This is a genomic window from Exiguobacterium sp. KKBO11, assembly GCF_001644945.1.
Taxonomy (GTDB): Bacteria; Bacillota; Bacilli; order Exiguobacteriales; family Exiguobacteriaceae; genus Exiguobacterium_A; species Exiguobacterium_A abrahamii.
On sequence record NZ_LUCU01000022.1, the window covers coordinates 1 to 113,200 of the forward strand.

General features: G+C 44.6%; 132 protein-coding genes and 1 pseudogene (1 of these 133 cut by a window edge). 59 read left to right on the forward strand and 74 right to left on the reverse strand.

What is annotated here, in order from left to right:
• Positions 1-397: pseudogene (locus AYO36_RS06945) on the reverse strand (RNA-guided endonuclease TnpB family protein); the annotation flags it as partial.
• A 183-nt stretch (positions 398-580) separates the two neighbouring features.
• On the opposite strand from AYO36_RS06945, the gene AYO36_RS06950 reads away from it, so the two are divergent.
• A complete protein-coding gene (locus AYO36_RS06950; RefSeq protein WP_064299930.1) occupies positions 581-862 on the forward strand; it encodes a hypothetical protein in 282 nt (93 codons plus the stop codon).
• 56 nt (positions 863-918) lie between these two features.
• Here AYO36_RS06950 and AYO36_RS06955 read toward each other — a convergent pair whose 3' ends face one another.
• On the reverse strand, positions 919-1,101 hold the full coding sequence (locus AYO36_RS06955) for a hypothetical protein (protein WP_064299931.1): 183 nt from the start codon (positions 1,099-1,101) through the stop codon (positions 919-921).
• Positions 1,102-1,230: 129 nt separating this feature from the next.
• Positions 1,231-1,866 carry an NAD(P)-dependent oxidoreductase gene (locus AYO36_RS06960; RefSeq protein WP_064299932.1) on the reverse strand — a complete coding sequence of 212 codons (636 nt, stop codon included), beginning with the start codon at positions 1,864-1,866 and terminating at the stop codon, positions 1,231-1,233.
• A gap of 163 nt (positions 1,867-2,029) precedes the next feature.
• On the opposite strand from AYO36_RS06960, the gene AYO36_RS06965 reads away from it, so the two are divergent.
• Positions 2,030-2,461, forward strand: a complete 432-nt coding sequence (locus AYO36_RS06965) for an Rrf2 family transcriptional regulator (protein WP_058265849.1) — start codon at positions 2,030-2,032, stop codon at positions 2,459-2,461.
• 17 nt (positions 2,462-2,478) lie between these two features.
• On the opposite strand, the gene AYO36_RS16755 is transcribed toward AYO36_RS06965, so the two are convergent.
• The 3 genes from AYO36_RS16755 to arr form a co-directional block, all read right to left on the reverse strand.
• Positions 2,479-2,655 (reverse strand): hypothetical protein, encoded by a 177-nt coding sequence (locus tag AYO36_RS16755; protein ID WP_156501836.1) that lies wholly within the window; start codon positions 2,653-2,655, stop codon positions 2,479-2,481.
• Positions 2,656-2,759: 104 nt separating this feature from the next.
• Positions 2,760-3,275, reverse strand: coding sequence for a hypothetical protein (locus AYO36_RS06970; RefSeq protein ID WP_064299933.1), 516 nt, complete (start codon positions 3,273-3,275; stop codon positions 2,760-2,762).
• Between the two features lie 20 nt (positions 3,276-3,295).
• On the reverse strand, positions 3,296-3,697 hold the full coding sequence (arr, locus tag AYO36_RS06975; protein ID WP_064299934.1) for an NAD(+)--rifampin ADP-ribosyltransferase: 402 nt from the start codon (positions 3,695-3,697) through the stop codon (positions 3,296-3,298).
• A gap of 199 nt (positions 3,698-3,896) precedes the next feature.
• Between arr and AYO36_RS06980 the strand changes: the two genes are divergently transcribed.
• The 3 genes from AYO36_RS06980 to AYO36_RS06990 all read left to right on the forward strand — a co-directional run bounded on the left by AYO36_RS06980 (position 3,897) and on the right by AYO36_RS06990 (position 5,442).
• Positions 3,897-4,427 (forward strand): hypothetical protein, encoded by a 531-nt coding sequence (locus AYO36_RS06980; RefSeq protein ID WP_064299935.1) that lies wholly within the window; start codon positions 3,897-3,899, stop codon positions 4,425-4,427.
• A gap of 153 nt (positions 4,428-4,580) precedes the next feature.
• Complete coding sequence (locus AYO36_RS06985) at positions 4,581-5,000, forward strand: MarR family winged helix-turn-helix transcriptional regulator (RefSeq protein WP_029341581.1); 420 nt, start codon at positions 4,581-4,583, stop codon at positions 4,998-5,000.
• A gap of 19 nt (positions 5,001-5,019) precedes the next feature.
• Positions 5,020-5,442: a MarR family winged helix-turn-helix transcriptional regulator gene (locus AYO36_RS06990; protein WP_023468160.1), complete on the forward strand. Its 423-nt coding sequence runs from the start codon at positions 5,020-5,022 to the stop codon at positions 5,440-5,442.
• A 68-nt stretch (positions 5,443-5,510) separates the two neighbouring features.
• Here AYO36_RS06990 and AYO36_RS06995 read toward each other — a convergent pair whose 3' ends face one another.
• From AYO36_RS06995 to AYO36_RS07010, 4 genes are all read right to left on the reverse strand, one after another.
• Positions 5,511-6,041: a hypothetical protein gene (locus AYO36_RS06995; RefSeq protein ID WP_064299936.1), complete on the reverse strand. Its 531-nt coding sequence runs from the start codon at positions 6,039-6,041 to the stop codon at positions 5,511-5,513.
• Positions 6,042-6,303: 262 nt separating this feature from the next.
• Positions 6,304-7,095: an ABC transporter permease gene (locus AYO36_RS07000; protein WP_064299937.1), complete on the reverse strand. Its 792-nt coding sequence runs from the start codon at positions 7,093-7,095 to the stop codon at positions 6,304-6,306.
• Positions 7,092-7,886 (reverse strand): ABC transporter permease, encoded by a 795-nt coding sequence (locus AYO36_RS07005; protein ID WP_193748180.1) that lies wholly within the window; start codon positions 7,884-7,886, stop codon positions 7,092-7,094. The genes AYO36_RS07000 and AYO36_RS07005 overlap by 4 nt, the downstream gene beginning before the upstream one ends.
• On the reverse strand, positions 7,883-8,887 hold the full coding sequence (locus tag AYO36_RS07010) for an ABC transporter ATP-binding protein (protein WP_064299938.1): 1,005 nt from the start codon (positions 8,885-8,887) through the stop codon (positions 7,883-7,885). Before AYO36_RS07010 ends, AYO36_RS07005 begins: the two co-directional genes overlap by 4 nt.
• Positions 8,888-9,028: 141 nt before the next feature.
• Here AYO36_RS07010 and AYO36_RS07015 point away from each other — a divergent pair, with 141 nt between their 5' ends.
• The 3 genes from AYO36_RS07015 to AYO36_RS07025 all read left to right on the forward strand — a co-directional run bounded on the left by AYO36_RS07015 (position 9,029) and on the right by AYO36_RS07025 (position 11,329).
• Complete coding sequence (locus tag AYO36_RS07015; protein ID WP_064299939.1) at positions 9,029-9,412, forward strand: hypothetical protein; 384 nt, start codon at positions 9,029-9,031, stop codon at positions 9,410-9,412.
• 155 nt (positions 9,413-9,567) lie between these two features.
• Positions 9,568-10,653 (forward strand): diguanylate cyclase, encoded by a 1,086-nt coding sequence (locus tag AYO36_RS07020; RefSeq protein ID WP_064299940.1) that lies wholly within the window; start codon positions 9,568-9,570, stop codon positions 10,651-10,653.
• Between the two features lie 64 nt (positions 10,654-10,717).
• Positions 10,718-11,329 (forward strand): YdeI/OmpD-associated family protein, encoded by a 612-nt coding sequence (locus AYO36_RS07025; RefSeq protein WP_064299941.1) that lies wholly within the window; start codon positions 10,718-10,720, stop codon positions 11,327-11,329.
• On the opposite strand, the gene AYO36_RS07030 is transcribed toward AYO36_RS07025, so the two are convergent.
• Positions 11,318-12,208, reverse strand: a complete 891-nt coding sequence (locus AYO36_RS07030) for an ABC transporter ATP-binding protein (protein WP_064299942.1) — start codon at positions 12,206-12,208, stop codon at positions 11,318-11,320. The genes AYO36_RS07025 and AYO36_RS07030 overlap by 12 nt on opposite strands.
• A 1-nt stretch (position 12,209) precedes the next feature.
• Complete coding sequence (locus tag AYO36_RS07035; RefSeq protein ID WP_064299943.1) at positions 12,210-12,893, reverse strand: ABC transporter permease; 684 nt, start codon at positions 12,891-12,893, stop codon at positions 12,210-12,212.
• 242 nt (positions 12,894-13,135) lie between these two features.
• Here AYO36_RS07035 and AYO36_RS07040 point away from each other — a divergent pair, with 242 nt between their 5' ends.
• The 4 genes from AYO36_RS07040 to AYO36_RS07055 all read left to right on the forward strand — a co-directional run bounded on the left by AYO36_RS07040 (position 13,136) and on the right by AYO36_RS07055 (position 15,594).
• Positions 13,136-13,996 (forward strand): alpha/beta fold hydrolase, encoded by an 861-nt coding sequence (locus AYO36_RS07040; protein WP_064299944.1) that lies wholly within the window; start codon positions 13,136-13,138, stop codon positions 13,994-13,996.
• 43 nt (positions 13,997-14,039) lie between these two features.
• Positions 14,040-14,426 carry a hypothetical protein gene (locus tag AYO36_RS07045; protein WP_064299945.1) on the forward strand — a complete coding sequence of 129 codons (387 nt, stop codon included), beginning with the start codon at positions 14,040-14,042 and terminating at the stop codon, positions 14,424-14,426.
• Between the two features lie 163 nt (positions 14,427-14,589).
• Complete coding sequence (locus AYO36_RS07050; RefSeq protein ID WP_064299946.1) at positions 14,590-15,252, forward strand: type 1 glutamine amidotransferase domain-containing protein; 663 nt, start codon at positions 14,590-14,592, stop codon at positions 15,250-15,252.
• A gap of 54 nt (positions 15,253-15,306) precedes the next feature.
• A complete protein-coding gene (locus tag AYO36_RS07055; protein WP_064299947.1) occupies positions 15,307-15,594 on the forward strand; it encodes a putative quinol monooxygenase in 288 nt (95 codons plus the stop codon).
• 70 nt (positions 15,595-15,664) lie between these two features.
• Here AYO36_RS07055 and AYO36_RS07060 read toward each other — a convergent pair whose 3' ends face one another.
• The 4 genes from AYO36_RS07060 to AYO36_RS07075 all read right to left on the reverse strand — a co-directional run bounded on the left by AYO36_RS07060 (position 15,665) and on the right by AYO36_RS07075 (position 19,190).
• Positions 15,665-16,519: a LysR family transcriptional regulator gene (locus AYO36_RS07060; protein ID WP_064299948.1), complete on the reverse strand. Its 855-nt coding sequence runs from the start codon at positions 16,517-16,519 to the stop codon at positions 15,665-15,667.
• A gap of 89 nt (positions 16,520-16,608) precedes the next feature.
• A complete protein-coding gene (locus AYO36_RS07065) occupies positions 16,609-17,841 on the reverse strand; it encodes a chloride channel protein (RefSeq protein ID WP_064299949.1) in 1,233 nt (410 codons plus the stop codon).
• The gene (locus AYO36_RS07070; protein WP_050677800.1) at positions 17,838-18,188 is read right to left on the reverse strand and encodes a potassium channel family protein; all 351 of its coding nucleotides are present in this window, start codon (positions 18,186-18,188) and stop codon (positions 17,838-17,840) included. The genes AYO36_RS07065 and AYO36_RS07070 overlap by 4 nt, the downstream gene beginning before the upstream one ends.
• 24 nt (positions 18,189-18,212) lie before the next feature.
• Positions 18,213-19,190, reverse strand: a complete 978-nt coding sequence (locus AYO36_RS07075) for a DUF389 domain-containing protein (RefSeq protein ID WP_064299950.1) — start codon at positions 19,188-19,190, stop codon at positions 18,213-18,215.
• A 140-nt stretch (positions 19,191-19,330) separates the two neighbouring features.
• Between AYO36_RS07075 and AYO36_RS07080 the strand changes: the two genes are divergently transcribed.
• Positions 19,331-19,825: a hypothetical protein gene (locus AYO36_RS07080; RefSeq protein WP_064299951.1), complete on the forward strand. Its 495-nt coding sequence runs from the start codon at positions 19,331-19,333 to the stop codon at positions 19,823-19,825.
• A 64-nt stretch (positions 19,826-19,889) separates the two neighbouring features.
• Here AYO36_RS07080 and AYO36_RS07085 read toward each other — a convergent pair whose 3' ends face one another.
• Positions 19,890-20,921, reverse strand: coding sequence for a zinc-binding dehydrogenase (locus AYO36_RS07085; protein WP_064299952.1), 1,032 nt, complete (start codon positions 20,919-20,921; stop codon positions 19,890-19,892).
• Positions 20,922-21,090: 169 nt separating this feature from the next.
• Between AYO36_RS07085 and AYO36_RS07090 the strand changes: the two genes are divergently transcribed.
• A complete protein-coding gene (locus AYO36_RS07090; protein ID WP_064299953.1) occupies positions 21,091-22,161 on the forward strand; it encodes a peptidyl-alpha-hydroxyglycine alpha-amidating lyase family protein in 1,071 nt (356 codons plus the stop codon).
• Between the two features lie 67 nt (positions 22,162-22,228).
• Here AYO36_RS07090 and AYO36_RS07095 read toward each other — a convergent pair whose 3' ends face one another.
• On the reverse strand, positions 22,229-23,839 hold the full coding sequence (locus AYO36_RS07095) for an ABC transporter permease (RefSeq protein WP_064299954.1): 1,611 nt from the start codon (positions 23,837-23,839) through the stop codon (positions 22,229-22,231).
• A 47-nt stretch (positions 23,840-23,886) separates the two neighbouring features.
• On the reverse strand, positions 23,887-24,771 hold the full coding sequence (locus tag AYO36_RS07100; RefSeq protein ID WP_064299955.1) for an ABC transporter ATP-binding protein: 885 nt from the start codon (positions 24,769-24,771) through the stop codon (positions 23,887-23,889).
• Positions 24,772-25,005: 234 nt separating this feature from the next.
• On the opposite strand from AYO36_RS07100, the gene AYO36_RS07105 reads away from it, so the two are divergent.
• Together AYO36_RS07105 and AYO36_RS07110 are read left to right on the forward strand one after the other, a co-directional pair.
• A complete protein-coding gene (locus AYO36_RS07105; RefSeq protein ID WP_064299956.1) occupies positions 25,006-25,599 on the forward strand; it encodes a TetR/AcrR family transcriptional regulator in 594 nt (197 codons plus the stop codon).
• A 148-nt stretch (positions 25,600-25,747) separates the two neighbouring features.
• Positions 25,748-26,185: a hypothetical protein gene (locus AYO36_RS07110; protein ID WP_064299957.1), complete on the forward strand. Its 438-nt coding sequence runs from the start codon at positions 25,748-25,750 to the stop codon at positions 26,183-26,185.
• Positions 26,186-26,230: 45 nt separating this feature from the next.
• Here the strand turns inward: AYO36_RS07110 and AYO36_RS07115 are convergent, their stop codons facing one another.
• Positions 26,231-26,749 carry a hypothetical protein gene (locus tag AYO36_RS07115; RefSeq protein WP_064299958.1) on the reverse strand — a complete coding sequence of 173 codons (519 nt, stop codon included), beginning with the start codon at positions 26,747-26,749 and terminating at the stop codon, positions 26,231-26,233.
• 473 nt (positions 26,750-27,222) lie between these two features.
• On the opposite strand from AYO36_RS07115, the gene AYO36_RS07120 reads away from it, so the two are divergent.
• The 18 genes from AYO36_RS07120 to AYO36_RS07205 all read left to right on the forward strand — a co-directional run bounded on the left by AYO36_RS07120 (position 27,223) and on the right by AYO36_RS07205 (position 49,597).
• A complete protein-coding gene (locus tag AYO36_RS07120) occupies positions 27,223-28,449 on the forward strand; it encodes an MFS transporter (RefSeq protein ID WP_064299959.1) in 1,227 nt (408 codons plus the stop codon).
• Positions 28,450-28,464: 15 nt separating this feature from the next.
• Positions 28,465-28,986, forward strand: a complete 522-nt coding sequence (locus tag AYO36_RS07125) for a GNAT family N-acetyltransferase (RefSeq protein ID WP_064299960.1) — start codon at positions 28,465-28,467, stop codon at positions 28,984-28,986.
• A gap of 210 nt (positions 28,987-29,196) precedes the next feature.
• Positions 29,197-32,901, forward strand: a complete 3,705-nt coding sequence (locus tag AYO36_RS07130) for an ABC transporter permease (protein ID WP_064299961.1) — start codon at positions 29,197-29,199, stop codon at positions 32,899-32,901.
• A gap of 64 nt (positions 32,902-32,965) precedes the next feature.
• A complete protein-coding gene (locus AYO36_RS07135; protein WP_064300396.1) occupies positions 32,966-36,694 on the forward strand; it encodes an ABC transporter permease in 3,729 nt (1,242 codons plus the stop codon).
• Between the two features lie 166 nt (positions 36,695-36,860).
• Positions 36,861-37,754, forward strand: a complete 894-nt coding sequence (locus tag AYO36_RS07140) for a DMT family transporter (protein ID WP_064299962.1) — start codon at positions 36,861-36,863, stop codon at positions 37,752-37,754.
• Between the two features lie 28 nt (positions 37,755-37,782).
• Positions 37,783-38,253, forward strand: coding sequence for a DUF7878 domain-containing protein (locus AYO36_RS07145; protein ID WP_064299963.1), 471 nt, complete (start codon positions 37,783-37,785; stop codon positions 38,251-38,253).
• Between the two features lie 20 nt (positions 38,254-38,273).
• Positions 38,274-38,792, forward strand: coding sequence for a hypothetical protein (locus AYO36_RS07150; RefSeq protein WP_064299964.1), 519 nt, complete (start codon positions 38,274-38,276; stop codon positions 38,790-38,792).
• Between the two features lie 233 nt (positions 38,793-39,025).
• Positions 39,026-39,904 carry an NmrA family NAD(P)-binding protein gene (locus AYO36_RS07155; RefSeq protein ID WP_064299965.1) on the forward strand — a complete coding sequence of 293 codons (879 nt, stop codon included), beginning with the start codon at positions 39,026-39,028 and terminating at the stop codon, positions 39,902-39,904.
• Positions 39,891-40,184 (forward strand): hypothetical protein, encoded by a 294-nt coding sequence (locus tag AYO36_RS07160; RefSeq protein WP_023468121.1) that lies wholly within the window; start codon positions 39,891-39,893, stop codon positions 40,182-40,184. Before AYO36_RS07155 ends, AYO36_RS07160 begins: the two co-directional genes overlap by 14 nt.
• Before the next feature lie 36 nt (positions 40,185-40,220).
• Positions 40,221-40,640, forward strand: coding sequence for an RrF2 family transcriptional regulator (locus AYO36_RS07165; RefSeq protein WP_055967752.1), 420 nt, complete (start codon positions 40,221-40,223; stop codon positions 40,638-40,640).
• A gap of 53 nt (positions 40,641-40,693) precedes the next feature.
• Positions 40,694-41,548, forward strand: coding sequence for an NmrA family NAD(P)-binding protein (locus tag AYO36_RS07170; protein ID WP_064299966.1), 855 nt, complete (start codon positions 40,694-40,696; stop codon positions 41,546-41,548).
• Positions 41,549-41,965: 417 nt separating this feature from the next.
• Positions 41,966-42,208 (forward strand): hypothetical protein, encoded by a 243-nt coding sequence (locus AYO36_RS17000; RefSeq protein WP_231884680.1) that lies wholly within the window; start codon positions 41,966-41,968, stop codon positions 42,206-42,208.
• A 33-nt stretch (positions 42,209-42,241) separates the two neighbouring features.
• A complete protein-coding gene (locus AYO36_RS07180) occupies positions 42,242-42,523 on the forward strand; it encodes a hypothetical protein (RefSeq protein ID WP_064299968.1) in 282 nt (93 codons plus the stop codon).
• Positions 42,524-42,541: 18 nt separating this feature from the next.
• A complete protein-coding gene (locus AYO36_RS07185) occupies positions 42,542-42,880 on the forward strand; it encodes a hypothetical protein (RefSeq protein ID WP_064299969.1) in 339 nt (112 codons plus the stop codon).
• A 37-nt stretch (positions 42,881-42,917) separates the two neighbouring features.
• Complete coding sequence (locus AYO36_RS07190; RefSeq protein ID WP_064299970.1) at positions 42,918-44,096, forward strand: hypothetical protein; 1,179 nt, start codon at positions 42,918-42,920, stop codon at positions 44,094-44,096.
• A 236-nt stretch (positions 44,097-44,332) separates the two neighbouring features.
• A complete protein-coding gene (locus AYO36_RS07195) occupies positions 44,333-46,600 on the forward strand; it encodes a putative bifunctional diguanylate cyclase/phosphodiesterase (RefSeq protein ID WP_082874190.1) in 2,268 nt (755 codons plus the stop codon).
• Positions 46,601-46,811: 211 nt separating this feature from the next.
• Complete coding sequence (locus AYO36_RS07200) at positions 46,812-48,698, forward strand: DUF4084 domain-containing protein (RefSeq protein ID WP_064299971.1); 1,887 nt, start codon at positions 46,812-46,814, stop codon at positions 48,696-48,698.
• Positions 48,699-49,243: 545 nt separating this feature from the next.
• Positions 49,244-49,597 (forward strand): hypothetical protein, encoded by a 354-nt coding sequence (locus AYO36_RS07205; protein WP_064299972.1) that lies wholly within the window; start codon positions 49,244-49,246, stop codon positions 49,595-49,597.
• Positions 49,598-49,696: 99 nt separating this feature from the next.
• On the opposite strand, the gene AYO36_RS07210 is transcribed toward AYO36_RS07205, so the two are convergent.
• The gene (locus tag AYO36_RS07210; RefSeq protein WP_064299973.1) at positions 49,697-50,413 is read right to left on the reverse strand and encodes a GntR family transcriptional regulator; all 717 of its coding nucleotides are present in this window, start codon (positions 50,411-50,413) and stop codon (positions 49,697-49,699) included.
• Between the two features lie 173 nt (positions 50,414-50,586).
• On the opposite strand from AYO36_RS07210, the gene AYO36_RS07215 reads away from it, so the two are divergent.
• Genes AYO36_RS07215 through chbG form a run of 5 tightly spaced genes read left to right on the forward strand, consistent with a single transcriptional unit; the run spans position 50,587 to position 54,538 of the window.
• Positions 50,587-51,909, forward strand: a complete 1,323-nt coding sequence (locus AYO36_RS07215; protein WP_064299974.1) for a 6-phospho-beta-glucosidase — start codon at positions 50,587-50,589, stop codon at positions 51,907-51,909.
• Entirely contained in the window at positions 51,906-53,225 is a 1,320-nt protein-coding gene (celB, locus tag AYO36_RS07220; protein WP_064299975.1) for a PTS cellobiose transporter subunit IIC, read from the forward strand. The genes AYO36_RS07215 and celB overlap by 4 nt, the downstream gene beginning before the upstream one ends.
• 29 nt (positions 53,226-53,254) lie before the next feature.
• Complete coding sequence (locus tag AYO36_RS07225; protein WP_029341536.1) at positions 53,255-53,554, forward strand: PTS sugar transporter subunit IIA; 300 nt, start codon at positions 53,255-53,257, stop codon at positions 53,552-53,554.
• Entirely contained in the window at positions 53,551-53,853 is a 303-nt protein-coding gene (locus tag AYO36_RS07230; protein WP_047390543.1) for a PTS sugar transporter subunit IIB, read from the forward strand. The genes AYO36_RS07225 and AYO36_RS07230 overlap by 4 nt, the downstream gene beginning before the upstream one ends.
• The gene (chbG, locus tag AYO36_RS07235; protein WP_064299976.1) at positions 53,846-54,538 is read left to right on the forward strand and encodes a chitin disaccharide deacetylase; all 693 of its coding nucleotides are present in this window, start codon (positions 53,846-53,848) and stop codon (positions 54,536-54,538) included. The genes AYO36_RS07230 and chbG overlap by 8 nt, the downstream gene beginning before the upstream one ends.
• Positions 54,539-54,682: 144 nt before the next feature.
• Here the strand turns inward: chbG and AYO36_RS07240 are convergent, their stop codons facing one another.
• The gene (locus tag AYO36_RS07240; RefSeq protein WP_064299977.1) at positions 54,683-55,558 is read right to left on the reverse strand and encodes a MerR family transcriptional regulator; all 876 of its coding nucleotides are present in this window, start codon (positions 55,556-55,558) and stop codon (positions 54,683-54,685) included.
• A 109-nt stretch (positions 55,559-55,667) separates the two neighbouring features.
• On the opposite strand from AYO36_RS07240, the gene AYO36_RS07245 reads away from it, so the two are divergent.
• Together AYO36_RS07245 and AYO36_RS07250 are read left to right on the forward strand one after the other, a co-directional pair.
• A complete protein-coding gene (locus AYO36_RS07245; RefSeq protein WP_058703454.1) occupies positions 55,668-56,726 on the forward strand; it encodes a serine hydrolase domain-containing protein in 1,059 nt (352 codons plus the stop codon).
• 389 nt (positions 56,727-57,115) lie between these two features.
• On the forward strand, positions 57,116-57,442 hold the full coding sequence (locus AYO36_RS07250) for a hypothetical protein (protein WP_064299978.1): 327 nt from the start codon (positions 57,116-57,118) through the stop codon (positions 57,440-57,442).
• 95 nt (positions 57,443-57,537) lie between these two features.
• Here the strand turns inward: AYO36_RS07250 and AYO36_RS07255 are convergent, their stop codons facing one another.
• The 3 genes from AYO36_RS07255 to AYO36_RS07265 all read right to left on the reverse strand — a co-directional run bounded on the left by AYO36_RS07255 (position 57,538) and on the right by AYO36_RS07265 (position 59,586).
• Positions 57,538-57,798, reverse strand: coding sequence for a hypothetical protein (locus tag AYO36_RS07255; protein WP_064299979.1), 261 nt, complete (start codon positions 57,796-57,798; stop codon positions 57,538-57,540).
• 26 nt (positions 57,799-57,824) lie between these two features.
• On the reverse strand, positions 57,825-58,577 hold the full coding sequence (locus AYO36_RS07260; RefSeq protein WP_064299980.1) for a collagenase: 753 nt from the start codon (positions 58,575-58,577) through the stop codon (positions 57,825-57,827).
• A 91-nt stretch (positions 58,578-58,668) separates the two neighbouring features.
• Positions 58,669-59,586 carry an NAD(P)-dependent alcohol dehydrogenase gene (locus AYO36_RS07265; RefSeq protein ID WP_064299981.1) on the reverse strand — a complete coding sequence of 306 codons (918 nt, stop codon included), beginning with the start codon at positions 59,584-59,586 and terminating at the stop codon, positions 58,669-58,671.
• A gap of 189 nt (positions 59,587-59,775) precedes the next feature.
• Here AYO36_RS07265 and AYO36_RS07270 point away from each other — a divergent pair, with 189 nt between their 5' ends.
• On the forward strand, positions 59,776-60,075 hold the full coding sequence (locus tag AYO36_RS07270) for a hypothetical protein (protein ID WP_064299982.1): 300 nt from the start codon (positions 59,776-59,778) through the stop codon (positions 60,073-60,075).
• Between the two features lie 416 nt (positions 60,076-60,491).
• Here AYO36_RS07270 and AYO36_RS07280 read toward each other — a convergent pair whose 3' ends face one another.
• From AYO36_RS07280 to AYO36_RS07320, 9 genes are all read right to left on the reverse strand, one after another.
• Positions 60,492-60,956: a heme-binding protein gene (locus AYO36_RS07280; protein ID WP_064299984.1), complete on the reverse strand. Its 465-nt coding sequence runs from the start codon at positions 60,954-60,956 to the stop codon at positions 60,492-60,494.
• A gap of 14 nt (positions 60,957-60,970) precedes the next feature.
• Positions 60,971-62,143 carry an MFS transporter gene (locus tag AYO36_RS07285; RefSeq protein ID WP_064299985.1) on the reverse strand — a complete coding sequence of 391 codons (1,173 nt, stop codon included), beginning with the start codon at positions 62,141-62,143 and terminating at the stop codon, positions 60,971-60,973.
• A gap of 13 nt (positions 62,144-62,156) precedes the next feature.
• Positions 62,157-62,891: an IclR family transcriptional regulator gene (locus tag AYO36_RS07290; RefSeq protein ID WP_064299986.1), complete on the reverse strand. Its 735-nt coding sequence runs from the start codon at positions 62,889-62,891 to the stop codon at positions 62,157-62,159.
• 117 nt (positions 62,892-63,008) lie between these two features.
• Positions 63,009-63,395, reverse strand: coding sequence for a metalloprotease family protein (locus AYO36_RS17175; protein WP_064299987.1), 387 nt, complete (start codon positions 63,393-63,395; stop codon positions 63,009-63,011).
• The gene (locus tag AYO36_RS07300; protein ID WP_064299988.1) at positions 63,385-63,660 is read right to left on the reverse strand and encodes a hypothetical protein; all 276 of its coding nucleotides are present in this window, start codon (positions 63,658-63,660) and stop codon (positions 63,385-63,387) included. The genes AYO36_RS17175 and AYO36_RS07300 overlap by 11 nt, the downstream gene beginning before the upstream one ends.
• Positions 63,657-65,033: a hypothetical protein gene (locus AYO36_RS07305; protein WP_231884681.1), complete on the reverse strand. Its 1,377-nt coding sequence runs from the start codon at positions 65,031-65,033 to the stop codon at positions 63,657-63,659. Before AYO36_RS07305 ends, AYO36_RS07300 begins: the two co-directional genes overlap by 4 nt.
• Positions 64,978-65,706: an ATP-binding cassette domain-containing protein gene (locus AYO36_RS07310; protein ID WP_064299990.1), complete on the reverse strand. Its 729-nt coding sequence runs from the start codon at positions 65,704-65,706 to the stop codon at positions 64,978-64,980. The genes AYO36_RS07305 and AYO36_RS07310 overlap by 56 nt, the downstream gene beginning before the upstream one ends.
• Before the next feature lie 55 nt (positions 65,707-65,761).
• A complete protein-coding gene (locus AYO36_RS07315) occupies positions 65,762-65,980 on the reverse strand; it encodes a hypothetical protein (protein ID WP_035408256.1) in 219 nt (72 codons plus the stop codon).
• Positions 65,981-66,366: 386 nt separating this feature from the next.
• Complete coding sequence (locus AYO36_RS07320; protein ID WP_064299991.1) at positions 66,367-66,696, reverse strand: winged helix-turn-helix transcriptional regulator; 330 nt, start codon at positions 66,694-66,696, stop codon at positions 66,367-66,369.
• Between the two features lie 311 nt (positions 66,697-67,007).
• Between AYO36_RS07320 and AYO36_RS07325 the strand changes: the two genes are divergently transcribed.
• From AYO36_RS07325 to AYO36_RS07335, 3 genes are all read left to right on the forward strand, one after another.
• A complete protein-coding gene (locus tag AYO36_RS07325; protein ID WP_052169465.1) occupies positions 67,008-68,210 on the forward strand; it encodes an MFS transporter in 1,203 nt (400 codons plus the stop codon).
• An 11-nt stretch (positions 68,211-68,221) separates the two neighbouring features.
• The gene (locus tag AYO36_RS07330) at positions 68,222-69,172 is read left to right on the forward strand and encodes a TIGR03571 family LLM class oxidoreductase (RefSeq protein ID WP_064299992.1); all 951 of its coding nucleotides are present in this window, start codon (positions 68,222-68,224) and stop codon (positions 69,170-69,172) included.
• 228 nt (positions 69,173-69,400) lie between these two features.
• A complete protein-coding gene (locus AYO36_RS07335; RefSeq protein ID WP_064299993.1) occupies positions 69,401-70,306 on the forward strand; it encodes a TerC family protein in 906 nt (301 codons plus the stop codon).
• A gap of 56 nt (positions 70,307-70,362) precedes the next feature.
• Here the strand turns inward: AYO36_RS07335 and AYO36_RS07340 are convergent, their stop codons facing one another.
• Both AYO36_RS07340 and AYO36_RS07350 read right to left on the reverse strand, forming a co-directional pair.
• Entirely contained in the window at positions 70,363-70,842 is a 480-nt protein-coding gene (locus AYO36_RS07340; protein WP_064299994.1) for a DUF4825 domain-containing protein, read from the reverse strand.
• A gap of 626 nt (positions 70,843-71,468) precedes the next feature.
• On the reverse strand, positions 71,469-72,743 hold the full coding sequence (locus tag AYO36_RS07350) for a hypothetical protein (RefSeq protein ID WP_064299996.1): 1,275 nt from the start codon (positions 72,741-72,743) through the stop codon (positions 71,469-71,471).
• A 76-nt stretch (positions 72,744-72,819) separates the two neighbouring features.
• On the opposite strand from AYO36_RS07350, the gene AYO36_RS07355 reads away from it, so the two are divergent.
• On the forward strand, positions 72,820-73,071 hold the full coding sequence (locus tag AYO36_RS07355) for a hypothetical protein (protein ID WP_369815317.1): 252 nt from the start codon (positions 72,820-72,822) through the stop codon (positions 73,069-73,071).
• Positions 73,072-73,079: 8 nt separating this feature from the next.
• Here AYO36_RS07355 and AYO36_RS07360 read toward each other — a convergent pair whose 3' ends face one another.
• From AYO36_RS07360 to AYO36_RS07375, 4 genes are all read right to left on the reverse strand, one after another.
• Complete coding sequence (locus tag AYO36_RS07360; protein ID WP_064299997.1) at positions 73,080-74,021, reverse strand: proline dehydrogenase family protein; 942 nt, start codon at positions 74,019-74,021, stop codon at positions 73,080-73,082.
• A gap of 26 nt (positions 74,022-74,047) precedes the next feature.
• A complete protein-coding gene (locus AYO36_RS07365; protein ID WP_064299998.1) occupies positions 74,048-74,860 on the reverse strand; it encodes an AraC family ligand binding domain-containing protein in 813 nt (270 codons plus the stop codon).
• Positions 74,861-75,012: 152 nt separating this feature from the next.
• A complete protein-coding gene (locus AYO36_RS07370) occupies positions 75,013-75,558 on the reverse strand; it encodes a TetR/AcrR family transcriptional regulator (RefSeq protein ID WP_064299999.1) in 546 nt (181 codons plus the stop codon).
• A gap of 81 nt (positions 75,559-75,639) precedes the next feature.
• Positions 75,640-76,479 carry a hypothetical protein gene (locus tag AYO36_RS07375; RefSeq protein ID WP_064300000.1) on the reverse strand — a complete coding sequence of 280 codons (840 nt, stop codon included), beginning with the start codon at positions 76,477-76,479 and terminating at the stop codon, positions 75,640-75,642.
• 191 nt (positions 76,480-76,670) lie between these two features.
• Between AYO36_RS07375 and AYO36_RS07380 the strand changes: the two genes are divergently transcribed.
• From AYO36_RS07380 to AYO36_RS07390, 3 genes are all read left to right on the forward strand, one after another.
• The gene (locus AYO36_RS07380) at positions 76,671-76,982 is read left to right on the forward strand and encodes a DUF2834 domain-containing protein (protein ID WP_064300001.1); all 312 of its coding nucleotides are present in this window, start codon (positions 76,671-76,673) and stop codon (positions 76,980-76,982) included.
• A gap of 128 nt (positions 76,983-77,110) precedes the next feature.
• Positions 77,111-77,887 carry a phosphatidylserine decarboxylase gene (locus AYO36_RS07385; protein WP_064300002.1) on the forward strand — a complete coding sequence of 259 codons (777 nt, stop codon included), beginning with the start codon at positions 77,111-77,113 and terminating at the stop codon, positions 77,885-77,887.
• Between the two features lie 161 nt (positions 77,888-78,048).
• Complete coding sequence (locus tag AYO36_RS07390) at positions 78,049-78,435, forward strand: hypothetical protein (RefSeq protein WP_064300003.1); 387 nt, start codon at positions 78,049-78,051, stop codon at positions 78,433-78,435.
• 73 nt (positions 78,436-78,508) lie between these two features.
• Here AYO36_RS07390 and sstT read toward each other — a convergent pair whose 3' ends face one another.
• The 7 genes from sstT to AYO36_RS07425 form a co-directional block, all read right to left on the reverse strand.
• Entirely contained in the window at positions 78,509-79,780 is a 1,272-nt protein-coding gene (gene sstT / locus AYO36_RS07395; protein WP_064300004.1) for a serine/threonine transporter SstT, read from the reverse strand.
• Between the two features lie 363 nt (positions 79,781-80,143).
• A complete protein-coding gene (locus AYO36_RS07400) occupies positions 80,144-81,313 on the reverse strand; it encodes an MFS transporter (RefSeq protein ID WP_064300005.1) in 1,170 nt (389 codons plus the stop codon).
• Between the two features lie 309 nt (positions 81,314-81,622).
• Positions 81,623-81,931 carry a hypothetical protein gene (locus AYO36_RS07405; RefSeq protein ID WP_064300006.1) on the reverse strand — a complete coding sequence of 103 codons (309 nt, stop codon included), beginning with the start codon at positions 81,929-81,931 and terminating at the stop codon, positions 81,623-81,625.
• 102 nt (positions 81,932-82,033) lie between these two features.
• The gene (locus tag AYO36_RS07410; protein ID WP_064300007.1) at positions 82,034-82,714 is read right to left on the reverse strand and encodes a hypothetical protein; all 681 of its coding nucleotides are present in this window, start codon (positions 82,712-82,714) and stop codon (positions 82,034-82,036) included.
• Positions 82,686-83,330, reverse strand: coding sequence for a hypothetical protein (locus tag AYO36_RS07415; RefSeq protein ID WP_064300008.1), 645 nt, complete (start codon positions 83,328-83,330; stop codon positions 82,686-82,688). Before AYO36_RS07415 ends, AYO36_RS07410 begins: the two co-directional genes overlap by 29 nt.
• A gap of 43 nt (positions 83,331-83,373) precedes the next feature.
• Positions 83,374-83,631: a hypothetical protein gene (locus AYO36_RS07420; RefSeq protein ID WP_050677743.1), complete on the reverse strand. Its 258-nt coding sequence runs from the start codon at positions 83,629-83,631 to the stop codon at positions 83,374-83,376.
• Between the two features lie 250 nt (positions 83,632-83,881).
• Positions 83,882-84,214: a hypothetical protein gene (locus tag AYO36_RS07425; RefSeq protein WP_023468073.1), complete on the reverse strand. Its 333-nt coding sequence runs from the start codon at positions 84,212-84,214 to the stop codon at positions 83,882-83,884.
• 76 nt (positions 84,215-84,290) lie between these two features.
• On the opposite strand from AYO36_RS07425, the gene AYO36_RS07430 reads away from it, so the two are divergent.
• The 3 genes from AYO36_RS07430 to AYO36_RS07440 all read left to right on the forward strand — a co-directional run bounded on the left by AYO36_RS07430 (position 84,291) and on the right by AYO36_RS07440 (position 86,443).
• Positions 84,291-84,842 (forward strand): hypothetical protein, encoded by a 552-nt coding sequence (locus tag AYO36_RS07430; protein ID WP_064300009.1) that lies wholly within the window; start codon positions 84,291-84,293, stop codon positions 84,840-84,842.
• Positions 84,843-85,056: 214 nt separating this feature from the next.
• Positions 85,057-85,386, forward strand: coding sequence for a winged helix-turn-helix transcriptional regulator (locus AYO36_RS07435; RefSeq protein WP_064300010.1), 330 nt, complete (start codon positions 85,057-85,059; stop codon positions 85,384-85,386).
• A gap of 217 nt (positions 85,387-85,603) precedes the next feature.
• Complete coding sequence (locus AYO36_RS07440) at positions 85,604-86,443, forward strand: aldo/keto reductase (protein ID WP_064300011.1); 840 nt, start codon at positions 85,604-85,606, stop codon at positions 86,441-86,443.
• A gap of 156 nt (positions 86,444-86,599) precedes the next feature.
• Here AYO36_RS07440 and AYO36_RS07445 read toward each other — a convergent pair whose 3' ends face one another.
• From AYO36_RS07445 to AYO36_RS07470, 6 genes are all read right to left on the reverse strand, one after another.
• The gene (locus tag AYO36_RS07445; protein WP_064300012.1) at positions 86,600-87,283 is read right to left on the reverse strand and encodes a hypothetical protein; all 684 of its coding nucleotides are present in this window, start codon (positions 87,281-87,283) and stop codon (positions 86,600-86,602) included.
• 105 nt (positions 87,284-87,388) lie between these two features.
• Entirely contained in the window at positions 87,389-87,706 is a 318-nt protein-coding gene (locus tag AYO36_RS07450) for a hypothetical protein (RefSeq protein ID WP_156501837.1), read from the reverse strand.
• A gap of 79 nt (positions 87,707-87,785) precedes the next feature.
• Entirely contained in the window at positions 87,786-88,355 is a 570-nt protein-coding gene (locus AYO36_RS07455; protein ID WP_064300014.1) for a suppressor of fused domain protein, read from the reverse strand.
• 66 nt (positions 88,356-88,421) lie between these two features.
• Entirely contained in the window at positions 88,422-89,111 is a 690-nt protein-coding gene (locus tag AYO36_RS07460) for a hypothetical protein (RefSeq protein ID WP_064300015.1), read from the reverse strand.
• A gap of 23 nt (positions 89,112-89,134) precedes the next feature.
• On the reverse strand, positions 89,135-89,836 hold the full coding sequence (locus AYO36_RS07465; RefSeq protein ID WP_064300016.1) for a hypothetical protein: 702 nt from the start codon (positions 89,834-89,836) through the stop codon (positions 89,135-89,137).
• Positions 89,837-89,899: 63 nt separating this feature from the next.
• Positions 89,900-90,607, reverse strand: a complete 708-nt coding sequence (locus tag AYO36_RS07470; protein WP_231884682.1) for a hypothetical protein — start codon at positions 90,605-90,607, stop codon at positions 89,900-89,902.
• A gap of 107 nt (positions 90,608-90,714) precedes the next feature.
• Here AYO36_RS07470 and AYO36_RS07475 point away from each other — a divergent pair, with 107 nt between their 5' ends.
• On the forward strand, positions 90,715-91,116 hold the full coding sequence (locus AYO36_RS07475) for a hypothetical protein (RefSeq protein ID WP_231884683.1): 402 nt from the start codon (positions 90,715-90,717) through the stop codon (positions 91,114-91,116).
• Positions 91,117-91,208: 92 nt separating this feature from the next.
• Here AYO36_RS07475 and AYO36_RS07480 read toward each other — a convergent pair whose 3' ends face one another.
• From AYO36_RS07480 to AYO36_RS07510, 7 genes are all read right to left on the reverse strand, one after another.
• Positions 91,209-91,589, reverse strand: coding sequence for a DUF5412 family protein (locus AYO36_RS07480; RefSeq protein ID WP_064300017.1), 381 nt, complete (start codon positions 91,587-91,589; stop codon positions 91,209-91,211).
• 44 nt (positions 91,590-91,633) lie between these two features.
• A complete protein-coding gene (locus tag AYO36_RS07485) occupies positions 91,634-92,029 on the reverse strand; it encodes a hypothetical protein (protein WP_064300018.1) in 396 nt (131 codons plus the stop codon).
• Between the two features lie 32 nt (positions 92,030-92,061).
• Entirely contained in the window at positions 92,062-92,679 is a 618-nt protein-coding gene (locus AYO36_RS07490; protein WP_064300019.1) for a hypothetical protein, read from the reverse strand.
• Between the two features lie 67 nt (positions 92,680-92,746).
• A complete protein-coding gene (locus AYO36_RS07495) occupies positions 92,747-93,358 on the reverse strand; it encodes a hypothetical protein (RefSeq protein ID WP_064300020.1) in 612 nt (203 codons plus the stop codon).
• 224 nt (positions 93,359-93,582) lie between these two features.
• Complete coding sequence (locus tag AYO36_RS07500) at positions 93,583-93,813, reverse strand: hypothetical protein (protein WP_064300021.1); 231 nt, start codon at positions 93,811-93,813, stop codon at positions 93,583-93,585.
• Between the two features lie 38 nt (positions 93,814-93,851).
• Positions 93,852-94,463 (reverse strand): hypothetical protein, encoded by a 612-nt coding sequence (locus AYO36_RS07505; RefSeq protein WP_064300022.1) that lies wholly within the window; start codon positions 94,461-94,463, stop codon positions 93,852-93,854.
• 27 nt (positions 94,464-94,490) lie between these two features.
• The gene (locus tag AYO36_RS07510) at positions 94,491-95,108 is read right to left on the reverse strand and encodes a hypothetical protein (RefSeq protein WP_064300023.1); all 618 of its coding nucleotides are present in this window, start codon (positions 95,106-95,108) and stop codon (positions 94,491-94,493) included.
• A 134-nt stretch (positions 95,109-95,242) separates the two neighbouring features.
• Here AYO36_RS07510 and AYO36_RS07515 point away from each other — a divergent pair, with 134 nt between their 5' ends.
• The gene (locus AYO36_RS07515) at positions 95,243-95,746 is read left to right on the forward strand and encodes a DUF2199 domain-containing protein (protein ID WP_064300024.1); all 504 of its coding nucleotides are present in this window, start codon (positions 95,243-95,245) and stop codon (positions 95,744-95,746) included.
• Positions 95,747-95,783: 37 nt separating this feature from the next.
• On the opposite strand, the gene AYO36_RS07520 is transcribed toward AYO36_RS07515, so the two are convergent.
• The 14 genes from AYO36_RS07520 to AYO36_RS07590 all read right to left on the reverse strand — a co-directional run bounded on the left by AYO36_RS07520 (position 95,784) and on the right by AYO36_RS07590 (position 106,612).
• Complete coding sequence (locus tag AYO36_RS07520) at positions 95,784-96,218, reverse strand: hypothetical protein (RefSeq protein ID WP_064300025.1); 435 nt, start codon at positions 96,216-96,218, stop codon at positions 95,784-95,786.
• Between the two features lie 33 nt (positions 96,219-96,251).
• Positions 96,252-97,016: a hypothetical protein gene (locus AYO36_RS07525; protein WP_231884684.1), complete on the reverse strand. Its 765-nt coding sequence runs from the start codon at positions 97,014-97,016 to the stop codon at positions 96,252-96,254.
• Positions 97,017-97,021: 5 nt separating this feature from the next.
• Positions 97,022-98,026, reverse strand: coding sequence for a DUF2716 domain-containing protein (locus tag AYO36_RS17010; RefSeq protein WP_231884685.1), 1,005 nt, complete (start codon positions 98,024-98,026; stop codon positions 97,022-97,024).
• A 21-nt stretch (positions 98,027-98,047) separates the two neighbouring features.
• Complete coding sequence (locus AYO36_RS07535) at positions 98,048-98,434, reverse strand: hypothetical protein (RefSeq protein ID WP_058705264.1); 387 nt, start codon at positions 98,432-98,434, stop codon at positions 98,048-98,050.
• Positions 98,435-98,522: 88 nt separating this feature from the next.
• Entirely contained in the window at positions 98,523-99,005 is a 483-nt protein-coding gene (locus tag AYO36_RS07540) for a DUF2691 family protein (protein WP_064300026.1), read from the reverse strand.
• A 22-nt stretch (positions 99,006-99,027) separates the two neighbouring features.
• Positions 99,028-99,660: a hypothetical protein gene (locus tag AYO36_RS07545; RefSeq protein ID WP_064300027.1), complete on the reverse strand. Its 633-nt coding sequence runs from the start codon at positions 99,658-99,660 to the stop codon at positions 99,028-99,030.
• 15 nt (positions 99,661-99,675) lie between these two features.
• Entirely contained in the window at positions 99,676-100,155 is a 480-nt protein-coding gene (locus tag AYO36_RS07550) for a hypothetical protein (RefSeq protein ID WP_064300028.1), read from the reverse strand.
• A gap of 16 nt (positions 100,156-100,171) precedes the next feature.
• On the reverse strand, positions 100,172-101,347 hold the full coding sequence (locus AYO36_RS07555; RefSeq protein ID WP_064300029.1) for an SMI1/KNR4 family protein: 1,176 nt from the start codon (positions 101,345-101,347) through the stop codon (positions 100,172-100,174).
• An 87-nt stretch (positions 101,348-101,434) separates the two neighbouring features.
• Positions 101,435-101,974 (reverse strand): hypothetical protein, encoded by a 540-nt coding sequence (locus tag AYO36_RS07560; RefSeq protein ID WP_082874193.1) that lies wholly within the window; start codon positions 101,972-101,974, stop codon positions 101,435-101,437.
• Between the two features lie 136 nt (positions 101,975-102,110).
• Complete coding sequence (locus AYO36_RS07565; protein ID WP_064300030.1) at positions 102,111-102,686, reverse strand: hypothetical protein; 576 nt, start codon at positions 102,684-102,686, stop codon at positions 102,111-102,113.
• 1 nt (position 102,687) lies between these two features.
• Positions 102,688-103,410, reverse strand: coding sequence for a DUF2750 domain-containing protein (locus tag AYO36_RS16675; protein ID WP_082874194.1), 723 nt, complete (start codon positions 103,408-103,410; stop codon positions 102,688-102,690).
• A 30-nt stretch (positions 103,411-103,440) separates the two neighbouring features.
• Positions 103,441-103,980 (reverse strand): hypothetical protein, encoded by a 540-nt coding sequence (locus tag AYO36_RS07575; RefSeq protein WP_064300031.1) that lies wholly within the window; start codon positions 103,978-103,980, stop codon positions 103,441-103,443.
• A 17-nt stretch (positions 103,981-103,997) separates the two neighbouring features.
• Entirely contained in the window at positions 103,998-105,299 is a 1,302-nt protein-coding gene (locus AYO36_RS07580) for a suppressor of fused domain protein (RefSeq protein WP_064300032.1), read from the reverse strand.
• A gap of 572 nt (positions 105,300-105,871) precedes the next feature.
• Positions 105,872-106,612 (reverse strand): hypothetical protein, encoded by a 741-nt coding sequence (locus AYO36_RS07590; protein ID WP_064300034.1) that lies wholly within the window; start codon positions 106,610-106,612, stop codon positions 105,872-105,874.
• A 281-nt stretch (positions 106,613-106,893) separates the two neighbouring features.
• On the opposite strand from AYO36_RS07590, the gene AYO36_RS07595 reads away from it, so the two are divergent.
• From AYO36_RS07595 to AYO36_RS07615, 5 genes are all read left to right on the forward strand, one after another.
• Complete coding sequence (locus AYO36_RS07595) at positions 106,894-107,133, forward strand: hypothetical protein (protein WP_064300035.1); 240 nt, start codon at positions 106,894-106,896, stop codon at positions 107,131-107,133.
• 109 nt (positions 107,134-107,242) lie between these two features.
• Entirely contained in the window at positions 107,243-107,629 is a 387-nt protein-coding gene (locus tag AYO36_RS07600; RefSeq protein WP_064300036.1) for a hypothetical protein, read from the forward strand.
• Between the two features lie 166 nt (positions 107,630-107,795).
• Positions 107,796-109,688, forward strand: coding sequence for a glycosyltransferase family 2 protein (locus tag AYO36_RS07605; protein WP_064300037.1), 1,893 nt, complete (start codon positions 107,796-107,798; stop codon positions 109,686-109,688).
• 145 nt (positions 109,689-109,833) lie between these two features.
• Positions 109,834-111,405, forward strand: coding sequence for a glycosyltransferase (locus tag AYO36_RS07610; protein ID WP_064300038.1), 1,572 nt, complete (start codon positions 109,834-109,836; stop codon positions 111,403-111,405).
• 164 nt (positions 111,406-111,569) lie between these two features.
• A protein-coding gene (locus AYO36_RS07615) for a CDP-glycerol glycerophosphotransferase family protein (RefSeq protein WP_064300039.1) crosses the window boundary here: on the forward strand, positions 111,570-113,200 show its 5' portion. 1,891 nt of this gene lie beyond the right edge of the window; only the first 1,631 of its 3,522 coding nucleotides appear in the window; its start codon is at positions 111,570-111,572; its stop codon lies off the right edge, out of view.

A 113,200-nucleotide genomic window follows, 5' to 3' on the forward strand; every position in this document is an offset into this window, starting at 1 on the left:
TATTCCGATTGTCCTTGTCAACCATGGCAGCACGGAATCGCATCTTCACGGACTTCCCGTCCATCCAAACGGGGAAGGAGATGCTCTCGAAGTCGAAGGAATAGTTCTGATTGTTCCAGACGCAGACTGGCTTTTTGAGGACAGGGATGCGTTTGAAATCCTCTTTCCTCGCCTTCTTGTAGATGCCGACGGCATCTCCTGCGAGTTGGTTCTTCACGGCGCTCGGAAGGGGAGTGTCGATGTCCTTGCTCGACCACCTCTTCCCGTCCTCGGAGGCGACCATGTTCGCCACGACTCGGTTGGCGGTCTGGATATAGGTCTTGCCCATCATTTTTAGGATGGCATCCTGACGACGCGTGGCATAGATTCGAACTTCTACCGTGACGACTTGACTCATCTTTGACACCTCCTTCATCCTAATAATCAACTCCATTATAGATTTACTATAAATGCATTTCATCAGGAAGAACAGTCGGGGACATGCGGTGTCTGAAGACACCCCGTCCCCGAACTCGCTATCATCCCACCCCTAAAGGAGTGGGCTTTCTCGCTCGTATATTCTGTAAAGGAGACATGCCGCATGTTTCGTCAAAAATCACTTTTGTACTTACTCATTTTTTTGTCCTTCGGTTTCGCTTTTGACACGATCACTGGATCGTCTCTCATTCCGTTCGTTGAACCCCTTCATGAATTGATCGTCTCACTTGCGTTGACGATCACGACCGCCTGTTTGACACTGTTCTTTCTGTTCTACCACGGTGTTCGTCCGCATCTTGAATTACTGATCGTCCTCCCCTTTTTGATTTTGACGTGCGGCATTACGTTCTTGTTCGTCTTCTTGAACGCAATGACTGTCATTTAACGTCACTAAAAGCCCGTCTTCTTCAAGAAGACGGGCTTTGATCGGCAATATGTAGATCACGGTTTGGCGTGAAGTTCTATCAACGGATCGCTTTCACTCGGCCAATTGATTTGTCCCTCGTAATGATCCTCGATCGTCGCGACCGGTTTCGAACGTTCGAACCGAGACGGTTGCGTCGACGTCGTACAGACGATCAAGACAGCTAACAGACTGATGATACTAAACATTCGTCGCATCATGATTTGAGCTCCTTTAGTCGTTTCTATTCTCATATTAAACAAACCATGCTATTATGCCATCCGTCCTCCGCCGTATCTCTCACTCCGCCCATTAAAAAAAGACCGACTACATGAGTCGGTCTTACACCATCACCCTTGTTCGCCAACGACCGAGAATCGTTCGTTGAGATGTTGCGCGTTTTCTAGCTCATCCACTACAGCGATGGCGTAATCCGCGTAACTGATGTAGCTTTCCCCTTTTGCGTTTAGAATCATCTGCTCACCGCCGACTGTATACGTTCCTGTACGTTGACCACTCGGATCAAAGAATCCAGCGGGGCTGAGATACGTCCATGTCACGTCTTGTTGCCCTTGCAGTTCAATCAAGTTTTTTCCCATGTTCGAGGCTGTCGGATAATACGCTTCCGGGAAATCCGGTGTTTCCATGACACGTACTGTATGCTCGGCATCAACGAATAGGCTTCCCGCACCACCGACAACGAATAGTCTTGTCTTACTTCCTGCTAACACGTTGATCAAATGACGCCCGACTTCGATATGTTTCGTTTCCTCACCCGGTGCTGCATTGAACGCATTGACGATGGCGTCAAATCCGTTTAAGTCGTCTTTCGTCAGCGCGAGCACATCGCGCTCGAGAATCATGACGTCTGCGGTCACTTTTGCTGCGTTACGGACGATTGCTGTGACGTCATGTCCGCGTGTGATTGCTTCTTGTAAAATCAATTGTCCTGCTTTTCCTGTTGCGCCGATGATTCCGATGTTCATGATGATTCCTCCTTTTGATATGTAACTACTTTGATTACATGTAACCAATATAGTTACAATTACTTTGTTTGTCAACAGTGTTGTTCCTATTCCCCGTTTCTTGCCAAATGAACAATACGACGTATAATGAGAGAACAATGTTTTTAAGAAGGAGGATCATCCGTTGGCCATCAGTACACGTTTTTCCGTCGGCATCCATATTCTCTCGTTGATCGCGACCGACGAGAAGATGACATCCGACTTGATTGCTGGCAGCGTCAATACGAATCCGGTCGTCATCCGTAAAATCATGAGCATGCTTAAAAAAGCCGATCTGATCGAGGTCCGTCCGGGTGTCGCCGGTGCTCGACTCGCCCGCCCGTTGTCTAAGATTACGCTGCTTGACGTCTATCACGCCGTTGCTGTCGTACCGGACAAGGAATTGTTCGGCGTCCATGCCGCACCGAACCCAGACTGCCCAGTCGGACGAAACATCCAATCGACGGTCACACCCATCTTCGAGCTCGCACAATCCGCGCTTGAGAAGGTACTCGCTCACGTCACATTAGATGATATCGTCAGTGAAATCGAACAAAAAGAAGCATCGTCCTCGTAAGGGCGATGCTTCTTGCTTTAGAAAAACCATTGATATAGTAGATATCCTCCACCGAGGACGACAAGCACCGCGAGCATCTCCAGACCACGCATCCCGTCGTTTTGCCCACGTGGTACGGCACTACCGAGACCTTGATCGACACCATCTCGGAGATGATCGAGTGGTTGTTTCTTTTCTTGTTTGAAGCGAGACATATAAACGCCCCCTTTTTACATATTGTACCATTCTATCTTCACCTTGCAGTACATTCTGACAAAAAAATACGTGGTAGTGCTTATCTTACATTCAATTAGTTTCTCTATTCATTTCGAAGCAATTTCATGAATCCCATCTTTTCAACGATCAAAACATCCTGCTCGAAGCGTTTGATAGAATGTTTTGATGCTTGTTCGTCAATCAAATTCGGATGACCAAAGCATACATTTAGTATCGAATTAAGTTTCTCTGCCTCACCGCCGATAAAATAGTGAGACATATAGGTGTCGTCTTCTGAGGCAATGACGACGAATGTCGCCATATCAAGCACTCCTTCGACGCTTTCTGCTGTCATGAGTTTGTCTTTCACAGATGCATTCTGAAAGTCATACGATTCGATGGAGGCAATCCTACCTTGCAACAGATCAAGAATTGATTTCCGGTAGACACAATAGACGCCAACGATCGTTTCAATGGGTGGAACGAACGGATCTTCGAGGATCGTGATCAAACGCTCGTCGTCTTGATTCAAGCGGATGGCGTGCAAGTGATTGACTAATAATTGATCAATGACGTTCACATTCGTCGGTTGGATCGATTTAAAAGCATGTACAGGCAAGCTTTTCTCCCCCCGCTCTTTTAGTCAATGATCATATCCTTCCCTTCTGCGCGTAACCGCTGCAAGGATGCTTTCATCGTCTCAATCTCTTCATCTGTATGCCGCTCCCACGTTCCGAGTTCAGCAATGATCTTCACGGGTTCAGTCGAACGATACGACCGAGTCGGATTGCCTGGGAACCGTTTGTTCGTCAAGTTCGGATCATCCTCATACGCTCCTAGTGGCTCGACGAGGTAGATATGCTCCGGAGCGTCAGATTGTGCGAGCTCCGCGCCCCACTTCGCTGCATCAAGTGTTGCTGTGAAATAGACGTGCTGGAGCGGTCGTTCACGAAAATTCGACGCGTGCCCTGGTTTCAATTCGTCACCGATTCGCAACGTGGCTTTCGTGCCATGGAAAAACGGACCTTCGACTGGTTTCATACGCTCCCCTCCTGACTGGATACACTTAGTATAGACAGTCGATTGATTCAGGTGTAGTCTGTTTCAAAACGAAATTTCACGGTATACTTATAGCAAAGGAAGATCATTTGTCGTCAGATTGTAACTCGTTTTTTGTCTAGCCATCAGGCATGATGGGAATAGTCATTTTACATACCCTATAGGAGGTCATCCGTTCAACGTGAAGTTCTTTAAAGCTTTAGCGAAAACCGAAGAGGCTGTCTGGATTCCAGAAGCCGAGTGGCAAACCGTTTGTGAGCAAGAAGGACTGACCGTGCCGCATCATCCACAAGAACAATTTGTTGGTCTCGCGTACAACAATCAGCGGCAAGTCGTCGAAGTCACGCGCAACATGCGCCCCCCAGCGCTCAGTTATTACGTTACGATTCTTGAACCACCTAATAGTCGATCTCTCATCTCAAAACGTTCGTTCTTAACCGTGCTTCATGAACGAACGGAGCGCACGTCCCTCACCGAATACGGTACATTCTGTTTACTTGAGATCAACGTTCGTGAAGAAGGGCTCGGCGAGCGTGGTCTGTTACTTGAGTCGTTGATTCATGATATTGAAAAAAAGTACACTCATTACGCGATTCGTGGTGATTATGCGACGATCACCTTACAAGGACGCGTCTCAGATCAATGTTTTACGAAATATGGATTCCAGTTAACGGATTCCTATCTCACGCTTTCGAATGGGATTCCTTCCTGAACCGACCTGACTTGTTCAGGTCTTTTTTATACAGTTCCTAGGCAATGATGGGAAGTGATGGGTTTGCGTTCAAACTAGTAGCACTACATATTTTTAATATGGTATGGTAAAAGTAATTCATCAGCAGTACATTCTACATTTAAGAGGTTCCCCATGACAACAATGACAGAGACATATCCCATGACATGCTGGCATACGATTTCGACGTATCATAATCAACAAATCAAGCGCGTCAATGCTTTCTTGAAACAATGGGATCTCTCCCATACGAATCTTGAAGTATTGCGTTGCCTACAAACGACCTCATGCACGAGCCAGAAGGAAATCGCGGAACGGATCCAAGTGACCGATGGCACGATTTCACACGGAATCAAACGTTTATTTGATCGGCAACTCATCACCCGCAAGCGCAAATGGAAGACGAACTATCTGCTATTGACGGAAAAAGGAACAGCTATTCTGCAAGAAGTGTTGCCCGCTTACGAACGTTTTCAACAAGAACAATTCGCCGCTTTGACGGCTCGACAACAGGAAGAATTAATCCGTTTCTTCGATAAGCTCAACCCTGCATGACAGAAGAGGAGGAAAAATCATGACCTTCACATTCGAATCTTCAATGCAACACTGGAACGCCATTCAGCGGATCCATTCTCGTTATTCGAAAGAAGTCAACGATGTATTGAAACCAAAAGGACTCTCGAAGTCCCAATTTGATTTATTGATGACCCTGTATCATCAAGAGAGTGCGACGCAAAAATCACTTGAACGCACGCTTGAACTCTCAAGCGGTGCCATTTCGCAAACGGTCAAGAAGTTGCTGGCGGAACACCTCGTCATCCGAAAACGAATCAACCGGGAAAAACGGATTCTCTTGACGGAAGATGGTGCAGCGCTGATTCAAACATCAGCTCCTGAGATCGAAGAGATTGATGATCGCTATTTCCGTGCCTTTACATCAAAGGACCACGAGACGTTCGATCAATTGCTCCATAAGATGCAAAGCGATCATTTTTAAATGCGCGTAATCGTTATAACAAAAGAGTCCTTCTCTCTTCTGAAAGCACAGTAGAGAGAAGGACTCTTTCATTGTTCAAATGGGAACGTATTCCTTTTATCTGAATCCGACAATAACGATTTATTTCGAGTCCACCATGCAATCAAGCTTGCCACTAATAAGATGCTTGCCCAGTAAATCAAGAAAGTATTGCTGTTAAAGAACTGACTGTTCATATAGGGCGAAGGTACCGACGTAATACTTGTTAAGTAACTCTCATCGATCGTTCCATTCTCCGCCCTAACTTGTTGTTTAACGAAAACTTGATACTGGCTGAATTGCTCGACTTGATAGAAGATGCCACACACAAGATAGATCATCGTACAGATCGATAAACCGATTAGGGATAAAAAACGTAACCGCGCTGCTCTCATCCATTGCACCACGAGACTGATGCCAAATGGAAAAATCAATAGGAGTAGCAGGAGCGGTATAAGCCCTAGATTACCATTGCCGCTGCTTGATTGCGGATACACTTGCGTCGAGCGACCCAAGGATACGAGAAGTCCACTAAAGATGCTCAATGCCACTACCAATCGGTCAACTCTTACGACTCTCATCTCACTACACTCCTCCTTTGAATAATGTTTATATTCCTTCCGTCTTCCCTCTTCATTATACAAAATCAAGACACTTAAAATTTCCTTTTTCAGGAATCAAGGGAACGGATTATTTTTCTTAACCTGATTTTTAACCATCATCCATTGCTGTACACAGTTGACATCGCTGATCTTTCAACTATGCAAAATCTTTACGAACGAGCTGATAAAAACATCCAAAAAGAACCTTGAAGCGTCGCAACACTTCAAGGTTCTTCTTATTTCATGATCCCGTACTCGCAAATGCCTTCAGTCCGAACAACCAGAAACGATAAGCGATCAAACAGGCGATGATCGCGACAAGTGGTGTCGCAATCGCCATCACTCCATAGCCTTTTCCATCAAAGAAATACATCGCCGGATAAAAGGCAGTAAATCCGAACGGGATGATGTAGGTCAAGACGAACATCAACACCTTCGAGTAGATCGTCATCGGATAACGAGCGAAATCACTCAGACTGAAGACCGCTGAGACGACCGGTAAACTGTCGACCATCCAGAACGAGAACGTCGCAAAAAACAGGTTGATCGCGATATAGAGCAATCCGCTTGAAAGAACAAGTACGATCAGCATCAAGACATCACCGAAGCTCCAGATCATATCGAGATGATCCGAGGCGATGTACAGTACGCCACCGCCAATCAACAGTTGACCGAACCCGTCTTGCTGAACGCGCTCGGCGACGATTTGAAACAGTGGATTGACCGGGCGCATCAACAACCGATCCAGATTCCCGGTCCGGATGTACTGCCAGCCGATCGTCCACAAGTTATCAAAGAAGATATGGTGTAAGGCTCGTCCTAAAAAGGCAATCCCGTAAATGAATAGGATCTCGTAAAAGTCCCAACCGTTTAGCGTCTCGATATGCTGAAAGACGACCGACAGGAAAAAGAGTGAGGCGAACTGTTGACCGAAGACCGACAAGACACCAATCAGGAAATCGATCCGATATTCCATCATGACCTTAAAATGACTTTTGGCATACAACCAGTAGAGTTTTATGTATCGTTTCATCCGCCGAACACCGTCACTTTCCGGATTGCAAGCGCAAACGTGATCCGCAAGATGACAAAGAACCCAATCAACCAACCGATTTGAATCAGTAACGCCTGCAGGATGCCGCTTGCACCAATTTCTCCCGTATAGATCGCAACCGGGACGTAGACGAGTGAAGCAAACGGTAAGTACAGACTGATCGTCTGAAACCAGTCCGGGAACAGCGTCAACGGGACGATTGCACCGGACATGATCGTGATGACGGCGTCTTGTAAGACGGATAGTCCCCAAATGTTGACGGTATAGAAGGCAAAGATGCCGACGAGCAGATCAATCAATGTCGCGAGCAACACGGCACAAATCACGCTACCGACGAAGGCAATGCCAGCTAGCCATGACTGTGGTCGATCCACGCCGATGAACAAGATCGAGACGAGGACGAGTGGTAGGATCGAGCGGAACAAGACCGAGACTTTTGAGCCGATGTCTTGGGCGAGTAACTTATCGAGCAAGTGATACGGACGGAGTAACTCGATTGCGATCGCCCCTTGTTTGATCATCCGGGCGAGATCGCGTCCGGCACCCCCGCGGAACTGATCGATCATCGTCGCAAGCACCGCATACGTCAGCATCGTTGACAGCGAGATACCGGAAACATCGGTCTTATTGGCATACACGGCTTGCCAGAAGAAATAGAGGATGAACAGACGCATCGTCACACTAAACATGCTTGCCCAGTACCAGGCTGTGTAGGCGAGATCAACTTTGATTTGGGACCGCATCAACGCGGTATATTTACGGATTCTCATGCACTGATCCCCGCTTGGTAGAGCTTGCGGATTAACGTCTCCATCTTCGGTACGGACACGGAGACGTCCCGAACGGCGTACAGCGAAACGATTTCCTTGATGACTTGACCGCTCGACAGTTCTCGGTCGTCGAAGGCGAGCTCATACGTTAGTTCATCCGTCTCAAACATGATCACACGATTGATCAACACTGTCGGTAAAGCGAACGGCACCGGTTCTTCGAGCGTGATTCGAAGTGTCCGCTCGTGACTGAAGGATGCCTTTAACTGATCGATCGTATCGTCATAGATGATTTTACCGTCGTCGAGGACGATCACACGGTCACAAACTTCCTCGATGTCCTGCATGCCGTGCGTCGTCAAGATGACGGTCGTTCCCCAGCGATCACTCATCTCGCGGATGAAGTGACGGATCGTCTCCTTGATCTCGATATCAAGCCCGATCGTTGGTTCGTCGAGATAGACGACTTTTGGTCGATGCAGGAAGGCTGCGGCTAGTTCACAGCGCATCTTTTGTCCGAGCGACAGTTGTCGGACCGGTACGTCTAGAAGCGGTGCGAGATCAAGTTTCTCCCGAAACCACGCGAGTGTCTCGGCAAACTCGGACGTCGGTACTTGATAGATTTCCTTCAACAGCTCAAACGATTCTTGGACCGGAATGTCCCAGAACAGTTGCGTCCGCTGACCGAAGACGGCTCCGATTTGTGACGCGTTCTTGACGCGGTCGGCGTGTGGATCAAGTCCGAATACCCGGACGTTCCCCGCGTCCGGACGCAAGACACCAGCGAGCATCTTGATCGTCGTTGATTTCCCGGCACCGTTGAAACCGATATAGCCGACCCGTTCTCCTGGCGCGATCGTCAAATCAATCGCTTTGACCGCCTCTTTCGTCCGGTACGTTCGGTGAAATAACGCTTTGATCGCTCTACGTAGTCCCAGTTCCCGTTGTAGGATTTGATAGTGTTTCGTCAGTCCCGTTGCTTTAACGGCATATGGTTGCATGTATTCTCCCCCTTTTGTGCAAACGCTTTCCGAAAACGTAGTATACCAGAAAAATCCAAGATTCTTCCATCTCTTTTGAAAATTTTTCTCGATATTCTGACGCTGTCGCGTAATAATAGAGGAAAAAGGAGTGGTCTGACCATGCTATTACGCCATATGACACATCGGCATCACATGAAATCAATCGTGACACGCGGTGGATTGTCACCGACATTCCAAATCGATGCACCAACAGGCTGGATCGCCTTTGAAGTCGATCCTCCAAGCGCAGCGTATCAAACGCACTTTCATCAATTAAAAAATGATTGGCAGGATGGAGATGTCGTTACGCTCGAATTCGACGGGGAGCGGATGCAAGCGGCAGGCTTCGAGATATTGCAATCAACAGAAGACGTCCGCAGTCACCAGGCAGAGAGATTAGGCGTATCCATCGAGGAAATTGGCTCGTATGCATTCATTCGCAATTTCGTCTCACTTGATTATCTCGTCGAGTCTTCACGTGAGAAAATCTCAGAGTATTATTGATTTAGTTGAAGAAATCTAATCTTTTTTAAAATATACGGAAATCAAGATATTTTCATACATCTTTAGGGTATCGTTGGCTATATAGAATAAATATTCATTGAATGAAACATTTTTTTGTAGTTATTTTTCAGAACTCATTTGAGAGGAACACGAATATGTGGAATACGCTGAACCATCTTATCCTCAACGTCGCTCTGACCTTTTTCTTCGTGCTCATCTCCCTGTTCTTTTTTAAACGATTTCAGTTTCGAAACACGTTCGACAGCTGGCTGAAGAAAAATCTGTTAGTACTGACTCTTGCGACAGGTGCCGGCTACTGGGTCATCCATAACGCCATCACCTATGAGGGATTCCGTTTCGATTTGTCGATTACCTTGATCGTCATCGCTTTCATTTATGGAGGCATCAGTAGCGGCTTCATCACGACCCTCGTCTTCGCTTCCCTTCAAACGTTCGTTTTTGATTCCGCTCATGCCTATTGGCTGATCGGTACGTATCTGATCGTCAGCATCGTTGTCTTGTACTTACAAAATGAAGCACCGGATCGATTCATCTCGTTTCCGGTCATCTTCACGATTGCACTCATTCTCTGTTTACCATACGTTCAACATGTTCAACCGAATGACATGACCGCGATGACGATCTTTCTCGTCGGGAATGGCTGTGCCGGTCTCCTGTTGCACAGCATCTTGCATCAAGTCCGCTGGCACTTTAATCAAGTCCGGATGCATCGGCGTCTCGCCTTGACGGATACGTTGACAGGGCTTGATAATCGACGTCGCCTAGAAGAGACCGTCCAACGTTACAAATCACAACAGACGGATTTTTCAATCATGATCATCGATGTCGATCATTTCAAACAGGTCAATGATACTTACGGTCATGACCGCGGCGATCATATCTTGCGGCAAATCAGCTCTTTGCTTACATCGTATTGTCCCCCAACTTGTGTGCTCGGTCGATTCGGTGGCGAAGAGTTCATGATGCTTTTGCCGGAGCATTCGTTGCAGGAGACGCGTCGACTCGCAGAACAAATCTGTGAAGCCTGCGCCAAACGGACGTATGAGTTATCAGCGACGGAACCGCTGCAAGTGACGTTATCGATTGGTGTATCTCGTCAAACTCATCAACCGTCTGAGACGCATAATTTTCTGCAGACGATCCAGCAGGCAGACGCTGCCCTCTATCAAGCGAAAAAGAGTGGTCGGAATTGTGTCTTTCATCATGATCCGTTGCGTTAATGAAAAAAAGTGCCCCCTCGCGTGACGTGAAGGGGGCACTGCTATCTGAAATGGAGGAACGAACATGGAAATTACGAATGTCTTACGCTTTACCGATCGCGATGGCTTTCGACAGTGGCTGAAGAACCACGCGGATCACGCGTCCTTCTGTTGGGTGATTCTCAGTCGAAAACAAATCGGGGACGGGTTACTTTATCTCGATGCCGTCGAAGAGGCACTTTGCTTCGGCTGGATTGATGGAATTGCAAAGAAGACCGAAGACGGTGAACTGGCGCAACGCTTCACCCCGCGTCGAAAGAACAGTAACTGGACCGAACTGAACAAGGAACGGGTCCGTCGCTTGGAACGCCTCGGCTTGATGCAACCGTCCGGACGACAGGTTCTACCAGACATGCGTGCTGATGCATTCGTCATCGATGACGCCATCCAGGCGCGAATACAAGAAGACCCGATCGTCTATGAACAGTTTAATGACTTCCCGGAGCTCTATCGACGGATCCGGATTGATACGATTCAAAGTGTACGCAAGAATCCCGTTCTCTATGAAAAACGCCTGCAAACGTTGATTGAAAAAACGAAACGGAATCAGATGTACGGTCAGTGGAATGACTGGGGTCGTCTTTTACTCGAAGATGTTCCGGAGACGGAATTAGAGGCTAGTCGGTCAGACCGCTAAGAAAATCTCTTCTAACGATTGACGTTCGATCTGCACCTCGTAGACTTTGACGTCTTGTTCCGCAAGCATGACGAGTAACTCTGGAATATCCTCTTCCGTCGATAAATCAAGCCGTGTACAATCATCAGCTTGCGACAAAAGCCGAGCGTATGCTGGCAGATGCGATGGCGCTAATCGCGGAACAGTCCGAATACGGATTTGAATCTCCTGCCTCATTGCTTCTTGTAAGGACGCGACGGTTCCATAGCGGACGATTCTTCCCTCCGTCATGATGGCGACACGGTCACACATCTTTTCGATCTCATTCAAGTTATGCGAGGTTAAGAAAATCGTTTTTCCGTCCGCTTTTAATGCAAGCAACAATCGCTGGATCTCGATCGCCGATTCTGGATCAAGACCGGACGTCGGTTCATCTAAAAAGAGTAATTCCGGATTTCCGGTGAGCGCTTGTGCGATACTGATCTTTTTCTTCATCCCGAACGAGAAGCTCCCGATTTTTTGTCGCTCCGTCCCGCTTAATCCGACTTGTTCAAGCAATCTTCTAACTTCTTGCTTCGTGATGCGAACTCCTGATAATCCTGCCATATAGTTAAGAAACGCACGTGCCGTCATATCATGATACAGATTTGATGTATCCGGCATGACCCCGATCCGTTGTTTGATGGCATCCAGTTGATCAGCGGGTTCACCGAGAAGTGCGACAGTTCCGCCTGTCGCTTGTGTGATTCCGGTCACAATCTGAATGAACGTCGATTTCCCAGCACCATTACGACCTAAAAAACCAAAGATTTCTCCTCGTTCGACCGTCAAATTCACCTCTCGTAAGACTTCCTTCGCACCGAACGATTTCTTCAACCCTTTTACTTCAATCGCTTTCATGTTACAAATCCTTTCGCTTTAACGTGAGATAGGAGACAGTCAAAAACAACCCACTCCATAAAACAGGTAACAGTAATAACGTTCCAGACATGATGACAGCGTGGTACGGCAAGATGTATTGAAACGGTATTAGATACCATTTATCCGAGAATGCTGACCAGAGACCGATGATCGGTACGACGATCCCGAGAAAAATACCGAGAAACACTGTCAAACCAGGCTTCGCAATCATCGTAGATAAAAAGATGTTGAAACTGGTGAGATATAGGATGACGATCAGAATCGTCAGATAATCCATCCAGAACCATTGCTGCGCGTAGAGCGAGACAATCAGAAAATTGATCGTAAGCGTCGCGCACCAGAACAACAATGATCCGAGAAACTTCTCCAAAACGATTCGCAGACGCGACGTCTTCGTGACCAGTAAACGAATCGTCCGCGTCTCGATTTCACGATTGATGATGTCGTGTGATAACGCAGCCACGAACAGAAAACCGAAGAACAGGATGAAGAACTTAATGCTTGAAGTATAGGCAGACGGTTGATTAACGCCTGCAAGCAGTTCCGGATGCCTCGTCAAATACGATGCTGTGAAGACGGACGTGATCGTCAGAAAAAGAATCAATAGAATCGCTTTGATGCTTTTGAAGCTGCTCGTGAATTCTTGTTTTACGATTGGAAACATGACGGACTCCTTTGAACTTATTTTGATTAACGCAAGCGTTCTTTTACTTTCGTGACAAGGACACCGAGTCCATATAAGGTAACGGCTGTTAAGAGCATCGTGATGATGGTTTCCATGTGAATTCTCCTCTATGTAAATGACGTATTATCTTACTCTACGCTACTCCTTAAAGAAAGTTTCCTTATTTTTCAATTCCCAACATTCTCCTCATGGTACAGTAAAAAGAAAAAAGGAGACGGCAAATGAAACGTTATACGATCACCTGTCAGCATCAATCCGTTCATATTACGGAATGGGGAAACGAACAGCTTCCGACGATCGTCTGTCTGCACGGACTCGGCAGTACGAGTCTCAGCTTCATCGAAATCGCTGAAGCGCTCGCGGACGAATTCCGTCTGATTGCGATTGATTTACCCGGTCACGGCAAAACACCAGCTTTCTCAGATCCCCTACACTATCGCATGAAACCCTTTACGGGCTGGATCGACGAAGTCTTACACATCCTTGATATCAAGCGGTGCTATGCCTTGTCGCACTCGTGGGGCAGTGTACTCTCGCTCTATTATTTGATTGAACATGCGGATCGTGTGCTCGGCACGATTTTAATTGACGGCGGCTATCACAGTAAACGACTTTACGGTCGTTCTGTAGAGGAAGAAGTCGCCTTTTATGAACAAGATTTCGAGGATTCCGTTTCAACATGGGACGAATTTTTGGATGTTGCCGTCTATGCTCCGGATGCACGTCGCTCGCCCTCCCTCGATCTAGCTGGTGCCGATCTTCTTCGGATGGAGCAAGGACGATACCACTGGCATGCGCGAGGAGAGACGGCTGCTGCGATCGTACGCGCGCTTCACTACGAGGATGTTCTTGATTTCCTCCCGGACGTTCCACCAGTGGACATTCAGTTGTACGTCGCTACGTTACCGACAGATCAAGCATCGATCCGTCAGCAGGCGACGAACCGATTACATGAGATGACGCAAGCGACGGTCCATTTCGTCCCCGAGACAGGACATCTATTACACTGGGATCGTCCTGACGTCATCATCGAAGCGATTCGTCACTACTGGACGTCCGGAAAAAGATTGTCTTCCATTTGAAAAATGGTTTATTATGGAATCAGAGTAAAAAGGAGGGATTCATATGCTAAAACGGTTAACGTTCGTTTGTGTAACCTTATGCGTCGCGATCGTCGCCGTGCTCGTCGCAGCACGCCATTCAACAGGCAATGCCATTTCGTTTGAGGAGCCGTTATCGGTCTACATCGCGATTGGACTAATTGTCGTCTTATTCCTACCACCACTCATCCTATCGTTTTTCGAACACCCTGTACTGAAGATCGTCAATGTCATTTATCAATCACTGATCGTTTTTAGCTTCGTCGGACTAATTCCGGTCGGCTTCTTGATTCCGAACGGTTCCTCGACGATCATCGTCGCCGTCCTCGGAACAGTCGCGAGTCTTGCCAGTGTCATCGTGACGGTACGAAGTCACTCGATGTTAGCTAACTATTCTTCTGACGTACGTTAATCTATCTTTCAAACTGCTTCCGCCATCATGGTAGGAAGCAGTTTTTATTTTTATGTATAAATTTATTTATCGATAAGCTCATTTTTATTAATTTGTTTTTCGTTAGAGTTGGGCGTATTCTAATCACGTAGCCAATCGGCAAACGAAAAAGGAGGAACATATCATGAGTAAACACATCTTAATGGTCGTCACGAACGCAAAAGAAATGAAGGAAGGTCACGCGACAGGACTTTGGTTGTCGGAGTTCGCGGAAGCATACATTGAGTTCAAGAACGCGGGATACACTGTCACGGTTGCAAGTCCGAACGGCGGCGAATCACCAATCGACGCACGGAGCCTTGAAGACGAAGTTCCAGCTGAGATCCAAGCGACAGCTCCACTCTTGAAAGAGACACTTGATTTAAAAGCAATCCAGGACTTCTCAACATTTGATGCAATCTTCATGCCAGGTGGACACGGTACGATGTTCGACTTGCCACAAAGTGATGCCTTGAACAACGCCCTTCGGACATTGTTTGAAGCGAACAAGACGGTCGCTGCGGTCTGCCACGGACCAGCTGGACTCGTCAGTGCGACACTCTCAGACGGAACACCACTCGTCGCTGGAAAGACGATCGCAACGTTCACGGATGAAGAAGAACGCGCAACAGGTCTTGACGTCTACATGCCATTCTTGCTCGAGACACGCCTTCGTGAACTCGGTGCGAACATCATCAAGGCTGACAACTTCACGGAAAACGTCCAAGTCGACGGAAACCTCGTCACGGGTCAAAATCCACAGTCCACGATTGCGGTCGCGAAAGCCGTCATTAATACACTCAACTAATCGAAACAAGAGATCCTTTGGATGAAGGATCTCTTTTCATAGGAGGTCTTTTAGATGATTCAACTGATTGCCCGGATCGAAGCGCATCCGAATCAAGGCGAACAGCTCGCTTCTATCATCGAAGGTGTGATCGCCCCTTCGCGTGCCGAGGCAGGGTGCCTGACGTATCAGACACATCGCGCTATCGATGATCCGAACGTCTTTTACTTTTATGAACAATGGCGTGATCAAGACGCTTTCGATCAGCATGTCGCCTCACCACACTATCAAGCCTATCGAGCAGACAGTGCCAATCTCGTCGTTGATCGATACTTGACGTTCTTAGATGACGTATCAAAGTAATATGTAATTCATACAAAAAAAGTCCAATCCTCTCAGCATTTGCTTGTGGATTGGACTTTTTTCATACAATTCAACCTAACGCCTTAATCACCTGTTGCAAAACCGGATCGTGGCGCGAGTCCGTTCGATAGGCGACGTATAACTGATTCGTCGCGAATCGTTCCGGCGCAATCCGTTGTACTCGTCCAGCACTGACCGCTTCCTCGACGAGATAATCGGGCAAGACGCTGATCCCGTGTCCTGCTTCGATCGCTTTTAGTATCGCATCTACGTTCGGTAAGATCATTTCAGGACGGATCCCAGGTCGTTCTCCGAACTGCGTCTGATAGTACCGACGAATGATCGGTAACTCAAGTCCGTAGCTAATCCATCGCTGTCGGTCCATCCATTCCTTTAGATCCGCTTCCGGAACTTCGTAGCCGATCGGGGCGATCAAATGAAAGCGTTCGTCAGCAATCGGGACGTATTGGACGCCCGGTTCATCGATCCGCTTCGTTGAGATGATGAAGTCGAGCTCATTCGCAAGCAAGCGTTGCAACAAGGGAACCGTCAAATCAAAGACTACCGTGAACTGTGCGACGTCGAGCGGTAGCTTCGGTACGATCCCATGCGTGACGAATTCCGTCGGTCCCCCGAACTTCAAGACCGGACGAGGTTGTTCCCCTGCTTCGTACTTCATCTCAAGCGATAACTCCTCGAGCCGATCAATCAATCCGACGACTTGTGTATAGAGAGCTGTTCCCGCGTCCGTCGGAATCATTTGCCGTGGCGCACGGATGAACAAGGATGTCTCTAGTTCTGCTTCCAGTGCCGCGATATGCTGGCTGACCGCCGGTTGCGTCAAAAAGCGAATTCGGGCTGCCGCTGAGACGGAACGTTGTTGGTAAACGTGAATGAAACTCCGATACCATTCAAAATCAATCATGTGTGTTCTCCTTTTACTAGGTCTTCCTGAAAAGTATAGATTCATTTAATCCATAAGACAAATAACGAATAATTTAGTAAGTCATAAATTTATTTATCGGATAATGAAAGATGGTTTCCGTAGTATTTCATGAATTGTTGAACGCCAAGACAGACAAGTAGGATCAACGGAAAGAATTGCAACGGGAATAGAAAGAGGAGAAGCGTAGCGGTCACGAGTGGCTGACGCAAGACGACAGCACAACTTGCCGTGACGACAAGTGTTACGATCAATCCAGGCATGAACGGACTTAATTGGCTGAGACAGAATGCCAGGACTGTACTCGAAAAAATCAACGGAAATATCTTTCCACCTTTCCAGCCGCAGGAAAAACAAAGATGCGTCAATCCCACCTTTCCGATCGCAAGCAACAATAAGGCGCCGATTGACCAGGAGGCTCCTTCCTTCGTAAAGTCTAGGATTTCATGTTCACCAGAAAACAGTAAGTAAGGTGTGAGCATGGATGCAAGACCAATCGCGATTCCCGCAATGAGTGCGAGAAGGATTGGATTGCCGACGCGAGAGACCATCCAGTTCGTCACCCGCTCCATCCATAAGAAGAAGAGTCCGAACGCGATACCGAGGAGAATCGCCGGAAGGATGAACCACATGACAGTCGCATTCCACGTAATCGGTGGTATCTTGATTGCGAACAAGCGGTCATGGGGTACGAGGTGCATGATGAAACGAAAACAGGTAATTGCGACGAGCGTACAAATGCCGTAATAAAAGATGCGTTGTATCTTTTGCCAGCGTGACGTTGCTCGTTGCATCGGTTCCTCCTCGATCGCTTCAGAGACACTGACGAACGGGGCATGAAATATCGTCGCTAGCATCGCAGCGTATCCCGTCTGCAAGAAACTTTGCCGTTCCGGCTCCGTCAACCGTAACCGGTCACCGATCCACGTCACCATTCCCCCTAAGATGCTGATCAGTGCAGCTTCCGGTCCTAAACTCGCTCCACACGTCAGCACGATCCATGCGGCAACGGCGTTTTTCCAGAGAGCACCGTGATAAGGTATACGACCTTCTTGCTTGAAGTTAGCAAGCGTCTCATGCATCGTCTTCGGGTAATCACCTACCGACTTTTGAATCAGACCCACACCGATACCACCGAGTAGACCGACGCCAAGTCCATAGAAAGATACATCGAGTACAGACGGTAACCTTTCCCACACAAAATGAATTGATGCGTTCACACCACTTAAAAACAAGGCAGCCGTCAATCCGACGATTGCTCCGAGGATCAGACAATGCAAGAAGTGCGTCAGATGTGGTTTCATTTCTGCTCCTCCTTCTTCTTCTTGTCCCGGTGATATTGTTTTAGGGCCATATTGAAGTTCACGATGACGGCACTGAGAACACCGACGCCAAGCATGACATACACGATCGAAAACAATTTACCGAACGCCGTCTGAGGGACGAGATCCCCGTATCCGACCGTCGCGAGCGTCATAACGGAGAAATAGAAGGCATCCAGAATACTGAACTGTTCGACATTGTGATAGAAGACCGTCCCAATCAAGAAAAGTGCCCCGACCATGATCATCAATGCCTTTTGTTCTTCTTGCTTGAATAAGATACGGATGACATGAAAAAAATTTCGGATCAAGATAAAGAACGCCAGCATGCTCTTTCCTCCTCAGTTCCGTCATCACTGCATACGTTCATTAAACAATTTCTCTAGTTGGTCAGGATCAAGTTGATTCAAATCAGGGATCTGGATCAAGGTCAGTTTGACACGTGATAGTCCATAGTCGTCTAGCGACTGTTCCAGCCGTTCCCGTTCACGTGCATCATACCGTTTGCCTAACGTCGTCACCGTCAATTGCTGGCGTTTCTCGTCATAGCTATGCTGAACGACGAACGTCTCTTGAAACGTCTCCTCGACATAACGGTCAAGATTCGTCTCAAACAAACTGTCCTGACTAAGCAGATAGGCTGTATAGACACTTGGTATACTGATGAGACAGGCTAGCGCGATCAAGGAACGATTGATTCGTTTTGATGCCTGGATCCGTAAACTCTGATCCGTCCGTAAGAGCCATTTGACACCGAGGAACGTCGCGATCAAAATGAAACTACAGTTGATCAGGAACAGATAACTAGCACCAAGCGCGTAGGTCATGTTCTGATTCGCAATGGCGTACCCGACCGTACAGACTGGTGGCATCAAGGCGGTGGCAATCGCGACACCGGGAACGATATTATTCGCCCCTTTCTTGCGTAAACCAATCCATCCCGCGACTCCCCCAGCAAAGGCGATCAGTACGTCCCAAATCGTCGGGAACGTCCGCGCAATCAGTTCATCACTCGCTGCCGTCAAAGGCGAAAAATAGAAATAGACGGTCGATGTCACGATGCTGATCGTCAACTGGACGAGCAACAGCCGAAGTGCTTTCTTGAACAGAGGTATATCCGAGATCCCTAACGCCATACCGAGACCGAGAATCGGATTAATCAGCGGCGAAATCAACATCGCTCCGATGATGACAGCGGTCGAATTCAAGTTCAATCCGATCGAGGCGATGAAAATCGCACACATCAAGATGACAGCATTGCTCGATCGAATCGTCAGCTCCTTGTCGATTTTATTTCTCGTCTCTTGCAGATCATAGACCGATGCTTCCATGAAGGCTCCACCTTTCCACCGTCGATTAATACGAGTCGCACCATTCAAGTCATTGGTTTTTCTTTACCCAATTTTTAGTGTATTCGCCTTACTTCCCTTATGAAAATAAAAAAATCCCTTTAACGAAAGGTACATTGCTCATGAAAAAATTCCGCGGCAAACGCCGTTATTTTAAAAATCTCGAGCTTGAATTCAACAGTTTTTCTTCTCCAGCCTATATTGATTCAGACGTTTGGTTTAACGACTGGCACGAGCACCCTGACTTTTATGGACATGGCAACGCGAGTCTGCGCATTCGTAAAGCACATCTTCGGATCGCGTTGAGCGCTATGCAGGACATGCAACAAAAACTAGCGGAAAAACAGATTGAACATCAGCTTTACATAACGATTGTCCTCGAGGATGCTTCACAAGACGCACTACATGTCCACACGACGAATCCGGACGGAACCCCATTCCCACTCGCGCGGATTCAGTCGTTCCCTCTCGCTTCACACGTTCCGACCTGGGTAACGGAACTCTTTCCGGGCAACCGGTATACGATTCATGAATCACAGGAGGAATTCATCGATTATATGGAAGAGGAGCCTGTCAGCTCGACCGTCACGTTTTTTTACATCTTGCCAAATCGTTAACGATACGAAAACGAGCTATCCTTTCCATCACAGGAAGAGGATAGCTCGTTTTGTTCGGTTTCTCTTATGGTAGCAAGACGACCTTGCCGAATTTACCTGCTTGTTTGAAGTACGCTTGGGCTTCTCGCGCTTCAGCGAGCGGGAACGTCCGGTCGATGACGGGCTGAATCGTCTGCGTCCGAACGGCCTCCAGTAATTTCTCATAATCATGGCGATTGCCAAGGACAGATCCTTGTAGACGGATATGTTTCAAGTAAAGCGTCCGAAAATCGAGCGACGTCACCTGTCCCCCGGACGATCCGGAAATACAGTACGTTCCGCCGCGCTTCAGCAGATCCAGTCCTTGTTTAAACACCGCATCGCCGACGACGTCGAGAATCGCATCGACCGGACCGACTTCTTGCATGACCTGCTGATCCCAGTTCTGCTCACGGTAGGAAACGACCAAGTCCGCCCCGAGTTCGTGCAATTGATCCGTCAGCTTCAAGTCACCGACGAGTGCGACGACACGGGCTCCGAAGACACGTTTCGCAATCTGGACGTTGAGTGAGCCGACACCACCACTGGCACCTGTTACGAGAACCGTCTGTCCTTTTTGTAAATCCAATTGTTCGACCATGTGCCACGCCGTCAATCCACTGACCGAGAAGACCGCACTGTCCGTATAGGAGGCAAGGGGCATGTCGTAACAAAGTTCGAGCGGCCAGCAGACATATTCTGCGTATCCGCCGTCATACTCGGAACCGATGAACGATAAGTCCTCGGCACTCTGTTCATCAGCGATTTCTCCACTCGCCGTGAACGGGAACAAGACGACGTCGCGTCCGATTTCCGTCTCGGCGACACCGTCTCCGACCGCGACGATCCGTCCGCTGATGTCTGAACCGGGAATCCGGGGAAACTGCACCCCTTCTGCTTTCCAGCCCGATTCACTCTCTGCACCATAGGCGCCTTCCCGCATCCAAATTTCTGTATTGTTCAAGGCACAAGCTTTGATTTCAATCAGTACCTCTCCTTGTTTCGGTTGTGGTGTCTCTTGATCGATATAAGCGAGCTGCTCAAGCCCACCATGCCCCGTTACGGTGACTGCCTTCATGTTTTTGCCTCACTTTCTTTCTTCCATATGATATCTCTCTTCTTTACCCCTTCATCCTGATTTTAATATCCTGCTTCCGTAACCCGCTGTCTCCTCCTATAGAACGATTCGTCCTCGTTTAATATCTAGATATAATATGGATACGAATTCACGTCTGGAGGAACGATTTATGAAAAAACGACTGATCTTTATAGGGACATTAGCAACCATCACGGTACTGGGTATTTCCTGGTCGAGAGGTGGCGCAGATCCTGTCATGAAAGACAACTATCCATCCATCCCAAAAGATACGACGTATCGCGGACAGGTCGCTTGGCCACTAGAAACGCGCGATCGTTCGATTGCCGGGGAAGCGAGCGGCGTCGCTGTTGCTCCGAACGGTGACGTCTACTATTTACACCGAGGTAGTAATTCATACGGGGATGACACCTACATCACAGAACCGACATTGATCGTGCTCGACGGAAAGACGTTGCAGGTGAAGAAGCGGTTAGGCGCAGGACTATTCAAGTCACCGCACGGTCTCGAAGTCGATGACCAAAACAATATCTGGATTACCGACATCAGTCTGAACCAAGTCTTCAAGCTCGACCCGTCCGGTAAAGTCTTGCAAACGTTCGGAAACGCATATGGTCCGTTCACGGAAGTCGGTCTGCGCATCCGAAACGTCTTGCCAAGCATCCCGCTACAGCTGGATGAGAAAACGTTCGCTCGCCCGACAGACGTCACCGTTTTCAAGGACGGCTCGTTCGCCGTATCTGACGGCTACCGGAATAGTCGCATCGTCATGTTTGATCCAAAAGGAACAGTCAAATGGGAAGTCAATGAACTCGGCAAACAAGACGGACAGTTCAATCTGCCGCATGGGATCAGTAGCGACGATGAGATGAATCTCTATGTGGCGGACCGGGACAACGCCCGGGTCCAAATCTTTAATCGAAACGGCAAACACATCGATACGTGGTCGTCAAAAGAACTCGGTCGACCGTACGGGATCGAAGTCGGTGCGAACGGTAAAGTCTACGTCGCTGATGGCGGAAACTATTTAAATGGACAAAAAAAGAACGCGCAGAGTCAAATCGTCATTTTGAACAAAAAAGGAAGGATTGAGAAACGATTCGGTGCATGGGGCAAAGAAGCGGGACAACTCCGGATTGCGCACGACATCGCGGTCGGTTCGGATGGAACGATTTATGTCGCGGAACTAATGAATGAGCGACTTCAGGTGTTTTCCAAGTGATGAAATATACCTCGCCTTAATACGTCAGCAGCCTGTCTCGTTATTAAATCGAGACAGGCTGCTTCATTTAAGATCCTTCCTGAAAATCACGACGTGCATATCCGACTTGACCGATGACAACAAGTAGACATGCTACTACGAGCAGGACACCGAACAGTAGTCCATCGAAGTCTTCCGTCGGTACTTGCGGAATCAATCCTTGGATCGCCGTATACTCCACCCATTTTGGTAAGTCGATGATTCCACCGAAATACCCAATAAAGAAGGAATAGGTCACGTATACATAGGTTAACTTGCTCCACGTTGGTCGCCACCCGATGAATAGAGCAGCCAATCCAAGAAACAGGAGAACTGATGGCAGATAGTTGATTCCGGCAATGAAAAAGTCAGTGAATGTCATGGTCGCGTCCGGTCCCATTACTGAAATGGCAGTAAAACCTAGACTACTGATGACGATGAACATCGAGATGAGAGATGACGCGACAGCTAAACCAATCGTATTCCAGTACAGTTGCTGTCGTGAGACTTTCGTCGCGAACAACGGGCTCAAGCGCCGACGGTCCTCTTCGGTGTATAACCGGTTCATGAGCGTAATCGGTAAAATCGCAACGAGGACCATCATGATCATCATGATCGTGCCGGTAAAGGATTCTTCAATCGTAACACCTGAAACCGTGAACATCTGCTGGATGGTTGCATTGCTGTCAATGAATGTCTGCATGTCTCCATAAATCGAACCATAGGCAAGAGCCATGATTAGAAAAGCGACCATCCATACGATGATGCTTCCGCGACTAATCCGAATCAACAGACCACGGATCGATAACAAGGATCGATTGGCTGTAGCACGTCCCTCTTTTTCAGGCAGATACCCAGCGCCCATGTCCCGATGATTTTCAAGAACTAGAGCCACGGTCATCAAAATGAGGCTCACTCCGATCGCCATTACGAGAAACAGCCAATTGTTCTCCGTGAATGGATAGGTCAAATACGTCCATCCCAGCGGATTGAGCACTGATAGTTGGTCATTCGATACATCCGTACCGGCGCGTCCTAAATAAAGAAGACCAATCCATCCCATCACACCTGCCGTCGCACTAGAAGACGACGGCATGATTTGAGCAATCAGTAAGGCAAACGTTGCACCTAAGATCCCTGCAGCCCCAACCGAAAGACCGAATAGAGCTGCACCCGCATTTGAAAACGTCTCGACTTGAAAAGCAATCAACGCACCGCTGATCAGTATCGAAATACTAAGATTGATTAAAATCACTTCAATTAGAATAGCGAGTGAATTGGCTTGTCGTCCGATTTGAAAAGAACGCATCAACTCCGTCAGCCCTAAATCTTCTTCCTTCCGTGTGTGTTGAATGACATGGAGTGACGATAAGACCATCGACAATAATGCACAGAAGATGAGCATTTGATGTGAGAACATCGCGCCTAACGTATAGTCCGCTATTGAGACAGGCGTCGTACCGATCATCGAGATCATCGCTGGATTTTTCAAGGTTTCATATAATCCACGCAGACTATCCCCTTTCGCCATCTCTTCGAATGAAGGAATAAAGCCGACCGTAAATAAGGTCACACCGAACGTCCATATTATGATTTTTTTGCTATCCCGTCTGAGATACTGAGACAACAGGATCTGCCAACAGGTAAATTGAAATCGCATTCGTCTTCCTCCTCTTTATCATGTGCAGCACGTAGTATATACCGTCGTCATTTTTCGTAATGGCGCATGAACAGATCCTCTAGTGATGGAGGCACTGCTTCTAAATGAACTACTTCCAGTTTTATCGCCTCTGTAAGAACCGCATTCATGCGAGAAGAATCCATTGAAAATACTGCCTGATTTATATTGCGCTGCGTGAAGTCATGAACACCGTCCAAGTTTTTAATCAATGAAAGATCCTGTTTCGTCTCTAACGTGATGACCGATCGTGTCAAATGTCTCAGTTCTTGTAACGTTCCCGTCTCAACGATTTCGCCTTTTCGAATGATGACGACACGATCCGCTAGTCGTTCGACTTCGCTGAGAATGTGCGATGACAATAAAATCGATTTTCCAGCTTGTTTGATTTTTTCTACCTCTTCTTGAAAAACAGATTCCATCAACGGATCAAGACCGGATGTTGGTTCATCGAAGATGTAGAGATCGGAATCGACTGCTAACGCGGCAATCAGACCGACTTTTTGCCGATTTCCTTTCGAATAACTTTTCGCCTTCTTTTTTGGATCAAGTTCAAAGCGATCGATTAGAGCATCACGCTTCGTTTGGTCTCCACCACCGTGTAACTTCATGAATAGATCAATGATTTCTCCACCCGTCAGATTCCCCCATAATGCGACGTCCCCTGGCACATATGAGATTCTTTTATGGATTTCAACACTATCGCGCCAGACATCCTTCCCGAAGATTTCCGCCTTTCCCGCATCTCGTTTGATGATCCCGAGCAACGTCCGAATTGTCGTTGATTTCCCTGCACCGTTCGGACCGATGAAGCCAATCACTTCACCTCGTTGAACCGAGAACGTGACGTCGGATAAAGCTTGAAATTTCGAGAATTTCTTTTTAACTCCTTTTAGTTCAATAATCGGATTCATGTTTCTTCATTCCTCTCTTCATCTCTAAATTCAGACTTAAAACAAACTAAATCAACAAGTGTAGTTTTAAACTAAAACAATCAGTTTAAATAAAATACTAATTAATCTATTTTAGTTCATTTTATATTTTTTATTTTTATTTGTAAAGATAATAATGTACTAAAATTAATTTGATAGTCCATTTCTAATCCATTACACTAGAGGGAGAAGTATTTTTTATAAGAGGTGAGACAAATGAATGGTTTTGAAAAACGAACGGAAGAAAAGAAAAAACAGATTCTCGATACAGCGTTTCGCTTAATGAATCAACAAGATGGTCATAAGACAATGACAGTCGATGAACTTGCCAAACAGGCAAATGTCGCCAAAACGACGATTTTCAAATACTTCGGTAATAAAGAGGCATTGGTCCAAGAAGTGTACAAACGGTTCATTACGGAGATGAGTACATCCGTAGAAGTCATCTTATCCAAAAATGAGTCTTTCGAAAAAACGCTTCTTGAAATCAGCTTCAATAAATTACGATTTCTGAAGGATCTCGATGAATCGTTTTATCTTGAGATGATGCAACAAATCACAACGAAACAGGATGATGGCTTGTCAGTATTAATGGAGAAATTCGCAAGTGATAGTCACGCGATGATGCTCGATTTATTTCACCGTGGTCGTAAGGAACAGAAGATCGACTTGAAGTATTCCGATGAATTTTTGCTACTCTATTTCCAAACACTTGCGGAAGGTCTGTCACATCCCCAGATTTACGAGCAACTCTTACCTTACACGTCGAATTTCTCAGAAGTAATCATCAAAGGAATCTCACCTCGATAAATACGGTTTGACTTGAGAGTGATAAAACCTGACTAGGAAACGACATCGCCTACGGTTTTTGAAAAAATGAATGACCTCAATTGAAAAGGCAGCAATGTTGCCTTTCTATATTTTGGTAAAATAAAGAAAATCCATTGGGGGGTGCCTCATGAAACGTGGTCTAACATTAGCCGTTCTACTGATCCTAGTCGTTTGCATCATCGTTTTCGAACCGTTCCGTGGCGCGCCACCGAATCCCGAAGTCGAGGCAAAAGGAAAGGATGTTCCGACTGTCCAAGGATCTTATTGCTGGGATAGCTTACTCCGCAGTCAATGTGTCGATAAGACGTACCGTGACGGTCTTGACCTAGCAAAAGGGAAAACGCCAGTTACCGTCTCTGCTGGAGCACCCGTCCGTGTCGAATTATCTGGTGATCTTAAAAGCGTAAAACTATCACAATGGGATGATCAAAAACAGGAATCCCCTGTCGCTTTGAAAAAAGATCAGTTCAACGCCCCGACAGAACCCGGCCTCTATGCGTACGAACTAAACTCGCGCTGGGAACAAGGAGACGGACAATTCGGATTCTTACTGAAAGTGCAGTAAAAACAAATAACCCCCTTGACGTCATCGTACGTCAAGGGGGTTATTTCATCCTGCTTGGTGATAAAGTTGCAAAATTCCGAAGACGGTCAAGATGAGATAGCCTGTTCCGATGAACAGAAAGACTGGGCGAATCAATTGATCCTTCGGTTGACGCGTAATGCCTTCGAAGAAACAACTGATGATGAAACCGAGAACGAGGATTCCGCTATACATGGAAAGGAAGATGACGAGAAGACCAACGAGACTCGGATTCGTCAACGAAGGTGCTAGACCACCGACTAATACGGCAAGCACAACTGTCCCCATTACGATTCCGATAAGTGGATGGATCGTATTTAGTCGACGGATTACATCATGACGTTTGACGAAACGCTCCACTAGAATCTTCGCTGATTGACAGGTCAGTAAAAATAAGATTAAGAAATAGATTGCTTGCTCGACTGGACGGAACGTCGTGAAAAAGACAGCTCCGGTTAGAACAAGGAGTGGAGATATGAAAAAATCAAACGTTTCATTTCTTTCCCTCCTTTCGTACGACTTTCTTGAAAGTGAACGTGTGACCATGACAATGTATCATACAACCTGTTACATCTTTTACCATTTAGTTCGCTTTTTCTAATTTTGATATCTATGTATCATTTTCAATAATTGTAAAAAATTGATAAAATTCTTTACGGTTTCATTCTGTATATGCTAGGATGAGACAAATCATATGAATTAAACGCGTCGAAGAGAATAGTACGTCATCTCGGCTTTTCCTAGAGAGCTCCGATTGGTGGGAAGGAGCATCAGCCATTGACCGAATCAAGCCTCTGAGCAGCACGGTGGAACCGAATCGGGGATATTGTGACGGGTGCTCCCGTTATCGAGCTCAGGTATTTGCCGTTCTTGAACGGTCGTACCGATGAAGGCGGTACCGGTGACGGTCTCGCGAACAGGGGTGGCACCACGACACGCACAGTCTCGTCCCCAAGACCAACGTCTTGGAGGTGGGATTTTTTTATTGGCTTAAAACACTATAAAAAGGAGTGTGTCATATGTCGAATTGGAAATACCCTGGGTTGCTATTACTTGGTGTCGGTGTCTCGAACATCGGCGCTTGGGTCTACTTCATCGCCTTGAATTTAATTGTCCTTGAACGAACGGGATCAGCGTTCGCCGTCTCCGTTCTCTATATTCTGTTGCCGATCTCCGCACTGTTGACGAGCCTCTGGTCCGGTAGTGTCGTCGATCGGATCAATCAGCGCCGCTTGCTCGTCATGCTTGACGTCTCGCGTGCCGGGCTCGTCTTTTCACTGACACTGATCGATTCGTTGTATGTCCTCTATGCGCTCGTCTTTATCCTGAACATCGGTAACACACTGTTTGAGACATCGTCGTTGATCTACATGACGAAGCTCGTCCCGGAGACGAGTCGCCAACGGTTCAATGCGTTGAAGAACTTTATTCAATCAGCCGGTTTCATTCTCGGACCGTCGATTGCTGGATTTTTATTTTTGATCGGTTCTCCGGAGACGGCGATCATCCTGAATGCGGGAGCGTTGTTGTGTTCTGCTGTCTTACTGTCCGTCTTGCCCGACGTCCGCCAGGCAGCGACTCCAGCGACGTCCTTCTCGCTCCAAGTGATTCTTGCGGACTGGAAAGAGACACTTCAGTTTGCACGGACGCGGCGCTACATCACGCTCGTCTACGCTTTCTATGCGCTGATGATCGTCCTGATGAGCGGACTTGATTCGCTCGAAGCCTCGTTTGCGACGATCGTCCTGCAACTGGATGAAAGCACGTATGGATTTCTCGTCAGTATCGCCGGAATCGGCATCATCTGTGGTTCTGCCATCAATGCGACCTTCACACATCGCCTGTCGCTCCGTTTCTTGATTCAATTTGGAGCACTAATGACACCGATCGGTTATGTGATCTTTGCCACAGCGACATCGTTCCTGACGGCAGCAATCGGCTTTTTCTTGCTGACGTTCGCCCTTGCGTTTGCGAACACCGGCTTCATGACGTTCGCTCAAACGCACATTCCGGTCGAAACGATGGGACGATTCCTCAGTAGTATTCACGTCGTGCAGTCAGCTGGTGTCATTCTATTGACGGCGTTGATTGGCTTCTGTGCCGAGACCTCGATCCGCTTGACGTATACCGTCGCTGCGGTCAGCTTCCTGATCGTCGGTGGACTGATCGTCTGGATCGTCCAAGATCGAACGAAACGGCATTATTTTGCGACGGAAACAGACGAAACGATCAAGCTTTCGTTATGAGAAAGGAAGGTATTCATGCACTTGACCGCAGAACGAATTTTCCTACGCCCGATTGACGTGACGGATTCACACGTCTTATTCGAACAAACCCAGGATGAGACATTACGTTATTTAACTGGTACGACAGCAACGTTTTCGATTGAACAGATTGAACAGCACATTCTTTCGATTCAAGCTGATCCATCGCGCTTCGATTTCGCTATCTGTTTGAATTCTGGTGAAATAATTGGTGAATGTTCCATTTTAGACATTGAGGCAGAGTTGAAACAAGCGGGCTTTCGTATTTCGATGCGTGCCCTCCCCTGGACCGGTCAAGGATACGGGACAGAAGCGATCGCGTGTATCATCCGGTTTTGTTTCGAGGAACTTCGACTTCATCAACTTGAACTTGAAGTGTTTTCGCATAATGAGCGAGCCATCGCTTCGTATAAAAAAGTTGGCTTTGACATCGTAGAAACGATTCCTGATGCTGTATCCTATGAAGGGCGTTCGTTCGACGAAATCATCATGCGGAAATGTAGCCCACTCTATGCTTAAAAGAATCACTCCTGATGTAGCACCTCCTTCGTGAGGTGCTTTTTCTAATCTATTAAAAACGAACATAAATAATTAACAGATTTTTTAGTCAATTCACTATTATTTGTATATAATGGAAAAATAAAAAGAAATATATGGATATGTACATAAATGATAAGGAGGTCACATTACACAATTTTCTTCAAATCAAACGAAAGCGAGGGATAGTACATGCTGAGATTCATCTGGAATTCCTGGTGGCGTAACAAGGAGCGGTTCATCTTGCTCCTCGTCGGCGTCCTGATCGTCAGTACCGGACTGAGTTACTTGATCGGTACGACGCAAGCGAACAACGGAACGGTCGTCGATGAACTGCAAAAACGCTGGGGATCGTCGTACGATATCGTCGTACGTCCGGAAGGCAGTCGGAGCGTGACGGAAGACTTGAACCTGCTTGAACCGAACTATATGAGCGGACTCGACGGTGGGATCACCCGCAAGCAGTACGAGACGATCAAGCAGATTGCTGATGTCGAGGTCGCAGCACCAATCGCGATGATTGGTTATACAGCGACATCGAGTAGCGTCGGTACCCATACGATTCAAGAAGAAGGGATTTACCGCTTAAAAATCAAGGATTCTCAAAATACGGGACTCCAAAACGAATCTTATACCATGACAACGTTTCTCGCTGCTGGCTGGGAACCAATGGGTGATGCAACGCGCACAGGCGTCTCCCCTTTAAAACTTGGTGAACAACCCCTCTATGACTACGGCTCAGAAGTCATGATTGCCGGAATCGATCCTGCTGCTGAAGACCAGCTCGTCGGTTTGAAAAAAGCGACCACTACCGGAACATATAGCCGTTTCTTCAGCGAAACGGATCTTCCCGCTTCGTACGGTGATCAAGCGACGCAGATTCCGATTCTATTGAATTCTCGCGAATACGTCGATGCGACGCGCACCTATACATATGAAAAGGTAGCGCTTCCGTTCACTGCAACAGGCGTTGCAGACATGGTTCAAAAGATTGAACAAAAAGGTGGGAAAACATACCTGAGTAAACTACCGGTAGAAGAGCCTACCTCCTATTCGATCACGACTCAAGACGTCCAAAAAAAGCTGGTGGACGGTATCCTTAAAAACACCTTATCAACAGGCGATGCGAACAATAGTGATTCACTGTCTTCCATTACTTTGAAACCTTCACCGGTTGAATACAAAACGATTAAGAGTCCGTACGGTTCCCGTTGGCCCTTTACCTACCAAGTCCAACCAAAAGAGGTCGCCAAGGAATCCTTGCTCTTCAAACGAAGCATGTATCGCGAAGCACGTGAATTCGAAGGTGGCTTTAAAGGATGGAAACAAGTCCATCTCAACTATATCGGTGTCTTTAACCCACGGAAGCTCGATGTTTCAAAGGATCCGTTAACTGAACTTCCAATGGAAACTTACTTCCCGGCAAAAGCACAGTGGGTCATGGATCAAAATGATCGTCCGGTCAATCCAGTCCGTGACGTCAAGCCCGCCAACGACTCCTATGACTTCCTGACGAAACCACCATCGATGCTGACGACGCTCGACGCTGCCTTTAAGTTACGCGGGGATAAAGCAATTTCTGCGATTCGCGTCAACGTCAAAGGAGTCGAGACGATGAACGCAACAAGTGAGAAAAAATTGCAAGCTGTCGCACAAGAAATCGAGGATAAGACCGGTTTAATCACGGACGTCACACTCGGTTCCTCCCCGCAACTCGCCTTGACGTATTTACCCGGTCTAAAAGGAGAATCGGCACTCGGTTGGGTCCAGCAACCGTGGATCAAACTCGGGTCGTCGATCGCGATTTTCCAAGAGGCGAAAGTCGGAATGAGTGGCATCATCGCGAGCGTCATCGCTGTCGCGCTCGTCTACGTCTTCAGTTCGAACATCATCTTGCTCTATGCTCGAAAAAAAGAATTCGCGATTTTACTCTCGCTCGGATGGCGTTCACGGCAGCTATCGAGACTCCTCTTCCTAGAAGCGACACTTCTTGGAACGCTGGTCGCACTCATCGCCTGGGCGATTCTCGGATCATTTTGGATAACAGCGGATCACCCGATTGCTCTCGGACGCATCATCTTGATCGGATTGTCCGGGCTTTTGATCTACTGGGGCGGTACGATTGTTCCGACGTTACTCATCAGACGCATTCAACCATTTGAAAGCATGCGCTCTGGCGAAGTCTCAAAAGGACGTCGTTTCGTCCGGGCACAAAGTGTTCTTGGAATGAGCATCAACCAGCTCGCGACATACTGGCAACGTACGCTACTGTCCATCATCGCAATTGCCTTACCGACGAGCTTGTTCATCTTCTTCTTGTTCATCACGTTCCGACTGAAAGGCGTCTTATATGCGACATGGCTTGGTGAATACGTCGCGCTCGAAGTCGGTACGATGCATTATGTCGCAATGGGCGTCGCCTTACTCATCGCCATCCTGACGACGACCGAGATCATGTGGCAAAACGTCAACGAACGAAAGAATCAACTCGCCGTCCTGAAGGCAACCGGTTGGCGCAACGGTCAAATCCGACTTCTCGTCTTAAGCGAGGGAGTGATGACTGGACTCTTTGCTGGAATCGTCGGTCTACTAGTTGCCTTAGGAATGATTGGCTTCGTCTATAATCAGTTCCCGACCAGTGAACTCGGTTTCTTAAGTCTTATGCTCCTGATTCCGGTGACGACTGGTGTGTTTGGTGCCTTGCTTCCTGCCCAGCGTGCTGTGCGGATCACGCCGAACGCAGCCATCGGTGGCGTAAACGATAATCAACAATTGACCGAACGTCGCTTCAAATGGGCACTCGGTAGCATCGCTGCTACGCTCGTCATCGGGACGACGAGTTTATTCCTCCTCGCTGCACCTGAAACGAGAACGGCTCAAAAAGAAATAACGACACCAAAAGTACAAACGACCGGACAAAAATTAAAAAATCTCGCTCAAGATCCTGACGATAAGAAACATACTGCCGAAGACAACACGGCACTGGAGCAATTGATGAACGCAGGCGCTATTCAGACGTACCCGGGTGACCCGGCGGCGAAGAATTATGACTTCTTTGTTAAAAAGCTCGTCTCAACACCAAAAGAGTTAAAGCTCAAGGAGAAGTCAGGATATCGTTTCGTGACGATTCCAGTTTTCCTTCATAACCGGGATGAATTAGCTGCAGGTTCGTTTTCGTCGTATCGACCACAAACCTTCTCGTTGATTGCTCTTGACGGAAAAGAGTTCACTCCCGTCGATTATGTCAATCACGATAAAACGGCTTGGATAAATGCATTCAAATACATCAATTCGAAAAAATCCTGGGTCGATCTTGTTTACCGAGTACCGGTTGACCAAAAGGTGTTCGTCTTGCTTGCAAAAGATGAGGCCGTCGAAAAAACGACGACCGTCAAGATCACGCTAGCCGATATCAAAAAAGCGAATACGTCAGCTACTACTCCTTCAACAGAGGAAACGGAAAAATTAAAAACATTGATGGGGCGAGGTGTCACGCAAACAACTCCCGGGAATCCGAAACATCAATCTGATCGTTTTCATGTCGAGGCATTGATTGACACACCAAAAGAACTGAATCTAAAGCAACGTGCTGGTTATCGTTTCTTGACGATCCCTGTCGTCATGCAAGATACAGGGGATGATCTGGGAGGATTCATCACTTATCGTCCCAATCGGTATGCCTTGACAGACTTACAAGGAACCGATTATGAACCGATCGATTATGTGAATCGCAATGAGAAAGCCTGGAAAAACGGGTTTCAATATTTCGCACCGTACAAGTCACGAGTGGAGTTGGTTTATCAAGTACCAATCGACCAGAAACGATTCGTTCTGTTCGCTTCTGATCCAGCTTTTCCCAAACCAACGACCGTCAAAATCGATCTGACGAAACAATAATTTAATCACTAGGAGGAATTTGACATGGGTCGTACCATCATTGAAAGGAATCGAGGTTTTGTCGATGCTTAAATTCATCTGGAATTCCTGGTGGCGCAACAAGGAGCGGTTCATTCTGCTCCTCGTCGGCGTCCTGATCGTCAGTACCGGACTAAGTTACTTAATCGGTACGACGCAAGCCAACAACGGAACGGTCGTCGATGAACTGCAAAAACGCTGGGGCTCATCGTATGATATCGTCGTTCGTCCGGAAGGCAGCCGGAGCGTGACAGAAGACTTGAACCTGCTCGAACCGAACTACATGAGTGGGCTCGACGGCGGGATCACCCGCAAACAATATGAGACGATCAAGCAGATTGCTGACGTAGAAGTCGCAGCACCGATTGCGATGATTGGGAACTACAATACGAATGCTGAAACGGATACCTATAATTTCAAAGAACCGGGCATTTACAAAATTTCGTTTACGGATATGCAAGATACTGGGCTAAAGAAAGAAACAGAATCTTATTCATTCTTTGCCGGAGCCGGTTGGTTCCCTCCTGAGAGTGACGGATTGAATCGAGATGTTTCACCGCAAGAATTAGGCGAGTTTCCTATCTACGGTTACGGGAGCGCAGTGATGCTTGCCGGGATTGATCCGGAAGCAGAAGCACAACTCGTTGGACTCGATCAGGCAACCAAAAAGGCTACGCATAGTCGTTATTTCACGAAGGACGATGTCGTGAACGATTATGGTGACGGTGTTTGGGATATCCCATTGATCATGAACAGTCAGGAATACGTCAATGCTTCGCGGACCTATCGCTACGAGAAAGTCGATATCCCGCTCGTCAAAGATTCAATGGTTGAAACGGTGCGCAGTATCATGAAAAAAGGTGGCGAATCCTATCTCAAGACGCTTCCTGTTAAAGATACGAAGGAATACTATATTTCGACAGAGCAAGCATCAAAGCAACTTATTAAGAACATTCTCGAAGATAAGGTTCCGGAAAAAGCAAGTGGTAGCTTTGACTGGATGTTTTTAAAGCCATCGTCTATCGAGTATCAAACGATTGCTAGTCCCTTTGCCAAACGTTGGCCGTTCACCTATCAAGTAACACCTCAAGAAGTCGATAAGGACGCCCTCATTTCGAAACGATCTATGTATCGAAAAGCTCGTCTCTTCGGTGACAACACGGGTAACCTTGATAAAGTACCGAAAATGCATTTGAACTACATTGGTGTCTTTGATCCGAAGAAATTGAACATCTCAAAAGACCCATTGACGGAACTGCCGATGGAGACCTATTTCCCGGCGAAAGCCCAATGGGTCATGGACAAGAATGAAAAACCGGTCAATCCAGTCCGGGAAGTCAAACCGACGAACGATCCGTATGACTTCTTGACGAAACCACCATCGATGCTGACGACGCTTGACGCCGCCTTTAAGTTACGTGGTGATAAAGCCATCTCTGCCATTCGTGTCAACGTCAAAGGTGTCGAGACGATGAACGCGACGAGTGAGAAAAAGTTGAAAGCTGTTGCTCAAGAGATCGAGGACAAGACCGGTCTGATCACCGACGTCACGCTTGGCTCCTCACCACAGCTCGCGCTGACATACCTCCCTGGATTAAAAGGTGAATCGGCACTCGGTTGGATCCAGCAACCGTGGATCAAACTCGGTTCATCGATGGCCATCTTCCAAGAAGCGAAAGTCGGAATGAGCGGCATCATCGCAAGTGTCATCGCTGTTGCGCTCGTGTATGTCTTCAGTTCAAACATCATCTTACTCTATGCCCGCAAGAAGGAATTCGCGATCTTACTGTCGCTCGGTTGGCGTCCACGTCAGCTCTCGAAGCTTCTGTTCCTAGAAGCAACGTTACTCGGCACACTCGTCGCCTTGATTTCTTGGACGATCCTCGGTTCGTTCTGGCTGACGACGGATCATCCGATTGCCTTATCACGGATCATCTTGATTGGACTTGCTGGTCTATTGATTTACTGGGGCGGTACGCTCGTCCCGATGACGCTCATTCGCCGGATTCAACCATTCGAAAGTATGCGTTCTGGTGAAGTCTCAAAAGGACGTCGCTTCGTCCGGGCACAAAGTGTCCTTGGGATGAGCATCAACCAACTCGCAACCTACTGGCAACGGACGATCCTCTCGACAATCGCGATCGCCTTGCCGACGAGTCTGTTCATTTTCTTCCTGTTCATCACCTTCCGACTGAAAGGTGTCTTGTATGCGACATGGCTCGGCGAATACGTTGCACTCGAAGTCGGCACGATGCATTATGTTGCGATGGGTGTCGCTTTACTTATCGCTATCCTGACGACGACGGAGATCATGTGGCAAAACGTCAACGAACGAAAGAGTCAGCTTGCCGTCTTGAAGGCAACTGGTTGGCGGAACGGTCAAATCCGGACGCTCGTCTTAAGTGAAGGATTGAAGACCGGACTGTTCGCTGGAATCATCGGCTTACTGATCGCTCTTGCGATGATCGGCTTCGTCTATAACCAGTTCCCAACAGGTGAGCTCGGCTTCTTGAGTGTTATGTTGTTGATTCCTGCCATCACGGGAGTTCTCGGTGCCCTCATACCCGCTCAACGCGCCGTCAGCATTACACCAAATGCTGCGATTGGAAGTGTCGCAACGAATACGAAAGCGACGGAACGACGTTTCCGACTCGCCTTATCCGCAGTTGGTGGTGCCCTTGTCGTTGGTGTCGCTTCCCTATTCTTCTTTGCTACGACAGAAGAAGGACCTGCGTCCACGAAACCGGTACAAACAGTTGCACCAACGGTCAAGACGACAGGAACGAAATTGGCAGATGTAAAAGACAAGAAAAAGAAAGCGTCCTCTACGAAAAAAGTCAATTCGAGCAAGCTCGATCAACTAATGAATCGTGGAGTCGTTCAAACCTATCCGGGAGATCCTAAAACAAAAAGCAATATTTTCCATGTTGATAAACTTCTCCTATCACCTCCAAAGGAGTTGAAATTACCACCTCTTGATGATGAACAATATGTTACCGTTCCCGTCATCCTTGAGAACTACAAGGATAAAGACGCAAATGGCGGATATGGTATTTATAAGCCAAATCTATTCACGTTAGAGGATACAAGCGGTAATGTATACGGAGCTGTCGATTATGAGAACCGGAACCCAGACGCTTGGAAGGACGGCTATCGCTATTTCCCACCTTTCGTTTCTCGCGTCGATCTTGTGTTCCGTGTTCCAAGTGATAAAAATACGTATGTGCTTCTCGCGACAAGCGAAGCCATTGCGAAGCCGACGACCGTCAAAATCGAAGTCGATGCTGCGAGTGCTGCATCAACCAACGTGAAGACCGGACAAAAGAAACAGTCAAAGAAAACGAATACAGACGCCATCGAAGAACTGATGAATAAAGGTGGTCTTCAGACTTATGCTGGTGATAAAAATTTAATGAAAGAACGTGGGTTCATGGTCAGTTCGGCGAAACGTGTTCCACTTAAGAATCTTCCGAAAGATAAACAAGCCGTATCTGTCAGACTTGAGATGCAGGTAAAGGGTGAAGATTCAGCTGACTCTTATATCGACTATAAACCCTCTTCTTTCCCATTGATTGATCGTCACAAGAAAAGCTACACGCCTGAAGAAACGATTAACCTAAACAAAAAAGCCTATTCAGAAAGCTTAGGTTATTACGCTCCGTTACACTCAAAAATTGATGTCATCTACATCGTACCGAAAAATGAAAACACCTTCGTCATGAACGTAAAAACAGGATTTACCGGTTTTCTCTACACCGTTAAAATCAAATTATGATTGATGCTTCAATCTATTGGATCACTGACTGTCGTATGACGGTCAGTGATTTTTTGTTTATGCTGACAAATGATTTTTACTGAAATCGTTTGTTACACGACCATTTTTGTTAAGATGATAGACAGGAAAAGATTTGGAAATGAAAATACGTAAACGAGGATTAACCATGACATATTTCATGTATTTATTTTGTTTGATCGTCTGGGGACTGAATTTCATTGCTGTCAAAATCCAAGGAACACCTGTCGCCTTGGAAGTATCCCTGACCTATCGATTAGCGATGACCGCTGTTCTTTTCATTCTATTCGCGTTATTCGTTAAACGAACGAACAAACCTACCGCGACGGACATGCCTTTCATCGTCGTATTCGGTGTCTGTAACTTCGCGCTTAGTTACTTATGTCTCTATTACGCGACGATGTTAAGCTCTGCTGCGATCGTGACATTGATTTTCTCACTCAAGGTCATTCTGACACCAATCGCTCTGCGCTTGTTTTTAAAAGAGACCCTCCATGCGCGCGTTTGGATTGGCGGATGTTTTGGTATCATCGGCGTCGGTGTCCTGATTGTTCCGAGTCTAGGTAGCATCCATGGACTGACCGATTTAAAAGGTGTCTTGATTGCTCTAGTCGGCACGCTATTGACGTCAGTAGGTGACGCCAGTTCAGCGCGGAACGCCAAGCAACGAATTAATCCGGTTCATGCCAATGCGATCGGATTCACTGTCGCGAGTTTAGTGATGGGCGCAATCGTCATGATTCAAGGAACACCGCTTACGCTCCCGACAACAGCTACCTATCTTTCTGCCTTACTGTATTTAACTGTGATTGCATCGTTTCTTGCCTGGCTGTTTTATTTGAAACTCGTCGAACGGATCGGTGGTGCGAAGAGCGGCTATATGGTAGCACTATTTCCGCTAATTGGCGGTGTTGCTTCCGTAATGATCGGTGAATCGGCGCTATCTCTTCCTTTAATCATCGGGTGTCTATTTAGTTGCATCGGGGCTTCGATTGCTCTAGGGATTCGTCCGTTTCGGCAACGAAATAAAGTATTCAGCTAATGTCAATTCATGAACCGGAGTGATGAACGTGTCTTCTCAAATCAGATGTACGTATGATTTTTTAAATTCACCGAACGCTATTTCAAATGCTTCAGCAAAGGATATCCCCACGATTCTGTCGATTGAAGCGAATGTCAAAATCATCATTGATCATGCACTATATCTCGAAACATCGTTATCCATCTTCGAGTTTTATAAATCGTTGTATCGATGGAAAAGATTGGTGACGCCTTCATTCATTCCTGCCTTTTCTTATTATTCGGTGGAGTTTGACCATGATGAAGAAGGGGCAATCGTATCGATGGTCCCCTCCACGAATCAAGGAAATATTCAATCGATTTGGGGCGATGAACGGATGAACACTGTTTTTCCTCTCGACACCTTAGTGACATGCTTGTCTGATTTAGAAAGGCAACTTCGATTCGATCTTGAAGCGTACTTCGACATTCAGCTGGATGCCTTCATCCGTCACATTCCCTATTCGTCACCAAAACTTTAATAGAATGAGGAGACTTCTATATGCTTGATTTATCTCAGTTCCAGATAGAGCTTGATATCAGGAAGCCAACACCCTATTTTCAGTCAACACCAGAACGCCGTATCCGCTTTTTAATGGAAGACCTAAATGCTTCGCAGTTAAAAGAAATTCTTCAGACGATTTTTCAAGAAGACAGATCCATCCATCTTCTATTCGTTGCTGCGTACATTCATCGTTTTCGTCGTTATTCAGCAAAGGCACGAGTAGGCTCGTCGATCACGATTCGAAACTGGAAAGAGTATATCGTGGAAGATGAAGTAGCTCATAAAGGTGTCGTCTATGCGCATTTGAAAGATATAGAGCTCAATGAAATCATTTCCTATTGCACAAAAGTCTATCGAGGGCACACATCAGCTTACATCGTCTTTCATGACTCGGATTTCCTTTTGTATGTGTCGACGGATGTAGTGGATGTTATTGGCGATGCGACTGCGATTAAGTCACTCAAGGAAACATACGCGGAACTTTACAATAGCTTTCACGACAAGTACGTCGAGTAATATTCATAATAAACCTAGATATGTAAACATAATTATTAATAATTAATTTTTTTGAATATTAAGGTTCATATATTGAATAAATGGAATACTTAATCATGTTTTTAGCAGGAACTATCATCTATCCGGTATTTGAAAGATAATTAGGGTATTATATAACTAATACAAGTATTTTATTTACCACTTTCCAACATCAGTGATGCCTCGTTCATCTAAGAGAGGAAAGGAACCTTCCCATGATTTTCATTACGGACTTTTCTTCACCGATCGGGCAGCTCGTCAGCCAACGTATGCGCACGGAAGAACAGCCTTTTTGCATCGGGGTATCCGATCCACAAGCCGCTTCCGAATTATACGGAGAGCATTTTGACTTTCGTCGATTCAATGTCCAAGATGCCTCGACGTTCGTAGAGGCACTCGCAGGATGCGATCAAATCTTTCTCGAATTTCCTGCAAACGCGGACTTGGAAACATTCGAATATTTTATTCATTATCACAGACAGACTGCCCTGCAACACATCGTCTACCTCTCAGCCAAAGACGCTCTATCCCTCCCGTTCACGCCACATCATCGTATTGAAGTCGTCATTCGCCAAACCGACATTCCCTACACGATCATTCGTCCTAGCTACTACATGCAGCATTTAAACATGTTCATGCGAGATATGTTACGAGATCATGCACACCTCTTCGCACCGGCAGGAATTGGTAAGACGTGCATGATTGATGCCCGTGACGTAGCGACCGTCGTGATGACGTGTCTTGAAAACCCAGCCACTCACTTCAATAAAATCTATACGATCAGCGGTGAAGCGGCTTACAATTTTTACGAAGTCGCCCGGCTTCTCGGAGAAGAACTTGAAACAGAGATCATGTATACAAACCCGTCGATTGATTTTTTCCGGTCCTTTATGATGCAACATGGATTGTCTTACGAAGAAACCAATGAAATCATCAAACTTCATGTGCCGATCTTATTAGGTCTAGCGGATGAGACGGATAACCACTTTCTAGAACTAATTGGTGAACGACCGATCACCCTTCGGCAATATATAAAAGACCACCTATCCGATTGGGTAAATGAAGAGGAGGGCAAAGCATATGATTACTCATGAACGAGCACTGTTCGTTCGTCAATGCATCGTCGATTATTATCACCGGCTCGGCATTCATTGTCAGGTGACGATATTCACAGAGTACCCATTGCAATTGTTGCTCGACTTCGACTCTCGAAGAGATGAACTGATTACGCCTCAACGGCGAAGCCTCTCCTGTCGGTACATTCGCGCACACCTCATTTCTGCTTTGATCACATTCGATGATTCCTACACGCATGTTTACATGACGAAAGCGCCCTTTTCCTCCATGACGCGATATTGTCTCTTGATTGTCTGAAATCATCGTCAGTCAAAAATGAAAGGAGATGCGATCGTGCGGTTGAAACGTGCTACGGAACACGGCTTGCTGACATTACTTTTTTTGGCACACACCTCAAAATCGATGACACGAAGAGGAGAATACGTAAAGACGAGAGACATTTCGCTTCAATGTAACATCTCGTACGAGCATCTTACGAAAATCATTTCAATTTTAGGAAGAGCAGGTCTTTTACGAACCCATGCTGGACGAGAAGGTGGTGTTCAACTCCTTCCATTGAGTCATACTGTCCGGGTCGGAGAAGTCGTCGCATTATTCGAACGTCCGCTTTTCCCGGGAACGCGTTATCAGGTACGTGCGTTAGATCAACTATTAGATGTTGCACTGATTTCATTCTTTAATACGCTCAATCAAGTTACGATAAAGCAATTAGCGGACGATTTACCACCTCACTTTTTCTTAGACATATCATGATTTACTTCTCATCAAACAGCAGTTCAGTCAAGTGTACAGGAAGGACGTTACACATGACGATTTTAGTAACAGGATTCACAGGAAACGTTGGACTAGCCGTCGGTCATGCAATGATGAAGCGACATATTCCCTTTCATGCGGCTGTCGTCGACCCAGCAGCTGCTTCAGAGAAATTCGGCAATGCTTTTCACTATCGTCACCTGGACTACGCCGATATCTCAACGTTTTCACAAGCGTTAAAAGGCGTCGATCAACTCTTTTTGATGTATCCGTCCCAAGTATCAACACGACAGTTCCATCTCTTTCTGCGCTATTTGCGCTTCACCTCAGTCCGGCACATTGTTTATCTCTCGTTCAAGGATGTTCCAGTCTTTCCGCTGACACCTCACCATACGATCGAAAAGATCATTCAAGAGACCGGTATCCCGTTTACGATCATCCGTCCCGGATACTACATGCAAAATTTAAATCTCTTCATGCGTGATGACATCCGTTTTCACGAGCAGATCGTTACGCCAGCTGGTCTTGGGAAGACAAGCATGATCGACATCCGCGATATCGCGACGTTCGTCATCCATTGCCTCGAACATCCTGCTCCCCATTTCAATCGTGTCTATACGTTGCATGGCGAGGAAGTTTTCGGTTTCCATGAGGTCGCGAGTCTGATGACGCTACTCCTAGGAAAGACGATCCGTTACACGAACCCTTCGATTCCATTCTTCCAAATGAAGATGGTTCAAAAAGGATATCCGAAAAGCTACGTCAATGAAGTCATCATGTTACACCTCCCGATTAGTCTTGGACTCACGAAACGAACGAACCGTCAATTCCGCGAGGTGACTGGTACCGAGCCGATTCCTCTAAGTCAATATATTCTCGATTATCAAGCCCACTGGGAGAAGCATTGATTCCTCCATTCTTCGTAAAAGGAAAATGACTTCCTCAAAACCTAGTCGTCTCAAAGAGACACGTGTGCCTCATTCATAATCCCTTCATCCATTTGAAGGGATTTGATAGTTTATTGTGGAAAATGATTCTATATGAAGATTCTTTTGCATGATATATGACTTGATTGATTTTAATTTCCGATTTAACACTATTATTTATTCAATAAAGGAGGAGCTGGTATCCTTAAATTCATTTTGATTGGCTCACTACTTGTCGTGATTGCTTTTTTCATCTATTTTGAGCCATTCCGTATTGAACCCTACGACCCCGACGTCGAAGTAAACGGTAAAGCGATTCCAACTGTCCAAGGTTCTTATTGCTGGTCCAGTTTGTTCAGTGCTCAATGTGCGGACATGATCTATGTGGATGCTTTACACATGACTGAAAAAAGTAAACCCGTCATTGTCTCACCCTCTGACAAAATTCATCTTTCGTTTGATCGTAAACCCGATTCGCTCGAAGTCGTACGCTGGGATTCGAAAACGAAAAGTGAACAGGTTTCATTAAAAAACGACATTCTTATCGCACCTTCTTCTCAAGGTACGTATACCTATGAGGTCGTTGCCGGATGGAACGAACATGGTGACGGTCTATCCGCCTTTTTGATTCAAGTCCGATAAAACCAACCTCACTCAAACAGGAGATGAATAATAATGCGTAAAGGTTTTCGACTCTGGCTACCCTTGCTCTCACTTGTTGTCTGTCTGTTCAATGCCTTCGGCTACGACGACAAAAATATCTTGTTGTTTTTGACGAGCCCTGTTTTCTGGCTTCTTGAATCACGATCCTTTCTTGGAACATGGCTAGATTCCTTCCATGTCCCACTTTTTCTGATCTACATCCTGACCTTGATCAGTTGGTTCTTGATCGGGTTACTGATTGATGTCATTCTTTCTGTTTTGTTTAGAAGATCGTCTAGACGCATCCATGATTAACTGAGGAGGAAAATACATATGGGTCCAACCAATGACATGTGGGTGTGGGTATTATTCTATGCTTTCTTTTTCATCACACTTATCAGTGCAATTTTTGTCGCGATCAAGCATCCATCTTTGAGAAAAGCATCGATTCGAGCGATGTTAGCCATGCTTTTTCTGTGTGCATTATTCATTTGGAACTCCATGTACCGTCTTGACATTACAGAGTTCAGACATTTTTACGAAGGATTGACGACACTGCGACCGTGGGCATGGATGTGTGTCTTCTTATTCGCCTACACATTAAAGTGGTGGTATCTCGTATTTCTTCACACCCGTCGTCCGAGTCCCTCTTCACATGATATGCAGCACTGACTTACGTTTCCGAAAATCTTCGAAGGAGCTATCCGATATGAAATTACATCGATTCGCATCCGTCTTTTGTCTTTCGACCATCGTTTGGACGACAGCGGGTTGTTCCATGATGCAAGAACAAGCAACACCGCGTGTAGCACAAAAAAATGTCGCGTCACCTGAACAAGTAAACACTTCCTTGAAGAAAGCAACGACCGACTCCAAGAACCAACAAGCAATCGAATTAGAAAAGCAATCGGAGCGCGTCACGTTAGGTCAAACGAAAACGTACGACATCTCTTCCTTATTAAGCAAACACCGTGTCTCGATCGATCCACAGTATTCTTATCAAAACCAGATGTTTTACTTGGATCTACAAGAAAATAAGAGCACCATTTATACATACGATACGAAACGACAGCACAACAAAATCGTCCATGCGACGAAGCATGCAATCCCGATGGTGACGGGTACAGGTGCGTTTTTACTATGGGTCGAAACGGAACAACCGACGAAAACAGGTGTAAAATGGTCGATTCGTCAATTGAAGATTACGACAAATCAGGTGACGACGCTCGATACTGGAGAAAGTCGCTTTGATACATCTCCTCCAAAAATCGATGTCACGTCAACTCGGGTTTCCTGGATCACGCAAGAAGCGACTGCACAAAAAACGGTTTCCACGATCAAGTCGTATTCATTAAAAACCGGAAAGATCACACCACTCCAGTCTTTCATCTTAAAAACAGGAAAGGTACGAGACGGTCTATTCACATACGAGCACCGCGATAGCGATGACGGGGTGACTTTATACACGTCTCACTTTAACAACGGAAAGAACGTCCGAGTGCTTGAGACGCTGGATGGTGCCTACAAAAAAGAGATATCCGGATTGATTGATTTCAGTCGCAGCGGTACCTATCTCGCTCTTGGAACAGAAGGCGACGCCATATTCCACCCAATCGGATTGGACGAACAGACGCTGAACTATTCTGCTTCAAGTGCCCAGACGACGATCGACGACATTCAGTTCCTCTCAAATACACAAGTCATCTTCCGCGAAGGCATCCATCAGTTGATGTATGCGGACTTAAAAGCGAAGACCGTCGCTCCTTTAACGGACTTTGAAGAGCTGGTTTCCATTCCTCTGTACCATGACGGTGTACTGGCGTACAGCATCACGAATGGAACGAAAACGACGTACCATCTTGTAAACTTGAAAGCTTCAAATTACTAGACACGACAGTAAAAAAGCTTTTAAATCGTTTAAATCAATAAATATAAAACGATAACAAACTAAATGTAAGCCTAGATCAACTCAATTGGGAGAACTAGGCTTATTTTTAAGTTCTATATTTTTTTAATAGTAGCTATTTTTAAAATCCGAACGACATTAGAACATTACGTTAAATATAAATCCAATATATCCGATACTTATTTGAAAGCTATTTAAACATAAGGGAGGAAAAATCTTTGCGTACAACTATAAGTTATCCCTTCCTTCTGTCCATCGGAATTGGTTTATTGTTTTGGTATGGGAACCATTTTTTTGAAGGATCTGAATGGATGCGATTGGTTCTATTGAACACGGTCCAGTTGTTCGTCGGTATTTTAAGTACGAGTTGGATCATAAAAAGTTATCTTAAGAATGACTCCGCTAGACGTTTTTGGATGTTTTTAGGTCTTGGAGCTAGTTTTTCTACCCTTGGCACACTTGTTTGGATCATCTTACTTGTTACGAATAATGCCCTGGATACACCGGACTTATCATCCTTAACTTGGGTCTGCTCTTACTTTTTCTACTTTGCTGCCCTGTTAAATCAACTTTTGAATCAAACGAGAAAATTTTCAAACTCGGCATTCTTCTTTAATACAATGATTTATATGATAGCCGCGACTTCAATTAGTTATCATTACCTGCTTTATCCACTTTATCAGATTAATCAGCAGTCTTTATGGTACATCGCCCATACATTTCTTTTCCAAATTGCAGATTTAGGAATTCTTTTTTTTATCATCACGCTTTATTATTTAATTCTATTTAACAAACGCAATGCATATTTGACTTATCTCATCATCGGTTTATTTTTACAAGTCATCGGAGATATCACTTTTGCACAATTTACAATTAAAAATAGCTATATATCAGGTGGCAGTGTCGATTTGATTTGGACTATCGCATTATTGTTTATCGGTTACACTGCTCGATATCATGAAAAAGAGCCAAGACAAGAAAGTATGATTGATCCATTTGCTCTTAATGTATCAACTAAAAAAGAATTTATCTTTCCTTATTCGAGCATCTTGATTCTCTCTATCCTAATGATGCAAAGTTATGCCTGGAATTTAAATGCCTTAAGTACAGGATGGATCATGATTTTTCTTCTTATCATTATTAGACAAGCTTTTACTGTCATGAAAAATAGTGAATTATTAGCTGAATTAAACCAAATTGCATATATCGATCCATTAACAAGCTTAGGTAATCGTGCATCTTTTTTACAAGACACCAAAAATACCCTTAAAGATGAACACACACCGCTTGCCTTCATATTGCTTCAAGTAGAACGGGTGCGAATGTACACAGATATTTTCGGGCATCATGTCGGTGAACAGATCATGAAAGAAGTATCTTTCCGTTTAAAACATGTACTGAAAGAGAATTTTAAAATGTATCGGTATAGTGAAGATGAGTTTATGATTGTGCTTCTGAAAACAGAAAGATCTAGTATCACTGTAATGAATGAAAAAATATTCATTCACCTTGCAGCTCCTATCCGTTTGAAGGAGCTAGAATTGAATATTGTAGCGCATGGTGGTGTCAGTGTATTTCCTGACCAAAGTTTGACTATCGAAGAAATACAGGCTCATACAGCTGAAGCTCTTTATCAAGCTAAACAGAATGGAAATTACGCATTTGTTTACTATGGAACTGAACTTCAATCCAACTTAGTACGAAAGCTTGAAATTGAATCCTATTTACGAAATGCGATACGTGAGCAACAATTAAGCGTCTACTATCAACCTAAAGTCAATCTTCGTTCTGGGAGAATCATTGGTATGGAAGCATTGCTCCGTTGGCATCATCCAAAGTTCGGATGGATTTCACCAGCTGAGTTCATTCCAATCGCTGAAGAAGCAGGTCTTATCAATGAAATCGGAGAGTGGGTCCTATTTACTGCGACTTACCAAAGTAAACAACTTCAGCATTTAGGATTCGAACCTTTGCTTCTATCGGTCAACGTTTCTGTTCTTCAATTCCAAAGTCCAAACTTCTGCCAGCGTGTCAGCGAGATTCTCGAGGAGACATCTCTTGACTCGCAGTGGCTCGAGCTTGAGATTACAGAGAGCATTGTTCAAAACATCAAAGAGAGCGTTTCGATTTTGCAATGTTTGAAGACCTCGCAGATTAAAACATCCATCGATGACTTCGGAACAGGGTATTCGTCCTTGAATGTGCTCGAGCAACTTCCGATAGATACATTGAAAATCGATAAGTCGTTCATTGATCGCCTGACTTCTAATCAGAATTCTCCTATGGTCAAGACGATCATTGAGCTTGGTTTGAATCTGAATTTAAACGTCGTTGCGGAAGGTATAGAAACGATTGAGCAAAAAAAGATTCTCACTTCCTACGGTTGTACGATTGGTCAAGGCTATCTATTTTCACGTCCAATCGATTTTGACGCATTCGTTACATTACTTCAAACACAAGATGTATTGAAGACCACACCTCTCTAAAAATTTTAAAGTGCATGATGTAGATGACGTTTGATCGTTTATGTCATGCACTTTATGATTGCGATTTATTTTTATACCTTTCTCTTAAGGAATACTTTTAAGATGCTCTGTCTGATTAATCAGTATAGACCTGTTTTATAAACAAATTCTGTTCAAAAAATAAGCTCATTGTATACTAAGTGAATATGATAAGAAGGAGTAAAAGAATAGCATGTTTAAACAACCTAAAAGCTTTATCCTAATCATTCTACTCTATGCTTTAGGCTATTATGGATGGATTTTTACTTTTTCTGATTCTCCCTCTCTTGAAGCACTAGGGGGAAATATCTTTTCGATTTCAGGATTGTTGATTGCCCTTCTCTATTTAAAGATTGCTATCAAATGGGCTGATTCAAACGATCGTAAGTTTTGGTTACTTATCGCTTTCGGCACCTTTTGGTATTTAATCGCCGAATTGATTTGGTTTTTCACAGAAAGTATTTTCCACAAAAATGTGGCGTTTCCAGGATGGCCAGACGTGTTTTACATTCTTCAAGTGCTGTTCCTACTTTACGCTCTGACATACAAAATTTTAAAGGATGCAGCAATACAGCAACGCATTTCATTTTTATTCGATGTCTTGATCATTTTAGTCGTTGCGAGTACGTTTTCTTGGCACTTTTTGATCGAACCTATTCTGGATACGAGCATGGCAACCATCAATGCTCTCATTGTCTCTCTCATCTATCCTTTGGGAGACTTGGGTATGTTAGTCGCCGCTTCCTTTTTATTTTTTAATCTTACGCGTAAGGATAAAAGTTTATCCATGTATCTCATTATTGCAGCCGTCACGATACAAGCAATCGCTGACTCTGTTTACTTGTATTTGATTGCCCAAGACACGTACATCTCAGGTAGTTTAATTGACCCCTTGTTCATCATAGCAATGATTCTTTTAGCTTATGCGGGTCTTCAACATCAGCCAAATACTATAAGTACAAAGTCAGCGACTCAACCCGAAAAGTTAAATATTTTTCAAATGCTAACGCCTTATGGAGGAGTCTTGATTCTGTTCGTCTTCATGGGTTTTCACTCCCGTAGTTTCGATATCGTGACAGTTGGTTCAGGACTTTCCATTTTACTCGTCATCACCCGACAAGTCTTAATTATTATCGAGAATCATAAATTAGTCCGTCGCTACTACGATCAAGCACAAACGCTTGAATTAAGCGAAGAACGATATAAATCCTTGTTTGAATACCATCCAGATCCAGTGTATTCAACTGATCTTAAAGGTCAATTCGATAGTGCGAATACTGCCTGTAGCAATCTTTTAGGTGTCTCTAAAATCGAATTGATGGGTCAAAATAGCCTTCGATACGTCAAAGATACACACCGGATGACAGTCTCAAAAGAATTGAAAGAAGTATTTAAAGGTATGCCACGAAGCTATGAAACCGTGGTTGAAAATGCACTTGGTTCCAGTACGTATATGAACATCACCAATGTTCCAATCATCGTCCAAAACGAAATTGTAGGAATCTTTGGTATCGGTAAGGATGTGACTGAAATGAAACGAAATGAACAACGTATTCAATACCTTGCCTATCATGATGCACTGACCGGACTGTTTAATCGTCTTGCATTCGAGGAACGACTTTCAACGCTTATCACATCTGATTCACCTCATCCTACATCAAATGTGTCGCTATTTTTCATGGATTTAAATCAATTCAAAACGGTCAACGATACACTTGGACACGATGTCGGTGATCAATTATTGAAATCTGTTGCGAAAAGACTACAATCATTTGAAATGGATTTTGACATGATGGCGCGACAAGGCGGCGATGAATTTACATTACTTTTAAAGGACGTTAGATCATACGAACAACTTCATCGTATGGCAAATCAGTTGTTGAGCACGTTACAAGCACCTTATGAGATTGCCAATCATACGATTTCTTGCCCGCCAAGCATCGGTATCTCCTGCTATCCGACGGATGCCTTGAGTATGCTCGAGATGCTCCAACATGCGGATATCGCCATGTATCGTGCGAAAGACATTCCATCAGGAAGCTACGTTCTTTATGACGAACTTCAACATATGCCGAGTTAAAAAATTATTAGTCTTGGATATAGACTCTTTAGAATATGAAACCAGCACCTGATTATTTATCAGATGCTGGTTTTTATTAATTGATATTATATTTAATAAAAATAGTGGTTCGCTAATTCATCTTAAAATGTAAGAAGTATACAGTTATGAATGTAAACATTCGTCAATTGTCTCATCAGGAAAATCCTCCGATGAATTTTTTGCTAGTGGCAGAACCCTCATATAAGATAGTCAAACGTCTAGATTTCGAATAATCGGTGTCGATACGAACTACTTCTTGAGGTACTACAAAAAGGAAATCATTGAAAACGGAATCCGGTGCACGGATATGATCCGATTATCTCAAAACCTATGAAAATTCAGCATCCTTTTTTGAAAAGCATGATCTTATCGTTTGTACCAGAATCCATCTATAAAACTCCATTCAAACTCTTTGAACAATCATGATTGATGCCTTGATAAACGATTCACCTCAAATAATATTGCAAAAAATGTATTCACACCCCATAATATGAACATACGTTCTTATTATAAGGAGGTCCATCATGCAGCACCTTCAAAAAGAAATGACTCATCCGGTGTCGTTATCCACTATGAATCCGCTTATTTACCTCTCCATCGATTCATCCGTTATTCTTCATCATGGTTCTTCCATTTCTGCGCCTTATAGAATGGAAGTCATGTTATTCATCGCTTTACGGGAAAGATTGTCCTTAAAACTACTTCCTCCCCATCATTCCGGTGGCGCTGCAGAACTTGTCTACATAGAAGAAGTCGACTTCGAGAGTCGACAGTTGACGCTATTTCATGTGAACGATTCGTCATTGTCCTATCATCGCTACGTCGAAAACGATTACTTACTCTCCGAACAGCCTCAACTATTACTTAGCATAATGTGAGTTGGAACAAAATGATGACGTCAAAAAAGGTTGAATCCATTTCGATGTGTGAATGGATTCAACCTTTCTTCGCGCTTCTCTACAACAACGCTATTTCATTTATCGATACGAACGTTCAATTACGAAGTTCGTCTTATCCCCGCGGAAGTAGGATCGTGAATATTCAATGATCCGACCTTCCTGATCCTCTGTCACCGTCTCGATATAAAAACATGGCGCATTGATCGGACATTTGAGATGACTACTGATGGATTCATCCGCAAGGACGATTTCGAGTGACTCCGTCGTTTTCGCCACTTGGATATTGAAGACCTTAGATAGCGTATCAAACAACGAATGTTCTGCTTGTTCCTTCGTGATCCCTGGAGCAATCGACCACGGGATGAATGAGATCTCATATTGTGTCGGTTCACCGTCAGCATGACGAATCCGTTCAATCTTCTGGATGGGTGCTTGATCTTCTACAGGAAAGACTTCCGTTAGGACGTCGGTCGCAGAGACGACGGATAATTGAATCAAAGACACCTCGCCCCGCTTACCTTGCACCGCTAACTGAGCGGCGTAATTGTTCGGTGTATGCGACAAGGTCTGCCGAACTTTTTTACCGGCGACGAACGTCCCACGCCCTTGCTGTCGAATCAGATACCCTTCAAGCGTCAACTGGTTCAATGCCCCCCGAACGGTCGTCCGACTAACATCGAACTCTTCACAAAGTACATACTCCGTCGGGAATTTTTTCCCTTCTTCGTAATAGCCTCTCTTGATTCGCGACAGTAACTCTTCCTTGATTGCCGTCTGTAACGTCGATTGCGACATACCCCCACCTCTTCCTCTAATCCTTTGTGCCTTTATTGTGATACAGACATCATACAAATGCAAATACAAATCATAATTTGTTTTATTTGTATTTTTATATTGCTCTAAGTTGTATTATTTGTTACATTTGTTACAACAAAAAGAAATCGCTTTCATAAGGAGGAATTCACAACATGCCACTCAAGGTCGTCATCATCGGTGGAGGCTCCAGCTATACACCGGAAATCATCGAAGGATTCATTCTACGTCACCACTCCTTTCCGGTCGATGAGGTCGTGCTCGTCGATATCGAAGACGGAAAAGAGAAGCTCGAAGTCGTTGGTCAACTCGCACAACGGATGATTGACAAGTCTAACGTGAAGATCGCACTTCGTTGGACACTCGATCGAAAAGAAGCGCTCCGCGGAGCCGACTTCGTCTCGACGCAAATCCGAGTCGGTGGTCTTGCGGCACGTGCGCTTGACGAGCGCATCCCACTGAAGCACGGCTTCATCGGACAAGAGACGAATGGGGCTGGCGGTATGTTCAAGGCGTTCCGGACGATTCCTGTCTTGCTCGAACTCGCAGACGAAATGGCGGAACTTTGCCCCAACGCCTGGTTAATCAATTTCACCAATCCTGCAGGAATCGTGACCGAGGCACTTCTAAAACATTCCAAGCATCAGAAGGTGATTGGTGTCTGTAACATCCCGTTCAACATGCGGAACTCCGTCGCTGAAATCCTGCACGCCCCCGTCGAGCACGTCTCGATCGAATTCATCGGATTGAATCACTTCATCTTCGGTCGACAAGTCTTGGTGAATGGTGTGGACCGGACGGCAGACGTTCTTGCTGCATTGCGTCAAGGGAATGACTACTCACCAGCGAATATCGTCGGACTCGGCTGGTCGGAGTCGTTCCTGAATTCAATTAAAATGTTGCCGAACCCGTACCATCAGTATTATTTCCAAACGCGTGACGTGCTCGCTAAAGATTTACAGGCTTACGAAGAGAACGGGACACGCGCTGAAGTCGTCCAAAAAGTCGAGCGCCGACTGTTCGAGCAATACCGAGACGTATCGCTCGATGTAAAACCGAAGGAGCTTGAGCAACGCGGTGGAGCCTACTACTCGGATGCAGCATGTAATTTAATGGACTCGCTCTATAACGACCGTGGTGATATCCAAACCGTCAATACGCTGAATCAAGGAACGATCCGTGACTTACCGGAAGATGCGGTCATCGAGGTCAACGCCGTCATCACAAAAGCCGGACCGCGACCTCTGTCGATCGGTAGCTTACCACTCCACGTGCGTGGACTGATCACGAACTTAAAGACATTCGAGCAACTGACGATTCAAGCCGCCATCTCCGGGAAGTATGAGGATGCTTATCTCGCTGCCCTGATGAACCCATTGATCCAAGACGAAAAACGGATCGACGCTTTACTTGAAGAGCTGTTTCGCGCGCATCACCCGTACTTACCCCAATTCCAACTTAAGGAGGTTCTCTCATGAACAAGTTCATTGAAATCGCCGGACGGATCGGTTCCCAGCGCCATCTCGTCGCCATCCGTGACGGGTTCGTCTCCGTCATGCCGCTCATCATCGTCGGTTCGCTCGCGATCCTGATCAATAACTTCCCTACCATCCAGCTCGGCAGCTGGTCGCTCGACTTCGTCGGCTCGATGAACAACGCTTTTGGTGAAGGCAGTTGGCAACGGCTCGGTGGAAACATCTGGAATGCCTCCTTCGCGATCCTCGGCTTACTAGTCGCTTTCTCGATTGCCTATAACTTGGCACGGTCCTACGATATCGACGGTCTTGCCGCTGGTATCCTGTCGATCGCGTCTTATGTCATGCTTGTTCCAGTCACGAAAGACTGGGGACTTAGCTTCGCTTGGCTCGGCGCACAAGGCTTATTCGTCGCCATCATCGTCTCGCTCCTCGTGACGGAAGCGTTCCGCCTTCTCATCCATACGAAGCTGACGATCCGGATGCCGGAGGGGGTGCCCGGTGGTGTCACCCGATCGTTCCAAGCATTGATTCCTTCGATGATCATCTTGACGGTCGTTGCTGCGATCCAGTTGTTCATTCAAATAAAACTCGAACTCAGCATCTTCGAAGTCATCTTCAAGGCAATCCAACAGCCACTTCAAGGTTTCGGTGATTCGCTTGCCGCTGGTCTGATCATCGCTTTGTTGAACCATGTCCTCTGGTTCTTCGGTCTACACGGCACGAACATCATCGGGTCGGTCATCGAGCCAATCTACCTGCCGCTGATTGAACAAAACTTAGCTGCATTTCAAGCTGGCGCCTCCGCCTACGACGTCCCGTACACGGTAACGAAACCGTTCCTCGATGCGTTCGTCTTCATGGGTGGCTCTGGTACGACGTTGTCACTTCTACTCGCCATCTTCATCGTCGTAAGGAAACAACGTAATCATCCCTATCATCAAGTCGCTAAGCTATCTGCTCCAGCCGGGCTGTTCAACATCAATGAACCGGTCATCTTCGGTATGCCGATCGTGCTTAATCCAATCATGTTGATTCCATTCATTCTCGCACCGGTCGTCTTGACGGTCGTCTCATATGTCGCACTATCAACTGGAATGGTTCCAAAGACGGTCGCCATCGTACCATGGACGACACCACCGATCATCAGTGGGTACCTTGTCACCGGTGGCAGCATCCGCGGTGTCCTGCTTCAGGTGTTCAACTTGACGCTCGCGACACTCATTTACATCCCGTTCGTCGTAGCAGGAGCACGCGCCATGACTGCCGAAATCAATCGAAACAAAGACAGCATCCACGAAGGAGAGAAAATCAGTTGAAGACAGAATCAATCCAACAACTATCGTTCATGATCATCTTACATGCCGGAAATGCACGCTCGAGTGCTTTTGAGGCGATTGCTGCTGCCAAACGCAGTGACGAAGCACTTGTCCAAGCGAAACTCGAGGAAGCAGAGACTTCGTTTCTTGAGGCACACAAACTTCAAACGGAACTTTTGCAAGAAGAAGCACGAGGAACGAGCAACGAGATGAGTGTCCTACTTGTCCACGCTCAAGATCATCTGATGACGGCGATGACGGTCAAGGAACTGGCGACCGAGATGATCGACATGATCACTAAAATCAATCGACTGGAGGAAACGAAATGAATATCTTACTCGTCTGCTCAGCAGGCATGTCCACTTCAATCTTAGTAGAAAAAATGCGGACGGAAGCCGTAGCACGAGGGCTTGACGCAACGATTGAAGCAGTACCCGAATCGCGACTAAAGGAACATACGACGATGGACGTCATCTTGATCGGTCCGCAAGTCCGCTACCTCGAGAACAAAATCCGTACAGCAGTTAACGTGCCGGTTGCTGTGATTGACAACATGGCATACGGGTTGATGAAGGGCGATCAAGTGCTTGATCAAGCACTCTCGCTGACTGGCACGGCACATGCCTAAGACGCGTGTAATCGTCAATGCTGATGATTTCGGTTTGACGACGGGTATTAACCAAGGCATCATCGAGAGTCATCTTTACGGTCCCGTCAATTCGACGACGCTGATGATGAACGGACATGCGGTCGAAGAAGCTGTTCGACTTTCTCAGCAACACCCGGACCTGCATGTCGGCGTACATCTCGTGCTCTCTTGGGGAAAACCGCTCGCTTCGACAAGTCAGTCGTTAACAAAGGAGGACGGGACGTTTCGTTTCACGAGTCGCTTTTTGAAGGAAGAGCCACCGGATCCTAAAAACGTCTACCTGGAATGGAAAGCCCAGATTGAAGCTTTTCTTGCTACCGGGCTGTCGTTGCATCACTTAGACAGTCACCATCATATCCACGGCTGGTCCGCGATCGATTCCATCATCGTCGATCTCGCTAACGAATATCAAACGACGTTCCGTGCTGCGGGGAACGAGAAGCACCGGGATCTCTGGCTGACGAATCGCTTCGATGAGCGGTTTTATGGAGAGGGCGTTTCGTTTGCGACACTTGATTCAATCACACCCGGTTCATCCGTTGAGGTCATGGTGCACCCTGCCAACATGGATGCGCTACTTCCAAGCGTCACGTCTTATGTGAATCAGCGACTCGTCGAGAAAGATCTTTTAACGAGATATACTCCACCGGATTGGTGGACATGAAAAAACATCCCTACTGCCTTGATGAACCGAGGAATAGGGATGTTGTCATTTTCTTTATGAAACGTTGTAATAAGAAATTGCGATTTTTTTAGAATTAATTTTACATATATAAAATTAAAGTACAAAATGATTGTTGCTTTCACACTACGCATTATTTGGTGTAATGCGAAATTGAGTCTCAGAAAGTATATCTTCCGTATAATCAATCGCAGTTAACTGAGTGAGGTCTGTTAAGACGATATCAATTAATGGTCCCTCGACTTTATAGTTGTTTTCTTGAAGCCATTCTTGTAGAAATGAATATAATTTACGAAATCGTTCCTTCCCTGCCATACCTCTACTCACAATACAAGCATAACTACCACTAGGCAAAGTCGCATTCTGAAACGGGGATGTCATGGAAGGAAGAAGCACGCCTACCTCTAAATCGATTTCTGGAAGATGTCTTTCGAAGTGAGAAAATTCTTCATTTAGTTGGATATGATGATGCTGTAACACGAGCGATGTAACGGGTAGATCCTCAAACGAATTTTCTTTGAGTAACTGTAGAAACGCGTCTTGATAGATATCAATTCCGCCTCTGTCGAAAATCTTTCGCTTCGATAGAATAGGTCGTTCATCAAAATGTTTCACTACTATTTCCCAACTATCCTTTTTCGTGATTGTTGACGAAATTAATTCCTTTTCTATAGATTCGATTCGGCGATGCACTTCCTTCTCAGTCTGAAGAAGTGCCAACCGCTTTAACTTAATTTCTTGTTTCTTCTTATCTAACAATCCAAGTTGAAGATTCATATCTCTTTCGTTTAAAAAAAGTTGAACTTCTTCAAGAGAAAAATTCATCCTGCGCAGATGCTGGACGATTTTCATATGTGTGATGTCGTGTTGTGTGTAATATCGATACTTACTATGTGGATCGATTTGACGCGAACGGATCAGACCAATCTGATCATAATATCGTAGTGTCGATGCAGGTATCCCACTTTGTTTTGCAGCCTCTCCAATTTTAAATAAACTCAAGTTATCTCTCCTTTTAAACTATATTTTATAGAAAGCTTGACCTTAAAGTTACTTGAAGGTTGATAATCAATCAGTGTCATCACAACATTGATTGAAGGAGAACTGAACTATGAAGTCAAGAAGGAAACGTACTCTTTTATTTTTATCTCTAATAGTAATTGGGAGTCTTTTCGTCTATCTTACCCGCCCTTTCGTACAAAACGAAACAGATAATGAAAATATTTCACTTCAAAGTAAAACAGATACTGAACAGTTGAAGATAAGTCTTCAACAGCAGATGAAACGCAATGAGTCGGACGCATTATATGCAATTCAGGATACCCAACAAGTGGCATCCATCGGCTCTTCGAACGAATTGTATAATGTTGCTTCTATTCGTAAAAGCATCATCAGTGCACTATTTGGGATTGCAGAGAAGAAAAGGTTAGTAGACTTGGATATGACATTGGGACAACTCTCTGTCGATGATTCCAAGCAACCCTTAACGAAACAAGAGAAGTCCGCAACAATTCGGGACTTATTACAAGCACGATCAGGTATCTACTTAAACGCATTGGGTGAATCACAACGAATGAAAGATTTACGTCCAAAACGTGAAAGTCATACTCCAGGAAGTTTTTATTACTATAACAATTGGGATTTTAACATGTTGGGTCTTATTCTTGAGAAAGAGACGAAAATGAAAATCGGAGATGCTTTTGAACAATGGATCGCCAAGCCTGTTGGCATGAAAACATTCAGCCCTTCTCATGTCACTTATGAAAAGAATGAAGAAACATCCATTCCGATGTATCGATTTTATATGTCTGCCGAAAACCTTGCCCGATTTGGTGCGCTTTATGCCCAAGATGGTAAGTGGAAAGGACGATCCGTTATTCCAATCAAGTGGGTTGAGGAGAGTACAATGGCTTACTCTAAGATTTCGGACGTCGATCGTTTTTCAGGATATGGATATCTTTGGTGGTTAGAATCAAATGCTAAAAATCCTCTGTTATGGGGAGTGGGATCAGGCGGACAGTTTTTAATCGTTGATCGGAAGAATAATTTATCTATCGCTTTATTGAATGACACTGGAACTTCGCCATTATCAACTCTCACTTATCGTTGGTTCGGACAGGAATCAACATATGCTGAGGCAAGGGCGATTCATCGACTATTAATAAAGTAGAATGTAGGAAACATGAAAAATCCCTGCTCTCTTGACAAAACGAGGAGTGGGGATGTTGTCATCTATTCCTAAAATTTTATGATGAAAATCCACGATTCTAATTGGAATTAATTTTACAGACATCTTACTTAATGGCATAATAATGGTAACCCTTTCATAAGGAGGAGATACTTTTGAAAAAACAGCTTGCTTTTGCCGGTTCTTTTGCGCTCTCAGCTATCACGATCGTCATCATTCTTAAATTAGTTGGAGTCGATCTTTAAAACAATCACTCAAATGATGTAGATTTTTCAACTTAATGATTCAATCGCTGTTATGATGTATCGTCTTCCGATCATCTGTAACAGCTTTTCTAGGTTTAATGCTATGGAACGATCGGAAGTGATGAATTGAAAAAAGTCGGAATGAACGTTTTAATTGTCTCACTCCTATTAGGAGGACTGCTGTTTTACTTAGACGTCCGATACGATGAGCGATTCGAGCAGCACGTCAGCACCAAGGTTGAGAATTATGTCGAGAAAAAATACGGTCCAGCTCGTGTCGTCTCCCTCCATTCTGCTTATGACGACAAACACCGCGATAAGGAAAAACGCTATAAGATTGCCGTAAAAGTCCGTGGTCAAGGGCTCCAAAAAGAGGAATACTTGCTATATCGTCTTCAAGATGACCGAATCGTTGAGATGGGCACGACGACCAGTTTGCCGAAGCGAAACTAGAGTTCGCGATGATAACTTGTTTCGCACTACATAACATGAAAAGTCAGCTGATTCCTTTTTAGACGGAATCAGCTGACTTTTTTATTTAATCTGTTTTATGACTCCGAAATACCGTAAGCCAGTAACAGTAAATACGACATCATGCAGAACGTAATGAGATGAATGCCGACGAATCCCCACTTGAGTATTCGATGCTTCGTTTTGTACCCTGTGAATACGCCGACTAACGGAACGATAAACAGAAACAGGATATAGACAGTTCCAAACCCTTTCAGACTGACTCCGCTCTTCATCAGGAAAAATAAGAAACAAAAACAGATGAATGCAGATAACGAAAGAATACTGTAACGATTCATAAGCCCTCCTCCACTACAAACACAGCTTAGCGTCTTACCGTCTGAAGTTTGAAGTATTCCGATAGCGGCACGATCCGCCCCTGTTCATGCCAGTTCCGATATGCTTCAAAAACAAGTAAGACGTCCCCGTCATACCGATCTTCGATGAGATGGTGGATTGCGAGAAAGCTCCGCCAATAATCAAACATGATACTCGACTGACTACCGGCATAGGAGGCACTCCCAAATTGATCAATCGAGCGCGCTTCATACTCCTCCTGAAAGAGCTCGACCAGCTCTGTCTCGATTGTCGTAATTCGCTTGAATGCTTCGTCCGACAACAAATTCTTTCGGGGTAGGTACTCACACATTCCCTCTTCGAACCAGATCCCGTCTGCTCTCTCATCGTCGAATTCATCAACGAACAAATCCAAGTGATGCGTCAGTTCATGACCAGCAATCGTCAAGACGTGATCTTCCGCGAGCGTTTCGTAGAATGCTCGAATATGCGGTACGTCCTTCCCGTCGAGTTGGGATAAAAATAACGTTCGCCACTCTGCAACGTCTGGTGATATGTAGATCAAGTCCTTATTCGTAAATGCTGGAATCGGAATGTCCGAGAAGACGGTCGTCGCGAGTTCCGCTGACGTCCAAACGATTCCTTTCGGCACGTCGATCAGTTGATACTTCTCTTGTAAGATCGTTTGATACTCGTCTAACCGTGCTTGAAAGCGATGCGTGACCGCTTCATATTTGTCATAGTCCGTTTTTGTCTCAAACGCATGAATCTGTTTCATCATCGCTATATCCCCCATCCTTAAAATAGCCTATTTCATTTTAACATATATTGGATAAACACAAAAAACCACCTGATCCAGGTGGTTCGATGAATCATTCGTTTGCTATTAACACGACGACGTTACCGAATTTTTGTCCGGAGTCAACGTAACGATGGGCTTCGACGATCTCATCAAGCGAATAGATATGGTCGATGACGGCTTTGAATCGTCCCGCTTCAAACAGTTCATTTAAATAGTATAGATCTTCTTTCCGTTCTCTCGCCACACCCTGCCCCGCGACGGATGCAAAGGCACCGTTTTGTTTGACGTGCCGTTTCGCTTGCGTCTTATTGATCTTTCCGGACGCATCGAAGACAGCATCGTACTTCAGCAACAATCCATCGTAACCGTCCTTTGTATAATCGATGACGTAATCGGCACCGAGTGCTTTGACCCTTTCCGTGTTTCGTCCACTACAGACAGCCGTCACCTGCAGTCCTTTTGCTTTTGCGAGTTGAACGGCAGCCGTCCCGACAGCGCCCGACGCACCGTAAATCAAGATTGTCTTCATCTGATCGATTTGGAGTTTCCGGAAGAAATGAAGCGACGTCGTACCACCGAACGGGAGACAGACCGCTTCCGTGTACGATGCGTGTTGTGGCATTTTTGCAATGCAACGTTTCTCAGACACGCACGCATATTCGGCGTATCCACCGAAGCGAAATCCGGTCAAGGCATGGACACGGTCTCCGACTTGGAACTGCTTGACGTCCTGACCGACTTCGACGACTTCACCGGCAAGAACGACGCCAAGGATTGGTTGTCGCGGTCGCTTGAAGCCGACAGCCAGACGCATTGGAAGCTTCCCCAACAGTGGAACATCGAGCGAACGCATGCGACGATCTCCGGAATGAACGGCAGATGCATGTACTTTAATCAGTAGATCGTTTGATTTTGGAACCGGGCGTGGTACCTCTGTGATGTGCAAGACGTCAGGGGATCCGTAGCGGGTACAGATAGCTGCCTTCATCGTATTTCCTCCTCTGATCAAGATGATGGTATTCCTTTAATCATACGCCGATTTCAATCTGAATTCCTGTTATTTTGGAGTAAGAAAGATTTTTTTGTTTTACATCAATCGATGTCTCAACTGGTAAAATTTATATAATCATACAATTTCATCTAACCCTATTAACTGACGAAAGCAGGTGCCTCGTTCATGCCGACACGTCGGTGGCTTTTCGCTTTTATTCTATTCCTTTGTATACTGCTTAGTGCCTGTACACACGAGAACGATGCACGAATCGTCGAGAAAATTACAGGGGATACGTTATTTGTTGCTCCGAGCGAACAAAAACCGGACGAACAGTATGCATTGACGAAGATTCGCGTCACAACGGACACGATCGTCTATGGCAAAACGGATAACACGGCTGCCATTCAGACGGGTGATACGATTCAAGTGACGTTTGAAAAGGATTCGATTGTCGCGACCGAGATCCGTCGAACAAAAGACTAAGAAAGAGGGGTTCTCCATGATAGTCCAAGTACTTCGCCACCTAAGCAACATTTTCATGATTACCACTGCGATTTTTGGTTCATCCTATTTTTTTCAAAAGAATATCGGTAATGATCTCATTGGTTTCTTGTTCATCGGAATCATAGGTGCGATTGGTTTTTGTATTACCCTAGGACTACTCTGGTATCTCAAACGAAAAGAATCGCACGGTTTTTAATACGTTCTTCTAGAGAGACACGATTATGACATTATGTACTGAAAAATCATCCTCGTTCTATCTACTCAGCGACTTCGGCTTTGATGACAACCGCCAGTCATTCTTCGACTGCGGCTGACGCGGTCCGGTTTGAGACCGACTGATCTTCGTGCAAGAAAAACGGATGACCTCCCGTCTAGGAGTCATCCGTTCTCGCTGTTCATCCATCGTGTTTGTTTATATACCGGCGGACACCTTCGACCGCATAGAGATGATCCAGTTCTCCCGTCAAACCAGCGACCGTCAACGTACCGACCACTCCTGCATTTGTCACGCGAAGTGGAATTGAACCACCGACCGCCTGAAACGTTTCTGCCGCGAGTAACGAGTTTTCAGCATGTGTTCCGCCAGATTCCTTGAATCGTGCATCGATGAAAGCGGAGCTCTTCTGATAGTGATCGACGACTCGTTTCTTACGGAATATCCACTGATAGTTTTCTTCCGTCGTTGCTTCCATCAAATGCGTAAATAGCGGAACACGATTTTTTTCGATATGAACGGCCACATTGACGTCGTTTTCCTTCGCTAGTGCTACGATCGTTAATCCTAATTCTAACGCATCTTGATGCGTAAAGCGCTCGAGTACTAAGTCTTTCTCCTCTGTATTCAATATTTCTGTCGTCATGTTATCTACTCCTTTTAGTGTTTAGTCTGTTGTCTACTACTGATGACGGCAAGGATTGTAGCGATCAATGCCATCAGAGCTCCGACCCATGCCGTATCTAAATACTCACCGTTCGCTAGAACAAGGCTACCAAGCGTTGAACCGAGTGCGATGCCGATGTTGAATCCCGAAATATTGAGGGCGGACGCCATTCCTTTAGCCGATGGGACAAAACGATCCGCGAGTCCGACGATGTGCGTTTGTGCGCCTGCCGACATCATGAAGGCAATCAATCCAAGAAGCGCGATTCCAACCAAGGATCCGATCCAACTTGGCAATAATAGCATTTGCATGAGCAACACTAGTGCTTGCGCGAGGAACACCCAACGCAAAGAACGGACCGGATGACGGTCTGCTAGTTTACCGCCAATCATGTTGCCAATGGCGACGAACACACCGTACACGAGTAAGATCCAGGTGATAGCCTGATCACTGTATCCACTGATTCGTGTCAAAATCGGTGAGAGGTACGTGAACAAGACGAATGTCGCACCGAAACCGAACACCGTCATCGCGAGTCCAAGTAAAATCGGACCGTTCTTCAAAAGTGCGACGATATCTTTGACCGTCGTTTGCTGCACGTTTTCTTCCGTCATTCGTGGGACATAGCGAACGATCGCAAGCAAACCGGCGATTCCGAGTAAAGCGACGACACCGAATGTCGCGCGCCATCCGACATGTTGTCCGATATACGTTCCCATCGGTACACCGAGTACCGTCGCAACCGTCAGTCCGGTGAACATGATGGATACGGCTGTCCCTTGCTTCGTAGTTGGAACGACCGAAGTTGCGACGATCGTTGCAAACGCAAAGAACAATCCGTGTGCGATGGCCGTAACGATGCGAGACATCAATACCGCTTCATAAGAACTGACGAATAACGCGGCTGCGTTCCCCACCGTAAAGATAAGCATCAGACCAATCAACAATTTTTTACGATTGACTCGGCTGAGGATCGCAGCTAGGATGGGCGTTCCAATCGCAAGTGCGAGTGCATAACCGGAAATCAGTGTACCGGCTTTCGTCAAGGTAATGTCTAAATCAATAGCGACCGTCGGCAGAAGACCGACGATGACGAACTCGGTCGTCCCGATCGCGAATGCACTGATTGCTAGTGCGATCAGTGCTTGATACATCTGTCGATTCATAATGATCCTCCTTTTAATGAATGAAGGAGGTGATTTTTTGACTGTAACGTTGCAATACTTTACTAAACTGGACGTCTCGCTTTTTCGTCAAACGGTCTGCCGGGCCTGAGATGGCTAGCGCTGCGACAACGTTGCCCTCTTTTAAGATGGGGACAGCGAGGCATCGAATGCCAGAATCGGCTTCTTCGTCATCGATTGCGACCCCTTTTTCTCGGATATCTCGTAAATGGTACAGCAACAACTGGCGATCGACGAACGTTCGCTCCGTCCGTGCTGCTAGTTCAAGCAGACTCAGAATTTCCTGCAGACGATCTGCTTCGAGAAATGCCAATATGACTTTCCCGAGCGCACTTTGATGGACGAAGAACCGGTCCCCGACTTGAGTATGGCTCCGGTTCGTATACTTTCCGTCTACGACTTGCGTATTGATGACTTCCGTTCCTTGTAAGATCGCGACGTAGACCGTCTCGCCGAGTTCTTGACTCAATTCATGGAGCGGAGGAACCATATTCCAGTTCTCGATCGTTCCCAGTCTTGGCGTCGGTCGTCCAGCGAGCTCGGTGATTGTATACGTTTTATGTGACTTCGTGACGTACGTCATCCCTTCTAGCGTCGATAACAAGCGAAAAACCGTTGTCTTGCTCCAGCCGGTCTGCTCGACGAGTTGCGTCAGTGACATCGGACCGTTCGCACGGAGTACGTCTAATAGCTGTAATCCTTTCTTTAACGTCGTTACTTCGTATTGCATGTCATCACCTCATGTCATTTATCTTAAGGAGCTCAACAATTGGATTCAATAAAAGTTGAGTTTGTTTCATTATATGAAACCCGGTAGGTTCTGTATAAAAAAAAGAGATGCCCTCCTTTAGACGGCATCTCTTCGTTTTCGATGTTTTTGAATGAGGCGTAAACAAGATAAAAAAATCATCTGACCATCCGTCGTGATGGGAAAGAAATTCAGTATATTAGCTAAACATAAGATTTTTATGACAACCCATGCCCCACCATCCACCGGTATGATCCAGCCTATTCCGAACAATACAGCCGGAGCCGATAACGCGATGATGAGATTTTGCCAATCATTCTGATTGTTTTCATAACGGATTACAGGTGTTAAAAAACGGTCGAAGGTAATGGTCGGTCGCCGTCGAAATATCCAAGCCATTATTGTATGAATCATCTCATGAATTGCGACAACGATTCCGATTAACATGATGTAGCTAGTCAGGTGCAAAAGTGTCTCAAGCGTCATGACGTGCTAACGTTCGGCGTTTCTGTAAGAAGAGACCAAGCAGTGTGAACAAGACAATGAAGACTACATAAAGAATGAGCGCCTGAAGTGTCAACGCAAAGTGTGTATTTAATTCTTCTTTTGTCATCACCGTAGTAATTTTTAATCCTGTCACCGTCGTCACGACACTCGTTTCGTTGATTTGAAACAACTCGTAGATATAATCCACTAGAAAAATGATTGCCCATAAAACCGTACCAACACCAATTAACTTCGTGATTTTCATTTCGCCACCTCGTATTCTTTCTTTAGGATGATATACAAAACACTAAGCAAGACTGCTAAAGCAGGATATAATGCCCCATCGATGCTGACGAGCACAGATAGCAATACGATTAAGATGATCGTCAACACAGAAGCAATCGTCTCGTTGATATTACTTTGAGATTTTGGAAATAAAAATCCTGCAATCGTCGCTGCGAAAAAGATATTGATTCCGTACATGTAGGGATTCAAACTATTCGTCTCAACAATTCCGATATAGAGTGCCGGTGCCATCAAGATGATTGCGACACCAAACAGTGACGCTAGTTCCATCAAGGGATGGATTCTGTATAATCCATATACCTTCCGAACAGCTAACGTTGCGTCCGCGTATGTAATCGTTACCACTCCAAGCACCGGGAACAAGAACAACCAGAGTTGAAAAGTACCTTCCCAACCGACTTGATACCAAGCTCCGACAGACATCACGGCAAGAAGTGCCCAAAAATAAAGAAAGTTCTTACTGCGGATGATGGCAGGCATCGTCGTTGCCAACCCGATATTGAACGCAGGCAATCCCAACTTGAAGTAATTTTGACGGACATACAAATGATTTCGGGCAAAGAAAATCGCATGGAGGAGATAGGCGATTCCGCCAACGGCAAGACTAGTCAGCAACACCAGTAGCGTTATGGTCAAAATGGAATACGATAATGTACTGACCCAGAGATCTACCTGAAATCGCGTTTTCATCAAATGGAAAGTCACCGCTCCGATCAATAGCAAATCAAGAACAAAGCTACATACACTACGCTGTATTCCAGAAAATCGGTGTAATACCGCCGCATGAAGACAATCTAATAACCAAAAACTAGCGATGAACACTGTGTGGAGTGTAAGCAAGACAAGGAGTGCCGTTCCCCACTGCATCGGTATCAACTTCAGCGCAGGCGCAACGATGATCATCAGCAACTCAAAGAATACAAGGGCAACGCAAAGTTTAAATAATCGTTGACTGATATTGACTTCTCTTTCAGAGAACGGAAGTGTCTTGGCAAAAAATAAAGAGTTCCGATTCAACGAGACCGTTGCATTGATCAAAATAAACATGAACGTACCTAAAATGAAGACGACATTAAAATAACTACTGAGTGTCATCTTCCCGGCGAGCAAACGAGTTGTCTCATCTGCTTCTACCGCATTAGTTGATAATGAGGAGAGCTGCACCATATTTAGATAAAAGTATCCGAGATAGATACAAATAAGAAGGACAGCTAATCCGTATCGATTCACACGACTTTTAAAAAAGGGACGATTAAAGAGTCCGTGAAACGTATCATTAAAGAAGAATTTCATTAGACATAAAATGTTTGCTGACGATGTCGAGTTTTTCACGTAAGACATCCTCCTGTTTTATGACATCCGTCAAATCCTCTGGAGTTCCTTCAAATCGGACAAGAGTTCCTTGTCTCATGAGTCGTACGTCCTCTGGGAAACGATCAATTGTATTGCGCTCATGTGAGACGATGATCACTTTTTTCGTCGTACCGACTGCTGCAAACAGCTCCTGGACAAGCAAGGATGTATCAAAATCAAGTCCTCCAAATATTTCATCAGCAATTATATAGTCCGTATTGGCAGCAACCGCTGCGACAATTTGAATTTTTTTCTTCATACCAAAAGAATACGACTCAATGGTTTTATGTTGACCGTCCGCTAAGTCGAGCAATTCGATCAAAAGAGAAGCTTTCTCCTCTTCGCTCGTCTCATATCGACTTAAAACGAACTGGACATATTCCTTTCCTGTCATGTAACCTGGTAAATAAAAGTCAGAAGGAAGATAGAAAAATTTAGACTTGTACGCTTGACTACCAGGTGAAATACCGTCAATTTGAATGCTACCACCGTCTGCTTCTAACAGATTCGTCAACATGTTCAATAAAGTCGTTTTTCCGCTTCCATTCGTCCCAACTATGACGGATACCCCCGTCGAAGAAAACGATGCTGATAACGCATCGATAACGCGATTCTTTTTAAACGATTTTGTCAAACCCTCGATTTCAATCATATCTGTACCTCCTGAAAGAAGCGGGAGCTCAAGGAGCCCCCGCCGGTTAAGTACGTTACGAGGCTTTACAGCCAATTCCCATTTGCCAGAACTTTGGCCAGTTTAATTTTACGTTACCATTAAAGCTGTAGCCCCGGCTCGTGCAATAGAACGCATATGCGAATACTCCTACTAAAATGACAAGAGCGAAAACCATCCAGAACCATTTGTTTTCGATCATGTTGAAGAATTTTTCTTCTAAAGACAATTGATACGACACGAACATAGCAGACATCCGAACTCCTCCTTTCTCTGTCAAGATAGAAAGTCATTCACTCTGATGAAACATGGCATTAGTTCTTTAAAGAGAAAATTAAAACTTTCTTCCACTTGATCGTAACAAATATTCCAAAATCAGGAACCCGTCCTATAGACTCAAATCAATCATGTAGTATTCATGACTTTCTTATCAAGGGATTTCTCAATTCTAGTACTTTATTGACTTGTTTTATCGATAACTGATGAAAATATCCTAAAAAATTTAAGGATTTTTCACAGTTTATAGAGTAAATATAATGCAAGATTTTTCTCATGCTCGTTTACTTTATAGCTTATTTTTTTTCCAGACGATTTGAACGCAAAAAAAGGTTCGACAATGTTGCCGAACCTTTTTTCTTGCCATTAAGATGAAATGACCTCTCCACCCGTCAAATCAATATGTCCTTCTCCCCATGCGCACATCGCGTCAAGAATCGGCTTCAGCGACCAGCCGTACTCGGATAACGAGTAGATGACTTTCGGTGGGACTTGTTCAAAGACCGTCCGGATGATGACGCCGTCTTCTTCTAACTCGCGCAATTGTTGCGTCAGCATTTTTTGCGTAATCGTCGGCATTAGCTTGCGGAGCTCACTCGTCCGACGCTCGCCTTTGATCAAATGACACATGATGACGACCTTCCACTTTCCACCGATGACTTCAAGTGTTGCTTCGACCGGGATATTGTATGGCATATATGTTCCATCCTTTCGTGATTCCGTTAAGGGCATAGGTACTTTTTAGTGCCTATCGTACTTGAAAGTGCGTATTTCCCAAACAGATTAGCTGGCTATATGATAGCAATTGTCAACGGAAAGTACAACCTCCTTTTAGACCTTGCATCTAAATGAAGGAGTAGGGTACTTTTTAGTGCCTATCGCACTTTAAAGTACGTACTTCCCGAAATGAAACACCCCGGTTATGCTGGGGTCATGTCAATCGGATCATGTTCGGTCGGGCCCACCGGACACGATCCCTACTGAAATCATCTTTAGGAGGAATCCCCATGAATCAATTAAACTCACGGATCCAGGAGGAACAGGTCCCAAGAAACGGCGGACTTGCCCTACTTGCCTTAGCAATCAGCGCCTTTGGTATCGGTACGACGGAATTCGTTCCCGTCGGACTGCTCGCAGCGATCGCTGGTGACTTAAATATCGGTATCACACTCGCTGGTCTCATCATCTCTGGTTACGCAATCGGTGTCGCCGTCGGTGCTCCGATCTTGACAGCACTGACGAACCGGATGAATCGAAAAACGTTACTGATGGCATTGATGGTCGTCTTCATCGCTGGTAACCTCGTCTCAGCGATTTCACCGACGTTTGAATTGTTGATCGTCGCCCGTTTCATCACTGCTTTCTCACACGGTGTCTTCTTCTCGATCGGTGCGACGATTGCCGTCCAGCTCGTACCGGAGCATAAAAAAGCGAGTGCCATCGCCTTGATGTTCACAGGTCTGACAGTCGCAACGGTTACAGGTGTACCACTTGGAACATTCATCGGTCAATCGTTCGGCTGGCGCGCGACGTTCTTCGCGGTTGCTGCACTCGGTATCATTGCGATCATCGCAAGCTTCTTCTTGATTCCAAAAGACTTGAAACAATCACCACCTGCTAAGTTCTCCGACATGTTCAAATTGTTGACGAACGGACGCTTGATGCTTGGCTTCTTGATCACTGCCCTCGGTTACGGTGGAACGTTCGTCGCCTTTACGTACTTGACACCGATCATGCAGGACGTCACGAAAATCAGTCCGAGCTTAATCAGTATCATTCTGCTCGTCTACGGAATTGCGGTTGCGATCGGAAACACGGTCGGCGGAAAACTCGCGAACGGTAATCCGATTAAAGCGTTGTTCTATATGTTCATCATCCATGCCATCGTCATGATCGCCCTCTCGTTCATGATTCCGTTCAAGGTCGCCGGTATCATCGGTATCATCTTAATGGGACTCCTTGCGTTCATGAACGTCCCTGGACTCCAGCTCTATATCGTTCAGTTGGCTGAAAAATATGTCCCAGCAGCAGTCGATGTTGCGTCTGCCTTGAATATCGCAGCCTTCAACATCGGCATCGCACTCGGAGCAACGATTGGTGGTCTCGTCACCGATACGATTGGACTTGTCCACACGCCATGGGTCGGCGGAATCATGGTTATCCTTGCCGTCATCTTGACGGGTGTCTCGCGTCGTCTCGAACATCAATAAGGAGGACTACTATGTTTAACGATCATGCAAGTTATCAGCGGATGTACCGGGAGGGCGAGCTCACGCTCGGTCTCCACGTCCCGCTTGAAAATTTCAAGATGCGAACACCGACGCTTGCCAATCAAGTCGAGCTCGCACAAAAAGCAGAGAACTATGGTTTTACGACCCTCTGGTTACGCGACGTTTTATTGAAGGATCCTTATTTTCTTGATCCAGCTGTCGGACAGATTCATGACATGCTGATATACGGGACGCATCTCCTCAGTCAGACGAAACAGATCGCCCTCGGGACTTCAGCACTTGTCCTGCCACTCCGTCATCCGTTACGCTCTGCGAAAGAAGTCGCGACGATTAATGCGCTGTTCCCGGAACGTTTGATTCTCGGTGTCTCGTCCGGTGACCGGCAAGCCGACTTCCATGGACTTGGTGTCGATCATCCGAGCCGTGGTGCTCAGTTCAAGGAAGCACTGCAAGTGATGGAGCAAGCTTTATATGAAGATTATCCGCAAATCGATTCGACGTACGGGGAAGTCCGTGGCGCGACACTCGTGCCACGACCAAAGAAACGAATCCCGACGATGATCACGGGTTTCGCACAGCAGGATATGGACTGGCTCGCAAAAAACGGCGACGGCTGGATGTATTATCCGCAAGGACCGTTCGAACAAGCACGTGCCATCGAACAATGGCGTGCAGCGAGTCAAGCAGCCGGTAATACAACGTTTCGTCCGTTTTCGATGCCGATGCATCTTGACCTGTCCGCGGATCCGAACGAGGAAGCGACACCGATTCGACTCGGTTTCCGAATCGGTCGCAATCGACTGATCGAGTTGCTGGAATTGTATCGTGAGCTTGGCGTCAATCATTTATTCTTCGCGCTATTCGACGGTGAGCGATCAGCGGAAGATGTCATCGATGAACTCGGAACGTACGTCGTGCCGCATTTCCCTCCCTTATCATGATGCCTTAAAAATCACTTTATAATTAAAAGTAATATGCATGAAACCCAGTCCCTTTTCGGAACTGGGTTTCATGTCGTTTCTTTGCACATCACGTCGAATACATTCGTCCACTTTCGGGGATTGTTTTTTGACCAATTGCACATTCCGAACATTTATCTCTTTACTTTTGAGTTCTTATGACCTTATAATAAATTCAAGATAACAATTACCTTAAAGGAGGAAGCGCTGTTGACACTACTCATTGCTTTTCTAGCCATCGTTTTCATCATGCTCGCCCTTGACCTTGGAGTCTTCCATCGTAAGGCACATGAAGTTTCGCTTCGGGAGGCCTGGACGTGGACGTTCGTCTGGATCGCAATCGCCGTCGCCTTCGGTGGCTGGCTCTACTTCGATCAAGGAAGTTCCGCTGCGATCGAATATACGAGCGTTTATTTCATCGAGAAGGCTCTCGCGATTGATAACGTCTTCATCTTCTCACTCGTCTTCGCATACTTCGCGATTCCATTGAAGTACCAGCACAAAGTCTTATTCTGGGGTATTCTTGGTGCAATCTTCTTCCGCGTCATCTTCATCGTCGCTGGTGTTTCGTTGCTTGAGAACTTCGCTTGGGTCTACTACATCTTCGGAGCGTTCCTCGTCTACACTGGTTGGATGATGTATAAAAACATCGGTCAAGAGACGTCGCTCGAAGAAAACAAAACGATTCGTTGGTTAGAGAAACGTTTACCGATCACGCAAGACATCTCGTCTGGTAAGTTCGCAAAACGAATTGATGGGAAACTGTTCTTCACGCCGCTCTTAATTGCTCTACTCTTCATTGAAGTATCGGATATCGTCTTCGCCGTCGACTCCGTTGCAGCAAGCTTCGCGTACTCGCGTGATCCGTTCATCATCTTCTATGCGAACATCATGGCGATCCTCGGACTCCGGAGTCTCTACTTCGTCCTCGCGAACTTGATCGATCGTTTCTACTATTTGAAACACGGTCTCAGCTTCATGCTCGTCTTTATCGGAGCGAAGATGATTCTCGGTGATGTCTACAAAATGCCGATCTGGATGTCGCTCGGTACGATCGTTCTCGTCATCTTGATTAGCGTCTTCTACAGCTTCTACAAGACGAAGCCAGGGAAATAATCAATAGTATAAAAAAGTGGAAGTGATGAAAATTCATCTACTTCCACTTTTTCTTTTCAATTCAGTATTTCTTTTACTTTCAATTCATCTTCGATAAAAGGCTTCGTAAACACCTTCAGTGCTTTCTCATTATCGTACGCCGTAAAGTCTTTTCCATACCAATCGCGAAGCTGTTGTTTCGTAAAGTGATACGAAGCATCTTCGATCGTCATGTTGACGTGGTCGACATTCGGAATCAATGTGAACAGTGCTGTTGCATTGTAGATTGCCGTATGATTGCTTTTTTGTTCAACCTGTCCTTCTTCGTATCCAGCATAACGTAATGTGAGTTGATACGGTTTATCCTTCGTCGACAGTTCTATCTTCTTTAACTGATTGCCATGAGGTAGCTGTTGGACGATGTCTCGTACGTTACTGTTATCCCCTAGATATGTACATTGTTGATCAAATACATCGGTTTGTGTTGCGGCTGTTCCACAACCTCCGAGTATCAGCATGCCGCTCACTAGAGCAATTGCGCCGATTCTCTTTCTCATCATACTCTCTCCTTTTAGTAGACCGATTATACCTAATAAACGTAATCAAACAAAGAAAAGTTTCAAAATAAAGGAAATCAACGCTTTGTAGAACTCGGTGATTTTGGTTTTAGGTAGAGTAAACTGTACAAAATACTTACACCTGCAACAATTAAAAGCTTTATAACACTAAAACGAGTGAACCCTTCAAAAGCGTATCCTTTAATCTTTCGAGCTAACGTTGCTTCCGGAATCCAATCGATCGTATATCCGATGCTGAAAGATAAAAGCAAACTAAGAAATAAATAAGTGATGATAGCACTAAAAATAAATCTTTTGATGATCATGATATCCCTCTCTTTTTCAAAATGGAATAAAATAACTATTCGTTCATATATTAAGTAGATCCTTTAAGAAATATCAAAAACAATAAGTCATTTCCCTATATAATGTTAATTACTATGCTACTCTATTATTATTCGAAAGTTCGAAAATCCAGCTATACATATTCACGGAGGTCTTTGATGCTACAAATGTCTAACTTACTTATTCTGCTCTTTTTATTCATCTTCCTAACATGCGGATTTGTTTTCGCTTTATTTTGGATCATCAAAAAAATCAAATCGTAATCACAACAACCCGGTCTCTCAGACGAGAGAAACCGGGTTGTTGTTCGTTTCATAGAGTTGTCGGATACGATGCACGATTTCGTTTGCTGTTTCCGGTACAGGTGGCATCCAAAGCCCCGTCACTGGACCGTAGACGACGGGATTGATTGCCACCTCGTACCCACCATACGGATGTTCTTCCGCTGTCGGCAAATAACCAATATAACCGTTCGTATATCCTCCAAAGAATGCGAGTTCAGTTTGACGGAATCGCTTTATCTGTAGCGCTGTCTCACAGAACGGCTCCATCGGGATGCCTGAGAACGAACCATCATTTAGTTCAAACAATTGAACTTCGACCGGGATGGTGAGTGTTGTTCCCGATTGCTCTTGAACGTACGCCAACCATCGTGCTGCACTGACGCCCCAAGTCAGTTCAGCGTAATCCGCCATGTCTTGTAATTGGTTCATCGTTGGTACTTCTGTTAAGCGCATCGGATAAATCACAGACTGAATCCGGTGGTACGTTAATGGTTGAAACGATACGTCTGGAATCGTCGTTAAGACGTGTCCACTTAGAGCAAATGCCATCTTCTGCAGACTTGCTAGGTCACCACGATATTTCGCATTGACGTTTCCCGTCGCCCCCTGGACGATCACGACTGGACAGCCGATTGCCTGTTCGAGTATCGTTCGAGCGACACCCGGATAATCACCGGATAAGACGACACTGTCTGATTTCAAGACGTTCGGATGCGCTGTACAGAAAACGAAGGCTCCGATGAGACACGCATCATCGGCACGGCGAACCAATAGTGTCCCGATTCGGTCATCCGTCACCCCAAGCGGATCCGTCCCCATCATCGCGTGACCATTTATTTTCTCCCGTCGATTGACGCCGAGTTTCCCCTGCGTCACATCCCAACCCATTTCGACCGACTGCATCGCTTCGCTTGCTTTGACGGCAGATACGATCGCTTGTTGCGTCAAGATCGTTTTGTAGGCGACGGTCAACGGTTCGTTTCCCGCTGTCGCTGGACCTGAATGTGTATGCGTGTAAACGACCGTGATCTGTTTCTTTGAGACGTCTAGCCAGTCCGCGATGCCTTCACGGATGGTATTGGTATCTGCGACGAGCAAACCGATGTTATCGATGCTGACAAAAACCGATGTCGTCTGCTCACTCTCGAAGATGCTCGCTGTGACATATAGCGGATCGTGTATGCTTGCGACACCGACTTCTCGGTGATAACCGATGAAGGCGGCACCGAGCGGCGGATTGATTTCTTCCCGATGTATTCCAAAACGACTCATGTCTGACGTTCCCCCTTGAGTAACACACTATTTCTTCCATATACTAACATTAACTACAGTAGAGGAGGACATGAAAATGTCGATTCGTTGGAAGGAAGAGATGATTCAGTTCGAGACATTTCGTGAAGCCGAAGTTTGGGCAGACTCGATCACGAATGAGATTCATGGTCGTTCAATCACCGGATATTGCACCCCTGACTTTAAAGTTGCGACGATTCTTGCTTTTTATCTGGCGGAAAACCCAGACTATCGCGTACGGTCGGCAACGGTTCACCTCGATGAAGAAATCTATTATCAAGTCTGGGTCGAAATAAAAAGAATAAACTGATAAATATCTTATTTTCTTTCAACCATATCAGCAATCAACGTATACACATTTTCAGGATGTTCAGCGATTCGGTGAACGACGTAGAGATACCACTCAGTCCCATAAGTAATGTAAACACGAGTCTGACACCCACTCTGTTGATAGGCATCTAGTAGATTTTTTTGTACACCATCCAACATTTCAATTTCTACTCGATCAGCCTGAAGTAATCCTTTTTCTCCGAGTGCTTGGAGTAATTGTTCATCATGGGTCGCAATCGAAAGTTCGTGACGCGCCTTGACGCAAGTCTCAACGAATTCGATGTAGCGTGCATTCAAGGTTTCTGATCGTTGCAAATAACGCGCTTCCGGCTCTTGATAGGCACCTTTGACTAGACGTATCCGACCATTTAGACGCAATAACCGCTGTAAATCCATTTCTGAACGATGTAGATGTACTTGTAACGTGATGCCGACATTTGCATAAACCTTTACGACACGCTCATAGAGAGACAGGATTCGATCCGTTTTCTCCGATTCTTCCATACTGATCATCAACGTGACCTGTCGTTCTTTTGCTACTTCCGCTAGCTCATTCAACTGGTCATAGGTGAAATCTTCATCGATCATCATACCGATGTGTGACAGATCGAACGAGACCGTTCCCTCTTCGGTGATTTCTCCCATTTCAACGATCAACTGCTTTAATTCTTCTTTTGCAGTGATACATTCTTGTTTCGACATCGTATTCTCACCAATGAACTCCAGTGAGATCCGGTGATGTTGCTGAAGATAATCAGTTGCACGCTTCAGTCCATCCTGTCGTGTTTCGCCGGCAACAAAACGTTTCGCGCCTCTTGAGACGACCTCGGACAGGAGTGGATTCGTTTGAATATACTGTTTAATTGATTGATTTCGGGCAATTGATTTTAATGACGCTGCAAATCGGACCTGTTCTGCTGATTTCTTCATGATATTCTCGCCTTCCTTCTGATGACTCACATTACGCTTGTTCGATATTTTCCGGGTGTAAACCCAATCAATTCCGTGAACAATTTGTTCAGATGACTTTGATCCACAAAACCTGTGGCGACTGCGACGGCACTCGGTCGTTCGCCTTCCTCCAGTCGCTTTTTTGCTTCAGCAACTCGAAGGGCTTGTAAATAACTGTACGGGGCAATCCCAATCGTCTCCGTAAATGATCGAAGTAACGTGTATTTACTGACATGAACGAGCTGTGCCAACTGTTCGAGCGTCAACTTCTCCGTTAGATGATCGCTCATGTACTGACACACCGTTTCAATCCGGTGATGCTGAACAGTTTCGACGGAGCCTTGTAATGCCGTCGCTTGTTGTTCAAGCAATTGTTTCATCCACCAATAAAAGCGCTCTTCTTTTTCTAACGTTGACGCTCCTTCCATGATTAATTGGTGGATTTCGCTTAAGTCACGCGTGATTCGTTCATCCATGACGACAGATGACGCAAAATGAGGCATTACCTGTTGTCCTGTTACTTCTAGTACAATTCTTTCAAAAACCTCACGTTTGATGTTCAAACACCGGTAGTCAAGTGCTTCACCGTTGACAGCCTCGCAGCCATGTTGGTCACCTGGATTGAACAATAATAGCTGACTAGGCAATACCGTGTACTCTTGATTTTTACAAAACAATCGACGCTTTCCTTTCTCGATGAATCCGATCACATAATAGTCGTGAAAGTGATTCGGAAACTTCTGCATGATGCCCGCAAAACGATATGCTTCTATTTGTAAATCCGAATCCCACCGAATTTCTCGATATTCTTTGTTCATTTTCTCACCTCATCATTTCTTCTGCTTGCACTATAGCACAGAGAAAACATCATTTCTTGTATGATATTGCTATCCTGTTAAGCGCTGAAGAAACAAAAAAACACGATTCTATGACTTCAGAATCATGTTTTCTGCTAATTATTCACCTATCTTCATGATGGATACATCGCTACCATCGCTTCAACCGCCGCATCCATCCGGTCTTGTAAACCAATCTTATTCAAAACGACGAGTCCTTCCGTGAAGACGAAGAGCAACGCAGTTTGCTGTTCGACATCTTCCCACTCTGTTGGCACGTAGATCTGTTTAATCCAATCGTCGAACGATTCCCCGATCGTCCGCGTGATCGACGTATACGGTTCTCCCTGACTCGTTGCGAGATGGGTGATCTCGAACCAGAGATTCAGATATGGCTTGATTCGTGGCTCATCGATTGCTTGTCGTAGAAAACGGACGAATGCCGTGAACTCGAGTTTTAAATCTGGTTGCTGCAGTAAATCAATCAGTTCTTGGCTGATTGCAGTCAACACCGCGGTCTCGATGTCTTGTTTATCCTTGAAATAATGCATCAGCATCCGGTCACTCGTCCCTGCAGCGGTCGCCATCTTCTTCAGACTCATCTCCTTGATGCTTGATGCTAACGTCGCTTTTGCGATGTGATGCGTATAATCCTGTCGCTTCTGTTCAAACTTATCCATATCCGATCGACTCCTTCCCTTTCCATCATACTCGATTTTAAGAAACGGGCACTACGCAAAAAAGCATCCACGAAGGATGCTTCATTTTAAAAAGCGATTGATGATCTTCTTAAAAGCAAGATCCAATCGGACGTTCTCGTCTTTCGTCAGCTGTTTCGCTTCTTCAAAGACAGCTGCTGCTTCCTCGAATTTATTCTCATAAATCAAGATCGTCATTTTCCCACGCTCCGGTCCGACGCGCTCACTCGACGTCTCACGTTCTCGTACCATCGCTTCAGCTGCACGATCTACGCGCTCGATCCGGTCTTGCTTACTGATTTTTTTCTTGATCAGTTTTCGCTCGAGTTCTTGTACGTATGGAAGTGACTTAATCAACGTCAATGCTGGATCAATCGGTCCATATTGGGCGACGAACGCTTCCATTTGCTGTCGCTCGTAATCCATGACTTCTTGATAGAGTGGTTTGCTTTCCTTCGCTAATGCCTGCTCGACCTTGACGAGTCGTTTGACTTCTTTTTTCATTGCGACCATTCGTTTATCGAACGCTTTTTTCTCAGACGATGTATCGACTGCTTTTAGATCGACTCGCATCGCTCTGATTTTTCTTGACTCCTTCACGTTATCTGAATCGTATTTTTCTACTTTCGGATTATACTGCTCGACCGCAGTCCGATACGCTTCATTTTGATAATAAGAAGGAATTTTGATTGGGGATTTGGAGCTAAGATCCGATAAGATATTGCCGTACTTCGTGATGACCTTTAATTGATCGGCACGGTATTTTTTATAATCGAATGCTTTTTTCGTCTGAACCACTTTTGCCTCGACAAGACTGCTTCCACTTTCGACACTCGCTCCACTCATCAATACGGCTACAGCCGCACTACAAGCGAAGATCATTCGCAATCGCTTTACCTTCATATGTTCGCTCCGTCCCTTCTCGTCATCCAACGTTCCTTTTTCCGTATTATACCAAATTTAACAGCATCACATTTCGTTATTTGACGGATCAGGGTAATAACTTTCCTTCTACCTATCCTCGATTGACGTTCGATTGTAGTACATGCTACATTTATTTGTAGTAAACACTACATTTATAAGGAGGATCCTTCATGAAAGAATCTCAAGCTTCATTTGTAGACACCATCCCGAAACCTTTATTGCTCGTCATTACGATCGCTTTCGCTGTTTTAACTGCGTTTTCGATGATTGACTTTGGGGTACTTGGCATCTTTGCGGAAGCGACACAAAACACGGCGACGCTCCAGATTTTCGTCGACCTGATTCTCTGCGCTCTCTTCATCATCGTTTGGCTCCGTCATGATACACGTCGTACCGGACGAAGTTTTCCGCTTTGGGCAATCATCACCCTCGCAATTGGTGCGTTCGGACCTCTACTCTATTTGTTGACTCGAAAATCATGACGTTCTGACACGTGCCGCATCTTCGGTACGTGTTTTTCTTAAGACAAACTTAAGAAAGCGACTCCGTCTATCAACAGAATTCGACCGTATTCTAAGAGGTAGATTACACATTAAAGGAGTTTTACCTCATGAAGAAAGCCATCTTTGATACGATTGTCCACTTAAATGCTCGTCCCGTTGTTGCGAACACACTAAAACGGTTTGCAATGAGTCGCTTTAGTAAACTACTCATCCGACCTTTCATTCGCACCTATCACATTCAGACGGATCAAGCGCTGAAGTCCGTCGATTCGTTCACGTCGCTGCACGATTGTTTCGTACGCGAGTTACGTCCCGGTATGCGACCCATCGCAACCACGCCGGATGCCTTCGTCAGTCCGAGTGACGCCGTCCTCTCCATCGTCCCGGCGTTAACGCAAGATAGTCGGTTTACGATCAAAGGACAGGACTATAACGTTGCTGAGCTGATCGGCTCGAGTGAACGCGCCCAGGATTACGCGAACGGTGTCGCCTTGATTTTCTATTTGAGTCCGACCGACTATCACCGTGTCCACTCGCCAGTCACGGGTGAAATCACGACGAGTTATACACTGGGGCGAGAATCGGCACCCGTCAATGACATGGGGCTACGATTCAGCAAACGTCCGCTGACACGCAACTATCGTCGGGTGACGCGTCTGCAAGTCGATCACCGCGCGATCGAGCACGTCATGGTCGGTGCACTGAACGTCAATACGATCGTTCAGACACATCAAGGACGCCTGCTGGAGCGTGGTGCAGAGTTCGGCTACTTCTCGTTTGGTTCGACCGTCATCCTCGTCTTGCCACCGGACACCGTCGAAATTTCACCAGGCATTGAACGTCGCGTCAAGATGGGTGAGCAGATCGGACGCTGGATATCCTGAAAACAGATTCCCTTTTCTTGTAGAATCCTGAGTAGAACAGATATACGAATTTGCTAGACTAAAGGAAACCACTGTTCAATGGGATGGCAACCATGAAGAACAGTTGACGTTAACAGATATCGACATGGAATAACATATAAAAATGAGAAAGAGGTTATGTTATGAAAAAAGTCGTTTTATCTTGCGCTTTCTCAATTATGGCTGTATGGATATTAGTTGGTTGTAATAATGAAGAGATAATGCAAAGTACTAGTGAAAAACCGACGGCATCCGAAGTATTGAGTGAAGATTCTAAAGCAGACATTTTTCAATTCAATGATACGATCTACAAATCAGATGTAGCATGGGCAGAGAAAACCGAAGTCACTCAGAATAAAAAAGTTGGAGAAATTAAAAGAAGAAGTTCGGATAGAGACGATTTTGATAATGGGACTGCTACGAAACTCACTAAGGGTACCGCTCTATACTCTACTAAAGAAAGAAATGAGATTTTGCTAGTCAGCTTCAACGGGAAATTAAAAAAGTACGTTGCTTTAGGAGAAGGTTAATTTGTCTATAAGAAAAGGCATCCTCAGCTAAGGATGCCTTTTCTTATTTAGATCATGATAATAGAGAGGCTGATCAGCCGTTGACGACCTTTTCAGACACAGCTTCATTCATCGACTGACGATTGATTGACAGCTGTTCGCCTTCTTTCAGACGTTTTCTGTAATCAGCTGTCGCTGTGAACAGGACATCTGTCGAAGAGTTAAGTCCTGTTTCAAATGAATCTTGCAATACCCCAATGATGAAACCGACGGCAACGACTTGCATCGCGACATCGTTCGGAATTCCGAATAAGCTACATGCAAGTGGAATCAAGAGAAGTGATCCGCCAGCGACACCTGACGCTCCACATGCACAGACCGCAGCGAGTACACTCAAGATGATGGCTGTCGGAATATCGACTTGAATCCCGAGCGTATTGACGGCAGCAAGTGTCAGAACCGTAATCGTAATCGCCGCCCCACCCATGTTGATCGTGGCACCGAGCGGAATCGAGATGCCGTATGTCTCTTTATCGAGACCGAGCTTCTTACACAATTCCATGTTGACTGGGATGTTCGCTGCCGAACTACGTGTGAAGAATGCCGTGATGCCACTTTCACGTAGACATTTAAAGACGAGCGGATATGGATTTTGACGGACGTTGATGAATACGATCAATGGATTAACAATGAGTGCGACGATAAGCATCGTACCAATCAACACGCCCAATAACCCTACATACTTACCGAGAGAACCAAGTCCATTCTCTGTGACTGAACCGATGACGAGACCCATGATTCCGAGGGGTGCCAGTTTGATGATCCAGCCGACCATCTTAGCGATACCATCTGAGAAATTCGAGATGAACGTTTTTGTCGTGTCGGAAGCATTTTTTAATGCGAGTCCTAAGACGATCGCCCATGTCAGAATTCCGATGTAGTTCGCTTGAATGAGCGCATTAACGGGGTTGTCGACCATGTTCAAGACAAGTTTCTTAAGGACTTCGATGGCGTTTCCAGGAGCTGACAGCTTCTCTGCGCCTTCTGTCAGTGTAATCGTCACTGGGAACAAGAAACTGACGACGACCGCAATCGCACCCGCTAAGAATGTACCGAGTAGATATAAGAAGACGATGGATTTCATGTTCGTTTGCTGACCTTTTTTGTGTTGCACAATCGAAGCCATAACTAGGAAAAAGACCAAAATCGGCGCGACTGCCTTTAGTGAGGAAACAAATAATGTTCCAAAGATGGTCAAAGAACTCGCTACTTCAGGAATCGTGACGGCTAAAATAATCCCTACGATCAAGCCAATCGCGATTTGTTTCACTAAACTGATTTGGTTCCACATCTTCAACAATTTCATACGTTCCCCTCCAGGCTTACAAAAAATAAGTTATTTAGAATTCGAAAAACGATGACTTCTCTCTTCTACTCAAAAGGTTGAATAGTCTAGTCATTCACTTTTCTAAAAATTCTCGCAGTTTGTTGTGTTCTATTTTTGCATAAATCGTGTGAAATAAAAACTAGTTTTTTGCAAGAAATATGATTCCTTTTCCTGGATGTTAAGTGAGCATACGAATGCAATCGATTGCATAATTACAAAAAAAGTAGAAGAAGATGCGTTCCTTCTCCTACTTAATTATGTAAACTAAAATGTTTCACAGATGTTGATTGACCTTTATTCTCTCTTCAGCAGTCTTCTCGAATTTAGTATTGACAGGTATCGTTAACGCTCTAGAATTAAGAAATAGCCGGCAAAGCCAAAATAGCCGATACTAGAGATCAATAAGATTGCTGTACTAGAAGACCATTCTCCGAAAATGCCTCCCGCAAAATATCCAAGTGGACTTAACGACCCTAACAGTGAAGAGAGAAACGAAAAACCTGTTCCTAAATAGTCCGACGGAAGATTGACTTGGATGAGCGTATACAGATATATGCTGTTCACACCGATTCCAATCCAAGCGATTCCAAATAAAACGATGGGAAGCACCCCAGCATCATTTACTAAAAACGCACCAATCCAAAACAGACCGGATAGGAGCGCTGCAATCGGCATGACACGATTAAGAGCAAACGTCTCCAAACGACTTGATAGCAATGTTCCGATCATCGTTCCAAGTGAAATTGCTGCTAACCAAAACCCGTACTCTGCTGATGTCTCAGAAATGATTGGTAACACCGCAAGTCCCATCGTCGCAAGAAAATTCATCCCGATGATGCCATATATGATGGTCAGTAATTTCTTCTGTTGCTTGACAACATAAAATCCTTCATTGAAGTCTCGCTTATACTGTTGCCAAAAGTTTCGTAAGGAAATGGGTTTTTCTTTTTTCGAAGATGGGACTTTGAGAACTAACAAAAATAAGAACCCGATCCCTAGCAATACGATACTATTCGCAGCGAATACGATTCCGACGCCGACAAACAAAATCACGATACCTGCTAACGCATCCGCAATCAAATCAAGCGTTTGATAAGAAAAGGCGAACACTGAATTGACTTTCGTCAACTGATCATTTGATGCCAGTCGCTCGATGAGTGTATTTTCGGTGGGATACGAGATTTCCGCTAATGTTAACGCTAAAAACAGAATAACGAGCAGTAATGGAATCCAGAGCGTCTCGTTAAAATAAAGCAAGGTGATGATTCCGACCAAAACGGCTTGCCCGACGCCTGAGAAAAAGAGGATTTTCTTTTTCGAATAGCGATCAATGATCGGACCGTACAAAAATTGAAGCGTCACAGGTAACACAGCAATCGTACTCGTTAATCCGACCAGGAATGGCGAATTCGTCGTCGTCTTGACGAACCAAACGATGGCAATCATATAAAAGCTGTCTGATATGTTCATCAGAATTCTACCAAGTAGCAAGAGAAATAATTGCTTATTCAATCGCCTTCCTCCTCTTCGATAGTTAAATTTAATTGAACTTTATTGTAGCGTAAAGGACTGGAAGAAAAATGTAAAACACTAAGTTCAATTTAATTTAACTAAATCCTTAAAAAAATGCTTTTTCGTAAATAGAGACTTTACGAAAAAGCACGTTTACTACTATGTAGATGATGTCCTTGCGTCGTACATAAAACGATTCCTTCTTTGATTTGTTCCGATCCAACACTATTTCGCCTCTAATCCCTTTATCGTCCGCTTGAATTTCGGATGATTCTCAAAACAAACGTTGAAATACTGAAATTACACTCCTCAAGAAACAGTTGTTTTTTTGCGTTTGACGATCAACAGAACGATCACGAACAGAAACTCAAGGATTGTAAAGATGCCGACGAAGAAATAGACGACTAATACCTGACTGATCCCATCGACAGCAATCGTGTAAAACCACAGTAATGAAATGCCTGTCGTATAAAGAAGATTGATGATCGTTCCGCTAATCAAGCTAGATTTCAAACTTTTCTTACTCCGCGCCTGACTCACGATGATGATGATGGCACCGATCACCCAGACGATGAGTATGAGTTCAAGGATAGTCTTATCGTTCCATTGTACCTCCATGATTTACTCTCCTTTTCAATAGGCTGATTGAATGCGAGTGATACCTATATTTCAAAGCAATACAGACTCTTCCAGTCTTCCGAAAGTTGAGTGAATGAGTTTTTAAAGATCCAAATCAGAATAGTCCTTCATTTTCCTAACCCGAATACTTTCCTCCTGACCGATTTGATCGGTCTCTTTCAAACGGTGCTGAACGACGAGCAGCACTAGTACGATCGCAGAAATCACACAAATCGTTGCACAGTACGGTTGCGCGACGCGCTCGAACTCTAACGCTGATAGCACCTGTAAGATCGTCAATCCCGCGAGCATCCCGTGGAAATATCGTTGATAGCTGCGCGGTATTCCTGGCTGTCCGAACGTCTCATACCAGACGTATAAGCCGAGTCCGAACGCGAGTCCGTTCAGGATCGGCGAAGGAAGAAAGAAGAGCATAATGCCGAGACCGAGCATCAACCAAGCGTATCGGATCGCAGGCTTAAAGAAAGCAGGATCGAGCTGCGCTTCCTCTTCCTCGATGACGGGCGCTGCTTTCTCCGCTTCAGTCAACGGTCGAAAACCAAGTGCTTCTTTCGCTTCCGCTAACTCAAGCATTCGTTTCGTCATCCCGAAATAAAACGGAAAACGTTCTTTGACGACCTCCCCTTCATCCGTTTGACCATCCGCTTGCTCTTGCACGGATACCTGATACAGCGTGCGCCCCATCCGGTAACTGACCCAGTAGTCGGTCGCTTGACCATTGTCGCGCTTGAGTTCAATCACCTTCGTTTGTTGATTCGTCATGATATGTTATTCCTTTCGTCACAAGTTCCTGTAATTGCTCTGACGCATACAACAGGAGAATGAATCCTGAGATGAGACAGACCGCTCCGTTAATCGAGAGATTGATTGGTGATAGATAGTTTTTTGATGAGCCCGCTAACGCGAACATGAAAAGTGCTCCTGACCAGCGATACATGCGAGCACGTGCAGATTTCCCTTCGAGATGCATCGGCCAGAAAATCATCAGAACGACGAGTGTTATGTATCCTGGAATCGGTAAGCTACCTGTCAGCGTCAGTAATCCACTGAACAAGATCAATAAAGCGCTAAAAATACGCAACTTTATGATGCGTCGGTCGGCTCGAAAATCCATCGCTTCAGACAGAGCAAAAGGTGACCGGATGTATCCATCGTCTAACTTTTCACGGACCCACGTTTTTTTCTGACGATACGCGAGGAACGGATTTTTGAAAACAATCCGCTTCGTTGCGGACTCTTCATTCCTTTCCACCATATCCTCGCTATCGATTGCCTGCTCTTTTCGGGCAACCCCTTCCCGGCAGAATAAGGTGCGCCCCTCTTGGTGAAAGACGATGTGATGCACACGATCGCCGATTTGTTTTACTAATTGAATCATGATTTGTGCTCCCTTTATCTTACCTTCTACATTCTTATAGGTCTCACCATGCTGCGCTGACCACGTATAGTATGAACAGTCCACCTAAGACACAGACGTAACCATAATGTCTGACGGTCAACGAACAAAATAAGATGACACCAATTGACAGAATGATACTGAGTACGAATGAATCCACCGTGTCGACGCTATCCCCATGTCCTTCTAACGGTGTCTTTTTCGCATGCTTCGAGCGGATGAAATAGATGCCTAACGTCAACAAGAATATCCCGACACCAAGACCAAGAAACGGTACCACCATCGACGTCTCCTCCGACATATGTATTCTTTGAATATGTTTATTTCATGAAGTTATTATACAACTATTAATTACGATATTTCCCTTTAATAAGTTTCATTGAAAAATTTTCTATGTATGATTTTTTCTTTTATATCTTCTTTTTTACAAAAGGAGTGCAAAACTATGTACGCATCCATCGCACCAGCCTGCACTCCTATTTCGCATGATGTATTCACTTTTCTTATGTAAGATTCTTATCCGAAAAATCAGGTCATGGACCTGTACCACAAGAGACCGCATACTTTTCTTCACTCACCTTCTTCGAATAACAGACAAAAGGAGTTCCGCCTGTTTCACTTTTCCAATGGTACCAAAACATATGGTAGCGCTCCGCTTGTGGATCTTGTTCCGTAATGATTGCAAAGTAACTTTGATAGAAATAGCCTTCTTTATAAAGTTCGTGTCTTAGAGCACCTCTCGGCGAAGCATCCGTAAACAGAACCGGTGATAGGATCGGCATGAGTAGTACGATGATGGCTAGCGTTCCGAAACAGATCAGGACTATTTTCTTTCTGTTCTTTTTCTTAGAATTCGATTTACCCATCTTTTTCAACCTTTCCTTTATTGGCTTTTTTTGTTATATAGTAACATTATCCATACAACAGAAAGAGGTTTTGATATTGAAGAAAACTATTTTATTATCACTCTCTTTAGGTGTACTTCTATCTTCTGGTTTTTTGATCAGTAACGCAATAGCGACTTCTAATATTTCACAGGAAAAATCTGAAAGCACGATTTCAAAGAAGCAAGCCTTCACTTTTTTCACGAAAGTCCTGGAGCAACAAAAAGCGGATTTTTTAAATAATACGCCGTTAGCACACACCAATCAATCAAGATTATCTTCACGCGACGAGGCTGTATTAATTTTTCTATCTAGTACAAAAGTGGATAAACAACAGCTACATTCATTTAGTTATAAGATTTCTAACGTAAAAGTGTACTCTGAAAATCAACGAAATTATGCTGAAGCTTATGTAACACGAACTTTTAACTTCGAAAGTGGGCTTGAAACGGGTTTAGGTGATACATTAGTGCTTGAAATCCAATCAAGTCCAGATGATTTAAAAGGATCATCTCACACCATTTCCTCGAGTAAATCAACGAGTGAAGTAAATGAAAAGGTCTCTGTTGATGAATTTTTAGAGAAGTATGAAGCAGAGGCAACAAAATAAAATCACGTACAGCTACGTCTAAGAAAAACTACATTGGATATTTTGCTAACGTCCTGCTTTACAACACGAGTAATGCTCAGTACTAGTTGATATAGTCATACGAGTTCACTTCTTTTGAATAAAGTACAACTTATGCTATATTTCGTTTTGGTAATTCTTTTAACGAAGGAATCAGTCTTTGTATTTTAATTTTATGGATGAAGGAGTTATCGTGTTGAGTAAATTTAGCATCCCTGTCGAAGCTGCTTTAAAAGTAATCGGCGGGAAATGGAAAGTCGTCATCTTGTGCCACTTGTTTAAAGATAAGTACCGGACGAGTGAGTTAAAACGTCTCATGCCGAATGTCTCTCAAAAAATGCTGGTCCAGCAATTAAGAGAATTAGAACAGGACGGTGTCATTCGACGGGTCCTCTATCACCAAGCTCCACCTAAGGTCGAATATGAGTTAACGGACTATGGACGATCGTTAAAATCGACCATGGATGTCTTATGTGACTGGGGAGAGCAGCATCTCCAAAATGAACACTTGAAGAATAGCTGTTAATGTTTCCGTACTTCCCTAAACAGCCCTGCATTTTCGAATGCAGGGCTGTTTGCTGTTTGATTTTTTTTACTTCCCTCGTCCCTGTGATTTAGGAAAAGTCACTTTTTGGTGACTATGGAACTTTAAAGTGCCGTCTTCTTATTTCTGATTGCTCCCGATATGATGATGTCACACAGACAGCATGATTTTTTTGCTGTAATTTTGATAAAGGAGCTAGATGAATATGAAAATCTCTACAGTACGGTTAAACAATGGCGTGGACATGCCACAAGTCGGATATGGCGTATTTCGTGTCGAGGACGGTGCGGATCTCGAGCAAGCGGTCGTGACTGCGATTCGTGAAGGCTATCGCAGCATCGATACTGCAGCCATCTATGGTAACGAACAAAGTGTCGGCAGAGGCATTGCGAAAGCTATCGAAGAAGGACTCGTAACACGCGAAGAACTATTCGTGACATCAAAAGTCTGGAATGCACATGGATCATATGAAGAAACACTTGCTGCTTACGCAGAATCCTTAGAAAAAATGCAGTTGGAGTACCTTGATCTCTACTTGATCCATTGGCCAGGGAAAGCCAAGTATCAAGCTCCTTGGAAAGCACTTGAAGAGTTGGTTCAAACGGACAAGCTCCGCGCGATTGGTGTGAGTAATTTTCAAATCCATCATCTCGAAGACTTACTGCAACATGCATCCATCATACCTGTCGTCAATCAAATCGAACTCCATCCGAAGCTAACTCAGTCAGAGTTGCGTCAATTCTGCAGTGAACATGGGATTCAAATTGAAGCCTGGTCACCGCTCATGAATGCGGAACTTCTAGAAAATGAGGTCATTCAGGAGCTCGCTACACAATACAAAAAATCAGCTGCTCAAATCATTCTACGATGGGATATTCAGCAGGGCATCATCACGATTCCTAAGTCCATGACGCCTTCACGGATGCAAGAAAATCTGCGCATCACTGATTTCAAAATCCTTCCAGAAGATATGGAACGATTAAACCAATTAAATGAAAATCTTCGGAGTGGACCGGATCCAGATACGTTTGACTTCTGATTGCTCTTAATAGTCTTATTTCAAGTTCGAGGATGTAGTAGAAAAAATCAATCGGACGAAGAAAGTTTATTATTCGGGTCTATAAAATAGAAGCACACATCTCTTTTACGATGTGTGCTTCTTTGCAATCATAACTAGATTCCGCAAGTGAATAGATTAGTTAGAAACATCATCAGGCCAATGAATAGCAATCTCATCAAAAGAAGTTATACTCTCCTCAATTCCTTCCTTATCATTCGAATCTAATGCTTGAATGTCCTCATGTGATAAGATAATAGCTTGAGATGGATTCTCTATTTTCAAGTGATATAGTGTTTCCAAGAGCAACAGCTGTCGTTCCGTGAGTTCGTAGTACTCTTCCCAATATGCCAGTCCAGCTTCGTAACCCGATGCCTGTATTTCTAATAGATTTGATCCCCGATCCATCATTTCTTCGTATTGATGACTAGAAAAAGATTGACGATCACCTCCCCACAAGACAGTAGTGACGACCGGGAGAATGACTCCTTCAATATCATCTAATAGATATTGAAAAGTATCATCTACAGCCATTTTTTGTACTTTTTCTGGAGCTTCGATTAGCAAGTCATTCGCTTCTATAGTCTCTTCAAAAAATTCTTCGTTTCGAAAGCCCGCCACAAAAAAATCCAGTCCAAATGATACTGTTCCTCTACAGCCTTGACCATCATTCGTACTGTAATGATCACCATCCCACGAATGCTCATAAGCAAAATCGGAGTTATTCGCGACAAAGATAGCATGAGCGATTGAAGCGAGTATACATCCCTGCCATATGGTTTGACGATTCCATCCTGAATCCATGATTTGATTCTTATTCATTCATACCTCCTGTTTTTAAAACAGTTATGGAAATTCTTCTAATTCACTTGAGGAGTTCAAGCATCCACTAGATGATTTACTGTCATTGTGCGATATATCAAAACTTTAGTTAAACTTCTTTCTAACCTTCTGATGATCGTTATTCTCGATTTTTTGGAGTTCTTTCACCCAATCACGGATATCTTCCTCACAGTGCAGATATTCGGTAGGGCTATTGAGTAAGTCCATGCCATACACTGTAGTTAAGCCTTGAAAAACTAAAATATCGTAATCTGTAGTCTCCCATCCTTCTTTATTTTCTAAAACCATCATCCATTTATAAGCCCAATCAGACACTTCTTCTCTAGAAAGTTTATTTTCTAAAACCAATTCTAATTTCGATATGATGTCAGGTATACGAGGCGTCTTCATTTGATCCTCCATTATTCTCTAAACCTCTAGGATTTTCTATCAGATCGTGTATGATCGATGTTCTATCTTTCAAATAACTATCAATAACCATCTACACGAGTGGTTTACGGTTAAAATCTACTAACTCATCTGTCTCGAACAAAAGATCTTCGAATCGATCTGCTCCATACTTTTCAATATATTTCTCCTCAGATTCAAAAATCGGTACGAACCAGACTGGCAATACGGTATCTGGCTCATTCCCAACATTAGAATCTGTTTCAAATAGGAAGAAGGATTCATCAAAGTACACAGGACTTGTAACATAAACAGAGGAGAACTGATACTTTTCAAATATTCCTTCAGGGAGTGGATAATACTCTGCTGCATTAAATGCATGTCCTGTTCTCATAGCGTACTCAGCCAATTGCCAGAGTAAATAAATGATCTCGTCCTGAACGTCTGGTTGTTCCGCTGACATCATTATTTCTTGATACATCAGTGAATCATCTTCCGTTTGGAGTGGATGAAAAAGTAATCCAAGGGATGCAATCGTATAGGTTTCCTTAAATGGTACATCTTTGAATTTCAAGATTTGGACGTTCTTTTGTTCAAGTTCCTCAATTGGAAATGCTTCCGTGAATTCTCCGCAATGCTGTTCTAAATGATCAAGATAATTCATTAAATCAACCTCCGTTTGAGTATCGTTTTAATACTTCTAACCAATCTGTGATCCCAACATAAATAGTCATTTCAAATTGTCATTGATTTCTTTTAATCGTTCTTCGTATTTGTAAACAGCAGCTATATCCCCACTTGAACCATATGGATTTACGACTGCTTTAGCCTCTTTTTCATCCACAAAAATTTTCTCTCCCCATAAGCCTTTCGTGATGAAATACTCTTCATCATTCGATTCTAAAGTGTCAAATAACAACGGAGTTGAAAATGTTCCTTCTTCTCGATGGCGTCTTCCAAGTACAATCCATTCCCGATTTTTTATACCATAGTAACCCGTTCGAATGACTATACAAGGTTCAGGATTTTTTTTATCTAACTCATGAAGTGAAAGAATTCTTTCTGTTCTAAGATTATAGTATTGGATGTAATCCATAGACTCTAGTTTTCCAGTCTCATGATTCTCATCTTTAGAGATTCTCATTTCTGCATATCCATATCCTCCATGTCGAGGTAAAGGAATCGCATAGACAACTCCTGATGATAAATTCCATCGCGAAGGTTTCTTTTTCATACGAATCGAGACGCTTGAAATCACTTGTTGTTCATCTTTCCGTGTACTCAATAAGCTATTTAGTCCATGTTCGAGCAGGTATCGCCATTCCTCAATCAAAAATTCGTGATCCACTCTCTTTTCGAATTCTTGAAGTGTACTTCTCAATTGATTTACATACAGTTCTAATTGCTCTTTATTTTTCAATGTTTTGTATCCCCGTTAACTTATTATGAATTCTTAAAATCATTCATTATTTTTAATCGTTCTTCATATTTGTATACAGCAGATAAATCACCACAGGTTGCAGAAGGATTTATCACCTCTCGTGCCTCTTCTTCTTCCACAAACATTCTTTCTCCATTGATACCTCGAGTAACATAGTAGTTTTCCCCATCAGAATTTAAACTAGGTACACTACCAAATAGTAATGGCGTCTTAAACGTTTCTTTTTCTCGATGCCGTTTTCCAAGTACGATCCATTCTCCTTTTGTAATCCCGTAATATCCCGTATCTATGATGATACAAGTTTCAGGATTCTTTTGGTCTAACTCCTGGAGTGAAAGAATTCTTTCTGTTCTAAGATTATAGTATTGGATGTAATCCATAGACTCTATCTTTCCAGTCTCATGATTCTCATCTTGCGAAATTCTCATCTCTGCATATCCGTATCCTCCAAGTCGAGGTAACGGAATGGCATAGACAACTCCAGATGTTAGCTTCCAACGAATAGGCCTTTTTTTCGTTCGAATGGAGAGCTTTGAAATCATTTGCTGTGTGTCTTCACGTGTGCTCAAAAGACTATTTAATCCGTTCTCCAGAAGGTACCGCCATTCCTCAATCGAAAATTTGCGTTCCATCTTCTTTTCGAATTCATAAAGTGTATTTCTTAATTGATTTACATGCTGCTCTAATTGTTCGGTCGATTCCATCGTTTTTTATCCTCCTGATCCATTACTCTAAACATTGTTACTTGATTAGCAGCATCTTTACTTTTAATTGCTCCGTTCATATTCAAAAATCGCCCACGGAAGCCATAAGACTGCTTCTGTCGCCTCGCCTAATTCATTACAATAATCTGAGTAACGATCCGCTTCTTCGAACGTATGGATTAAACCATGGCTGTTTAGTGAAGTGTTGAATTGATGATCGAAATCGCGTTCCAGTCCGTTACACAAATACGAATGAAATGATCCCGAATCAAATCCCAACACTTCATACCCGATTTTTTTGGCACCGTCCATGTCAGGGCTGAGATGTTGTGATACCATTTTTTCTACTCCATAAGGTTCAGGGTTTTGACTACTAAAAGCCGCTATATCTTCAAGAAAATCCAATTTATACTGCTCAGACAAACCGATGCTAATGATACGTATGTCAGGAAGATGATTCAAAAAACGATCTACGAACGTTTGCGCAGCATTTAAGTTAGAGAACACTTGAGGAAACAACATATCTCCTGTCTTCCGATGTTCTTCTATCCATTGTTCGAGTAACTGAAAGGTGGTAAGTGAGAGACAGAGTTGATCGATATAACGGTCTTTCTTTAATTCCGAGTTTCCCCATAAGATACTGATGTCAGGATAGTGTGTACAGATGCATTCACTTACGGATAGAACGGACTCATGAACAACAACCTTGTCCATGTATTCTTTTCGAGGAGTTGGCAGAATAAGATAATATCCCGCAGATAGGTAGCTCATAAATTGGCTCCTTTTTATGTAAAATGAATTCAATGGGTGATGTAATGGATTTGATTCGCTAAATTGAGTAGAAAGGAAATGAAAATATAGATAAAGAACAAGAAAGAGTGCTCGTCCAATCGTTTTTCGTCAAGCGCGTTCAAGAGCGCGTTCTACATGAATTGTTCACGCCAAAAAAACGAGATATGGCGCTTCAGCGGTTAGATCACCGGTATTTAAGCATGCTGAAGAATGATTATTTGATTGAAATCAAACCACCTAATTCATGGCCAGACGATACGTATGATTTGTTGAAACAATATGGTGCACCGGATACGTGCTATTGTCTATCAGAAAACGAGCTGATTAGCGGGAAAACGTTACCTCTCCGTGAGGCACTCGAACACGCCATCGGCTTTGGATTCGCCTCGATCATTTCTTGTATTCCAGGCGAATTGGCGTATTTCGAAGCGGAGCAATCTTTCGGTCCACCACCTCGCTATTTGTTGAAGAAACCAAGCAATCGTTAATCTTCATCCTTGCATGCTTGGTTTCTAACAAATACGTCACGTGGTCGCACGCCAAGATTTGTTGAATGCATACCATCATCCTCATGTTCCTCTTAGTCTGCTTCGTATATGCCCTCTCTGAAGTCATACACTTGACTCCATATCTTAATCTTGGTGCCATTGATCGTCACCGTATCCTTCGTCCACTTCACATCTTTTATTTCGCGACAAGGATACTCCCAGTACATTCTGCGCTTTTCGCCGTCCTCATTCTCCATAATACCAAGCATCGCATAATCCACCGTCGCGCCACCATTCGCGCGGTAAAAACGAATCGTATACGCCTGATCGGGCGAGATACTTTTGGAGATATACTCTTCTTTTGGTACAACATTGATATCAACCAAGAAAAATAGTCGGTAAATCGTCCACACGACATATATCGAAAGACTTACACCTGCTATGATTCCCGTTATTTTCAGCTTTTTTCTCACTTTTCAAAACTCCAATTTTTATATATTCTTCAACATTCAATCAATCAGTCTCCCCAAAAGCAAATCAACGTATTTTGATAGACCGACGCGATGCACAGCCGCTTCAACAATTCTAAAAATTGATGTAGTTCCATGATAAGTTTATCTGATTGATGTATCATCCACGGCTCACTCGTATAATGATTCGCTTGATTCATCATCCACGCTTCCTTCGGTGTGCAATAGCGTTGAATAAGCAGCTCGCAAATTCCAATCAACTCGTTCACTTCTCTCGCTCCAAATACCTTATCGCCGTAAGGATCGAGATCAATCAAGAGGTCACAGCGATTGAAGGTGCTTGCGAAGTCTTCTTTCAAAAAGCGTTGGACGTGACTCGGAAATGGGAGAATCTCTTTTTCGTTTTCTGGCACTTCTTTTAGACTCGTACTAATCCCAAACATGATCGTCCTCCTTTATATCATCCGTGCGGATATCACTCATAGTAATCGATGCCTTCTCCTTTTGGAAGAAACGCTTTTACCTTGTCCTCACTATCAAAACAGTCTTCATTTGAAAACAGATAGTAGCCCATGAAATCATGCTCAATCGTGATGAATGACATCTCTTCCGTCGCATGAATGACGGGAACAATCTGTTCTCGTTTAAAGAACCATCCTTTGACCATTTTCCGCTCAAACGTCAGGAGATTCGTAAACGATAGGAAATAAAAATCGTTTACTGCCGCATACCAATACGTTTCGTCCAGCAGACGCTCAAGTTCGCTCGCGTCGTTCACTTGAACGCTATAAAAAGGACTGCTCTTATCTGATTGAATCTTTGTGTAGAACAGATTTTCCTTCTGAAAAAACGGTTCCACTTCTTCATTGGTAAAACCACCACCGAACGTGACGAATAGTGGAAAGCGATTCAGACGCGTCAAAAAATGCTTTAGTACTTCATTGGAATCATGTTGATAGTCTCGTTTCTCGTCATTCGGAAGACATCCCATCGAATAAATCGACTTAATAGCACCCGGTGGATCAATATCGAGATAACGGTCTTTGATCACTTTTGCATGATTCGTATGTTCTTCGAGATCGATGTATAACATGGAAATCCCTCCACTCACTCTGTTTGATCCATCTACATCATCCAACTAAATCGAGTTGCTTGTTTCATCAATAGAATTCAATGGTACCATCGTCAGGAAAGATGGCTTTCACCTTGTCTTCGGTATTAAAACAGGATTCATTTGAAAACAGATAATAGCCCATGAAATCATGTGCCATCGTGATGAATGACATCTCTTTTGTCGCACGAATGACAGGCACGGTACGTTCTTTTTTGAAAAACCATCCTTTGACCATTCTCCGCTCAAACGTCAGGAGATTCGTAAACGATATAAAGAAGTCTTCGTTCACAGCCCCATACCAATAGGTCTCATCTAGCAACAACTCCAGTTCGGTCGCATCATGTACCTGGACGCTATAATACAGGTTCTTATGGGGGCGAACCTTTGTATACGATAGGTTGTGCTTTTGAAAAAACGGCTCGACCTCCTCGTCCGTAAAACCTCCACCGAACGTGATGAAAATCGGGTAGCGATTGAGACGCGTCAAAAATTGTTTCAAGAGTCGATTTGAATCGCCTTGATAGTCGCTTTTAGTCTCATCCGGTAGACACCCCATCGAATAGATGAAGTCGATACGTTCTGGTTGATCAATGTACAAGTATCTGTCTTTGAACACTTGTGCGTGATCCATATGCCTCTCAAAATAGACATCCAACACGATTCCACTCCTCTCTCAATCACTTTATTACCGCTCGATTTCATCTTCTGGAAACAGTGCTTCTATTTTTTCTAATGCATCGAAATCTGTTTCACTCGAGAAGATCAGCACATTCTCAAAATCAAAGCCAGTTTTAAAAATGTTGTCGGTTTTGTCATATCAATTACTGGCACTACTCTCTCTTTTTTTGATTTACCAGCGCCTTACTCTCCTCGTTTCAAACTTCAAAGTGAACCATTTAAACTGAAGCCGCTATGGATCAGCGGCTTCTTAGTTTTCACTTCGCTCGCTCCTAACACCTTATTGCCGTAAGGATCGAGATTAATCAAGAGATTACAGCGATTGGAGGTACTTGCGAATTCTTCTTTAAAAAAGCGTTGGACGTGACTCGGAAATGGGAGATTCTCTTTTTCGTTTTCTGGTACTTCTTTTAGAGTCATACTGATCCCAAACATGATCGTCCTCCTTTACATCAGCCGTGCGGATATCAATCCTAGTATTCAATGCCTTCTCCTTTAGGAAGAAATGCTTTTACCTTGTCCTCACTATCAAAACAAGCTTCATTCGAAAATAGATAGTAGCCCATGAAATCATGCTCCATCGTGATGAATGACATCTCTTTCGTCGCATGAATGACCGGAACGGTTCGTTCTTTTTTAGAAAACCATCTCTTAATCATTCTCCGCTCAAACGTCAGGAGATCCGTAAAGGATAGGAAGTAAAAATTGTTTTCAGCTGCATACCCGTACGTTTCGTCAAGCAGACGCTCAAGTTCGCTCGTATTGTTTACTTGAAGGCTATAATAAGGACTGCTTTTATCTGGTTGAATCTTTTTATACAACAGACTTTCCTTCTGAAAAAATGGTTCTATTTTTTCATTGATAAGATCACCACCGAACGTAACAAATAGCAGAAAGCGATTTAAGCGCATCAGAAAGTGTTTCAATGCTCGATTCGAGGCCTCTTGATAACTTCCTGTTTCATCTTCCGGAATACCGTCTATCGAATAGATGAAGTTGATACGTTCAGGTTGATCAATATATAAGCGTCTGTCTTTGATCACTTTTGAATGATCCACATGCTTCTCAAAATAGACATCCAACATGTTCTCTCTCCCCTCTGAACCTCTCTACTACCGCTCGATTTCATCTTCTGGAAACAGTGCTTCTATTTTTTCTAACGCATCGAAATCTGTTTCATTCGAGAAGATCAGGACATTTTCGAAATCAAAGCCGGTTTTAAAAAATGTCTTCGGTTTCGTCATATCGATTACTGGCACTACTCTCTCTTTTTTGATCAACCATCGTCTGACTCTCCTCGTTTCAAACTTCAATACACCAGTGAAAGCAATCAAATAGTAGCCGTTGTTCCTAGCCAATGAAATGGTCTTCGCTAGTATTTGCAATAAGTCAGTCGGTTGATTCACTTCGACGGTCATGTATCTTTCACACTTAGTGATTAGGATCTCTGTATACGGTAATTGTTTGTGCTTAACCGTAGACAGCAAATCTTCTTTTTCTAAATCAGTCAGTTCATGGGATTCAAAAGTGAGATAGATTGGAAAACGATTTAACCGCGAGAATAATTGAGTCAACACTATTTCGTGCGAGATGATTTCTTCCTCATTGGAATCATAGTTATAATACTCGAATGAAAAAATGGATTTGATTCGGTCTTGTCCTTTCACTGTCAGATGATATTCCTTGATCGTCTTCGCATGATTTTGATGTTCTTCAATGTAAATCTGCACGTTAATCTCCTCACTTTCTCTGGATTGTCACGGTCTTCATCAGGATTCTCTATCAACGGGTGTTACACTATAAGTATGCTCTCTCCTAGCGCTCGACAACGAGACATACATAATCCAACTTAGAGGTGATTCCAATGAAAAAACTTCTGCCTTGCGCCATCTGTGGCGAACGCCACGACGAACTCCCGACTGAATATGAAACACTCGGACCGGTCTACTACGAACAAATGTCTGAGAAAGAGCAAGAAACGAAAAGCGAGATGCATGACACGTGGTGTGTCTTAGAACTGGACGGTCCACATTATTTCGTGAAGGGCATTCTTGAACTCCCGATCGCTGGACAAGACGAACCTTTCTGGTGGATTACATGGGTGAGCCTGAGTCCTGAAAACTTCGCTCGCTTCATCGAGAAGAAACGTCCTCGCATCGAGGAGCCGATGTTCGGCTGGTTTTCAAGCGATCTACCCGCTTATCCGGATACCGTCAACTTAAAAGTGATGGTCCATGATGAAGGAACCGGTCAACTTCCTTTCTTTGAACTCGAGCCGACGGATCATCCTTTGTCGATCGAATTCTATTCTGAGATGACGCTTTCCCAGGTCCATGCCATCGCAGACATCGTCTATGCACAAGAGTGAACCAAATAAACTGAAGCCGCTGTGGAGAAGCGGCTTTTTAGTTTTCACTCTGTTTCGTGATCAAAATATGCGTTCTTTCAGGAATCTCAATGTCTTCTAACTGATCAAGTGCCAATGATAACTTCATACTTTTCACTTGCGGATCGGATTCTTCCCCAATCCAACAGGTATACAATTCAAACGATTCACCCTCGTCTAAGAACTCGTTCATGAGCGTAAACAAATAACGCAGCTTTTCTTTCGATTCCAGTGCAATTTCGGAATCAAAAGGTTCAACGATCTCGATGCCCCAGTGACTCGAAATTTCATATACATACCATTTATGAAAATGCTTCGTTTTTACTTCATACAGACAGTCTTCATCCGCAAAACAGGGACCGATATATAAAGGAACAGTTTCATCTTTTTCATCTAAATTGAGATACTGTTCAGGAATTTGTCTCTCCATACAAATATATGATGCTAAGCTCATTGTGCTTCCTCCTTATGTATGATGTTTCCATCGTTAGTTGAAAAACGTCTTTCGATCGTCCATTTTCCCAAAATGCGCGATCTTTCCATTCGTACAAAAGTGATCGTGCATGCCAAATCGATTTGTTGCATCGCGGGTCACGATGAAGTTATAGGGCATCAATAATGAAAATTCAGACATGAAGTCCTCAAGCGTTTGCCGTGCGGGACGTGCATCTTTCGAAAATAATCCTGACGTCACTTCCTTGCGATTCAGCAAATGCAATACATGTTCTTCCAACACCGCTTGCCAATTGGAATCGTGCAACGTCATCACGTGAATCGAATCATCATTTTCTAAAACATCCCGACCACAAAAAACGACTTCGACCGGAAACGTGGCATGCGGTAAAATCGCATCGAAAAAGTTCTCATATTCTGTCCCTGCATTATCGAGCTCTTCATATGCGACTCCATACATCGAGACACAATCGTTCGTGACTCGGACGATTCCTTGTCCTTGTTTTTGGATAATGAGCGTCACTTCTGCTTTAGTCGCCATTTCCTGCTGTTCGATGACAAGGTGTTCGAGAAATCTTTCAAGCTGTGAGTCGTCGGTCATAATCATGTGAGATCGGACCGTCCAATCTGAAAAATCGTCGATATGTGGATTCTGCTTGAGTGGTCGTTCCAGAAACTTTACTTCAACCGGATACGAATACTGACTCACTTGAAGACGGACGAGGTCTTGCCAATCGTCGCGTGGTAGCAGTTCCCGGAACACATCGATCCAGTCGTTTCGTCGAAATGTCATTTTCATCTTACTCACCCTCTTCGGATTTCATTCGTAAAACTCTCCGTCCCTTGGAACGCAGAAATCAGATCTTCTCCAAACAACGTGATGCTACCCTCCCACGGGTGACCGAGATATCCCCAGCGAAAATCACGAGCGATGAAAAAGGAGTAATCGCCATCTGGAACTGCTGGAATCATCCAGTCTCCTTCTTCATTGCGAAGAAACGGACGTCTTGGGTCGATCCAATACCCTTGATGATTCCAATCGAGCGCCATGACGCGTTCTCCTTCAACAGTTAGCTCGATCAAAATACGTCCTAGTTCTCGTTCGATTTCTTCTCGTTTCTTATAATCCACTTCGTATGTAATGAACGGACTCGGGGCATGGTATGAGGGGAAGACTGTCGTGCTCGGTGTGAACTGAAATTGTTGATCAATGACATGCCATACCTTCTCATCCTCCGCTTGCGTCATCGGAAACCAGCTCCATGGTTTACCTTCACCAATCAAATCGAATGTCGCTCCTTCAGGGTATAGAACGGTGTACGCTTCTCCTTCTTGTACTGCAATTTTTGGTTCGTCTTGTACATCGCGTGCTTTCATTTCTTCAAAAATTAGTGCAATGGCTGCGTCGACATCAAGGACATGGTAAAAGATATTCGTCGTACCACTACCAATATCTCCCCCTTCGCAGTAGCCGTTCCCTGTATGAAGCAAACCATCATTGATTACTTCTTCCATCATGTGACGGCGCTCGAGCGCTGCTTCTGCCTGACCCTCGTCATAAGGAAACTGGACGACTAGTTCCGTATAATCTGTCTCGTTTACTTCGTGATAGCCTTGACGTTCAAACTCCTCAACCAAGCGTAATATCTGTACACCTAATCGTTTGAAGCGCGAGACGCGTATCTCTCTCACGTCTTCCGCTCTTACCCATTCTCCAACGATTCCTTGATGTTGAACGATGAGGCGTCCCTCTGTATAGATTGTTTGGTAGAGCGTATCCGAGCCGTTTTGTTTTGTCAGTTGGATCATGAGTGGTTTCCGCTCCCTCCATCACAATGCGTTCAAGTCACGATCTTCTATGTAGCCTAAAAACGTATCTTGCAATGCACCATCTGTCTCTACGGTATCGACCGGATCTCCTGCTTCGTCAACTCGGACAAGTGCCAGTTTCGCTTCAAGCGCAGATCCATTTAGTCCTGAACTCCCATCGATGATACTAAATACATGGGAAACCGTATCGATGATCGTCTGTTCAATCATCTGTCTCATTCGTTTTTGATCCGCTTCGCTCGACTGTTGGTAAAACGCGATGCAGGCCGTATAGTCATTGACGTTTGGATCGACTTCTTCTTCATAGATGTCCTTATAATCTGCCATACCGTCCTGAACGACCGTCCGATGGACCGCTTGAACAAACTCCTCCATCTCTTGGTTCATGATTTTTCTCTCCTTTTATCAACACTTCGTAGTTCATATCTCTCATCTTGAACGCTTACCGATTACATCTATTCGTCTGAACAGTGTCTTATTCTGCCCATACCGACAAACGAGTCCGAGGATCATTATCATCAGTCACCCACTTGATTCCGGTATATCCACGTTTCATCGCATTCTCATAAAATGCTTCAGATACGTGCTGCTCCTTGCAATAGATATCGACGTACATGCAGTCATATACCAAAATCGCGATTTGACAATTGCTTTCCTGAAACCACTCATAACTTGTTCCCACTTCTTCAGTCTGACCACGTTGAAATGCAAACAATTCAGCAAAGATCAGGTAATTGCTTGGTCCCCTTAGCCATTTTGCTAATTCATGTCCTGTCGCTATCCGATCGATTGAAAACTCTTCTAAACTGTCATACAAGTCCCCATCCATGGTTTGGATCGGAAAATCAAAGTTACGAAGAAACCAGTCATACGCTTTCATCTCGATCGCACTTAATATGTCGAGCAAGACACGTCCCGGTTCATTCGGAATTTCAAACGATACGCCACGCAGACTCATCGAATTCCTTCTTTCTAAAATGTTATAAGAAGGCTGCCGTATAAAAACACTGTAGTTCCTGTTCTTCACTCGAACTTCCCCACGTGCAGATGGCATAACCTTGTGCGGTCAGTGTCGTGACCATCTCGACGACTGGCAAACCCCCACTCTCTGTTAAGCCGATGTCGAGCACCTGATCAAGTAACTCCTGACAGTGTGACGGTCGATCATGATTTGCACAAATAATGGTATACATAGCTGGTGAGTCACTAATCATCTCGATGGCTGTTGTGAGCTGTTCGATGCCAAATTCAGCAATCCCAACGTAGTACGGTTCTTTTCCCACTTGAACCGGTACTTCTATTCGAGAGATGAAGCCCTCGAGCATTTCTTCTCGTTCGAGTAGACGCCACAGCTTGTAATAATCAAAGATTCTTTTGGACTGAAACTCATTTCCGACACACACTACAACATAAAAGCGATACGTGCTCAGCGCATGCTTTTTCGCTAGCTTGTCACGGAACATCTCACTACTGATTTGTTTGAATTGGACGATGTCTTCTGGAAACAAAAGCATCTCACCGACTGCACATAGACAGCGAATTGATGAACTCGCATCCGCAAGCCATGGAAAGATGCGTGTCGCATCGCTATGCTCTTCAAGATACGTTTTCATGAAGTATCTCCTTTTTCATTCCCATTGACACGTTACGCTTTGATTGGTTTCAAATCGTAGATGTACGAGTTCATTTGTTTTGAGATTAGACAGTTTCAGCGAACTTTGAGCTTCATTCGTATAAGGCAATTCGAATCTGACACCTTCGATTTTCTTCAGTAAAAAATATGCCCAGTGGCGATTGTATTCATTCTCGGACAGGACATCCCATAACGCATCTTCACAATGATCCGCCTCGTAGAAATATAATTTCATGACCGTGTTCTCCGCTATCACGGATAACCCTGAGAATACGGGAGGATTCGGAATTCGCGGTTTTTGAATGACCAAGGTGTAGCCCTCTTTCAGAAGGCGATCTAATTGTTCGCGGCTATCCGGAATCTCCTCTTCGATGACGGAAGCCGGCAGTTCTCTGATGCGGATTGGCAACCCCACCTCATATTCAAAGGGATCTTCGAGTGCGAGTAAGTCTTCACGGGAATAGATTATTTTCATAAGATTATCTTCTTCCTCACATTCTTTTATGGAGTGCTTTCAGATTACACGCGCGCCATGCATCACGGACGATATCTTGGAAAGTCGTTGCCTGACGTTTGAGTTTTAACGTTCTATAATCAAAGCAATAGACAGCTTCGTCTGGACGCTCTTTCAATACCGCATAGTATTCGTCCTGTTTAAACGACGACCCAAAAAAGAAATACTTGTCACGGATCGCATCGAACTCGGTTAACGCGTATTCATCGAGACTGTCTGAGAGATTGCCTTGGATCTCATGCGATAACCCATTCCAACTCGTCAACGGAATACCGTTTAAGTTCAACTCTTCGGAAAAACGCATACCGTTACAGACTCTCAAAATCTCTTTATACCACTCCGGAATCGCAAAATGATTGGTCTCGAATGCTTGGAGGCGGGCTTCTGGACAAGGACTCTCCACGGACACTCGGTAGCTTTGAATTTTTGGTAAGCGATCATACAAACAAAGCTCGTGACTTACCTTTTGCCCCTTGATTGGAATACTGTATTTTAGTTTTTTGTGGTCTTTTCCATAGAATCTCTCCATGGAAGCTAGTACATTCGCCAGAAACCTATCATCAGCTCCTGATGGATTTCTTTCTTTCTTGATAATTGGTATTTCAACGTCTTTTAGTGACACGTCTTCCTCGTCATCGTGTTCTTCAAAAGCCTCATGTTCCCCAAGGACGATCGCAATCCCTGTCACGTTATCGTCTTCTCGTCGGACGAGGACTTCATAGTGTCCGTCCCCCATTAATTGAACGGCGACACCGAACGGAAACAGAAAGATCTCGTCTTCCATCATTTCGTCTGAGATCGCGATATAGAACGGGTCGATCTCGTCGTCGAACTCTAACGTATTTCGAATCTCCCAATCGATGGCTTCCCGTCTCCCGTAATCCGCTGTGTTCATGACGACGAGCTGCGCTGAATCGACGACGACTAGATCGGATAACGGCTCGAAATCGGATGGAGCCATCTTCGTTTCTTCATTCATTGTTAGGTAAAGCAAATTGATTGATTCGAACTCATCTTCGTCATAGAAGACCGTCCAAATCGAACCTTGTTCAACTGGAATTGTCACGTTGTATTCTATATCCGGCTCAAGGAAAGCAGGATCCGAGACAATCAAATTCCCTTTGTGACTTGTAAACGTGCCTAGTTTTTTCATGTTAAATACCTCTTTCTTAAATATAACGGAGAGGACATTTCCAACTTGCTAATGCCATTAGATTAATCAAACTTAACCCTTTGATTCTTATTGCATCCGCCACTCCATGAATCCGGTGGTTTGCTCTTGCCAGAAACGAATCCAATCCGTTAAGGTTTGATTCATCTTCTGCCATTCGTTAATACATTCCGATTTGAAAAGTGCATCTTCGAGTTGCTCGATTAACAACCAAGCCTCTGTTAAGGTTGCTGCATCCTCTTCTATTTTTCCTAAATACAAGTCTTCATCGAGATGGTGGAAAGAATACCAAAGTCCATACAAGTGATGATCAATCATTCTCTCGATCGCTAACTGCTCCCGTCTTCCCCCTCGCGTAATCGCTTCTTGTAAGTAGATGTAACGGTCATCTTCATCAAAGAAAAGACCATACCAACGATACGGTCGGACGTCATCCGGCATATCTTTCATCCACTTCTTCAAAGTCGGTTTTAGAAGACGTTCTTTTAGCGGATGAATCAAGAGGAACGAAGCGTCTGTCTCTCCTTCACAGGTAGATAATAACCAACTCACAAACGTCCGCTGTCGCTCGAAGTTCCACGTATTCGCTTCTTCAATGAATCTATCCATATGTACTAATCACTCTTTGCGTAAGCCACGATTTTTGGCAAGAAGAGCGGTGTGAAGACATGGTAGATCAGAAATGGTAGGGTCTTGTAATAACTTATTTAGGAGCGACATGTTTCATCTCCTTTTAAAAATGTCATTACTCCACTTTCATTTGTTGTCTTGTTTTTCGAAGATGAAACCATAATAGTATTCCCGTGCCTATCGAAAGAATCGGGAAAAGATACGGGATATACGATTCCTGCAGATGAATCACGTGCATGAAAAAGTAACTAATGAAGCAGACAATTCGAAGCCATGTAGGAAGATAACCTTTACCGAGAAAAGCTAAAAACATCAAGGGAATACCCATTCCAAATACTACAATTGGTAAGACAGAGAACGGTGTCACGAACTGAAACAGACCTAGTCCCACCAGAAGATAGGCGAACCAGGACGTCCGTCGTCGAAACTTCTCGCGTTCCTTTCGTCCGGGTTGTATCCCGTAAATATCATCCTGCTTGTATCCTTCCGCTTGCTTTTCAGCAATTAGTTCCTCCACCCGTCGTTTCGCTTGACGCCTCGTCGAGTACTGTTCTTCCTTCTCATCGCTGACATCTTGATCAAGCTTCCATTGCTCGGTAACACCGTGATAGATCTGGATTGTTCGACCATCACGATACAAGTACCAAAAGTACGTAATGCCATCCACCTGTTTACTGAGTGTCTGAATCATGTTAACCCTCCAGATCTGCTAGGACATCTTCTGGATCTAGCTCAAGTCCAACGAGCTCCGGTCCCCAATCCAAGCCACAATACAGTCCGTCGTTAATCATGCTCGGTAACCAGCCATTCATGTACAAATCCAGGTCTAAGCGAATCAGATGATAGTTCGCCCATTCCTTCGTCTGCAGTGCTTTTGCCGCCGCTTCCGTCGAAAAGAATAATAGGACGTCTGTTTCCTCTTGATTCGACGGACAGTACGCCCAGCCCGACTGTTCCAACTTCGATAGACCATAGACAGCACCTGTCTCGAGAACTGTCTGTAAGAAGTCTTCTGCTTGTTCAGCACTCTGTTCCATTTGTTGTTCCTTTTCAACGAACGCATTCAACGTCGGTGCTACCGGAAATAGTTCTTGTTCTTCGTGGTCCCACAAGACGATCGTCTCTGTGTCCGGAAGCTGATATCCGAGTTCATCACCTGTTCCGTCACTGGCAATTCGTAAGAAACCGGATGGGTAGTCCTCCGCATCCGTCGTGTTGACACGAACAAGGTCGTCCCATGTCCGCTTGATATACTGCTCGTCCTTGATCGGATGAAACTCCCATTCGCCGATGCTGAATTTATTTTCGTGCTTGTACCTACTTCGTAGTTCTTTCGGAAGCTCGAAGCCGAGTTCTGCTTCTACCTCTTGTAATCTCTCTTCTGTGACGCCTGGTAAACCGATTTGATATGCCATCTATATGAATCCTCCTTATACATTTTGTGTTTAATTTTTCCGGTTAAAATTCTTTCCTGCGGGATAAAGTCCGGTCAAACGTCTGCCGTAATGAACTTTTGCCTGCCCCATTCGGATTTTCTTCAGATTAAACTGGTCCTTAAAATAATCAATGACGGGTTCAACGATATAAGACGGCTCCAAGATATGAAGGACGAATTCGATCGCTTCCGGACCATATTCATCTTCAACAAAATACCCATTTCCGATTTCAAAAAGAAATTCATTGAGGTCTTCTTCAATGCTCGAACGGCGCTCAAAGATGACGTCATACTCTGTATCCTGACAAAAGATCTCGACGACAACTTCGTGGTAATCCGCTTCTTGAACGACCGAGTATCCGTCCTTTTCTTTCTCAGCTACGAGTTCTCGAATGTAGGCATCCAGATTAAAAAAGCGCGAGAACTTTTGCTCGCTCATTGGTTCTTTCAATCTCTCTCCCATGATGCCGTGAAACGTGTAGAGTGTCCGTCCATCCTTTTCGAACAGCCAAAAATGATTCTGACCGTTCATTGGTTTGATGAGTTGCATGAAGTTCCCTCCCGTTCTTATAGGTCTGCGAACAATTCGCCATTCAGCTGGCGAATCATCGTATCGTTCGGTAACTGTTGTCGTAGTCGTTTCGCCCAGTCCGTCCGAAGATCATAAGCGAAGTGTTCTTCGTTCGATAGCAGATAAAGCATTGTTCCATCATGGCCGACAATCACGACGGTCGTATCTTCCGGATAAACGAACCGATCTTCTAAGACACGTGTTTTTCGGTACGTCGTTTCGACCTCTTGTTGAATCGACAAGCGATTGGAATACGAAAACATGAACAGTTCGTTCATCGACGCAACTCTATATGCGTGTTCAAGGATGAGTTCGAGCATCCTAGCATTTTCAATCTTTACCGTGAAAAAATGACTCTCACTTGTCGATGTTCGTTTTCCACGTAACCAACCGTTCGTTTGTTTCTGTCTAGACAAGACATGTGAAGTGAACGACATATGATGTTGCGAGAAAAAAGCCCTGTTGTCTTTGTCTTCCTCTTCAAAAGCAAAAAAGGTCGCGTAGATCGGAAAACGATTTTGATGATTTAGAAAATCAAACAGGAAAGTTTCCTTTTGATCTGTATCGCCTTGTTCTCCCGATTCAACACTCATTTGATACGCCTTCGCTAACGGTCCATTTAGTACTAACGGTCGTTGGATCTCGTCTTCAAAAAACGCATCCGTGATTTCACACTCGAGAATGAAGAGTTGTCTCTTAGCGTTCAATGCTTCGATCGCTTCATCGTCTCCCACAAGCGGATGTCGCTTTAAATTAAGTAGCTGCATCTCAGTTTCATACATCATCTCATTAAATTCCTCAGTACCGTATTGTTCGATGTAAGCAACTTCCGAAGCAAAGATGGGTACGAACCAGACTGGTAACACCGTCTCCGGTTCCCCGAATGCCGCGTTACCTTTATAGACTTGAAATGATTCTTCAAAATAGAACGGTGTCGTCACGTATAAGGCAGCGAAGTCGTACTTCGATAACAACCCAACCGGCATCGGTAAGTACTCGCCTAAATCATAAGCGTGTCCAGTCTTTAATGCTTCCAGCGTCAAGCGATAGATCAATTCAATTAAATCCGACTCGGCATCTTGTTGCATGACAGATAGCATCACTTCTTGATGGATAACGGCACCGTTCTCGAATTGCAATGGGTGGTGCAATAATCCAAGTGATGTCACGGTATTCGCATTCGCAAACGGTGCATTTTGAAACTGCAACAATTGAATCGCATGATTTTGTAATTCTTCCATCTCAAGGTGACCAGTGCTTTCACCACAATGGGCTTCTAAGTGTTCTATGTAATTCATATTTTTATATCCTCATTTCATGACATTAAAAAATGTCATTTTCAATAAATATCTTCTACCATATATTATATATTTCATAATACAATTTTGGGATTTTTTATTTTTTCCTAGTGGAGGGTATCGTGACATCTGAAAACGACAAAAATGACTCCGGTTCAATACCGAAGCCATCTCATAGCAATGTAAAAAGGTAAAGCGACTTTTTAAAGTGTTCATCCGTTAGGCTTCACTCACATGTACCGTTTTCGTTTGTAGGACTTTCCTTCGATCCATGTCCAAATCCGAATTGATAGGTAAACATCAATTATACCAATGATTAACGCAACGACAATCATGAGAACACCATTATTACCAGACACGAATAGAGGGTGTAAAATTGTAAAAGTAATACTCAAAAGAATTGGCAATGTGATACCCATCCAAACAGAATTAAACAATAGTGCCTTCCACATCCATATCATCCTTTTATGTGTAATAGGTGGTCTAAGTGTAGCATCTAATGAACAGAAAAAACGAATTGCATGTTAAGAACACTCTATGTCGCAATCACTTGATAAAAAATAATGCTTTCTTTAAGCCTTTATTTTTTGTTGCTTAATCAAAACAGAGTCATCATTCTTCCGGTAAATTTTTGTTCGTAATCTATCTCCCACTGTGTTTATGATGATGTCGATCGTATTTTCATTTTCCCAGTACAATTCATATCCATATAAAGAGATAGGGTTCAATATACTTCTCAACGGTATAATGACTGATTGCGGTAATTCAAATACACATCCATCATATAGGCTTTTCCGAGACTTCATATCAGTAATCACTAGAAACAAAGTTAGGTTTACAGATGTCAATTTTCCTTTTAGAGTAGCTCTCATTGTTTTCGTTTTGTTATTTTTCCTGGCTATGTTCTGTACGAATAGAAAATTCTGTTCATACACATAATTTTCTATTTTATTTAATTCATCATCGGTTATACATTCTCGGAATATTGAATGTCTAACTCCTTCTAGTAAAGTATTCAACGTTTCTTTTAAAAAATCTAAATTCTTTTTTGACTTTAATTCATCCATCTTAGTTTCTTTAAAATAATATTCTCGTCCGTCACCATTTTCACTTCTGATTTTTTGTTTTTCTTCTTCTGTTAAACTTTCATAAAAAATAACATAAAGAGAACTGTATTTCGGAATTTGTACTTTTAATTTTTTCAACATCCTTTGAAACATAAAGATCAATGGTTCATTTTTTGGATCAAAATAGTTAATATCCAACTCATTATTTGCATTTTTCTCAATATATAACACTTCGAGTTCTAACATGATTTTCACCTCTCTTAAAAGCTGTAATGATATGGTGGTTTCAACTTATATCTTAAGGCACTTTTTACTGATTTAGACGAAAAGTATGCCTCAATTGGATTGAACGGATGTATAAGTTCGGGTAATTCCTTTTAAAGTTTTTCTTCGAGATCTCTATATATCAAAATCCAATTCAGTTGATATATTCCATTTTGATTACAATTCAAAATTAACACGTTTATATGTAAGCGTTATCATTATACTGTAAATGATACTAATTCTTTGTGTAGGAGTTGAATCGAATGGATACGGTCATCAGTCATTATTCGAAATTCAAATGCCCACGTTGTCGTGAGAAATTCAAGGATGAGATTCTCATTGAAGATTTACATAGTGTATCGCACGAGGAGCGGCGCTTAGGTGTTGAAATCCAGTACGACTTCGCTTCGGAAGTCGCTTGCCCGAACTGCCACCACCAATGGCTCATCGAAGGAAACGTCTGGGAGTATCCTGAAGGCGTCATCGATGCGATTGAACTATAATATGCCTACTCTAAGGCACTTCCCTATTTCTCAAGTACGTTACATATGAAGCGTTGCCTTGATGTACACTATCGGTAATACAAAACGTGTACTTCGGAGGTGTTCGCATTTGAAAGTGAAACTTTTATTTTTCCTCCTTTTTTCGATCGTCTTCCTAGCAGGATGTAGCGATTACGATCAAGACGGAAATACGACGAGTGAGAAAGCAAAACAGAAATATGATGCAGCCATCGATCAAGTCTTCAAATCTGAAAATCAATACTTAAAGCAGCAACAGGTTGATCGACAACTAAAGCGAAATTCTGGAGAAACGGGCGTCATCGTCTATGAGGATCAAGATTTAATCGAAATCTATTACGACCAATCATCTAGAGGAGAAAGAGCCATTTATCAGAAAAAAGGATCTACTTACGCGCGGAAGACGTATACGAAACAAATCAGCCGTAAAATCGATGACTCTGAAAAAAAATATCTTGAGAACATTGGAATCAAGTAATTTCAATTTTTTATGACCGCGCTTAAATGGTCGATGACTCCCTTCTTTAATCGGGTCATCGTCCTTTTTTGTATTTTCTCACCTTTCTTACGCTTGAGAGCATCCATTTTGTGGTACAGTTCAAATGGTATTTTTTAAAACATTTTCTTTAAGGTGGGAATTACTGTTGGGTAAAATTGTTTCAATCATCATTCCTGTATACAATAAAGCGACGTATCTCTCGACGTGTATCGCGTCGATTCAGGCACTCACGCTTGATCATTCAACGATGGAAGCGATTTTCGTTGATGACGGTTCGACGGACGAATCGTTGTCGATTCTGCATACGGCTGCACAAACGATGGATTTCATTCGCATCATCGAACTCCCCGAAAATACGGGAAGTCCTGCCCAACCGCGAAACGTCGGAATCGAAGAAGCGACAGGTAGATACGTCACGTTCTTAGATGCTGATGATCGCCTCGATCCGGTCGGATTTCCTCAGCTCGTCGCACAAGCCGCTTCAAACAATGCCGATATCGCATTCGGTCAAACGATCAAATATACCGACACGTCGATTCAAAAAGTCGGGCGGTTCGCATCGTTCACGACTGCCAATCAGCTTGTTCCATATGAAATCGACAAAGTGTTTCGCGCGGTAGGACCTCCGGGGAAAATCCTGAAGCGCTCCGTCTTGATCGAGCATAACATTCGGTTCAGCCCAATGCAGTTTGGTGAAGATAAACTTTTCTTCTTCGAAGCCATCTCTAACTGTCAAACGGCTTCGATGAATCCAGCAACTGTCTATCACGTCAACCGATTCGCGATGAATGACTCGTTAGTCGGACAGACGAGCATCTTCGAGAAGACGACTTTTAATTTACAGGTGCTTGAGAAAACGCTTGAACTGGATATTCCGGCAGTCGCCAAGACTCATGCCTTGAGCCGTCTGATCGAGATGGATTTCCTCTCCCGTCTGTTCAACAACAAGCGGTTCCTTGAGCATCCGCAACAGCAGACCTTTTTTGATTTGTTCCGAGAGATGATTGCGATCTTTGAACGACATGGTGCAGATCCAGCAGATTTCATTTTCGATGACATTTTCCAAAAGCAGTACGCTTTGCTGCAGCAACAAGATTATGACAGCGTCGTCACCTTCATCACGCTACTCGTCCAAAAACATAAAGCCCGGCGCTATGTATCGGAGAACCGTCTTTATTATAGAATGCCGGAATCACTACACCATCTCGGACCTGTCCTTGAGCCGTTCTTTGCCACGTATGCAGGCACGCGTCTCGTTGATGGTGTCTTCTATGAAGTCGTACAATTACTCAAAGACGACACGGCTTCGGTCGATCAAGTTCTCTTAATCGCACCTAACGATGAAGTAACGGAAACCGCCGTTCCGTTCCATATCGAAGGGACTGAATTATTCATTTCGACGGAGGCACTCGAACGATATTCACATCCATTCCAATTGATGCTGATCCATGACGACTATCATCCGTTCGTCGTCCGAATGACGTTACCGAGTAGTGTCAATGGGATGCATCTGCATTACCAGCCACTTAAAGTCGAATTTCGTCCAGCGGAATCCAGATCACCTGTACAGAAAATCGACGCGACGAAGTATCATATCGATGCACCGACGCATGTCGTTGTACTCGAGAAGGCTTTCTTGTATGACGATCTGGAATTCGAGCATAAGCAGACAGCACTTGAAGTCGGACAATTGCTGGCGATTTCCGATCTTCAGTTGACGCTTGCCGGCACACCACGACTCGTCACGGTTGACGGTGCTTACGTCACGGCAAACAAAAAATACATCCACCTTCCACCTATGATTGATGACGAGACGTATCTGACTGATCTTCCGACAACAGTCCGGATTTTAAAGACTTGTAAACAGTATGCTGATCGTGACTTTAAAAACGAACTACCAACGAAAAATACACCGGATACCGTTCTTTCGATTGAGAAGATCGTTCTGTCATCCAAAGGCACACCACGCTTGAAAACGGCTCAGGATACGTACATCACAGCCAATCGATCATTCGTTCAACCGATCAACGAAGCGTAATGCTACGCCTAGGGACATGAATCTCTTGTTCCTAGATTCCTTATTATTCCAACAAAATATGCTATAGTATGGGCAAGGTTCACCAACGTGACCCATATTTCAAGCCGCTATTTCAAATTGTAAGCGCTATATAAGGAGATGCCCTATGAAACGAGATTTGTTTTTTACATTGAATACGTTAGCGACCCAGCGTGGCGGTTTATCAAAAGCAGTCATTAAACGAGCGAATGCGATCATCGCAGCTGATCCGGAGCGAAACGTGACGCTCGTGACGTTAGGGATTCAACCGAATCTTGAAACGATTCGTCAAGAGATGGTCGAGGCACGGTTGCTTGATTCTCGCATCCAAGTCGTCAACGTCATTAATTTTTTAGGACGTCGCCAGGCAGACAAACGGTCCGTCGTCTCTTCGAAAGGCGAATTGATTCCACGCTGGGAAAAGCGGTATACGTTGTTCCTCGACGCGAGTCGCGCCGAAAAAGATTCGTATCGGTTGTTCGAAAATGGTACATACGTCCAGTACGCCCGGTTTGACGCGAATGATCAGCTCAGCTTCATCGATTATTTTTCAGAGAATCGTCATCGCCTGCGCCGCGAAGAATACCTAGATAACGGCCAGTTGGTGCAGACGATCCAGTATTCGTTTACGTCGAACAAGCCGGTCTCTCGCTCCTTCTTCCATAGTGACGGGACGTGTTATTTAACGATTTGGCATAAAATCAATTCAGCGGACTGGAGTCATCTGTTTTATTTCGAAGCCGGTCAGGAAAAACAGTTCAATGATCCGGCAACCTTTAATACGTTCGTCTTGAATAAGCTGTTAGGTCAGCATGAGGCGGTCTTGATCTCGTCAGAATACCGGGATCGTCTTGCCAACCTACCGAAAAAGAATTTAGACGCGGTCATCTTGGACATCAAGCATCCGAATATCAAAAAAATCGCCTTCGGACACAGTAATCACTTCGTCTCGCCCTTCAACGAGACGGCAACGGTCAGCGGTGTCTGGGATACGTTATTTGGTCGCATCGACGAGTGGGATCGAGTCATCACGGCAACACCTCGGCAACAAGCACATATGACCGATCAGTTCAGTCATCCGGAGACGTTCCATGCGATTCCTCACGGTGTCGGTGCGGTACCGGAAGCGGATTACACGGTTCTTCCTGAACCTGATCCGAATCGGTTCATCGTCGTCTCGCGCATTCAAATCAAAAAGGATGTCGCCGCCAGTATCCGTGTCATGCGGAAGATCGTCGACCAGCATCCGAATGCTTTCCTTGATTTCTATGGCTTCGGTTACAACGATCAGCACGAAAAGGATCTCCACGCTTTGATCAAGGAACTGTCACTGACGAAACAGATCCGGTTTAACGGATTCATCACGAACATTCAAGACGCCTATCATGGCGCCGTCGCAACAATCTTCACGTCGCAATCCGAAGGGTTTGGGATGGCGATCCTTGAGAGCATGGGTCATGGTGTTCCGGTCATCGCCTATGATATCTGTTATGGTCCGCGTGAAATCATCGCGCACGGGACGACCGGTTATATCGTTCCACCCGGTGACACGTCAGCTTTTGCAGCAGCAGCAATCCGCTTGATGGAGCAGCCCGCTCTACGCCGTCAAATGGGGGAAGCCGCCCTTCACTCGATCGACCGGTTTTCTGATGAGCTCTTTACGACAAACTGGTTAACGCTTTTGAGTGAGCTCGACTAATCGGTTATTGACCTTCTCCTATGTGAGAAGGTTTTTTTCGTCTATCCACCAAAGTCCGTATTGTTTTTCAAAATTTGGGATGTTTTAGCTATTGATTGTGATAGAATGCTAATGGAAGATAACGCTTTCATAAAATATCACCTAGTAGGAGGTCCCTTGATTCCATGCTGTTTAAATCTGTTCTCCGGGTGCTCCAATTCGGGCACACTGTACTTCCGAAGAAACCAAAGAAACTTAAACGATCGGTGTTAAAAGAGTCGTTACAGATTCAATCCTCACCGACAGACTATACGCTATCCGGTCAATTGAACGATCCGTTGCTGACGATCACGTCCTTACTCATTCGCGATCGTTTGCAAGAGACGGTCCTTGAAGTGCCGAACCAACAGCACGATCATCGCTTCTCTTTCCAACTGCCTCATACGCTCGTCTCTCAGCTGAGTCAACATGCTGCTCAGATGCAAGATGCGGACGTTCCGACGGTTGAAGAGGACGGTCTTGCTGAGATCGAGTCCGTCGAAGCCGATCAAGATACTGCCTATCCGATCGGTCGGTTTTCACTCTGGCTGATGTTTACGAAAAAAGTCGAACATCTCACACCGGAGCAACTACACAAATGGGAGTCTGACGGATTGCCAAGTCATGCTACGCTCGATGCATCCGTCTTCACCCGCAAGATTCTGTTAGGACGTTTCGTTGATACGCAGATTCCTGCGCCGGTCGCGCCATTGATGGATGAGACGTCCAACGAATTCGTCCAGTTGTATACGGATTTAAAAGGCAACCTACGTCTATTGTTGAATAAAGAACCGCAGATTAAGCCGAAGATTCAGATTGATGCGGTCCGCAATGAGACGAAAGCGACGACAATCATCAGCGGGAAAGCCTTTACCCGTCACGCGTTCATCAAGACGGGACGATTGCTCCTCGTGCACCGGGAAAGTGGCAATCAAGTCCCGGTCCCAATCGATTGGTTGTACCAAAATGAGACAAGTGCGAAAAAATTCGGATTGTATCGTTATCACTACACGGCGACGATCCACTGGTCGCAACTCTATCAAGCAGCTCAATTACAAGAAGGGGTTTATGACGCCTTCGTTGCACTCGACTTCTATCACCGGTCGGAACCAAAATTACACCGTCTCGGTCGCGCCCGGTACATCACGCGTCAACTGACACCGGAAGCGTTAGGGAAAGATGATACGTCGACGATGCACATCATTCCGTACTACACGGTCGGTCACCGGAATCTATCGTTTGAGATGACCGAGTTTACGAATGAAAATTACGCCTATCTGAATCACCTGATGACGTTCGCCCCGCTCTACCGGCTGTTTGCCGAGAAGAACACGTGGCTCGTCGGAGAACGTCCCTATAAAGCGCAGGACAACGGATATCACTTCTTCAAATATATGCGCGAAACCTATCCGGAGCGACCGGTCTATTACGTCATCGATCCGACGTCGAACGAATACGCACAAGTTGCTCCGCTCGGAAACGTCTTGCCGATCAAATCGAAGGAACACATCTATCACTCGTTGATGGCGAAGAAGGTCATCGGGACACATCATGCGGAATACTTGTATCCGCTCCGGTCCGAACCGTTCAAACGGAAGATGCGGGCGGATCGTGTCTTCATCCAACACGGGGTTCTCGGAACGAAGAACATGAATGACCAATACGGGAAATTTGCCGCTGCCTTCGATACGGATCTGTTCCTCGTCAGTTCCGAGCGTGAGAAACGACTTGTCACACAAGACATGGGCTACGCTGAGCGAGAGGTCAAAATCACCGG

What these genes read in the sequence shown, in the direction of transcription:
- AYO36_RS06950 (WP_064299930.1), top strand. Translation starts at nt 581, where the DNA reads ATGTTTCGTCAAAAATCACTTTTGTACTTACTCATTTTTTTGTCCTTC.
- AYO36_RS06955 (WP_064299931.1), bottom strand. Translation starts at nt 1,101, where the DNA reads ATGATGCGACGAATGTTTAGTATCATCAGTCTGTTAGCTGTCTTGATC.
- AYO36_RS06960 (WP_064299932.1), bottom strand. Translation starts at nt 1,866, where the DNA reads ATGAACATCGGAATCATCGGCGCAACAGGAAAAGCAGGACAATTGATT.
- AYO36_RS16755 (WP_156501836.1), bottom strand. Translation starts at nt 2,655, where the DNA reads ATGTCTCGCTTCAAACAAGAAAAGAAACAACCACTCGATCATCTCCGA.
- arr (WP_064299934.1), bottom strand. Translation starts at nt 3,697, where the DNA reads ATGAAACCAGTCGAAGGTCCGTTTTTCCATGGCACGAAAGCCACGTTG.
- AYO36_RS06985 (WP_029341581.1), top strand. Translation starts at nt 4,581, where the DNA reads ATGACAACAATGACAGAGACATATCCCATGACATGCTGGCATACGATT.
- AYO36_RS06990 (WP_023468160.1), top strand. Translation starts at nt 5,020, where the DNA reads ATGACCTTCACATTCGAATCTTCAATGCAACACTGGAACGCCATTCAG.
- AYO36_RS06995 (WP_064299936.1), bottom strand. Translation starts at nt 6,041, where the DNA reads ATGAGAGTCGTAAGAGTTGACCGATTGGTAGTGGCATTGAGCATCTTT.
- AYO36_RS07000 (WP_064299937.1), bottom strand. Translation starts at nt 7,095, where the DNA reads ATGAAACGATACATAAAACTCTACTGGTTGTATGCCAAAAGTCATTTT.
- AYO36_RS07005 (WP_193748180.1), bottom strand. Translation starts at nt 7,886, where the DNA reads ATGAGAATCCGTAAATATACCGCGTTGATGCGGTCCCAAATCAAAGTT.
- AYO36_RS07010 (WP_064299938.1), bottom strand. Translation starts at nt 8,887, where the DNA reads ATGCAACCATATGCCGTTAAAGCAACGGGACTGACGAAACACTATCAA.
- AYO36_RS07015 (WP_064299939.1), top strand. Translation starts at nt 9,029, where the DNA reads ATGCTATTACGCCATATGACACATCGGCATCACATGAAATCAATCGTG.
- AYO36_RS07020 (WP_064299940.1), top strand. Translation starts at nt 9,568, where the DNA reads ATGTGGAATACGCTGAACCATCTTATCCTCAACGTCGCTCTGACCTTT.
- AYO36_RS07025 (WP_064299941.1), top strand. Translation starts at nt 10,718, where the DNA reads ATGGAAATTACGAATGTCTTACGCTTTACCGATCGCGATGGCTTTCGA.
- AYO36_RS07030 (WP_064299942.1), bottom strand. Translation starts at nt 12,208, where the DNA reads ATGAAAGCGATTGAAGTAAAAGGGTTGAAGAAATCGTTCGGTGCGAAG.
- AYO36_RS07035 (WP_064299943.1), bottom strand. Translation starts at nt 12,893, where the DNA reads ATGTTTCCAATCGTAAAACAAGAATTCACGAGCAGCTTCAAAAGCATC.
- AYO36_RS07040 (WP_064299944.1), top strand. Translation starts at nt 13,136, where the DNA reads ATGAAACGTTATACGATCACCTGTCAGCATCAATCCGTTCATATTACG.
- AYO36_RS07045 (WP_064299945.1), top strand. Translation starts at nt 14,040, where the DNA reads ATGCTAAAACGGTTAACGTTCGTTTGTGTAACCTTATGCGTCGCGATC.
- AYO36_RS07050 (WP_064299946.1), top strand. Translation starts at nt 14,590, where the DNA reads ATGAGTAAACACATCTTAATGGTCGTCACGAACGCAAAAGAAATGAAG.
- AYO36_RS07055 (WP_064299947.1), top strand. Translation starts at nt 15,307, where the DNA reads ATGATTCAACTGATTGCCCGGATCGAAGCGCATCCGAATCAAGGCGAA.
- AYO36_RS07060 (WP_064299948.1), bottom strand. Translation starts at nt 16,519, where the DNA reads ATGATTGATTTTGAATGGTATCGGAGTTTCATTCACGTTTACCAACAA.
- AYO36_RS07065 (WP_064299949.1), bottom strand. Translation starts at nt 17,841, where the DNA reads ATGAAACCACATCTGACGCACTTCTTGCATTGTCTGATCCTCGGAGCA.
- AYO36_RS07070 (WP_050677800.1), bottom strand. Translation starts at nt 18,188, where the DNA reads ATGCTGGCGTTCTTTATCTTGATCCGAAATTTTTTTCATGTCATCCGT.
- AYO36_RS07075 (WP_064299950.1), bottom strand. Translation starts at nt 19,190, where the DNA reads ATGGAAGCATCGGTCTATGATCTGCAAGAGACGAGAAATAAAATCGAC.
- AYO36_RS07080 (WP_064299951.1), top strand. Translation starts at nt 19,331, where the DNA reads ATGAAAAAATTCCGCGGCAAACGCCGTTATTTTAAAAATCTCGAGCTT.
- AYO36_RS07085 (WP_064299952.1), bottom strand. Translation starts at nt 20,921, where the DNA reads ATGAAGGCAGTCACCGTAACGGGGCATGGTGGGCTTGAGCAGCTCGCT.
- AYO36_RS07090 (WP_064299953.1), top strand. Translation starts at nt 21,091, where the DNA reads ATGAAAAAACGACTGATCTTTATAGGGACATTAGCAACCATCACGGTA.
- AYO36_RS07095 (WP_064299954.1), bottom strand. Translation starts at nt 23,839, where the DNA reads ATGCGATTTCAATTTACCTGTTGGCAGATCCTGTTGTCTCAGTATCTC.
- AYO36_RS07100 (WP_064299955.1), bottom strand. Translation starts at nt 24,771, where the DNA reads ATGAATCCGATTATTGAACTAAAAGGAGTTAAAAAGAAATTCTCGAAA.
- AYO36_RS07105 (WP_064299956.1), top strand. Translation starts at nt 25,006, where the DNA reads ATGAATGGTTTTGAAAAACGAACGGAAGAAAAGAAAAAACAGATTCTC.
- AYO36_RS07110 (WP_064299957.1), top strand. Translation starts at nt 25,748, where the DNA reads ATGAAACGTGGTCTAACATTAGCCGTTCTACTGATCCTAGTCGTTTGC.
- AYO36_RS07115 (WP_064299958.1), bottom strand. Translation starts at nt 26,749, where the DNA reads ATGGTCACACGTTCACTTTCAAGAAAGTCGTACGAAAGGAGGGAAAGA.
- AYO36_RS07120 (WP_064299959.1), top strand. Translation starts at nt 27,223, where the DNA reads ATGTCGAATTGGAAATACCCTGGGTTGCTATTACTTGGTGTCGGTGTC.
- AYO36_RS07125 (WP_064299960.1), top strand. Translation starts at nt 28,465, where the DNA reads ATGCACTTGACCGCAGAACGAATTTTCCTACGCCCGATTGACGTGACG.
- AYO36_RS07130 (WP_064299961.1), top strand. Translation starts at nt 29,197, where the DNA reads ATGCTGAGATTCATCTGGAATTCCTGGTGGCGTAACAAGGAGCGGTTC.
- AYO36_RS07135 (WP_064300396.1), top strand. Translation starts at nt 32,966, where the DNA reads ATGCTTAAATTCATCTGGAATTCCTGGTGGCGCAACAAGGAGCGGTTC.
- AYO36_RS07140 (WP_064299962.1), top strand. Translation starts at nt 36,861, where the DNA reads ATGACATATTTCATGTATTTATTTTGTTTGATCGTCTGGGGACTGAAT.
- AYO36_RS07150 (WP_064299964.1), top strand. Translation starts at nt 38,274, where the DNA reads ATGCTTGATTTATCTCAGTTCCAGATAGAGCTTGATATCAGGAAGCCA.
- AYO36_RS07155 (WP_064299965.1), top strand. Translation starts at nt 39,026, where the DNA reads ATGATTTTCATTACGGACTTTTCTTCACCGATCGGGCAGCTCGTCAGC.
- AYO36_RS07160 (WP_023468121.1), top strand. Translation starts at nt 39,891, where the DNA reads ATGATTACTCATGAACGAGCACTGTTCGTTCGTCAATGCATCGTCGAT.
- AYO36_RS07170 (WP_064299966.1), top strand. Translation starts at nt 40,694, where the DNA reads ATGACGATTTTAGTAACAGGATTCACAGGAAACGTTGGACTAGCCGTC.
- AYO36_RS17000 (WP_231884680.1), top strand. Translation starts at nt 41,966, where the DNA reads ATGACTGAAAAAAGTAAACCCGTCATTGTCTCACCCTCTGACAAAATT.
- AYO36_RS07180 (WP_064299968.1), top strand. Translation starts at nt 42,242, where the DNA reads ATGCGTAAAGGTTTTCGACTCTGGCTACCCTTGCTCTCACTTGTTGTC.
- AYO36_RS07185 (WP_064299969.1), top strand. Translation starts at nt 42,542, where the DNA reads ATGGGTCCAACCAATGACATGTGGGTGTGGGTATTATTCTATGCTTTC.
- AYO36_RS07190 (WP_064299970.1), top strand. Translation starts at nt 42,918, where the DNA reads ATGAAATTACATCGATTCGCATCCGTCTTTTGTCTTTCGACCATCGTT.
- AYO36_RS07200 (WP_064299971.1), top strand. Translation starts at nt 46,812, where the DNA reads ATGTTTAAACAACCTAAAAGCTTTATCCTAATCATTCTACTCTATGCT.
- AYO36_RS07205 (WP_064299972.1), top strand. Translation starts at nt 49,244, where the DNA reads ATGCAGCACCTTCAAAAAGAAATGACTCATCCGGTGTCGTTATCCACT.
- AYO36_RS07210 (WP_064299973.1), bottom strand. Translation starts at nt 50,413, where the DNA reads ATGTCGCAATCGACGTTACAGACGGCAATCAAGGAAGAGTTACTGTCG.
- AYO36_RS07215 (WP_064299974.1), top strand. Translation starts at nt 50,587, where the DNA reads ATGCCACTCAAGGTCGTCATCATCGGTGGAGGCTCCAGCTATACACCG.
- celB (WP_064299975.1), top strand. Translation starts at nt 51,906, where the DNA reads ATGAACAAGTTCATTGAAATCGCCGGACGGATCGGTTCCCAGCGCCAT.
- AYO36_RS07225 (WP_029341536.1), top strand. Translation starts at nt 53,255, where the DNA reads ATGATCATCTTACATGCCGGAAATGCACGCTCGAGTGCTTTTGAGGCG.
- AYO36_RS07230 (WP_047390543.1), top strand. Translation starts at nt 53,551, where the DNA reads ATGAATATCTTACTCGTCTGCTCAGCAGGCATGTCCACTTCAATCTTA.
- chbG (WP_064299976.1), top strand. Translation starts at nt 53,846, where the DNA reads ATGCCTAAGACGCGTGTAATCGTCAATGCTGATGATTTCGGTTTGACG.
- AYO36_RS07245 (WP_058703454.1), top strand. Translation starts at nt 55,668, where the DNA reads ATGAAGTCAAGAAGGAAACGTACTCTTTTATTTTTATCTCTAATAGTA.
- AYO36_RS07255 (WP_064299979.1), bottom strand. Translation starts at nt 57,798, where the DNA reads ATGAATCGTTACAGTATTCTTTCGTTATCTGCATTCATCTGTTTTTGT.
- AYO36_RS07260 (WP_064299980.1), bottom strand. Translation starts at nt 58,577, where the DNA reads ATGATGAAACAGATTCATGCGTTTGAGACAAAAACGGACTATGACAAA.
- AYO36_RS07265 (WP_064299981.1), bottom strand. Translation starts at nt 59,586, where the DNA reads ATGAAGGCAGCTATCTGTACCCGCTACGGATCCCCTGACGTCTTGCAC.
- AYO36_RS07270 (WP_064299982.1), top strand. Translation starts at nt 59,776, where the DNA reads ATGCCGACACGTCGGTGGCTTTTCGCTTTTATTCTATTCCTTTGTATA.
- AYO36_RS07280 (WP_064299984.1), bottom strand. Translation starts at nt 60,956, where the DNA reads ATGACGACAGAAATATTGAATACAGAGGAGAAAGACTTAGTACTCGAG.
- AYO36_RS07285 (WP_064299985.1), bottom strand. Translation starts at nt 62,143, where the DNA reads ATGAATCGACAGATGTATCAAGCACTGATCGCACTAGCAATCAGTGCA.
- AYO36_RS07290 (WP_064299986.1), bottom strand. Translation starts at nt 62,891, where the DNA reads ATGCAATACGAAGTAACGACGTTAAAGAAAGGATTACAGCTATTAGAC.
- AYO36_RS17175 (WP_064299987.1), bottom strand. Translation starts at nt 63,395, where the DNA reads ATGACGCTTGAGACACTTTTGCACCTGACTAGCTACATCATGTTAATC.
- AYO36_RS07300 (WP_064299988.1), bottom strand. Translation starts at nt 63,660, where the DNA reads ATGAAAATCACGAAGTTAATTGGTGTTGGTACGGTTTTATGGGCAATC.
- AYO36_RS07310 (WP_064299990.1), bottom strand. Translation starts at nt 65,706, where the DNA reads ATGATTGAAATCGAGGGTTTGACAAAATCGTTTAAAAAGAATCGCGTT.
- AYO36_RS07315 (WP_035408256.1), bottom strand. Translation starts at nt 65,980, where the DNA reads ATGTCTGCTATGTTCGTGTCGTATCAATTGTCTTTAGAAGAAAAATTC.
- AYO36_RS07320 (WP_064299991.1), bottom strand. Translation starts at nt 66,696, where the DNA reads ATGCCATACAATATCCCGGTCGAAGCAACACTTGAAGTCATCGGTGGA.
- AYO36_RS07325 (WP_052169465.1), top strand. Translation starts at nt 67,008, where the DNA reads ATGAATCAATTAAACTCACGGATCCAGGAGGAACAGGTCCCAAGAAAC.
- AYO36_RS07330 (WP_064299992.1), top strand. Translation starts at nt 68,222, where the DNA reads ATGTTTAACGATCATGCAAGTTATCAGCGGATGTACCGGGAGGGCGAG.
- AYO36_RS07340 (WP_064299994.1), bottom strand. Translation starts at nt 70,842, where the DNA reads ATGAGAAAGAGAATCGGCGCAATTGCTCTAGTGAGCGGCATGCTGATA.
- AYO36_RS07350 (WP_064299996.1), bottom strand. Translation starts at nt 72,743, where the DNA reads ATGAGTCGTTTTGGAATACATCGGGAAGAAATCAATCCGCCGCTCGGT.
- AYO36_RS07355 (WP_369815317.1), top strand. Translation starts at nt 72,820, where the DNA reads ATGTCGATTCGTTGGAAGGAAGAGATGATTCAGTTCGAGACATTTCGT.
- AYO36_RS07360 (WP_064299997.1), bottom strand. Translation starts at nt 74,021, where the DNA reads ATGAAGAAATCAGCAGAACAGGTCCGATTTGCAGCGTCATTAAAATCA.
- AYO36_RS07365 (WP_064299998.1), bottom strand. Translation starts at nt 74,860, where the DNA reads ATGAACAAAGAATATCGAGAAATTCGGTGGGATTCGGATTTACAAATA.
- AYO36_RS07370 (WP_064299999.1), bottom strand. Translation starts at nt 75,558, where the DNA reads ATGGATAAGTTTGAACAGAAGCGACAGGATTATACGCATCACATCGCA.
- AYO36_RS07375 (WP_064300000.1), bottom strand. Translation starts at nt 76,479, where the DNA reads ATGAAGGTAAAGCGATTGCGAATGATCTTCGCTTGTAGTGCGGCTGTA.
- AYO36_RS07380 (WP_064300001.1), top strand. Translation starts at nt 76,671, where the DNA reads ATGAAAGAATCTCAAGCTTCATTTGTAGACACCATCCCGAAACCTTTA.
- AYO36_RS07385 (WP_064300002.1), top strand. Translation starts at nt 77,111, where the DNA reads ATGAAGAAAGCCATCTTTGATACGATTGTCCACTTAAATGCTCGTCCC.
- AYO36_RS07390 (WP_064300003.1), top strand. Translation starts at nt 78,049, where the DNA reads ATGAAAAAAGTCGTTTTATCTTGCGCTTTCTCAATTATGGCTGTATGG.
- sstT (WP_064300004.1), bottom strand. Translation starts at nt 79,780, where the DNA reads ATGAAATTGTTGAAGATGTGGAACCAAATCAGTTTAGTGAAACAAATC.
- AYO36_RS07405 (WP_064300006.1), bottom strand. Translation starts at nt 81,931, where the DNA reads ATGGAGGTACAATGGAACGATAAGACTATCCTTGAACTCATACTCATC.
- AYO36_RS07410 (WP_064300007.1), bottom strand. Translation starts at nt 82,714, where the DNA reads ATGACGAATCAACAAACGAAGGTGATTGAACTCAAGCGCGACAATGGT.
- AYO36_RS07415 (WP_064300008.1), bottom strand. Translation starts at nt 83,330, where the DNA reads ATGATTCAATTAGTAAAACAAATCGGCGATCGTGTGCATCACATCGTC.
- AYO36_RS07420 (WP_050677743.1), bottom strand. Translation starts at nt 83,631, where the DNA reads ATGGTGGTACCGTTTCTTGGTCTTGGTGTCGGGATATTCTTGTTGACG.
- AYO36_RS07425 (WP_023468073.1), bottom strand. Translation starts at nt 84,214, where the DNA reads ATGGGTAAATCGAATTCTAAGAAAAAGAACAGAAAGAAAATAGTCCTG.
- AYO36_RS07440 (WP_064300011.1), top strand. Translation starts at nt 85,604, where the DNA reads ATGAATATGAAAATCTCTACAGTACGGTTAAACAATGGCGTGGACATG.
- AYO36_RS07445 (WP_064300012.1), bottom strand. Translation starts at nt 87,283, where the DNA reads ATGAATAAGAATCAAATCATGGATTCAGGATGGAATCGTCAAACCATA.
- AYO36_RS07450 (WP_156501837.1), bottom strand. Translation starts at nt 87,706, where the DNA reads ATGGAGGATCAAATGAAGACGCCTCGTATACCTGACATCATATCGAAA.
- AYO36_RS07455 (WP_064300014.1), bottom strand. Translation starts at nt 88,355, where the DNA reads ATGAATTATCTTGATCATTTAGAACAGCATTGCGGAGAATTCACGGAA.
- AYO36_RS07465 (WP_064300016.1), bottom strand. Translation starts at nt 89,836, where the DNA reads ATGGAATCGACCGAACAATTAGAGCAGCATGTAAATCAATTAAGAAAT.
- AYO36_RS07470 (WP_231884682.1), bottom strand. Translation starts at nt 90,607, where the DNA reads ATGAGCTACCTATCTGCGGGATATTATCTTATTCTGCCAACTCCTCGA.
- AYO36_RS07485 (WP_064300018.1), bottom strand. Translation starts at nt 92,029, where the DNA reads ATGTTTGGGATTAGTACGAGTCTAAAAGAAGTGCCAGAAAACGAAAAA.
- AYO36_RS07490 (WP_064300019.1), bottom strand. Translation starts at nt 92,679, where the DNA reads ATGTTATACATCGATCTCGAAGAACATACGAATCATGCAAAAGTGATC.
- AYO36_RS07500 (WP_064300021.1), bottom strand. Translation starts at nt 93,813, where the DNA reads ATGTTTGGGATCAGTATGACTCTAAAAGAAGTACCAGAAAACGAAAAA.
- AYO36_RS07505 (WP_064300022.1), bottom strand. Translation starts at nt 94,463, where the DNA reads ATGTTGGATGTCTATTTTGAGAAGCATGTGGATCATTCAAAAGTGATC.
- AYO36_RS07515 (WP_064300024.1), top strand. Translation starts at nt 95,243, where the DNA reads ATGAAAAAACTTCTGCCTTGCGCCATCTGTGGCGAACGCCACGACGAA.
- AYO36_RS07520 (WP_064300025.1), bottom strand. Translation starts at nt 96,218, where the DNA reads ATGAGCTTAGCATCATATATTTGTATGGAGAGACAAATTCCTGAACAG.
- AYO36_RS07525 (WP_231884684.1), bottom strand. Translation starts at nt 97,016, where the DNA reads ATGAAAATGACATTTCGACGAAACGACTGGATCGATGTGTTCCGGGAA.
- AYO36_RS17010 (WP_231884685.1), bottom strand. Translation starts at nt 98,026, where the DNA reads ATGATCCAACTGACAAAACAAAACGGCTCGGATACGCTCTACCAAACA.
- AYO36_RS07535 (WP_058705264.1), bottom strand. Translation starts at nt 98,434, where the DNA reads ATGAACCAAGAGATGGAGGAGTTTGTTCAAGCGGTCCATCGGACGGTC.
- AYO36_RS07540 (WP_064300026.1), bottom strand. Translation starts at nt 99,005, where the DNA reads ATGAGTCTGCGTGGCGTATCGTTTGAAATTCCGAATGAACCGGGACGT.
- AYO36_RS07545 (WP_064300027.1), bottom strand. Translation starts at nt 99,660, where the DNA reads ATGAAAACGTATCTTGAAGAGCATAGCGATGCGACACGCATCTTTCCA.
- AYO36_RS07550 (WP_064300028.1), bottom strand. Translation starts at nt 100,155, where the DNA reads ATGAAAATAATCTATTCCCGTGAAGACTTACTCGCACTCGAAGATCCC.
- AYO36_RS07555 (WP_064300029.1), bottom strand. Translation starts at nt 101,347, where the DNA reads ATGAAAAAACTAGGCACGTTTACAAGTCACAAAGGGAATTTGATTGTC.
- AYO36_RS07560 (WP_082874193.1), bottom strand. Translation starts at nt 101,974, where the DNA reads ATGGATAGATTCATTGAAGAAGCGAATACGTGGAACTTCGAGCGACAG.
- AYO36_RS07565 (WP_064300030.1), bottom strand. Translation starts at nt 102,686, where the DNA reads ATGATTCAGACACTCAGTAAACAGGTGGATGGCATTACGTACTTTTGG.
- AYO36_RS16675 (WP_082874194.1), bottom strand. Translation starts at nt 103,410, where the DNA reads ATGGCATATCAAATCGGTTTACCAGGCGTCACAGAAGAGAGATTACAA.
- AYO36_RS07575 (WP_064300031.1), bottom strand. Translation starts at nt 103,980, where the DNA reads ATGCAACTCATCAAACCAATGAACGGTCAGAATCATTTTTGGCTGTTC.
- AYO36_RS07580 (WP_064300032.1), bottom strand. Translation starts at nt 105,299, where the DNA reads ATGAATTACATAGAACACTTAGAAGCCCATTGTGGTGAAAGCACTGGT.
- AYO36_RS07590 (WP_064300034.1), bottom strand. Translation starts at nt 106,612, where the DNA reads ATGTTAGAACTCGAAGTGTTATATATTGAGAAAAATGCAAATAATGAG.
- AYO36_RS07595 (WP_064300035.1), top strand. Translation starts at nt 106,894, where the DNA reads ATGGATACGGTCATCAGTCATTATTCGAAATTCAAATGCCCACGTTGT.
- AYO36_RS07610 (WP_064300038.1), top strand. Translation starts at nt 109,834, where the DNA reads ATGAAACGAGATTTGTTTTTTACATTGAATACGTTAGCGACCCAGCGT.